Annotated in this window: 101 protein-coding genes and 3 pseudogenes (1 of these 104 running past the window's edge); 47 read left to right on the forward strand and 57 right to left on the reverse strand. The window is 35.4% G+C overall.

What is annotated here, in order from left to right:
- Positions 1 to 171: 171 nt before the first annotated feature.
- Complete coding sequence (locus F6K06_RS13910; protein WP_240038996.1) at positions 172 to 741, reverse strand: ATP-binding protein; 570 nt, start codon at positions 739 to 741, stop codon at positions 172 to 174.
- Between the two features lie 272 nt (positions 742 to 1,013).
- Here F6K06_RS13910 and F6K06_RS13915 point away from each other — a divergent pair, with 272 nt between their 5' ends.
- From F6K06_RS13915 to F6K06_RS13930, 5 genes are all read left to right on the forward strand, one after another.
- Entirely contained in the window at positions 1,014 to 1,535 is a 522-nt protein-coding gene (locus F6K06_RS13915; protein ID WP_287244151.1) for a hypothetical protein, read from the forward strand.
- A complete protein-coding gene (locus tag F6K06_RS33965) occupies positions 1,457 to 1,675 on the forward strand; it encodes an NB-ARC domain-containing protein (protein WP_124145523.1) in 219 nt (72 codons plus the stop codon). Before F6K06_RS13915 ends, F6K06_RS33965 begins: the two co-directional genes overlap by 79 nt.
- A 315-nt stretch (positions 1,676 to 1,990) precedes the next feature.
- On the forward strand, positions 1,991 to 2,461 hold the full coding sequence (locus F6K06_RS13920; protein WP_287244153.1) for a hypothetical protein: 471 nt from the start codon (positions 1,991 to 1,993) through the stop codon (positions 2,459 to 2,461).
- A gap of 324 nt (positions 2,462 to 2,785) precedes the next feature.
- On the forward strand, positions 2,786 to 3,577 hold the full coding sequence (gene panB, locus F6K06_RS13925; protein WP_124147571.1) for a 3-methyl-2-oxobutanoate hydroxymethyltransferase: 792 nt from the start codon (positions 2,786 to 2,788) through the stop codon (positions 3,575 to 3,577).
- 70 nt (positions 3,578 to 3,647) lie between these two features.
- A complete protein-coding gene (locus F6K06_RS13930; RefSeq protein ID WP_287244156.1) occupies positions 3,648 to 4,424 on the forward strand; it encodes a class I SAM-dependent methyltransferase in 777 nt (258 codons plus the stop codon).
- 370 nt (positions 4,425 to 4,794) lie between these two features.
- On the opposite strand, the gene F6K06_RS13935 is transcribed toward F6K06_RS13930, so the two are convergent.
- From F6K06_RS13935 to F6K06_RS13945, 3 genes are all read right to left on the reverse strand, one after another.
- Positions 4,795 to 5,001, reverse strand: coding sequence for a glycogen debranching protein (locus F6K06_RS13935; protein ID WP_124143818.1), 207 nt, complete (start codon positions 4,999 to 5,001; stop codon positions 4,795 to 4,797).
- 413 nt (positions 5,002 to 5,414) lie between these two features.
- Positions 5,415 to 5,912 carry a GNAT family N-acetyltransferase gene (locus tag F6K06_RS13940; RefSeq protein ID WP_124143817.1) on the reverse strand — a complete coding sequence of 166 codons (498 nt, stop codon included), beginning with the start codon at positions 5,910 to 5,912 and terminating at the stop codon, positions 5,415 to 5,417.
- Positions 5,913 to 5,944: 32 nt separating this feature from the next.
- Positions 5,945 to 7,111: an RNA polymerase sigma factor, RpoD/SigA family gene (locus F6K06_RS13945; protein ID WP_192901062.1), complete on the reverse strand. Its 1,167-nt coding sequence runs from the start codon at positions 7,109 to 7,111 to the stop codon at positions 5,945 to 5,947.
- 985 nt (positions 7,112 to 8,096) lie between these two features.
- Here F6K06_RS13945 and F6K06_RS13950 point away from each other — a divergent pair.
- The 3 genes from F6K06_RS13950 to F6K06_RS13960 all read left to right on the forward strand — a co-directional run bounded on the left by F6K06_RS13950 (position 8,097) and on the right by F6K06_RS13960 (position 10,012).
- Positions 8,097 to 8,342 carry a hypothetical protein gene (locus F6K06_RS13950; protein WP_124143816.1) on the forward strand — a complete coding sequence of 82 codons (246 nt, stop codon included), beginning with the start codon at positions 8,097 to 8,099 and terminating at the stop codon, positions 8,340 to 8,342.
- Between the two features lie 106 nt (positions 8,343 to 8,448).
- Positions 8,449 to 8,808 (forward strand): hypothetical protein, encoded by a 360-nt coding sequence (locus F6K06_RS13955; RefSeq protein ID WP_124143815.1) that lies wholly within the window; start codon positions 8,449 to 8,451, stop codon positions 8,806 to 8,808.
- A gap of 436 nt (positions 8,809 to 9,244) precedes the next feature.
- Complete coding sequence (locus F6K06_RS13960) at positions 9,245 to 10,012, forward strand: pentapeptide repeat-containing protein (protein ID WP_124143814.1); 768 nt, start codon at positions 9,245 to 9,247, stop codon at positions 10,010 to 10,012.
- A 629-nt stretch (positions 10,013 to 10,641) separates the two neighbouring features.
- On the opposite strand, the gene F6K06_RS13965 is transcribed toward F6K06_RS13960, so the two are convergent.
- From F6K06_RS13965 to speB, 5 genes are all read right to left on the reverse strand, one after another.
- Complete coding sequence (locus F6K06_RS13965) at positions 10,642 to 11,757, reverse strand: geranylgeranyl reductase family protein (RefSeq protein ID WP_287244159.1); 1,116 nt, start codon at positions 11,755 to 11,757, stop codon at positions 10,642 to 10,644.
- A 261-nt stretch (positions 11,758 to 12,018) separates the two neighbouring features.
- Positions 12,019 to 12,567 (reverse strand): ribosome recycling factor, encoded by a 549-nt coding sequence (gene frr, locus F6K06_RS13970; RefSeq protein ID WP_124143812.1) that lies wholly within the window; start codon positions 12,565 to 12,567, stop codon positions 12,019 to 12,021.
- On the reverse strand, positions 12,564 to 13,286 hold the full coding sequence (gene pyrH / locus F6K06_RS13975) for a UMP kinase (protein WP_124143811.1): 723 nt from the start codon (positions 13,284 to 13,286) through the stop codon (positions 12,564 to 12,566). Before pyrH ends, frr begins: the two co-directional genes overlap by 4 nt.
- 447 nt (positions 13,287 to 13,733) lie before the next feature.
- Positions 13,734 to 14,279 carry a thioredoxin family protein gene (locus tag F6K06_RS13980; protein WP_192901063.1) on the reverse strand — a complete coding sequence of 182 codons (546 nt, stop codon included), beginning with the start codon at positions 14,277 to 14,279 and terminating at the stop codon, positions 13,734 to 13,736.
- Between the two features lie 80 nt (positions 14,280 to 14,359).
- The gene (speB, locus tag F6K06_RS13985) at positions 14,360 to 15,271 is read right to left on the reverse strand and encodes an agmatinase (protein ID WP_124143809.1); all 912 of its coding nucleotides are present in this window, start codon (positions 15,269 to 15,271) and stop codon (positions 14,360 to 14,362) included.
- Positions 15,272 to 16,626: 1,355 nt separating this feature from the next.
- On the opposite strand from speB, the gene F6K06_RS13990 reads away from it, so the two are divergent.
- Positions 16,627 to 17,502 carry an alpha/beta fold hydrolase gene (locus tag F6K06_RS13990; protein ID WP_124146582.1) on the forward strand — a complete coding sequence of 292 codons (876 nt, stop codon included), beginning with the start codon at positions 16,627 to 16,629 and terminating at the stop codon, positions 17,500 to 17,502.
- A 311-nt stretch (positions 17,503 to 17,813) separates the two neighbouring features.
- Here F6K06_RS13990 and F6K06_RS13995 read toward each other — a convergent pair whose 3' ends face one another.
- Together F6K06_RS13995 and F6K06_RS14000 are read right to left on the reverse strand one after the other, a co-directional pair.
- Entirely contained in the window at positions 17,814 to 19,832 is a 2,019-nt protein-coding gene (locus F6K06_RS13995; protein ID WP_124146583.1) for an ABC transporter ATP-binding protein, read from the reverse strand.
- Between the two features lie 58 nt (positions 19,833 to 19,890).
- The gene (locus tag F6K06_RS14000; RefSeq protein ID WP_124146584.1) at positions 19,891 to 21,060 is read right to left on the reverse strand and encodes a glycosyltransferase family 4 protein; all 1,170 of its coding nucleotides are present in this window, start codon (positions 21,058 to 21,060) and stop codon (positions 19,891 to 19,893) included.
- Positions 21,061 to 21,856: 796 nt separating this feature from the next.
- Between F6K06_RS14000 and F6K06_RS14005 the strand changes: the two genes are divergently transcribed.
- Positions 21,857 to 22,285 (forward strand): DUF1824 family protein, encoded by a 429-nt coding sequence (locus tag F6K06_RS14005; RefSeq protein ID WP_124146585.1) that lies wholly within the window; start codon positions 21,857 to 21,859, stop codon positions 22,283 to 22,285.
- A 178-nt stretch (positions 22,286 to 22,463) separates the two neighbouring features.
- On the opposite strand, the gene glgA is transcribed toward F6K06_RS14005, so the two are convergent.
- The 4 genes from glgA to F6K06_RS14025 form a co-directional block, all read right to left on the reverse strand.
- Complete coding sequence (gene glgA, locus F6K06_RS14010; RefSeq protein ID WP_124146586.1) at positions 22,464 to 23,879, reverse strand: glycogen synthase GlgA; 1,416 nt, start codon at positions 23,877 to 23,879, stop codon at positions 22,464 to 22,466.
- 213 nt (positions 23,880 to 24,092) lie between these two features.
- Positions 24,093 to 24,557 carry a DNA phosphorothioation-associated protein 4 gene (locus F6K06_RS14015; protein WP_124146587.1) on the reverse strand — a complete coding sequence of 155 codons (465 nt, stop codon included), beginning with the start codon at positions 24,555 to 24,557 and terminating at the stop codon, positions 24,093 to 24,095.
- 260 nt (positions 24,558 to 24,817) lie between these two features.
- Positions 24,818 to 25,066: a Rid family hydrolase gene (locus F6K06_RS14020; protein WP_205127391.1), complete on the reverse strand. Its 249-nt coding sequence runs from the start codon at positions 25,064 to 25,066 to the stop codon at positions 24,818 to 24,820.
- Between the two features lie 57 nt (positions 25,067 to 25,123).
- Positions 25,124 to 25,459, reverse strand: coding sequence for a nucleoside triphosphate pyrophosphohydrolase (locus F6K06_RS14025; protein ID WP_287244170.1), 336 nt, complete (start codon positions 25,457 to 25,459; stop codon positions 25,124 to 25,126).
- Between the two features lie 810 nt (positions 25,460 to 26,269).
- On the opposite strand from F6K06_RS14025, the gene F6K06_RS14030 reads away from it, so the two are divergent.
- Positions 26,270 to 27,049, forward strand: a complete 780-nt coding sequence (locus F6K06_RS14030) for a class I SAM-dependent methyltransferase (protein ID WP_353734906.1) — start codon at positions 26,270 to 26,272, stop codon at positions 27,047 to 27,049.
- Between the two features lie 398 nt (positions 27,050 to 27,447).
- Here F6K06_RS14030 and F6K06_RS14035 read toward each other — a convergent pair whose 3' ends face one another.
- The 5 genes from F6K06_RS14035 to F6K06_RS14055 all read right to left on the reverse strand — a co-directional run bounded on the left by F6K06_RS14035 (position 27,448) and on the right by F6K06_RS14055 (position 34,593).
- Positions 27,448 to 29,235, reverse strand: a complete 1,788-nt coding sequence (locus F6K06_RS14035) for a hypothetical protein (protein WP_192901146.1) — start codon at positions 29,233 to 29,235, stop codon at positions 27,448 to 27,450.
- Positions 29,236 to 29,940: 705 nt separating this feature from the next.
- Positions 29,941 to 30,348, reverse strand: coding sequence for a hypothetical protein (locus F6K06_RS14040; RefSeq protein ID WP_124145649.1), 408 nt, complete (start codon positions 30,346 to 30,348; stop codon positions 29,941 to 29,943).
- Positions 30,349 to 30,616: 268 nt separating this feature from the next.
- Complete coding sequence (locus F6K06_RS14045; protein ID WP_287242063.1) at positions 30,617 to 32,233, reverse strand: glycosyltransferase family 39 protein; 1,617 nt, start codon at positions 32,231 to 32,233, stop codon at positions 30,617 to 30,619.
- A 432-nt stretch (positions 32,234 to 32,665) separates the two neighbouring features.
- Positions 32,666 to 34,207, reverse strand: a complete 1,542-nt coding sequence (locus F6K06_RS14050) for a DUF6798 domain-containing protein (protein ID WP_287242065.1) — start codon at positions 34,205 to 34,207, stop codon at positions 32,666 to 32,668.
- Between the two features lie 197 nt (positions 34,208 to 34,404).
- Complete coding sequence (locus F6K06_RS14055) at positions 34,405 to 34,593, reverse strand: hypothetical protein (protein WP_124154578.1); 189 nt, start codon at positions 34,591 to 34,593, stop codon at positions 34,405 to 34,407.
- Between the two features lie 129 nt (positions 34,594 to 34,722).
- Between F6K06_RS14055 and F6K06_RS14060 the strand changes: the two genes are divergently transcribed.
- Positions 34,723 to 35,277 (forward strand): hypothetical protein, encoded by a 555-nt coding sequence (locus F6K06_RS14060; protein WP_287242067.1) that lies wholly within the window; start codon positions 34,723 to 34,725, stop codon positions 35,275 to 35,277.
- Between the two features lie 109 nt (positions 35,278 to 35,386).
- On the opposite strand, the gene F6K06_RS14065 is transcribed toward F6K06_RS14060, so the two are convergent.
- Entirely contained in the window at positions 35,387 to 37,156 is a 1,770-nt protein-coding gene (locus F6K06_RS14065) for a hypothetical protein (protein ID WP_287242069.1), read from the reverse strand.
- A gap of 551 nt (positions 37,157 to 37,707) precedes the next feature.
- Here F6K06_RS14065 and F6K06_RS14070 point away from each other — a divergent pair.
- Positions 37,708 to 38,037 carry a cupin domain-containing protein gene (locus tag F6K06_RS14070; protein WP_124154577.1) on the forward strand — a complete coding sequence of 110 codons (330 nt, stop codon included), beginning with the start codon at positions 37,708 to 37,710 and terminating at the stop codon, positions 38,035 to 38,037.
- Between the two features lie 442 nt (positions 38,038 to 38,479).
- Here F6K06_RS14070 and F6K06_RS14075 read toward each other — a convergent pair whose 3' ends face one another.
- The 4 genes from F6K06_RS14075 to F6K06_RS14090 form a co-directional block, all read right to left on the reverse strand.
- Positions 38,480 to 40,027: a glycosyltransferase family 39 protein gene (locus F6K06_RS14075; RefSeq protein ID WP_124145641.1), complete on the reverse strand. Its 1,548-nt coding sequence runs from the start codon at positions 40,025 to 40,027 to the stop codon at positions 38,480 to 38,482.
- Between the two features lie 599 nt (positions 40,028 to 40,626).
- Entirely contained in the window at positions 40,627 to 41,601 is a 975-nt protein-coding gene (locus F6K06_RS14080; protein WP_124145640.1) for a lysylphosphatidylglycerol synthase transmembrane domain-containing protein, read from the reverse strand.
- Positions 41,602 to 41,656: 55 nt separating this feature from the next.
- Entirely contained in the window at positions 41,657 to 41,836 is a 180-nt protein-coding gene (locus F6K06_RS14085; protein ID WP_287242073.1) for a hypothetical protein, read from the reverse strand.
- Positions 41,814 to 43,631, reverse strand: coding sequence for an aspartate kinase (locus F6K06_RS14090; protein WP_124145639.1), 1,818 nt, complete (start codon positions 43,629 to 43,631; stop codon positions 41,814 to 41,816). The genes F6K06_RS14085 and F6K06_RS14090 overlap by 23 nt, the downstream gene beginning before the upstream one ends.
- Before the next feature lie 165 nt (positions 43,632 to 43,796).
- Between F6K06_RS14090 and F6K06_RS14095 the strand changes: the two genes are divergently transcribed.
- The 3 genes from F6K06_RS14095 to F6K06_RS14105 all read left to right on the forward strand — a co-directional run bounded on the left by F6K06_RS14095 (position 43,797) and on the right by F6K06_RS14105 (position 47,282).
- Positions 43,797 to 44,006, forward strand: a complete 210-nt coding sequence (locus F6K06_RS14095; RefSeq protein WP_124145638.1) for a hypothetical protein — start codon at positions 43,797 to 43,799, stop codon at positions 44,004 to 44,006.
- Between the two features lie 59 nt (positions 44,007 to 44,065).
- Positions 44,066 to 45,193 (forward strand): zinc-binding dehydrogenase, encoded by a 1,128-nt coding sequence (locus F6K06_RS14100; RefSeq protein WP_287242076.1) that lies wholly within the window; start codon positions 44,066 to 44,068, stop codon positions 45,191 to 45,193.
- A 304-nt stretch (positions 45,194 to 45,497) separates the two neighbouring features.
- Positions 45,498 to 47,282 carry a metallophosphoesterase gene (locus F6K06_RS14105; RefSeq protein WP_287242079.1) on the forward strand — a complete coding sequence of 595 codons (1,785 nt, stop codon included), beginning with the start codon at positions 45,498 to 45,500 and terminating at the stop codon, positions 47,280 to 47,282.
- Between the two features lie 604 nt (positions 47,283 to 47,886).
- Here F6K06_RS14105 and F6K06_RS14110 read toward each other — a convergent pair.
- Positions 47,887 to 49,044 (reverse strand): DUF819 domain-containing protein, encoded by a 1,158-nt coding sequence (locus F6K06_RS14110; RefSeq protein ID WP_287308844.1) that lies wholly within the window; start codon positions 49,042 to 49,044, stop codon positions 47,887 to 47,889.
- Between the two features lie 510 nt (positions 49,045 to 49,554).
- Between F6K06_RS14110 and F6K06_RS14115 the strand changes: the two genes are divergently transcribed.
- On the forward strand, positions 49,555 to 50,487 hold the full coding sequence (locus F6K06_RS14115; protein ID WP_124154575.1) for a lipid kinase: 933 nt from the start codon (positions 49,555 to 49,557) through the stop codon (positions 50,485 to 50,487).
- An 87-nt stretch (positions 50,488 to 50,574) separates the two neighbouring features.
- Here F6K06_RS14115 and F6K06_RS14120 read toward each other — a convergent pair whose 3' ends face one another.
- Positions 50,575 to 50,706 carry an element excision factor XisH family protein gene (locus tag F6K06_RS14120; RefSeq protein ID WP_205127413.1) on the reverse strand — a complete coding sequence of 44 codons (132 nt, stop codon included), beginning with the start codon at positions 50,704 to 50,706 and terminating at the stop codon, positions 50,575 to 50,577.
- Between the two features lie 292 nt (positions 50,707 to 50,998).
- Here F6K06_RS14120 and F6K06_RS14125 point away from each other — a divergent pair, with 292 nt between their 5' ends.
- From F6K06_RS14125 to F6K06_RS14135, 3 genes are all read left to right on the forward strand, one after another.
- Positions 50,999 to 51,622, forward strand: a complete 624-nt coding sequence (locus tag F6K06_RS14125) for a 7-carboxy-7-deazaguanine synthase QueE (protein WP_124145632.1) — start codon at positions 50,999 to 51,001, stop codon at positions 51,620 to 51,622.
- Between the two features lie 704 nt (positions 51,623 to 52,326).
- On the forward strand, positions 52,327 to 52,512 hold the full coding sequence (locus F6K06_RS14130) for a hypothetical protein (protein ID WP_124145631.1): 186 nt from the start codon (positions 52,327 to 52,329) through the stop codon (positions 52,510 to 52,512).
- A gap of 141 nt (positions 52,513 to 52,653) precedes the next feature.
- Positions 52,654 to 53,232 (forward strand): hypothetical protein, encoded by a 579-nt coding sequence (locus F6K06_RS14135; RefSeq protein ID WP_124145630.1) that lies wholly within the window; start codon positions 52,654 to 52,656, stop codon positions 53,230 to 53,232.
- A 352-nt stretch (positions 53,233 to 53,584) separates the two neighbouring features.
- Here the strand turns inward: F6K06_RS14135 and F6K06_RS14140 are convergent, their stop codons facing one another.
- Complete coding sequence (locus F6K06_RS14140; protein WP_124145629.1) at positions 53,585 to 55,345, reverse strand: bifunctional serine/threonine-protein kinase/formylglycine-generating enzyme family protein; 1,761 nt, start codon at positions 55,343 to 55,345, stop codon at positions 53,585 to 53,587.
- Between the two features lie 414 nt (positions 55,346 to 55,759).
- On the opposite strand from F6K06_RS14140, the gene F6K06_RS14145 reads away from it, so the two are divergent.
- Positions 55,760 to 55,894, forward strand: coding sequence for a hypothetical protein (locus F6K06_RS14145; RefSeq protein WP_287287329.1), 135 nt, complete (start codon positions 55,760 to 55,762; stop codon positions 55,892 to 55,894).
- A 121-nt stretch (positions 55,895 to 56,015) separates the two neighbouring features.
- On the opposite strand, the gene F6K06_RS14150 is transcribed toward F6K06_RS14145, so the two are convergent.
- The 3 genes from F6K06_RS14150 to F6K06_RS14160 form a co-directional block, all read right to left on the reverse strand.
- On the reverse strand, positions 56,016 to 57,335 hold the full coding sequence (locus F6K06_RS14150) for a HEAT repeat domain-containing protein (RefSeq protein WP_124145628.1): 1,320 nt from the start codon (positions 57,333 to 57,335) through the stop codon (positions 56,016 to 56,018).
- Positions 57,336 to 57,851: 516 nt separating this feature from the next.
- Complete coding sequence (locus tag F6K06_RS14155; protein ID WP_124145627.1) at positions 57,852 to 59,276, reverse strand: NADP-dependent isocitrate dehydrogenase; 1,425 nt, start codon at positions 59,274 to 59,276, stop codon at positions 57,852 to 57,854.
- 571 nt (positions 59,277 to 59,847) lie between these two features.
- Complete coding sequence (locus F6K06_RS14160; RefSeq protein WP_124154571.1) at positions 59,848 to 60,339, reverse strand: FxLYD domain-containing protein; 492 nt, start codon at positions 60,337 to 60,339, stop codon at positions 59,848 to 59,850.
- 362 nt (positions 60,340 to 60,701) lie between these two features.
- On the opposite strand from F6K06_RS14160, the gene F6K06_RS14165 reads away from it, so the two are divergent.
- On the forward strand, positions 60,702 to 60,863 hold the full coding sequence (locus F6K06_RS14165; protein WP_161564963.1) for a hypothetical protein: 162 nt from the start codon (positions 60,702 to 60,704) through the stop codon (positions 60,861 to 60,863).
- Between the two features lie 110 nt (positions 60,864 to 60,973).
- On the opposite strand, the gene F6K06_RS14170 is transcribed toward F6K06_RS14165, so the two are convergent.
- The 3 genes from F6K06_RS14170 to F6K06_RS14180 form a co-directional block, all read right to left on the reverse strand.
- Complete coding sequence (locus tag F6K06_RS14170) at positions 60,974 to 62,611, reverse strand: NAD(P)/FAD-dependent oxidoreductase (RefSeq protein WP_287242088.1); 1,638 nt, start codon at positions 62,609 to 62,611, stop codon at positions 60,974 to 60,976.
- 35 nt (positions 62,612 to 62,646) lie between these two features.
- Positions 62,647 to 63,174: an FAD-dependent oxidoreductase gene (locus F6K06_RS14175; protein WP_287242091.1), complete on the reverse strand. Its 528-nt coding sequence runs from the start codon at positions 63,172 to 63,174 to the stop codon at positions 62,647 to 62,649.
- 167 nt (positions 63,175 to 63,341) lie between these two features.
- Entirely contained in the window at positions 63,342 to 63,539 is a 198-nt protein-coding gene (locus tag F6K06_RS14180; protein ID WP_353734857.1) for a hypothetical protein, read from the reverse strand.
- Positions 63,540 to 63,776: 237 nt separating this feature from the next.
- Here F6K06_RS14180 and F6K06_RS14185 point away from each other — a divergent pair, with 237 nt between their 5' ends.
- A complete protein-coding gene (locus tag F6K06_RS14185) occupies positions 63,777 to 63,950 on the forward strand; it encodes a hypothetical protein (RefSeq protein WP_161564624.1) in 174 nt (57 codons plus the stop codon).
- A gap of 318 nt (positions 63,951 to 64,268) precedes the next feature.
- Here the strand turns inward: F6K06_RS14185 and F6K06_RS14190 are convergent, their stop codons facing one another.
- The 3 genes from F6K06_RS14190 to F6K06_RS14200 form a co-directional block, all read right to left on the reverse strand.
- A complete protein-coding gene (locus F6K06_RS14190) occupies positions 64,269 to 65,474 on the reverse strand; it encodes an argininosuccinate synthase (protein ID WP_124146076.1) in 1,206 nt (401 codons plus the stop codon).
- Between the two features lie 485 nt (positions 65,475 to 65,959).
- Positions 65,960 to 66,508, reverse strand: coding sequence for a YHYH domain-containing protein (locus F6K06_RS14195; RefSeq protein WP_240039072.1), 549 nt, complete (start codon positions 66,506 to 66,508; stop codon positions 65,960 to 65,962).
- Positions 66,509 to 66,590: 82 nt separating this feature from the next.
- Positions 66,591 to 66,749, reverse strand: coding sequence for a hypothetical protein (locus F6K06_RS14200; RefSeq protein ID WP_161564623.1), 159 nt, complete (start codon positions 66,747 to 66,749; stop codon positions 66,591 to 66,593).
- A gap of 1 nt (position 66,750) precedes the next feature.
- Here F6K06_RS14200 and F6K06_RS14205 point away from each other — a divergent pair, with 1 nt between their 5' ends.
- Positions 66,751 to 67,674, forward strand: a complete 924-nt coding sequence (locus tag F6K06_RS14205; protein ID WP_124146075.1) for a glycosyltransferase family 2 protein — start codon at positions 66,751 to 66,753, stop codon at positions 67,672 to 67,674.
- A 405-nt stretch (positions 67,675 to 68,079) separates the two neighbouring features.
- Here the strand turns inward: F6K06_RS14205 and F6K06_RS14210 are convergent, their stop codons facing one another.
- From F6K06_RS14210 to F6K06_RS14220, 3 genes are all read right to left on the reverse strand, one after another.
- Complete coding sequence (locus F6K06_RS14210) at positions 68,080 to 69,057, reverse strand: DMT family transporter (RefSeq protein ID WP_124146074.1); 978 nt, start codon at positions 69,055 to 69,057, stop codon at positions 68,080 to 68,082.
- Positions 69,058 to 69,183: 126 nt separating this feature from the next.
- Positions 69,184 to 69,321: a transposase gene (locus F6K06_RS14215; RefSeq protein WP_240039073.1), complete on the reverse strand. Its 138-nt coding sequence runs from the start codon at positions 69,319 to 69,321 to the stop codon at positions 69,184 to 69,186.
- Positions 69,322 to 69,599: 278 nt separating this feature from the next.
- Positions 69,600 to 70,310 (reverse strand): sterol desaturase family protein, encoded by a 711-nt coding sequence (locus tag F6K06_RS14220; protein WP_124154522.1) that lies wholly within the window; start codon positions 70,308 to 70,310, stop codon positions 69,600 to 69,602.
- 507 nt (positions 70,311 to 70,817) lie between these two features.
- Here F6K06_RS14220 and F6K06_RS14225 point away from each other — a divergent pair.
- Entirely contained in the window at positions 70,818 to 71,039 is a 222-nt protein-coding gene (locus tag F6K06_RS14225) for a hypothetical protein (protein WP_124146072.1), read from the forward strand.
- A gap of 417 nt (positions 71,040 to 71,456) precedes the next feature.
- On the opposite strand, the gene F6K06_RS14230 is transcribed toward F6K06_RS14225, so the two are convergent.
- Entirely contained in the window at positions 71,457 to 72,266 is an 810-nt protein-coding gene (locus F6K06_RS14230) for a trans-aconitate 2-methyltransferase (RefSeq protein ID WP_124146071.1), read from the reverse strand.
- A gap of 424 nt (positions 72,267 to 72,690) precedes the next feature.
- Here F6K06_RS14230 and F6K06_RS14235 point away from each other — a divergent pair, with 424 nt between their 5' ends.
- The 4 genes from F6K06_RS14235 to F6K06_RS14250 all read left to right on the forward strand — a co-directional run bounded on the left by F6K06_RS14235 (position 72,691) and on the right by F6K06_RS14250 (position 77,751).
- The gene (locus tag F6K06_RS14235) at positions 72,691 to 73,635 is read left to right on the forward strand and encodes a methyltransferase domain-containing protein (RefSeq protein WP_124146070.1); all 945 of its coding nucleotides are present in this window, start codon (positions 72,691 to 72,693) and stop codon (positions 73,633 to 73,635) included.
- 48 nt (positions 73,636 to 73,683) lie between these two features.
- A complete protein-coding gene (locus F6K06_RS14240) occupies positions 73,684 to 73,851 on the forward strand; it encodes a YqaE/Pmp3 family membrane protein (RefSeq protein WP_124146069.1) in 168 nt (55 codons plus the stop codon).
- Between the two features lie 929 nt (positions 73,852 to 74,780).
- Positions 74,781 to 75,857, forward strand: coding sequence for a branched-chain amino acid aminotransferase (locus F6K06_RS14245; RefSeq protein ID WP_124146068.1), 1,077 nt, complete (start codon positions 74,781 to 74,783; stop codon positions 75,855 to 75,857).
- A gap of 1,036 nt (positions 75,858 to 76,893) precedes the next feature.
- Complete coding sequence (locus F6K06_RS14250; RefSeq protein WP_124146067.1) at positions 76,894 to 77,751, forward strand: EI24 domain-containing protein; 858 nt, start codon at positions 76,894 to 76,896, stop codon at positions 77,749 to 77,751.
- Positions 77,752 to 77,812: 61 nt separating this feature from the next.
- On the opposite strand, the gene F6K06_RS14255 is transcribed toward F6K06_RS14250, so the two are convergent.
- Positions 77,813 to 78,145 carry a hypothetical protein gene (locus F6K06_RS14255; protein WP_287242097.1) on the reverse strand — a complete coding sequence of 111 codons (333 nt, stop codon included), beginning with the start codon at positions 78,143 to 78,145 and terminating at the stop codon, positions 77,813 to 77,815.
- 267 nt (positions 78,146 to 78,412) lie between these two features.
- On the opposite strand from F6K06_RS14255, the gene F6K06_RS14260 reads away from it, so the two are divergent.
- Positions 78,413 to 78,745: a helix-turn-helix domain-containing protein gene (locus F6K06_RS14260; protein ID WP_240039071.1), complete on the forward strand. Its 333-nt coding sequence runs from the start codon at positions 78,413 to 78,415 to the stop codon at positions 78,743 to 78,745.
- A gap of 343 nt (positions 78,746 to 79,088) precedes the next feature.
- A pseudogene (locus F6K06_RS14265) lies at positions 79,089 to 80,019 on the forward strand (RNA-guided endonuclease InsQ/TnpB family protein); the annotation flags it as partial.
- Between the two features lie 47 nt (positions 80,020 to 80,066).
- Here F6K06_RS14265 and F6K06_RS14270 read toward each other — a convergent pair.
- Positions 80,067 to 81,026, reverse strand: a complete 960-nt coding sequence (locus tag F6K06_RS14270; protein ID WP_124146065.1) for an orange carotenoid protein N-terminal domain-containing protein — start codon at positions 81,024 to 81,026, stop codon at positions 80,067 to 80,069.
- A gap of 222 nt (positions 81,027 to 81,248) precedes the next feature.
- On the opposite strand from F6K06_RS14270, the gene sodN reads away from it, so the two are divergent.
- The 11 genes and pseudogenes from sodN to F6K06_RS14325 all read left to right on the forward strand — a co-directional run bounded on the left by sodN (position 81,249) and on the right by F6K06_RS14325 (position 92,900).
- The gene (gene sodN / locus F6K06_RS14275; protein WP_124146064.1) at positions 81,249 to 81,707 is read left to right on the forward strand and encodes a superoxide dismutase, Ni; all 459 of its coding nucleotides are present in this window, start codon (positions 81,249 to 81,251) and stop codon (positions 81,705 to 81,707) included.
- A gap of 31 nt (positions 81,708 to 81,738) precedes the next feature.
- Positions 81,739 to 82,104: a nickel-type superoxide dismutase maturation protease gene (gene sodX / locus F6K06_RS14280; protein ID WP_205127450.1), complete on the forward strand. Its 366-nt coding sequence runs from the start codon at positions 81,739 to 81,741 to the stop codon at positions 82,102 to 82,104.
- 1,051 nt (positions 82,105 to 83,155) lie between these two features.
- A pseudogene (locus F6K06_RS14285) lies at positions 83,156 to 83,980 on the forward strand (IS630 family transposase); the annotation flags it as partial.
- Between the two features lie 65 nt (positions 83,981 to 84,045).
- Positions 84,046 to 84,180, forward strand: a complete 135-nt coding sequence (locus F6K06_RS14290; RefSeq protein WP_275670408.1) for a hypothetical protein — start codon at positions 84,046 to 84,048, stop codon at positions 84,178 to 84,180.
- A 241-nt stretch (positions 84,181 to 84,421) separates the two neighbouring features.
- Positions 84,422 to 86,014 (forward strand): Hsp70 family protein, encoded by a 1,593-nt coding sequence (locus F6K06_RS14295; protein ID WP_124154524.1) that lies wholly within the window; start codon positions 84,422 to 84,424, stop codon positions 86,012 to 86,014.
- Positions 86,015 to 86,033: 19 nt separating this feature from the next.
- Entirely contained in the window at positions 86,034 to 86,294 is a 261-nt protein-coding gene (locus F6K06_RS14300) for a hypothetical protein (protein ID WP_124146062.1), read from the forward strand.
- Positions 86,295 to 86,330: 36 nt separating this feature from the next.
- The gene (locus tag F6K06_RS14305; protein ID WP_124146061.1) at positions 86,331 to 86,921 is read left to right on the forward strand and encodes a hypothetical protein; all 591 of its coding nucleotides are present in this window, start codon (positions 86,331 to 86,333) and stop codon (positions 86,919 to 86,921) included.
- A gap of 17 nt (positions 86,922 to 86,938) precedes the next feature.
- Positions 86,939 to 87,223, forward strand: a pseudogene (locus F6K06_RS14310) (Hsp70 family protein); the annotation flags it as partial.
- 329 nt (positions 87,224 to 87,552) lie between these two features.
- Entirely contained in the window at positions 87,553 to 87,966 is a 414-nt protein-coding gene (locus F6K06_RS14315) for a hypothetical protein (RefSeq protein WP_124146060.1), read from the forward strand.
- 727 nt (positions 87,967 to 88,693) lie between these two features.
- Entirely contained in the window at positions 88,694 to 90,595 is a 1,902-nt protein-coding gene (locus F6K06_RS14320) for a serine/threonine-protein kinase (protein WP_124154525.1), read from the forward strand.
- 421 nt (positions 90,596 to 91,016) lie between these two features.
- Positions 91,017 to 92,900 (forward strand): serine/threonine-protein kinase, encoded by a 1,884-nt coding sequence (locus F6K06_RS14325; RefSeq protein ID WP_287242105.1) that lies wholly within the window; start codon positions 91,017 to 91,019, stop codon positions 92,898 to 92,900.
- 199 nt (positions 92,901 to 93,099) lie between these two features.
- On the opposite strand, the gene F6K06_RS14330 is transcribed toward F6K06_RS14325, so the two are convergent.
- From F6K06_RS14330 to F6K06_RS14340, 3 genes are all read right to left on the reverse strand, one after another.
- Positions 93,100 to 93,795 carry a PEP-CTERM sorting domain-containing protein gene (locus F6K06_RS14330; RefSeq protein WP_287242107.1) on the reverse strand — a complete coding sequence of 232 codons (696 nt, stop codon included), beginning with the start codon at positions 93,793 to 93,795 and terminating at the stop codon, positions 93,100 to 93,102.
- A 549-nt stretch (positions 93,796 to 94,344) separates the two neighbouring features.
- A complete protein-coding gene (gene mtnA, locus F6K06_RS14335; protein WP_124154527.1) occupies positions 94,345 to 95,391 on the reverse strand; it encodes an S-methyl-5-thioribose-1-phosphate isomerase in 1,047 nt (348 codons plus the stop codon).
- Positions 95,392 to 95,826: 435 nt separating this feature from the next.
- Positions 95,827 to 97,113, reverse strand: coding sequence for an NAD(P)/FAD-dependent oxidoreductase (locus F6K06_RS14340; RefSeq protein WP_287242110.1), 1,287 nt, complete (start codon positions 97,111 to 97,113; stop codon positions 95,827 to 95,829).
- A 780-nt stretch (positions 97,114 to 97,893) separates the two neighbouring features.
- Between F6K06_RS14340 and F6K06_RS14345 the strand changes: the two genes are divergently transcribed.
- Positions 97,894 to 99,243, forward strand: coding sequence for a flippase (locus F6K06_RS14345; protein WP_287242112.1), 1,350 nt, complete (start codon positions 97,894 to 97,896; stop codon positions 99,241 to 99,243).
- Between the two features lie 14 nt (positions 99,244 to 99,257).
- Here F6K06_RS14345 and F6K06_RS14350 read toward each other — a convergent pair whose 3' ends face one another.
- The 6 genes from F6K06_RS14350 to F6K06_RS14375 form a co-directional block, all read right to left on the reverse strand.
- Complete coding sequence (locus tag F6K06_RS14350; RefSeq protein ID WP_124146053.1) at positions 99,258 to 100,442, reverse strand: hypothetical protein; 1,185 nt, start codon at positions 100,440 to 100,442, stop codon at positions 99,258 to 99,260.
- Between the two features lie 226 nt (positions 100,443 to 100,668).
- On the reverse strand, positions 100,669 to 101,847 hold the full coding sequence (locus F6K06_RS14355) for a citrate/2-methylcitrate synthase (RefSeq protein WP_124146052.1): 1,179 nt from the start codon (positions 101,845 to 101,847) through the stop codon (positions 100,669 to 100,671).
- 200 nt (positions 101,848 to 102,047) lie between these two features.
- Positions 102,048 to 102,881: a TauD/TfdA family dioxygenase gene (locus tag F6K06_RS14360; protein ID WP_287242114.1), complete on the reverse strand. Its 834-nt coding sequence runs from the start codon at positions 102,879 to 102,881 to the stop codon at positions 102,048 to 102,050.
- 161 nt (positions 102,882 to 103,042) lie between these two features.
- Positions 103,043 to 104,950 carry a 1-deoxy-D-xylulose-5-phosphate synthase gene (gene dxs / locus F6K06_RS14365; protein ID WP_124154530.1) on the reverse strand — a complete coding sequence of 636 codons (1,908 nt, stop codon included), beginning with the start codon at positions 104,948 to 104,950 and terminating at the stop codon, positions 103,043 to 103,045.
- Between the two features lie 193 nt (positions 104,951 to 105,143).
- The gene (locus tag F6K06_RS14370) at positions 105,144 to 106,025 is read right to left on the reverse strand and encodes a glycosyltransferase family 2 protein (RefSeq protein ID WP_124154531.1); all 882 of its coding nucleotides are present in this window, start codon (positions 106,023 to 106,025) and stop codon (positions 105,144 to 105,146) included.
- A 341-nt stretch (positions 106,026 to 106,366) separates the two neighbouring features.
- A complete protein-coding gene (locus F6K06_RS14375; RefSeq protein WP_287242117.1) occupies positions 106,367 to 107,200 on the reverse strand; it encodes an HpsJ family protein in 834 nt (277 codons plus the stop codon).
- A 535-nt stretch (positions 107,201 to 107,735) separates the two neighbouring features.
- Here F6K06_RS14375 and F6K06_RS14380 point away from each other — a divergent pair.
- The 4 genes from F6K06_RS14380 (at position 107,736) to F6K06_RS14395 (ending at position 110,847) form a co-directional block, all read left to right on the forward strand.
- Positions 107,736 to 108,467 carry a response regulator transcription factor gene (locus F6K06_RS14380; RefSeq protein ID WP_124147522.1) on the forward strand — a complete coding sequence of 244 codons (732 nt, stop codon included), beginning with the start codon at positions 107,736 to 107,738 and terminating at the stop codon, positions 108,465 to 108,467.
- Positions 108,449 to 108,955, forward strand: coding sequence for a D-glycero-beta-D-manno-heptose 1-phosphate adenylyltransferase (gene rfaE2, locus F6K06_RS14385; protein ID WP_124147523.1), 507 nt, complete (start codon positions 108,449 to 108,451; stop codon positions 108,953 to 108,955). The genes F6K06_RS14380 and rfaE2 overlap by 19 nt, the downstream gene beginning before the upstream one ends.
- A gap of 268 nt (positions 108,956 to 109,223) precedes the next feature.
- The gene (locus F6K06_RS14390; RefSeq protein WP_124147524.1) at positions 109,224 to 109,943 is read left to right on the forward strand and encodes a GUN4 domain-containing protein; all 720 of its coding nucleotides are present in this window, start codon (positions 109,224 to 109,226) and stop codon (positions 109,941 to 109,943) included.
- 433 nt (positions 109,944 to 110,376) lie between these two features.
- On the forward strand, positions 110,377 to 110,847 hold the full coding sequence (locus F6K06_RS14395; protein WP_124147525.1) for a GNAT family N-acetyltransferase: 471 nt from the start codon (positions 110,377 to 110,379) through the stop codon (positions 110,845 to 110,847).
- On the opposite strand, the gene F6K06_RS14400 is transcribed toward F6K06_RS14395, so the two are convergent.
- The 5 genes from F6K06_RS14400 to F6K06_RS14420 form a co-directional block, all read right to left on the reverse strand.
- Positions 110,801 to 111,811, reverse strand: a complete 1,011-nt coding sequence (locus F6K06_RS14400; RefSeq protein ID WP_124155612.1) for a sucrase ferredoxin — start codon at positions 111,809 to 111,811, stop codon at positions 110,801 to 110,803. The genes F6K06_RS14395 and F6K06_RS14400 overlap by 47 nt on opposite strands.
- 2 nt (positions 111,812 to 111,813) lie before the next feature.
- The gene (locus F6K06_RS14405) at positions 111,814 to 112,974 is read right to left on the reverse strand and encodes a cupin domain-containing protein (RefSeq protein WP_124147527.1); all 1,161 of its coding nucleotides are present in this window, start codon (positions 112,972 to 112,974) and stop codon (positions 111,814 to 111,816) included.
- An 872-nt stretch (positions 112,975 to 113,846) separates the two neighbouring features.
- The gene (locus F6K06_RS14410) at positions 113,847 to 113,999 is read right to left on the reverse strand and encodes a hypothetical protein (RefSeq protein WP_205127552.1); all 153 of its coding nucleotides are present in this window, start codon (positions 113,997 to 113,999) and stop codon (positions 113,847 to 113,849) included.
- Between the two features lie 187 nt (positions 114,000 to 114,186).
- Entirely contained in the window at positions 114,187 to 114,378 is a 192-nt protein-coding gene (locus tag F6K06_RS14415; RefSeq protein WP_124147528.1) for a hypothetical protein, read from the reverse strand.
- Between the two features lie 206 nt (positions 114,379 to 114,584).
- Positions 114,585 to 115,343 carry the 3' portion of a TRAP transporter large permease subunit gene (locus F6K06_RS14420; RefSeq protein ID WP_205127553.1) on the reverse strand. 585 nt of this gene lie beyond the right edge of the window, so the window shows 759 of its 1,344 coding nt (coding positions 586-1,344); the start codon falls outside the window, past its right edge; the stop codon is at positions 114,585 to 114,587.

Raw genomic sequence — 115,343 nt, forward strand, 5'->3', positions numbered from 1 at the left:
CAACTGCCCATTGTCCGTTCGCTGGCAGGAGAAACAGTTGATCATTTTCTTTGTGAGTTTAATACCCCACCGTCAACGGGGGTGTTCACGCATTACATGGGGATTCTCACCCCAAGTAATTTTCCTCATGTCTCCAGTATAGCTGTCTCCTGTCTCCTTCAAAATATCAAATCATTCGTCACTGTGCAACGCCGCATTTTTGATATCTCTCCCGCAAACATCTTCAACCTGAGCTAGTTTTTCTAAGGAGAAGGAGACATCTGGTGCTGTAGGTAGCTCTTTGACAAGGTGTCTGTTCCAAATTTCACGGCGACAAATTTCATCTGGCATGGGGAAATTTATGTTTCTCACCCGCGTCTCAAATGCTTTGTCATAATTTTCTACAAGATTTGTGGAAAACATGACTACTCCGCGAAATCTCTCTAAGCAAATAAGCAACTGACTCCGCATAGAATTAATAGCTTGCTCCGATCCTTGAGTGACATTGGTGAGTCGTTTAGAAAGTAAGGAGTCAGCTTCATCTATAAATAACAGAGCATTTTGTTGTTCTGCTGCCAGAAAAATTGCCTCGACGTTTTTTGGTCCTTCTCCGTGGTACATACTCTCAATTTGAGCATAGCTGGCAACTAAAATCGGACGGTTAATTTTAGAAGCTATGGCGTGTGCTGCGAGAGTTTTTCCCGTTCCCGGTTTACCGTGAAAGTTTAGTGCTGTACGAGGAAAAGGTTCAATTTTACGCAAACCCCACTTGTCGAAAACTTGAGATTCTAAGTGAATTAAGTCAACAGCTAACAGGAGGTCTTCTCTTACTTTTTGAGGGATGACTAACGCTCGAAAGTAAATAGGGGTTTTTGAGCTTCGTATCTTTTAGTAGGTTTTTCTGGGGATAAGTCGCGATCTGATTTTTTCTGAATAGAATTTTGTATGTTTAAAGTGTGATTTAATTATTCCAGTGAGAAAAAGTGTTATAAAGTTATACAATACAAAACTAAACTACCAGTCTACCTGTAGCTATGGACATTGAAACATTGGTCGAATTAACAGACAACCTGATATTTACCTACACGGAACAACATTTAACTTCTCTACAAAAGGAAGTCTTAAAAGGTACTTTAAATGGTAAAAAATACCCACAAATAGCTGATGATTGTCAACGTCATCCTGACCATATCAAACAGGTAGGTACAAAATTATGGAAACTTCTGTCAGATGTACTAGGAAAAAATATCAAAAAATCTAATGCTCGTTCCATATTAGAAAATTTCCACTTTTCAAATATTTCAAATACAGCTAATGACTGGGTAAATGTTAACAATAATCATATAAATATCTATGGAGAAAACAGACAATTTTCCAACCCTAAAAACAAATCTTCCCCCATTCCCACTGACCAAAACCAAAACAATACTAACTCAGAAAATTATTATGATTTATCTGAAGTCCTGAATTATATTGGTTGTGCGATCTCCACACCGAACTTACCACCCTCAAACAATGGATACTACAAAACCACACCCGCATCATCACCATATTAGGATTAACTGGCATTGGCAAAAGCGTACTTGCCCTACAATTAATTCCACAAATAAAAGATAAATTTGATTATATAATCTGGCGCAATATTGATAACTACCCCACTTTAGAATCTCTGCAAACAAGCATTATTAATTTTTGATCTCCACCTGATTCTTCTTCCCAAAAAACAACAGATTTTTCTCCTGCCAAAACTACCAATAATCAATTAATAAATTACCTCCGTAAATATCGTTGCTTACTAATTTTTGATAACCTACAAGAAATTTTTGCCAGTGGAGAATTAGCAGGCACTTACCTGCCAGACCATGAAAATTATGGCAAACTTTTTAAACAAGTAGCCACATCATCCCACCAAAGTTGTTTATTACTCCTGAGTCAGGAAGAGCCAAAAATAGAGCTAGGAAATCATTACTGTCATACTTTAAAAATTCATGGTTTTTTGGAGGCGTGCAAAATGCTTTTACAAGAGAGAAATTTAACAGATGAAGATCAATGGTTAGAGTTGATTAATCTCTATGGTGGAAATCCTTTATGGTTAAATATAATTGCCGATGCTATTGAAGATTTATGTGATGCAAGTGTAGCTCAATTCCTATCTTGCTCAACCTTATATTTAGGAGATTTAGAACCAATATTAGAGAGAATTTTTCAGCGTTTATCAGAGTTGGAAAAACAAGTAATATTTTGGATAGCTAATCAAGAAACAACAGTTGATATTTCTATTACTCCCGCAGATTTTCCACACTCCCACTCAGATTTATGGAAAGGAATACAATCATTAAAAAGACGTTGTTTAGTAGAAAAAGTGATGGAAGCTGAAGGTTCGTTTTTTACTATTCAACCTGTTGTTAAATCTTTTGGCAAAATGTTACAGCGCTACGCGCTAGGGAACAGGGAACAGGGAACAGGGAATAGCACACTGTAAAAGGGTTTTCGGTGCAGAAACGCTCCGCGAACAAAATCGGGACTTACGCAAATAAACTACATATAGTATATAAAAACTATAGCAATATGGTATATATAGTGTTTTTATTGGAATAATGCGTAAGTCCTGAAGATTTAAAAATGTCCTAATCAATCCTTGTAGTGCTACATTAGCATCGGAGCAATAAATCAAGAGAGGGCGAATGGCATTTGCTAACGTAGAGCTGCCACTAACGCCCCTACATAGGTGTTTTTAAGGTGAATTTGCGTAAGTCCTGTTAATATAAACTATACTTTTCTTGCTATAACTTTTAACTTAATTAAAATGACAGTTACCACAAAACAACTAATTCAATGGAAACAAAAAGGTCGCTCTATAGTAGCTTTAACGGCCTATGATTATGCGATAGCTCAAATTTTAGACCAAGCAGGAGTAGATTTAATTTTGGTGGGAGATTCTCTGGCAATGGTAGCATTAGGCTATGATACAACTCTACCAGTTACTCTTGATGAAATGATTCATCATGCTAAAGCAGTGCGACGAGGTGTTAAGCAAGCTTTAATAGTGGTAGATTTACCATTTTTAACTTATCAAGAAAGTATTCAACAAGCTATACATTCTGCAGGGAGAATACTCAAAGAAACAGGCGCTCAAGCTGTGAAATTAGAAGGTGGAAATGAAGCGATCGCTCAAACGATAAGTAAATTAACATCAGTAGGTATTCCGGTTATGGGTCATATTGGTCTAACTCCCCAATCTGTACATCAATTTGGAGGTTATCGCAAACAAGGTAAAACTCCCGATGCTAGGGCGCGTATTTTAGCAGAAGCTGTCGCTGTGGAAGAAGCTGGTGCTTTTGCCATGATTTTAGAACATATTGGAGTAGACTTAGCCAAAGAGATTACTGAAAAAGTTTCTATTCCTACTATTGGTATTGGTGCAGGTGTCTATTGTGATGGTCAGGTATTAGTTATTAATGATGTTTTAGGCATTTCTGATTGGCAACCACCTTTTGCTAAATCTTATGCTAATTTGCGAGAGACTATTACTCAAGCAGTTAAAGAATATAGTTTGGAAGTTAAGGAAAGAAAATTTCCTCAACCACCATCGTTATAAGTCAATACTTCTGATATAGTAAGACTGCATTAGTTTAAAAATTTCCTAGTTAGATATATATACAATTGTCATGGAACAGGAAAAACACCAGAAATTCCTCAAACATCTAGAAAAAGCATTGTCTGAAAAAGATTCTCATAATTCGTGGGCATTAACTTATGAGGAAGAAGTAGCAGCAGTTAACTATCAAGCACCAGAGCTATTGGCAGAAACAGCTTTAAAGCTTAAAGCTTCTGGTAATTATCTTGATGTTGGATGCGGTACAGGTTTAGTAGGCGAAGTCATTATCCGCCGTCAGAAAGAAAATTTATATATTGATGGCTGCGATATATCTCAAGAAATGTTGAAAGTTGCAGAGCAGAAAGGTATTTATAGAATGCTCACTTGCTGTAATATTTTTGAAATGCCTTATCCAGACTCTAGCTATGATATTGTGATTTCAGCAGGTGTGTTTGTTAGTAATGAAGATAATCGAAAATCAGGATCTGCTAATTCTCAAGCTTTACCCACTATTATCAGAGTTTTGAAGCCTTCTGGTTATTGTGTATTTTCTGTAAGTGCTCGTGTATGGGAAAGTGATAGTAGAGATTATGAAAGAGTTATTTCTCAGCTACCAGCAAATCTGATTCAAAAGCTTGAACAACCATATCACGATGCTATACCTAAGAGGAGTCAACCCACCCCTAACCCCTCCGGTGGAGGGGAAGTCAGTCGGACCGAGTCAGGAGGAGAAAGAATTACAAAGATAAACGTAGTTATGGCGATTGAAGATTTTTTTTATGTCCAATTAAACGGATTTGATATAATGCGATCGCATGAAAAACAGGTTGGTTGCTCAATTTTGTGAGATGTTTCCCAAGCAACAGCAATTTGATGGTATGCTTAGATTTCCATGTTTGATAATTTCCGAATATAACTACATAAATTTAAAGTTCATAGTTTTATCCTACTCAACCGGAAAATTAGGTCAAGAGTAGTTATGAATTTTCGGCAGCAAAAGAAAAGATAAAAATGTTTTCTCTGGTAAATTTCTCCCTGTTCCCTATTCCCTGGCGCGTAGCTATTATACTAAGCGTGAAAAAAGAATGTTACAAATAGTTTTGCTCCTTATAGATGTGAAATAATTTCGGTTAAATTACTGTAGTGTCAAAGTTTTGAGTCCTAAAAATATTGCTTTTGACTTTTGAGTTTTGAGTTTTGACTTCTGTGAAAGGGTATTAGTTCAATTTTAAAGCACTCACAGGTACTTCATCCCAAGATTCAACGGTTCGCAGTATAGCTTTCCATCCTTGTTCCTTTTGAGTCTCAGTTAAATTATTTTGAAAAGACTCATGGCATTCTTGGGCCTGTTGTCGATCGCCACAAGCAATACAAGAGTAGATAATACCAGATGGATCTATCTGTTCATTTACCCAAATAGTCATGGTTAATAGCCTCATTAAAAGTTAACAAAATTATAAACTCATTACACAAAGAAAATTCTGAATTCTCTAGAGTTCAGAATTTTCGGTTGGCACTAAATTTTTAATATTAAATGGGATTAAATTCAACCTGAATCTTATCTTTTCTTTTGCGGGTTTAATATCAAATCCGTTTTATTGGACATAAAAAAATTCTCCAATTGTCATAACTACGCTCATCTTTGTAATTCTCTCTCATCCTGACTCGGTCCGACTGACTTCCCCTCCACCGGAGGGGCGGGGGTGGGTACTTAACCATTCTATAACTGTTTAACGGGATTTGATATAATACCCCACCGTCAACAGGGGTGCTTAAAATTGTTTGGGGTTTGAATCCATAAGTAATTTTCTCTTCTGCCTTCTGCCTTCTGCCTTCTTCAAAATTGCTGTCCAGATGCTAAACTCTTGAGAGAATTGCCAGTAACACGGCATATACGCCATTCATCTAAAATTGATGCACCAATACGTTGATAAAATCCAATCGCTGGTTTATTCCAATCTAAAACACTCCACTCTAAACGTCCACAGTTTCGAGATACTGCTAACTGTGCTACATAACTGACCAGTTGTTTTCCAATACCCCGTCCTCGATACTCCGGTAAAACAAATAAATCCTCTATATAAATTCCCGGTTGAGTGAGAAAAGTTGAGTAGTTATGAAAGAAGAGAGAAAAACCTACAGGTTGGCCAGCAAATTCAGCAATAATCGCTTCAGCGTAGGGATGATCGCTAAATAAATGAGCTTTTAAGGAGGCAGCGCTACCTGTAACAGCATGGGATAATTTTTCATACTCAGCTAGCGCCTTAATTAACTCAAATATTACAGGTACATCTGCTGGCCTAGCACTACGCAATTTTACTTCATTTAAAGACATAATTTAATCGCTATTACAGCTATTACATTTTATTAAAATCGATTTAACCATTCTTTCAAACGTTCAGCTACTTGAGGACGACGCAATTTCCGCATGGCCTTAGCTTGAATTTGCCTGACTCGCTCCCGGGAGAGATTAATCATGCGACTCACTTCATCTAAAGTATGAGGTTCTCCTGTGAGCAAACCATACCGGAGAGTGATGACATCTTGTTCGCGATCATTCAATACATGATTTAAGACTTCCAAGATATCCTGGCGCATCATCATGTCATTCATTTGCGCTTCGGGAGTGCTATTTTCATTATCTTCTAAGAAGTCTAGCAGTTCGCTATTTTCGTCAGTACCTAAACGATGATTTAGAGAAAGAGTTTTCCGGCGAATTTGCTGGAGGTTACGCAGTTGTTGGTGAGAAATTTCTAGTGCTTGAGTAATTTCGGTATCACTGGGGATACGATTTAGCTTCCGTCGTAAGTCGCGGTAAACTCGTTTAAGTTTGTTAATCTGTTCAACTACATGAACTGGTAAACGAATAGTACGTCCTTGATTAGCAATAGTGCGAGTTATTCCTTGACGAATCCACCAATAGGCATAGGTAGAAAATTTGTAACCTTTCTCTGGGTCAAATTTTTCTGTGGCACGGTTTAGTCCTAATGCTCCTTCTTGAATCAAGTCTAGAAAGGGTACTCCTCGGTTTAGATAGCGTTTGGCTATGGAAACTACTAGACGGAGGTTGGAGCTAATCATTCGGCGTTTGGCGGCACGACACTTATGTAAGCGATGAGATAGTTGTGCTTCTGTTAAACCTGCTGCTGCTGCTACTTCAGCTTTTGTAGGTATTCGCCCTAAGTCATTTGCTAGTTTTTCTGGCAGTTGTTCAAAGATAACTAATTCTTGGATCAGCCTTGCTAATTCTACTTCTTCTTTTTGGCTGAGAAGAGGATAGCGAGACATTTGCTTAAATAATGCTCCTACTGCATCATCTATGTCTTGTGAATTTTCTGATAATGGGAGAGTTACAGCCTGTATATTCATACTAGAGTCCTCCTGATATTGATCTTTTTCATGTAGTGATTCGGCAATCATCAAACTCATTTGTTGCATTTGAGTTGCCATTTCTGGTTTATTATCTGGTTTATTAGTGGGAGCTGGAAATTCGACTTTATGCTGACCTGAATTCTCTGTTAGTAGAATTTTCATGGTGTTTTTTCCTATTATATAGTTTTTTGGCTGTAAATGGTTGATGAAGCGTAGAGGGAGTGTTGTTTTATACTGTTACTCCTTAATCATTACTTAACAATGAACTCAATATTAAAGTCTTTTGTAAAGTACAAATAATACCATATTTCATGCTTTATGTCAATGAATAGCTAAGAGCGGTCGCAAATCTCTATTTAGACCGGACTTCCTAAGATTTATAGCAGGGAACAGTGGGAAAAACATTTTCCTTGATTCGGATTGTCATCTGCACAAGTCCTAACCTACCTGTCTATTCCTATATCTACAAGAGTTTATATACCTAATAATTACTTAACATTAAGTTATCTGTTTCTGTACTGATAACAATATACATTTCAAAGCTTTAGTATTTAATTAGCTGTATTAATCAATACAAAGCAGCTAGTTTATTTCTAATCTTATTTAATAATAATTAAAATAACTCTAATTATAATAATTTGTAACAAGATTGACTGCTTCTTCAAATTATGTATGCTGTATTTATTCAATTAAATTAGAAGGCGATGCGATCGCAATTAGATTAAATAATTAAGTAGTCAAGTCAAATTTTTTTTTGTTTATTACTTAAGTATATTTTTTGTTCCGTCTTTTTGTACGCATTTCTTTCCTTGGAACCATCCCTGATTTGGAGTTGCAGCGCTGTTTTCTGATATCAAAAATCAAATGAGTAGAGAGCGATCGCGAATTTTACGCTATACTATAAGCAATATAATTAAATTTTAGCAATAAATCTCTGGACTTGTATTATCTAGTTTTATTGGTGTAGACAATTAGCTACAATAATATTTTTTTACTATAATAGGACTGACGCAAATTGATCTTTGAAGCAGCATTTGTAGGAACGCCATTCGGAGCTTTGCGGAGCGCAAATGGCATTCGCACTAGCTATCTCTAGATTCCCTGTTTAAGTCCTGTATAAATGACTATTTAACTTGTTGGAGTAGTCGTGGAACAAAAAATTGAGAGCATTGGTACAGTTATTATTGGAGGTGTTAGTCGTACTGGTAAGTCTCGATTCGCTAATCTCGTTTTTCAGCAAACCCGATGTACTGTTGTGCATTTAGACTCATTTTTAAATGCTGTTCGCAATAACTATCCTGCTCCCATACTTACTCCTAGAGAGAAGGAGATATGTAAAGATTATTGTGATACGGTATTGGTGAAAGCTCTTCGTAATATGGGTCAGGACTGATGCAAATTGATCTTTGAAGCAGCATCTGTAGGGGGGGCATTCGGAGCTTTGCGGAGCGCAAATGGCATTCGCACTAGCTATCTGTAGAGTCCCTGCGTAAGTTCTGATGGGTAAAGAATTTAACTATCTTCGCGTTTATGAGTCTTCATTCATCTCACATAAACTTATTATTCAACGTCTTTGGTATATCAAACCCATTACTTTATTTTTGGGATATCCAAATACTGCTCCTGAACGCAAACTTCACGAAATTCGCAAAGCAGCACTTGACGATCCTTACTGTTGGTCTCATCAAATGGAAGATTTAGAATTACTAAGAACTGTGCAAAGTTTTATTTCATTGAGTCAAGTCATCGAAAGAGACTGTGTTCGATATGGTTTTCCATTCTTTGATGTTTCAGATAATTGCCATGAAACTGTAGAGCTAGCTCTTATTCATATATTGACTTGTATTACATCATCATAAAGCTAATCTCAATTTAGAATCAAGTGTGAAATAGTTTTAAATTAAAGTTTGGCTCCTCATACAATTTTATTTTGACTGGAAAACAGAACTTCTTTCTTCAGTATTAATACCTTATTTTTTTAAGCTATAGTCTCTGTGTTATGGCAATTCTCATATTGGTGAGGTACGCGCATTCGTTTGTTTTAGGGAGTAGGGAGTAGGGAGTAGGGAGTAGTAATTCGAGAAACAGGGGATAGAAAAAAGAAAAACAACTGTATCTCACGCTTTTTGAGAAACGGTATATACATAATTTAGATGAAAACTCTTATAATGTCATTTTGTTATGGAGACTTCAGAATTATACTCTTGCTTTTCAGTTCCGTGAGGCGGTACTAGATGTACTAATTGAGTGCTAACATAGCAGCAAAATATAATCTTTAGTTTGGAAGATTTGAAGATGAGACTCAAAATCTTTTCTGCTATTTTAGTTTTAAGTACGGTTTGCCCTCTTGTTCCAGTGATTGCTGAAAATATCCAACATACACAAAAGTTATTATCTAGTAAACAATGTCCAAATTGTGAATTAAGTGGTGCTGGCCTGGTATTAGCAAATCTTCAAGGAGCTAATCTCAAAGGGGCTAACTTGAGTGGAGCTAATCTCAGTCGTGCTAATTTGACTGGGGCAGATTTAAGTGGTGCTAACTTGGCTGGTACAAGTTTATTTGGTGCTAATTTAACTGGGGCAAATTTGACTGGGGCAAATTTGGCTGGCACCGATTTGAGAAGTGCTTATTTAACTGGTGCTAATTTAACTGATGTTGACCTCAAAAATGCTTTTTTGTTGGGTGCTGTGGGAATGCCATCTAATGTTGGTGAAGCTGAAGATTTTTATCGGTTAGGAATTGCAGAAGCAAAGGCCGGACATTATAAAGATGCTGTTAGATATTATAATCAAGCTATTAATTTAAAGTCTGATTTAGCTGCTGCTTATTTTGCTAGAAGTATGGCTCTTGCAGACTTGGGAAATCTTGATGCTGCACTTGCAGATGCTGAAAAATCTCGCGAAATTTTTATTTCTAAAGGTAGTAAAGAGGGTGAAGAATTATCACAATATTTGGTTGAAGTTATTGACCTACGTTTAAATCCTCCTGAACCAAAAAAGCCTAATCAATTTGTACACGCTATTGGTTCTTTACTTCCTTCTTTATTAAGGTTGGCATTTTAGGTATTTATGTTTTTTTTGTTTGACAGAGTTATCTGATATTGATAAGTAAAAGTACAACCTTCTTGAATTTCATAAAGACGTTCCATAAGTATAGAAACTATAAGGAATTCAGCCTCTTAATATTTACTATATAGATCAGCTCTTAGTTCAGTTATTATTTATTAGTTTTTACTTACTTAATACTTAATACTTAACTTATCAAAACTTACAGAAATTTTCGTTTATATTAAACACAGTAGGGACGTTCGATCAAACGTCCCTTTAAAGGTTTTTGCTTTTACCCTAAGCTCAATCTTTATAAGAATTACTATCAGCTAAACAGTTACATCTTATTTGCTTATCTGCCTAAATAAAAGTCAAAAATCTCAGCCGTTAAATTCAGAATTTCCAGTTAAACAAAACAGTAAAGTTATGCCAGTAAAAGCATAACTTTAATCTGTGATTTTGATCACCAAAATTTATTGCTGTATATAGCAATGTGCGCTGGCATATTTACAAATTACAAGAGGTGTCCAATAGCTAAAAGTCTTGTATTATCGGTCTTTTATTCCCCCTGTTGCCTGTTGCCTGTTGCCTGTTGCCTGCGCACAGCGCTATAAATTGAGAAATTTAAGCATAACTTACTTTAATTAACCTCTTCCTGGTAAAAAACTGCCACTGAGTTTTTTAATGGCCTTGTTAGCAATATCTGCATAACGCAATTCTCCACAAAGAATTTTACTCATTACTTCGGTAGCTGCAGGTAATTTAACTCCCACTTTATAAGCTACTTTAGGAAAGCGATAAAATGCTCCTGCTAAACGACTTGCCCAAACCATATCTGCACCCCATTCTTCATTAACTATCTGAGTATATTTCTTCAGAGCATCCCCATTACCTCCTAATGCTTCATCTATAGCTTCAGCAGCTTTGACACCACTGAAAATTGAGGGGCGAATTCCTTCAGCAGATAAGGGATCTAATATACTTGCTGCTTCTCCTGCTAATACTGCATTTTCTGTGTGGAGATTTTTATCTCCATCCCATAGAGAAATAGGATGTTCTAATAATTCATTTTGATTTGCACTTAAACCAATTTTTTGTGCATATTCCATCAAATCTTTGGATAGATTTTTGGGTTCTCCACCTCTAAAAGTAGCAATATTAATTGAGCAAGAATCTGCTTTTGGAAAACTCCAAATATTACCATTTTTAACTGAGCCAAATTCAAAATTAACTTGTTGATTTTGGTCTTTTAATGCTGCTTCAAAAACCAAACTTTGTCGTTTTTTAGACTCTTTAAAACCCAACCATTTAGCCATTGGACCTTTTGCTCCATCAGCCGCAATTAAATAACGACCTGTAACAGGTTCTCCGTTTGTTTTAACTTCCCAATGATCGCTTTTAAATTCAATACCTGTAACTTCTGTTTTTTCTCTTAGTTCTGCACCTTCTGCTTGAGCTTTTTGGATCAGGAAATGATCGAAAATATCCCGTTTTACCATCCACATTGCAGAAGGTAAATCTGCTTCTACGGGATCTTCTAATTTCCATGTATAGCGAATTTTCTTGACCTTGAGAGAAATTGCTGGAGTGAAATCAAAGTCAAACCACTCAGCGATGGCTGGAGATACCCCACCACCACAAGCTTTTTTTCTAGGTAAAGATTCTTTTTCTATGAATAAAACAGAACGTCCTTTTTTAGCCAAATGATAAGCTGCTGTACCTCCTGCTGGGCCTGCTCCTACGATTATACAATCAAACATTTCTTCAATTCTTCAATATTGAGGTTTTTTATGATTTTTGAGGATGGGAAAATACTTATTGAGCAGGGGTAGTTTCTATAGAAAAGTTATTTACTTGCTTAAACCATCTATAGAACCTCCCCCCTGCAAAAATCACAGAGTTCCCATTTTACCTATGATTTTCTAAGATACTTGATTTTACATATCTTGTCGATATATAGGTTTTTTAACTCTTGATTTTTTACTTTTTACTTTTGTTTATCTGTGATTTTCAAGATTTTTTTAAACCGTTGTAATATCCTTCTCTTTAGCAGCTAATAACTCATCTATTTTGGCTATGTATTTATCTGTCTTCTTTTGAATTTTGTCTTGTAAATCTCGTGATTCATCTTTAGAAATATCGCTATTTTTTTCTTGTTTACGAACTGAATCTACAGCATCACGACGAATATTACGGACAGAAACTTTCCCTTCTTCAGCAAGTTTAGCTGCTAACTTGACCATTTCCTGACGACGTTCACTTGTGAGTGGGGGAATATTTAGCCGTACAATAGATCCGTCATTGTTGGGAGTTAAACCAACGTCTGACATATTAATTGCTTTTTCAATTAAGCCCAGACTACTTTTATCAAAAGGTTGAATAGTAATGGTACTAGCATCTGGGATGCCAATATTTGCCATAGATTTGAGTGGAGTTGGAACTCCATAATATTCAACTATTACTCTGTCTAAAAGAGAAGCATTAGCTCTTCCAGTTCTAATCGTGTTGAAGGAACTTTGAGTAGCTTCAACTGCTTTTTTCATTTTCTTTTCAGCTTCTTCTATATTCATTCATCAAAACCTCTGACAATAGTTCCAATTTTTTCTCCCATAACGGCCTTACGGATATTACCCGTAACCGAAAGATTAAATACAATAATCGGGATATTATTTTCTTTACAAAGAGCGATCGCTGTACTGTCCATTACCCGTAAGTCTTGTCTTAATACTTCCCCATAAGTTAGGGACTCGTATCGTTTGGCCTGTGGATTCTTTTCTGGATCGGAATCATAGACCCCATCGACTTTAGTGGCTTTATAAATTACTTCTGCGTCAATTTCTGCTGCTCTGAGAGCTGCAGTAGTATCAGTGGTAAAAAATGGATTACCAGAACCTGCGCCAAAAACTACCACTCGGCCTTTTTCCAGATGGCGAATGGCTCGACGACGAATGTAAGGTTCGGCTACTTCTTGCATAGCGATCGCCGTTTGGACTCTTGTCGGCACTCCTGCTTGTTCGAGGGCATCTTGTAAGGTAATAGCATTCATCACAGTGGCAATCATGCCCACATAATCTGCTGTTGCTCGGTCCATTCCTTTCGAGGCTGCTTTTACACCTCTAAAAATATTACCGCCCCCAACAACAATTGCCATTTGAATTCCTGTGGCCACTACTTCGGCCACTTCTTGAGCAATTCCTTGGACTACTGCCGGATCTATGCCATAGCCAAGACTTCCCATCAAGGATTCGCCACTCAATTTCAGCAAAACCCGTCGATCGACTGTCCCCATACTTTGAGTCTTTTCTCAACTAAAGTTGCTTCCACAATACGATACCAGTTGTTCTGCTTTTTTCCACTATTTTATTCTTGATACTAAATTTATCAGAAGTTACATAGAATAATATTTTCATCAGAGTTGACTTGAGAAAAAGACAGATAAGTTAATAAATTTCATCATTCTGTGCAGACTCACATAATATTGGCATGAGAGTTAAATTATCAAAAGTTGGAAATTACTATTTATTCAGTTGTTTATCACTTTTATAAAAGGGCATGAAACGGTTTAAAGAAGTGACGGTTAATTTTTTATCTTTTTGTTTTGGGTTTAATACCCCGCTGTCTACACGGTCTTTACAATTAGTTGGGTTTTGTAGACAGGAAGTGGCCTGTCAAAGACTGTCCCCGTCAACTTTTTCCTTCTTCCTTCTTCAATCACCCCAGTATTACTACTGTTGAGTTATAATTTACGACGCCATTTAATTGAGCAACCAACGACTTCTGTATGAGATGGGGTTACTTCTTCATCTTGAAGAAGTTGGGCAATTGCCTGATGTAGATAAGCAACTTTTACTGCTTCTGGCTGATTAACATTATCGTCTATTCGGCCACGATATCGTAACTTACCTTCCCGATCCAATAAAAAAGCCTCGGGTGTTTTGTCAACCCCAAAGCTTTCTGCTACGTCTTGAGTTACATCCCGAATATAGGGAAAATTTAGTTGATTATTAGCTGCAAATTCTTTCATTTTTTCAAAACTATCTTTGGGAGAAATCGTCGCATCATTAGCATTCATTCCAATTATGATTACTCCTTGGTTTTGAAAATCTTTTTGCAGTTGCTTAATCCGTTCAATGTATAAATCTACTTCTGGGCATTGATTACTCAAAAATATCACACAAACTACTTTAAAATTTTCTAAATATCTTGCTAAATGATGAACCTCACCATCTACTCCTGGCAATTCAAAATCTGGAGCATAATTATCAATTTCTGTTCCTGTCATTTCAGTCAAACTCATCTCTCTATTACTTATAAACAATTGCATTACTTAGAACAAATATTTTTCTATCATATCCCATATTTTTACCAGCCTTGAGCTAATGCCTGATATCCAATAAGTTTATAGACTAATTTAGCTGCTGTAAACTCAGATACTACAGAATCAACTATTGGAGCTAACTCCATAATGTCACAACCTATTACTTCGTGTAATTCAAATAATTTCCGCAAAAATGCAGTTAAAGAATACCAATTTAGTCCACCAGGTTCTGGGGTACCAACTCCAGGAATTAATGTTGGGTCAATTCCATCTAAATCTATTGTTAAAAAAACTTGTTGAGTCCGAATACTAGCGATCGCTCTTTCTATCCAATCTGGCTGAATAACTATTTCCCTTGCACGAAAAACTGTGAGATTTTTCTCCTTGATTAAATCTGCTTCTTCTTTGCAAATCGCCCGAATACCGATTTGTATTGTTGGCAATTCCATTTCAATTATCCGTCGCATTACACAGGCGTGGTTATATATTGAACCTTCATATTCATCACGTAAATCGCCATGAGCATCTATTTGAATTACTGTAAATTTTTCATCCAAATATATTTTTTTATAAGCTTTAACAATTCCATTTGTAATGCTATGCTCTCCACCGATAGCAATGACAAATTTTCCATCATTCACTAATTTTTCTACTGTTTCTTGAGTGACTTTTAGCATATCTAATGGTAATATTTTTTTTCCATTACCAGTATCTGCTATAGATTCATGGGTATAGATACCAACTTCTAAACCAGTTTCTCGGTCTAATTCTTCGTCATAACATTCTAACTGTTGAGACGCATCTAATATTGCTGATGGACCGTTAACACAACCCCTTCTATAAGTGGTAGTTGCTTCATAAGGAATTGGTAAAATTGCTACTTTGGCAGTGGTATAGTCTGGTTCAATTTCCGAACCGATAAATGGTAGAGTTGATGTAGGGTAAATTGCTGACATTTTTAATATTTTAGTATTCTAGAGTTAAATAATTTAACATTTAGCAAAATTTTGATGGTTATAGTTATTGTAAGTTTTAAGTGTAGAATATTATAACGTTTTTGATCTGTAAGCATTTAGCACCTCAGCTATTAATTTTGAAGAAGATAAAAACAACCTTTGAAATTGAGAAAGAATAAAAGTTGCTGGCATGCATCCCGTGACTAAACCTTAGAAGTAATTACTCATTACTAATTCCTGAGAGCTGACTGCTAATAGCTGTTAGCTCCGCATTCCGCAGGAAATGCTTACTTTCATATTAATGATGAATAGCAATTATACTTGACAACAAAGTATAAATATAAAAATCACAACGCTAATATAAAAATTTATTTTAGATAAAAGCTCTAAAACTATTCCTACTATTTATTAATGCTGTAGATATTTTCTACAAAACTAATGATTGCTACAGCAACTCCCAAGAAGCGTGAGATACAAAATTTGTTTGTTTTAGAGAGTAGGGAGTATTCAATAATTGATAATTGATAATTGATAATTGATAATTACCTCTCCCTAAAAGGAAAAGGATTGAATAAAAGGAAAATTTTTTCTTGTTTCTCCTTTCATTAATGTATAATCGATCATCAATAATCGATAATGAATAATGGATAATTACCTCTCCCTAAAAGGAAGAGGATTGACCAATAAGGAAAAAATTTATCAAAATAATATGGGTCGCGCAACCCCGCCTTTTAAGGCGCAATATTTTTGGAGCGTTGCTCTAATCCCCTACTTCCCCTCCTGGGAGGGATTAGGGGTGGGTTAACTTCTGACTTCTGACTTCTGACTTCTGACTTCGTGATTTTTTTTCCCTTGGAAGGGGAGGCAGAGTAAGCCGAATTGTTTAATTATTTAATTATTTAATTATTAATTATTCGGTAATAGAAAATCAGAAAAACAACTGTACCTCAGTAACTTGAGAAACGCTATATATATCAACAAATATTGAAGAAGGAGACAGGAGACAGGAGACAGGAGACAGGAGGAAAATTACATGGGGATTCGCTCCCCCAAGTAATGCGTGAACACCCCCGTTGACGGTGGGGTATTAAACCCACAAAGAAAATGATAAATCTAATTTAGAAGATAATTATTGAGATAAATTACTCATTTTTTTAAGGCCAGGACTTATGCAAAGGTACTATATATAGTATATAAAAACTATAGCACTATGGTATATATAGCGTTTTTGTCCTAAAAATGTCTAAGTCCTGAAGGTTTAAGATGAAAATTATTAGATCGCAAACTACAGAAAATTCCTCAAGGTAAATTCAGGTAAAATAATCAAACTAACGATCGATACATCTTAAAATCTGATGACTACCGCTAAAACTTGGATATGGCGAGGTTGGCCTATCTGCTACCAAAGCCAAGGAGAAAAAGGCCCGTCTGTATTACTCGTACATGGTTTTGGTGCTTCCTGGGGACACTGGCGCAAAAATATTCCTGTACTAGCTACCAGTTGTCGCTGTTATGCTATTGACTTACTTGGTTTTGGTGCTTCAGCTAAACCAACCCCAAGCAAAGATGTTACCTATACATTTGAAACCTGGGGTCAACAAATTGCTGATTTCTGTAGAGAGATAGTTGGCACCCCTGCTTTTCTTGTCGGAAATTCTGTTGGTTGTATTGCGGTGATGCAGGCAGCAGTAGATTATCCAGATATTGCTTTGGGTATAGGAATTATTAATTGTTCTTTGCGACTTTTGCACGAACGGAAACGGTCTACTCTTCCTTGGTATCGCAGTCAAGGAGCAGATATAGTACAAAAAGCGCTCAAAGTCAAGTGGATAAGTCAAATATTTTTTAATCAGTTAGCAACAAAGAAAACAGTCAGGCGAGTATTGTTGCAAGCTTATAAACGTTCTGAAGCTGTTACTGATGAATTAATAGATATACTCTTAACACCAGCAAAAGATGAGGGAGCAGTTGATGTTTTTGTGGCTTTTACTGGTTATTCTCAAGGACCTTTACCTGAAGATTTATTGCCAATATTACCATGTCCAGCTCTCATTTTATGGGGAGAGGAAGACCCCTGGGAGAATATTGAATTGGCAAAAGAATTTGCTAAGTTTGAAACAGTAGAAAAGTTTATTCCTTTACCTGGGGTTGGTCATTGTCCTCAAGATGAAGCACCGGAATTAGTCAATCCTATTTTGCAAGAATGGATATTTGAAAAATGGGAGCGATAGAACTCCAGTTAGCGTTTTAGTATGACAAACTTTGTTCTATAGCGTTTTTATCTGGGATGTGGAGACTAAGTGTTATCAAAAAGGTATGGAGAGAATAGTAAAGGAGAGAAAACAGCAATAAATACTAGCAAACACAAGGATAGAAGCTACTCCATCAGTGCACTTTTTTTGATAATAAAAAACCTCAATCTAGATTTACATCTCAAATAAAAACATTATATAAAATCAGCTAATTCTCTGAATATATCAAAATTTTTGATTAATGATTCATAATAATAATAATAATAACTGAGCCGATAAAATTTTGAGCCTTAACCTTTGTTCCCATTTACCATTTGATTTTCAAATATTTCTAAGGTTCTTAAAAGAGAAATTGCGGACTGAAAAGCTTCCTCAGTAATTTCTGTTTGTTCTTCGGGTGTATCAATTATTTCATCAACTAATAGTCTTAAAGAACCAACAATTTGATTGAGAAAACCACGAGCTTCATAAGAAGCTTTAGTCAAAAGTTGCTGGTCAATATAATTATCTGCCTTAGATTGGCCGCCAAACTGTATAGAATAGAGACGGCGATAGTAACCATCTTCTTTTTGTAGAAGTTCCAAATGAGTGCCAATTTCCACTAATTCTCCACGCTCTAAAACAGCTATCTTGTCTGCATTTTGAATTGTTGAGAGACGGTGGGCAATAACTAAAACTGTTCGGTCTCGACTTAATTGATCGATGGCCTCCTGCACTAAACGCTCAGAAACAGTATCAAGGGCACTGGTGGCCTCGTCTAAGATTAATATTTCTGGATCTTGCAGTAATGCTCTAGCAATAGCCAAGCGTTGACGTTGACCCCCAGAAAGCATAACACCCCGATCGCCTATTTCGGTATCCCATTGCTTCGGCAATTCCATAATAAAATCATAAGCATTAGCTTGTTTGGCAGCTTGAATAATTTCATCTTCTGTGGCATCAGGACAAGCATAAAAAATATTATTTCTGACTGTGTCGTTGAATAAATGAGTCGTTTGACTAACAATACCAGTTCTTTTTCTGAGACTGGTAATATCGAACTCACGCAAGTCAATGCCATCTATAGTAATGGAACCAGAGGTAGGGTCATAAAATCTTGGTAGTAGGTCAGCAAATGTTGACTTACCTGCTCCTGAACCTCCCACTAATGCTAAAGTTTTACCTTGAGGTACAGATACATCAACATTTTTGAGAACTAGATTACTATTACCTGGATAAGAGAAAGAAATTTTATTAAAATGAATTTTCCTCCTAACTTTTTGAAAGGGTATGGAACCAGGTTTCATTATTGGTTTATTATCTCTTCTCCATAAGTCTACAGCCATATCAAAACTAGCAGACCCTTTGGCAATTTGATTACGGGTACTATTAATTCCTGATATCATTGGTAGTAACCGAAATAGAACTAAAAGATAGGTAAGTAAGATAGCAGAAACATTTTCCATTGTACCGGCAAATAAATTTTTACCTAATAATAAAATACAGATTACTGTAATTATGCTTGTCACTTCATTAACTGGTGCGATTAACGCTGAATTCATTTTTTCTTTCAGCGCTATATTTTCCAAGGACAGCATTAATTTTCTTAACTGTTTATATTCTCTATTTTCGCTACTTACTGATTTAATTAACCGGATACCACTGAGAGCTTCAATTACTTTGATTGCATAAGTTTTTTGTGCCCGGTTCAACAAAGACCCAAATTTTTTTGAACGAAGGATAAATAATTGATTAATACCTGCTATTAAGGTTACCAATAGAGTAGAAATCAAAGTAAGTTGCCAAGAGATAGAAATTAGTATGCTTACAAATAATAAAACAGTTATTAATTGAGTTATTAAATTAATATAAGCATTAACTGTTGCAGTACACTGAGCTGTATCTGAGCCTAAACGTTTTGTTAAATCTCCTACTTTTACTTTTGTGAAGAAGTCTAAGTCGCTGTCCATTAATGTTTGGAACATTTCCGATTTAATACTATTTGTGAGCCTACGACTAAAGGCTACTGATAACAAACTCTTTAAATATATGGTTAAATTTTTCAGAACAATAGTTAATATGACTGCTAAAAGCATCACCACAAGACGATACTTTTCTGGTACTCCCTCAAAAGGAGATAATAAAAAATTAATTATAGGTGGAGAACCCTTCAGTTCAATTTCTTGCCCAGAAATTTGCAGTAGTATAGGTACTATTAGGGCTGTATTAACTCCATTAAATAATCCTCCGGCAAAACCTAATGCAATATTTCCTATTATGTGGAAAGGATAACGCCGAATAAATCTTAAAATAAATTCTTTTGTAGACATTTATATTTTCCTTGTATCTTACAATATCTCAATTTTTACTACTCTTAATACCTGCTCACTAAATTTTGATTAACTCTGATAAAATTTCTGCCATAGCATCAATACTATAATATTTAATACATCTTTTTCTAGCTTTCATGCCTTTGGTATTTGCTGTAGCTAAGTCGTTAAATATTAATTCAATTTGTGCTGCAATTTGTTCGGGAGAACTAGGATCGACTAAATAGCCAGTATTGCCTACAATTTCTGGAATATCCCCTACTTTTGTGGCGATAATTGGTTTGGCCATTGCCATTCCATCAGTTAGTTTTAATGGAAATTGTGCTTGAGCTTCTGGAGTATCTCTCTGGGGGACTACTATTATATGGGCAGCCGCTACAATTTCTGGCATAACTGTAGGTGGATATTTTGGCATTTTAATTATCCAATGTCCCCATCTTTCCATTAGTTGACGGTCATAATCATCATAAGGACTACCTCCGACAATGACCAACCTTAAATCTGGCTGATTGATATTCTCTAGGGCTATTAAAACATCTTCTACGCCTTTATAAGGTCGTGGTGCCCCTGGAAACATTAAAATTTTATAATCGCTCAAGCCATAACGAGTTCTACTTACCTCTGGATCGTACTTGCTTGGGTCGAATAAAGTTGTGTCTTTTCCATTTGGTAAATAAGTACCACCAAAGCGTTTTTTGAGAAATTGATTGTGTAGAGTTACCCTGTCTGCTTTGGAGACAAAACTTTCTATCCATTTTAAATAAAAGGGATGGTCTGGTTGTCGCAATGCTCCTTCTGGTTTCAAGATATCTCTAGCTAATTGTTTAAGACTGGGATGATATTTCCAACTATCTCCTCCATGCCAGCTTAACTCCCAATCGTCAATATCTAAAAATACTGGGCGATGGATTTGCATTTTTCTGATTAGAGATAAACCTAGGCTGGTAGGTTTTAATTTGTAGGCGTAAATTATGTCTCCTGTTATTTTATCTAGAAGTTGTTTGGCTGATAATAAAAATTTGGGATAGTAATTGTGGCTATCTATGGCGATGATAGTATTTTCCTGATTAGTTGTTAGTTGTTGTTTTTCTCCACTAACAAAGCCCACAATTTCTACATCTACTTGTAGTTTTTTTAGTGCTTGAGATAATAAGAAAGGACGTACTGCGCCTCCCCATCTTCCCACACCACTGGTTGATAAGTCACTAACAACTAATGATATTTTCACTGATGATTAATTTCCTGAGTTTACTACTTCTATTATAATTTTATTTATTGGATCTAAGGATTATTTTATTAATTTGGTAATTAGTTATTGAGAAATTTTATTCTATATTCCTATGTAGATATTTTATTTGTGCGATATTTTTGAATAAAAATAGTAGAGATTAGTGTAATGGATAAATTTAAAAAGTATTGATACAACTCAAGACCTATGAAGATAGTCATAAATTATTTTTTTTATTTATGGATAGCAAGATAGCAAGTTTTTCTAGTTTATTGATATCATAATAAATTTGACTAAACTTGTAGTTCATCATCAAAAAGATTGTTTCATCAAATATTTTTACTTAAATAATATAATATAAATTATCTAAATAGGTTGGAAAAATTTTTAATCATCTAAATACTAACGGTTAATTCTATTTATATGTAGCTTATATTCATATTCTATCTTAGGATGGCTATAGTTGATTAATAGTGATAATAACTCATGTGAAAGCTTCCTGTCAATTATTACATGAAAGTTCAGAAGTAAGTATTAACCCTGAACTCTTGAGATAGCTAATTATTTCAAGGGTTAGAGAGTAGGAAGTATAAAATAGGCTGGTTACTATAGTATTTTTCATATTCTCAGTTAACTATTATAAATTTTGTACTTTAGACAATATGATAGATGTAATATTAGGCTGTCATTGATTAACTTTATTTAGTTGAGTTATTGAAAATTGTATAATTTTGATAAAACTCCTGTTATCCCACCAATATTACAGATATTATCGTCATACAATTTACAGTATTATATGTCTACTCAAAACATTCAAAATCTCACTGTTGTTCAAGCTGAAGAAATCCTCCATAAATTTGCCTGTCAAAACATTAAGTTAGTAGAATCACCAGAGGAAAAAGCTATTACTCAAGCAGCAATTTTGCTATTAGCTAATTTGTCTGACTATCAAATGTTGGGAATTTGTGCCGAATCAACTACTGAAGCTTTATCTGCTTTAGAAAGCTATCTAGGGGCATTAGGATATAATACTACCCTAATTGATGATTCTAATTTTAGAACAATTGAAGGTTCAGTTTATATCAAGTTTAATGGGATAAAAGAGTCATATCATCTTGAATCCTATATTGGAGAATATAGAGGGGTATTAGTATCTTGTCAATCTGCTGAAGATACAGGAATTAATGGAACTTATGGTCATTTACCGCTAGATTTATTTACTTAAAAAAAGCATTTTTGATGTTAATTCAGTAAATTAACTAGCTTGAAAAGCAAGACGTTCGGAGAAATAAAAAAGCTGACAACTGATAAATTTCAGTACAAGCTTTCTATAAAAAGAAAAGAAATAAAGAAATAAGGAATTGGGTGTTTTAACTCAATTCCTATTCTAAAATTAGGTTTTACTAGACTAATTCAGGCTCCTTGTCTGTTGTTGTTTCTTCCTCAGGTAAGCCAAGTATTGATTTGTACATTTTAATATACTCCTGAGCTGATTTGTCCCAACTAAAGTTTTCTCTCATACCGCGTTTCTGTAATTCTTGCCATTGCTCTTTAAAGCGGAAAGCTTCACAAGCTCTAACCATTGCAGTAAAGAAGTCTAGTGGTTCATAGCGATCGAAACAATAGCCAGTACCAGCATTGTTAACTGGGTCATGGAAAGATACTGTATCAACTAACCCTCCTGTGCGACGCACAATAGGTACGCTACCATAACGCATGGCCAACATTTGACTAATACCACAAGGCTCAAATCTACTAGGCATTAAAAAACCATCGGTACCTGCATAGATCCGCCGAGATAGGGCATCATTATATAAAAGTTGGACACTCATACGACCAGGGTAACGAGTAGCTATCTGCCACATTTGGGTTTCATAGAAGCGATCGCCTGTGCCTAACAATATAAACTGACTATCGGTATAAGCCATAAACCGATCCAATACTTGCAGCATTAAATCAAGTCCTTTTTGATCTACCAGTCGGGAGACCATTCCTGTTAAAAACGTGTTTTTATTTACTTCAAAGCCTACCTCTTCTTGGAGAGCAATTTTATTAGCAGCACGTTTTTCTAAGGTATCGATAGTATAAGTTTGAGCAATGTATCTGTCATTAGCTGGATTATAAAAGTTCAGGTCAATACCATTAAGAATACCTGTTAACTTACCGCTAATAAAAGACATTAAACCATCTAGGCGTTCGCCATAAGCTGGTGTTTGGATCTGACCTGCATAAGTAGGAGAAACAGTAGTTACCCGGTCGGCAAACTGTATTGCTGCAGCCATTGTATTATGTCCCTCCATATACCAGGGACACCAAGTAATTCTTTCTAATAACCAGCGCCAAGGTCCTTGATAAGCTAGGTTATGAATAGTAAATACGGTTTTAATATCTGGGGTTTCATGCATCCAAACTGGAATCATGCCTGTGTGCCAGTCATTGCAATGAATAATATCTGGTTTCCAGCCATTCCAGCAAAACTCAGCCGCTCCATTGGCAAATAGAGTGAACCTCCAGTCTTCGTCATCTCCGTAGTAGATACGACGTGGCCAAAAAGACGGATGGCCAAATAGGTACAACGGCACGTCGCTTTTTGGTAGTACCGTCTCATAAATGCTAAAGCTTTGATACATGGCATTTCCTTCCCAGATTGCTTCTTCTGGAATTTCCATTTTGTCGCCCAGAAAGCCATAGTAAGGCATAAAGATACGGACATCGTGACCCATGGCCCGTAGCACTTTGGGTAAGGCTCCGACTACATCGGCCATACCACCAACTTTGGCTAAAGGAGCTACTTCAGCTGCCACAAATAAAATTCGCATGATTCTTTAATTTGCGTTCCCTTTTTGATGCTCAATATCGTCATCATACCTGTATGGGCGCACCTAAATATAAGTCAAAAGTTAAAAATTAAAAGTCAAAAGTCAACAGTCAAAAAAGAGTTATATCATCTTCGGTTAAACAGTTATAAATATCTGTGAAGCCTCACATCAAATTGGTATAACTGTTAATTGTTGATTTTTGAACTTTTTTATTTATTTCAAAAATTTAGTTAAATCAAATTCTGCTTCTGGCTGAGATTTTTGATATCTCTGGGAAATTAAGACTAATAAAAGTCGTTCTGAATAATCTACTGCACCCCGCATTTCATCTCGTAATATTTCTAACCCTCCATTGGCATACTCTTCAAATATTTTAATGTAATTTTCTTCTATTTCTTCATTTGTTGGAGAGAGAATTTGTGTATCTTTTGTGTCGGCGATCGCGATTAATTTAATAATACTGTCATATCCCCTAGACCAAAACACTTCAATACTAATTGGACCTGGTTCTCTTTGAGAAATTTCTGTTAGTGGAACTCGGTGGTTTTTCTTAATGGCTAAAGATGCGGCAAATACCATTACATCAGCATAAGTTTTAAAAGGAGCTGTTTTTTCTTCTGACTCGGTTAAAGCTTTGACTAAATCTGCTTTATCTCTGGCAATTCTAATTCTATTCATTACTAAAAATTAAATATATTAATCTGTTCGAGATGTGTAAAATTTTCAAAATTATAGATTGAAGCTATGAAGTTTTTACCGAATAATTAAGGTTGAAATTCTCTCCTTTAAAGGAGAAACAAGCGGTCGTTAGCGCAGCTTCCCGTAGGGTGGGATGGCGATCTTCGGAGCGGGTCTGTAAGAACGGGTCTCCTCGCCATATCCAATCGACCAAGAGAGAAAAATTTTTCCTTAAGCGTCAATCCTCTCCTTGAAAATAATTAATAATTATTAATTATTAATTGTTGAACTATTTCTTCCCATTTATCGATATTTGTTACATAAATTCTGGTTCTGACTACGTCTTTTAAACTTGCTCCGACTGTCTGTAAAGCTGTTTCAATATTCTGGATAATTTGTACAGTTTGTTCATAAGTGTGTGTACTCATAATTTTCCCAGTTTTATCGGTAGCAGTAGTACCTGAGACATAAATAAAATTACCGATTTTTACTGCACGAGAATAACCCACAATTGCTTCTCAAGGTGTGTTAGTTAAGATGTTTTTCCTCAACATTTTTAATAGTTTCTATTTAGTATTATTTTCTTTTGTCCACAATAACATGATTTTCTGCTCAAAATCTCCTTTAGTTGCGCGTTTTTGATCTCGTTCGAGTGTAATTTGATTATGAGAAATTCCATAACTTTTGAGTAAAGCATCTACTACTTCTAATAAGTCAGCTATTTCTATGGCTAAATCAGCGTTACTTGCTGTTGCTGCTTCTTGGGCTTCTTCAATAAGTTTTTCTCGTAATGCTTGGCGATATTCTGTTTCTGAGAGAGTGATAGTTTCACAGTCTAAACCACTTTTACGGATAATTTCGGGAATGCGATCGCGTACTAATTTATTATATTCTTGAGGCATAATTGTATTACTTTATCAACTAATTGTTATTGATTGCTTAAATTGATATAAACTACTGTATCTCAAATTAAAATATATACCAAGACTTTCAATAATTAATTATTAATTATTAATTATTAACAATTACCTCTTCTTGAAAAGAAGAGGATTGACGCGGTAGGGAAATTTTTTTCTTGTTTCTCTTTGTAGAGCGACAACTCGCGGCGCATCCAAGGAGAGGCTTTAAACCTTAATCATTCGGTAAAAAGGGGGATATTTATCTTGTTTATCTATCGTGCTATAACTAAATTTATTAAATTGAAAATCATGTTTTTTTGTTTGGATATATAGCTTTTTTTTCCTATTTACTTCATAACTTATAATTAATAATTTCAGTTTTTAACCGTCTCCGTTTAAGAATAAAAAACATTGATATTTATTTTGATAACAAGATTGAATAAAAATCAGAGGTAATTATTAATTGTTAATTGTTTAACGAGTAAATTATTGCTTTAGCAGCGGTCATTAATTCACTCTATTCAATCAAACGGTTAGAAGCAGATATATAATACCATTTTCAAAAAATATTGCTACATTGGCTATTCAAGGTATTAGGTGTTAGGTGGTAGGTGGTAGGTGGTAGGTATAATAAATAAACAATGAAGATTTTTCAATTCCGTTAAGCATCTATATTTTACTGTAACAATCTTTCTTGAATTTGGCATAAGGCGACTATCAGGAAAGTAGTTATAACTAAATTTTGTTTTGGCTTTACTTACTAATTTTGTGGAATATGATAAGATTATTCTAGTTATTTAATCCTAGTTAAGTGTGAATAAATTGTTCATCAACTATTTAAAAAATGTAGGCATAATTTTATCTATAGTTTTTCTAAGTCTACTCTTAAATGCTTGTTCTGTAAAAACTAATGTAGTTGCTAGTTCCGATGGAGTTTATAAATATAAAACTATCCATAATCCGGAAGGTATTGGGAAATTTTATCTAGGTCGAGAAATAGCTAAAGTTATGGGTCATGAAGGTGCTGCTTGGTTAGAAAGACCTAGCAGAAGTTATAGAGAAAATCCTCAAAATGCTATCGATCGTCTTGATTTAAAATCTACAGATGTTGTGGCAGATATTGGTGCTGGTACTGGTTATTTTACTTTTAGAATTAGTCCTTTGATTCCTCAAGGTAAGGTAATTGCGGTAGATATACAACCGGAGATGTTGGAGTTAATTAATTTTGTTAAAAATGAGGAAAATATTACTAATATTGAGACGGTTTTAGGGGATGTAGATAATCCTAATTTGTCTCCTTCTACTGTTGATATTGCTTTGTTAGTTGATGCTTACCACGAGTTTGAATATCCGCGAGAAATGATGTTGGGAATAGTTGCTGCTTTGAAGTCTGGTGGGCGGGTTATTTTATTGGAATATCGGGGTGAAAATCCGATGATTATGATTAAAGGTTTGCACAAGATGACTGAGAAACAGGTAAAAAAAGAAATGAATTCTGTGGGTTTGGTTTGGCAAGAGACTGATGATTTTTTACCACAACAACATTTTTTAGTGTTTAAAAAGTCTGATGTTTCTCGAGCAAATTACAATTAAATAGCTGGATTTCTCATAGGAGAGCTATTTAAATTCTCTCTAATTGAAAACGAATAATAATTTATATTTATGTGAAATACTATTTTTTAGTTGAATAAAAAGTCATGAGCATGGGCGAGTTAACAGGGCAAACGCATCTCGTCAATAAACTAGGGGTAATTATCAATAAACCGGGTTTTATTGCGCTTGTTGACAATAGACTTTCAACATATAGTGTCTATAAAATCAAATAAACACTACATATAGGGAACGGCAAAATAAGATGCGTTTGCCCTGGGCGAGTACCACCCAATAACAAAAGTGTATCAGAATTTTTGGTACCGCGCAACCCTAATTCCCTCCCGCGCCGCTTTTTTTTTAGTGCTTAATGCAATGAAAAATCTAGTAATTTCTTTTATTTAAGATTTAAGCTCTAAAATACATTTTGCTTCTAATAAAACTAAGTCTTGAACATCTAGAACTTGACAACTTTTCTGAGCATTTAACAAACTGGGAACTACACCATTTTCCATCTGCATCTTAACTACAGCAGCAGCAGTATTATTTAATTGCCTCAGACGATGATTTTTCGTGACATATTCTAAAGTCAACCCTTGAGAATCTAACAACCAAAAATCAATTCCATATTTTTCAATAAAATTTTGTACCTGTTTTAAATCAGGACTATATTGTGCTTGGATTAAATCCTTAGCTCGTTGTTTTATTTCTCGATAATATCCCTGATGATAAGGTAAAGCATATTCCGAACCTACCAATATTGAACGTTGAGCAAAAGTAGGAATATTATTAGCTTCTAATGCTAAAGAAGCAACCCGAATATCTGAAGGTTGTTGGGCTAAATATTCATAAAGTTGGGGTACTTTTCCCACAACATAATTAGTCACAGGAAAGTTGTTGGTTAAAGCTGGATATAAAAGGAGGAGAATTAGCACTATATATAAGTAAGGGAACAGGGAACAGGGAACAGGGAACAGGGATTTTATAGGATGTGTAATTAATCTTCTATAGGAACTTAATATAGTTTGATTTTTTTCAACTGGTTTTGTTTGGAAGGGATGGTTGAGTAGATGAAATTTGTGCCAGACAAAATCAATTATTAAAGTGAAGGCTATCCCACCAGCTAAAGCCATGATTATTCTGAGACTATGTTGACTGTAACGACTGGGATGATGTAACCGAAATAGTAAAAAGTGAGCAGCTAAAAATATTCCGGTTGATGCTAATAATAATTCTGGTAAAAGGATGATTTTATGAGTGATTTTTTTGGCTAGGGGAAAATATCTTGAGCTTAAGAAGATGAGTAATAATCCTGCCCAAACTTGAGGAGGTAGGAAAGATTGAGATAACCATTCTGGGGGGATAATACCTGAGCGATCGCCTGTTAACCAAAAGTCAAAACTATTATTTGAAAAGAAGGAAGCTCTGCCTCCTGGCCAAAATTCTGGTAATTTTTGAGCTTCAGCTAATGTAACAATCGGACTATATTCGGAAGTATTCAAAGCATAGGGTAAAAGTACGAAAAAACCTGCGGTTAAACCAATAGCTAAAATGATAAATTTTGGGCGACTTCGGAAGTGGAGAAAATCTAAGACTAAGACAGCAAGACAGAGTAAAACTCCTTGGGGATAAAATAATCCGAGCAGAGCGATCGCTACAGCAATTCCTAACCAAGAATGTCTGAGGAAATAGTATAAAAATGCCAAAAATAAAGGATAGAAAAATGCTCTGGGGGTAGCGGAGATTAAGTCATCTTTTAGCCAGAGATTTTGATTCAAAAATAATGTGCTGAGAAATCCGGCGAGTGGCACTGGGAAGATTTCTATTTCTACTCTAAAACAATAGGTAGTTGTGATTAATCCTAATATGATTGGCAGAAATTTATTTAATAGTAAAGGTGGAATGCCTATGAGAGAAAATAATTGATAAAAATAGGTATATCCGGTGGGAGCAACAGATTGAAAATAGTCAGCAATAATATCGTTAGGAAAAAGTTCGGGATTGAGAAATCTTGCCATCCAAAAAACGTGGGAGCGAGCATCATCCTGGACTACATATTCATTACTAAAAGCGGGAATAATTCCTAAAATTCCACAAATTGCTGCTAAACCCAGACTTAAATAAAACCAAAATCTGACTGGAGTGGGTGCAGTTAAAAACTTATGCAAATTAATTTTTCCATAGTCCATAGATAGTTACAAAAAAATAGTTGTCAACTACTAAATTTCTATAAAAACAGCAAAAAAAATTATTTCCAGACAAAAAGTGACGGTACTCTAAAGATAAATTCTGACCTAATATAGCAACCGCCATAACTGTCGCCATAACTGTTAGGACGCTTGACGCAAGATAAATTCTATTCTGTGTGAGAATTTATTTGATTTTTGATTTTTAGAGATGTCTATTCATTTTGACTCCTGACTTCTAAGAAATAACCTAGTTATTTGTAGCAAATATTTATCAAATTGGTGTAAGACAGAGAAATATTTTTCTCACTGTTCCTTGTTGTAGAGTAGTACCAAAGTTTCTAAAGATTCTATGAAGACAAACACTTCGTATCTATATAAAAATACCATAAGTAAAACTTATAGTAATGAACGTATTTATGTTGTTACACGGTTTTTACTTCTATGAATAATTAATAAAAATCAATATTATTTTGCTAATAAATAAAATTGTGACTCTCAACAATTCAGATATTAAATCTAAAAAACTGGAGAGTATTGTGTATGAATAATTATGTTAATTTGACACTTAGAATCAAGCAAATATGATAATAAAACCGTCAAAGTAAATAAACTATAACCCCGCGCTTCTTGAGCATATAAGACCAAAATTGGAGAAGTTGCCGTCAGAGCGATTGCTACTTCTCCAACTAATGATTTATTAAATAATTATCGGCATAACCAATAAACACAAGGAAATACTAACAAGCTAACTACAGCAGAAAAACTTCTGATTACTTCTATAGAGTTATCAAATAATTTTACCCACCATCTCAAAAGTATAAAATATATGGGAACCTGTTCGGGATTTTCTGTTGCTAAAGAGTTAATGGTACTAATAAAAGTTTTGTTAGAGTCGATATTTAGATATTGTTGTAAATTTTCCTGCTCGACTACACCAGATTTTTTCAGAATGTCAGAAAAATTTTCTTTTGTATAGCCAGCTATTCTTACAGAAGTAATTATCTCATCGTGCCAGTAAACTTTTCGGTCAATATTGATGAATCCGAAGTAGACTCCTAAGATTAAGATGATTATAATTAAGACTCTTAACCAATGAAAGTAAGATTTTTGCATCGAATATTCTGAGGTTTAAGTAATACCATTTCTCAAAAACTTTTCAACCCGTATCTTGAGTAGGGGAGTAGGGAACTAACCCCTAACCCCTCCCAAGAGGGGAAGTAAGGGAGTAGTCAACATAATAATAATTAATGCACTCCTAGGGTGCTAATTATCAAAAAAGTGATAAGGCTAGTGTTAATTACTTAATAATTGAAGTACTACCTAAGTATAGCTTTAATGCATGGTAATTGGTATAAATATTTATCCTGAATAACTACTTGATTTATTTCCGCTGACTCTTTTTTTCTGATGCTTTTAAAATCCAGAGTTCTCCACTGTTATGAACTAATTCTAGTGGGGAGTTTTCTTGTGTTTCTAATCGTGAAATTAAACTCCATTCTGGGCGAAATACAAACACATGACTAAAACCATCAGGAATTTCTGGTATATCACCCACTTCAACAAATTTAAATTTAACTTGAGGATTAAGTAAATAACTTAGAGAAGCTAATCTCAGGGAATGATTACTAATTACAAGTGGGTTGTTTGTTTGGTTAATTATTTTTGCTACTTGAGGGTCATAATAACTACTATATTTATGCCACCAAGTTTCTGCTTGGGAACTAATTCCACAAGATATTACTCCTACAGAAATTAGAGTAACTGTTACTATTTGCCAAAGTTTATATTGAACTTGGTTACTAAAGTTGCTTAAATTAGTAGCCAAAAGATAAGCAACAGATATTTTAATTCCTAAGTAACTGGGGATGAAATAACGAGGAATAGTTGAACGTTGTCCACCAGAGATTAAATCGGGAATTATCAAAGTCATGGGAGTTAATAATATCAAGGTTAAAATGAATATACTTACTGATTTAGGTGCATTCCGACAAATAAAATAAATTGAGTATATGACTAAGACTAAAGTTATCAATAATAGATACGGCCAGATTGTATTGAGACTTAATAAAGCATCATTATCAAAAACAATATTTTTGACATCAAATAATCTTTCTGGAGAGCCAATTTGAATATCAATAAAAGTAAAACCTAAATTAATCAACCATCTTTTCAACAAGGTTAATAAAGGTGCTGCTTGAGATACCCATTTTGTGCCATCGAAATGTTCAATTATTACTATAAACCATGGTAAAAAAATTAAAAATCCAGAAACAGATGCTAAGAGATAAGATTTGAATTTTTTGGTTAATTTTAGTTTTTCGATTAAAAGTATATATGATCCATGACCCAAGGCTAATAATATGGAAAAAAGATGAGTATATAACGCAAAGATTAAACTTACTGTGTAAATTTTCCAGTTACGTTTAGTGGGGATTTTCATTGCCCGAAGTAAGGCAATACTTGATAATAAAATTGTGACTGTAAATAAACTATAAACCCGTGCTTCTTGAGCATATAATACTGAAATTGGAGAAACTGCCGTCAGAGCGATCGCTATTTCTCCAACTAATGGTTGATTGAACAATTCTCGGCATAACCAGTAAATACAAGGAAATATTAATAAGCTGGTCAAAGCTGAGAAACTTCTGGTTACTGCTACAGAATGACCAAATAATTTTACCCACCATCTGAGCAGTACAAAATAAATCGGCAAATGTTCGGGGTTTTCTGTTGCTAAAGAGTTGATAGTATTAATGACATTTTTATTAGGGTTAGTTCCTTGATACTGCTGGAAAAATTTCCCACTAATTATGCCAGCTTCATCGGTTATATCTTCTAATTCGCCTCTAGTATAACCAGCAATTCTTAAGGAGGTAATTGTTTCATCGTACCAGTAAACTTTGCGGTCAATATTTATGAATCTGAAACATATTCCTAAGATTAAGGTAATGGCAATAAATATTTTTAACCAAGTAAAATAAGGTTTTTGATAGAACATTAAATCAGTTATCAGTTATCAGTTATTAGTTATCAGTACCTCCTATAATAAGGAGGCAAGAAAATATGGAATCTTCTTTTTCTCTTTGTCTCATAGGTATGGCTCCGAGACCTCGCCATTCCACCCTACGGAAACCTGCAAAGATTAACCGCTTTTTATCCTCTTAAAAGAAGAAGCTTCAGACTCAAATTTTTCGGTGATATATGGTAGATTTTACGTTCAATTTCATTAGGAATTTAAACCTAACTGACTTCTGACTCCTAATAAAGAACCTAGTCTGCTGTAATTATTTTTTTGCTTTCTCTAGATTAATTAGAGATTTTTCAGCATTTTTTTTTAGTAATTTTTTTGAACTTTATCAAACAGGGACTATTTTGTCAATGGTAACTGTTTATATAAAGGAAGAAGGGAAGCAAAATTTTTCAATAGTAGCTATTTTTCAATAATTTTATACATCTTATATAAATTATCGATATAAGTTCTTTCTACTCCTGAACATTGAATAGAATCATCATTTTCAATAATTATATGAGTTATCTGATATTTATCAATTAAATTTTGCAAAGCCTGACATTTAGCTATGGCAGAATTATCATAAAATTGCTGTGCCATTAATAATCTATTGTGCCATTCAATAACTTCTGTATCTTTGTAGGGATGAGATTTAAGATTAATTAAAATTGGCGCACCTGTAGCAATTCTAAAGTCAACAAATTTCCCAGAAGCGTAAGGAATTAAATATATATCTCCCACCTGTTTATTTTCTTTGACATATTCCATAATAATTGGCGTATCTTTTTGATTAATACTTAGCTTTTCTAGTTGTATTCCTGCTCCTGACAAGATGAAAAGATATATTCCTACTAAACTGCCAATTTCAAGTTGTTTTTTGTATTTCATAATTTGAGGATAATATCTATCAAAAATAACCGCCACAATATAGGCAATTATCATACAACTAGAAATCGGAACTAAAAAAGCGGATACTCGCCAAGGAGTAAGAAATGCCAAAGTATTACTGACAGAAATTATTTGAATTATTGTCAGAATAGTTGCTGTGGCAAAGGGAAAAAAAAAGATCAAAAATAGTCTAGTTTTGCGGAGAAGATAGAGAGCGATCGCTACTACTAAAATCTGAATTGGAGCGGCAGGTTCAGTTAACCAAATATCAGGGAAGGAATGATGAGGAATTCTATTGACAAGTAAACTTTCAGATATTTGAAAAAGTTCGGGAGATGTGGGTTGAAAGGTAATAGTCATATAACTGACTACTGGTAATACAAAGATAAATGAAACAACACCTATTAATAATGATTTTTTGAGATTATTTTCATTTTTATAAGTGAGAATAAGATAAGCTAAAGTTAGTAAAGCTGCACTAGGGAGATATGTGGGATGAAAGGTTGCAGCTATTCCTAAAGCTAAGACTGCTAAAAAAGGTTTTTTTCTGAGAAAGGCATAGATAGAAAAGATAATTAACACCCCAAATGTACAGGGTTGAAAATAGTCACCGAGAATATATTGTTCGGCTAAACCATAGTGGAGATGTACATGAGTTTTAAAGTCAAATATTCTGATTTGTAGACAGTGGATAGTCAGGAGGAGGAGAAAATAAATGAGTAGTTTCAGTCGGGAAGTATTAATTTTGAAAATTATAGAAGCAATGCCAAGTATACTGTAAATGTAGATGCCAAAAATTAGGATGTAATAGAAGTAGAAAAAGTTTTCGTGGAGGTAAGTATAAGTAATTTGAACTAAAAAAGTAAAAGCGGGTAAAGGGTCGAGTGTATTAGCTAACCAATCTTTGTTTAAATAACCAGAACCAGCTTTAGCTAATCCTTGTAAAAATTTAGTATGTTGATTTGAGGTATATAGAGGGTCTTGAGTATAGGAAATTCCGAAAATTAAGCCTAAGATAAAAATTTGAGCTATGGGATTGAGGATTTGATTTTTCAATGTGCTAATTTTCACCATTTCATTACCTTAAAGAAGGAAGAAGTAAAAAGTGGATGGGGATACTGAAAAGTTACTACTTCATGGGATTAACCCTAACTAATTATAGACACTGTGTAGATATAAGGTATTAAATCCAGATAGAATTCATCTAGAAAAGATAATACTAGAAAATTTACAACTAATAACTGAAATAATACCAATTTGAAAAAATAATGCTACAAAAAGGTAGATATCGACCGCGCATGCTTAAAAATAGCCGTTCCAATTAATTTTAGATATTTATATCTATTTTTCCCCCCTTTTTTTTCGATATTTCCTCCTTCTTCCTTCTTCCTTCTTCCCTCTTCCTTCTTTCTTGCTTCTAGCATTTGTAACAAACATTTATCAAAATGGTATAACACCATATTGTAAATTTATTTAGAAGTTAATCTTAATCTCTGTTGCCCAAAAACATAGAACTATATAGCCGATCAAGCGATAAATTTTTGTATAATTTTCAAGAAGTCTACTAAATATTTATCTGATGATAAGCCATGTCAAAAAAAATTAATCTTCCTGAACCTATAGGTTTTATTTTTGCCTTTGTATTAGGATTATATTTGTTATTTGGTTCTGAACTGACAACCCTAAAATGTAAACGCCTCCAGTTAAACCAAAAAGTAACCTGTGAAGTTACTTATTTTGGCTTGCGTGGAAAACGTATTACTGTAATTATTCCAGGACAGCTTCAAGGTACTAAAAAAAAGCGAATGGGTCATAAACGAAAGAGTGGATATGGAATATTTCTTTTGACTGAATATGATGAAATTCCAATACAAGAAGCTTTTTCTGCTTCAAGTGAATTAGTAGCTACTCAAAAAGTAGACCGGATTAATAATTTTTTGAATAACCCAGAACAAATGTCGCTTGAAATGCTACAGCATCCTAACTGGTTTATAGTTTTTTGGGGAATTATATTTGTTATTTCGCCTATATTATTTATTGGTACTTATGTTTTAGGTTATGGAGAAAGGAAATCTAGCATCCGGAGAATTCAAAGAGAAATCTCCTACCCTTATCATGAGGATGAAAAATCAGATATAAGTTAGCTAAAAGCAAGTTTAAATTTAACAAAAGAATGGCAAAACTGTAATCTCGATAACGATAAATTAAATATAGAAAAAAGAGGTTGCTAATTTCAGTATTTTTTCTTATTGCTTATTCAAGCAAAATACATTTACTTTCCAAAACCCATAATTTTTCTGTTTCTAAAACCGAACATTTATCTATAGTGCCAACTATGGCAGGGATAGTTCCATTTTGGAGGTTAATTTCAATCTGATTTCCCATTTGATGATACCACTGTCTCAACCAACGATTCTTCAGAACATATTCTGGCATAAATACTTGACGGTCTAAGATTAAAAAATCTATTTCATAAGTATTGATAAAATTCTGAATCAATTGAATATCTGAATGATACTGAGCAAAAATAAATTCTGTAGCTCGTTGTTTAATTTGATTGTAATAACCGAGATGATAAGGAATGGCATATTCCCAGGCAAACAATACCGAACGTTGAGAAAATGTAGGAATATAATCCACCTCTTCTGAAAGAGAAGCAACGAGAATATCTTTTGGTTGTTGAGCAAAAAATTCATAAATTTCTGGAGATTTACCTCTTCGATAATTAAGGTGAGAAAGATTTTTCCACAAGCTAAAATTACCAATAAGTAAAATCCCTAAAAATCCAATAAAAATTAATCCTGAAAATCTTCTAATTTTGTCAGATGGCTGTTGAATTAGCCACTGAAATACGGCATCTAAAATTATGCACAAAACAACGGCAGTTGCTATAGCTAAAATTATCCGAAAACTATAATTTGTGTAACGACTTGGTAAATGTAACTTGAATAATAAAAGATGAGCTGCCACGAATAAAACTACACCAGCAAAAAAAATCTGAACTAACAATTTAATATTCGGTGTTATTTTTTGAATTAAAGGTAGTCTTCTGAGAAAATTTTTTGCCCCATCAAAGTTATAAATTTCTTCTTCTTCCTTCTGCCTTCTGCCTTCTGCCTCCTGCCTTCTGCCTTCTTCCTTCTTCCTTCTTCCTTCTTCCTTCTGAAAAAGTATTGGCAAAAATAATCCAAGTATTAATATGCGAGGCAGAAATAATTGTTGAGGTAAAATGCCACTACGACTGCCGAAGATGAAAAAATCCCAAAAATTTTGTAAGAAAAAAGGACCTCTACCAGCTTGGCCAAATTCTGGCAAAACTTTTGCTTGAAATGCTGTAATTACAGGTTCATAATTACTAGAATTTAAAGCATAAAAGAAAATCACCAACAAACTTAATCCTAAACCTACCCCACTAAATAGATAATCTTGTGGATTTTTGCTCAAACAACACTTCCCTTTTTCCCAGTCTAAAAGTCTGATAATTAAAATCAAAGCAGTCAGGATAACGTATTGAGGATAAAATAATCCCAACAGAGCGATCGCTACTAAAAATGGAACTAATGATTTTCGCAATAAATAGTATAAAACTGCCATAAATAAAGGACATAAAAAAGCTCTAGGTGTGCCAGAAGCTATGTCATCTTGAAGCCAGATATTTTGACTTAATAATACTGAGGCAATAAAACCAGCAAAAGGTATGGGTAATATCTGAAAACAAATTCCAAAACAGTAGGCAGCAGTTATTACACTTAAAGGTAATGGTAATAATTTATTCAGGAACATTGGGTCTATTCCTACTTGGAAAAATAGCCAATAGAAAATTTTATAACCCCATGGTGCAACAGACTGAAAATAATCAGCAATTAAATCATTAGGAAATAATTCTGGGTCGAAAAAACGACGCATCCAAAAAACGTGCTGTCTTGCATCATCTTGCACAATATATTCTCCCCTAAATGCTTGTTTAAGTGCTAGTAAACTATATATTGCTGCGAAGGTTAAGCTGAGAATTAGCCAGAACATTTTCTGATTTGTTTTTGGGGTATTTGATGGGATTAAAATTTGTTTAAGCTTTTGGATATACATGATTTTGTAGTAACGGTGTAGATTCAAAGCGTGCCTTGCTTACAGCCTGCTTCAACCTTATTTTTACTATGTTATATTGATTTATGGTAATTGCTTATCTATAGCGCTACGCACTAGGGAATAGGGAACAGGGAACAGGGAATAGCAAACTGTCACAAATGCATTGTTTATTTGCTAACTCATAATATACAAAGATACATAAGATCCAAACTTTTCAAAAGTATCTATGTAGACAAGACTCAAAATTATTTCTCTTAAAAATTAAGCGATAGATACCGATGGCCCACAAACGTAAAAACGTAAATAAGTAATAGGAAAAATAGAGCTACCTTGAAAAGCTTTGAAAAATATGCAAATACTAACTAGGACTCATCAATTTTCTCATCTTTTAGATAGAAAGTCAGATTTATTTGGATGTGTGCGTGTAGGTAATGGATTAGTAAAAAAAATGAAAGTAACCAGTCAAAAAAATGGAGGTTTTAAATTAAATGATACTTTCTAGTGATAGCATTCCCCTAGTCAGAGGATACTGTGGCGCTCTTAGAAAACTTGTATTAGAAGGACTAGCTCAACTTGAATATCTTGTTGTAGATAAAGCAGAAAAGCATTATCATAAGAAGACTACGGAATATTATTATGTACTTGAAGGAACAGGACATATATCTCTTGACGATAATATACAACCTATTAAAAAAGGTGATGTGATTACAATAAAACCTGGGGTAAAACATCAGGCAATTGAAGGTCATACTCCCTTAGAAATTCTTGTAATTCAAGTACCTCCTGTTCAAGGTGACTGTTATATTGTAAATGAATAGCTTCAACTTTGTGCTGAAAGTTCAAAAGTAAGAAAGGGTTGAAAAGGCGTTAGTAAATCTACATCATAATTAAGATATTTGGACTAACCGTAATCAACATCAGAATTATGAATACCCCTTTCATTACTTGCTCCCGAATAACTAATAAACGAAATAATCTGTAGGGACGTTGCATGCAAAATCTCTACCTATTCCTTAAGCACAAAAATCATAGCTAAATTCACCAACACCTTGAAAATTTGTGAGTTATAAAGGGAGTTACCTGAAATTTAAGATATATCCCCCTAGAAATAAATTTTCTACCCCACACTTTCTAGGGTTTTTTAGAATTTTACTTCATACAAATAATTCAAACAAAACTGTATTGTTTCTTTGTTATAGCAAGCAAGGAGTTGGTTAGGACTTATGCGGATGATGAACCTTAGATAAAGAAATGCTTTTCCTACTGTTCCCTGCTATAACTCATATCATATAGATATACATAAGACCCTGGTTTTTCAAAGGTATCCATTCTCAGACCAATTTCATCCAGATAATAATTTAAAAATTTCCTTTCTGCGGGAATATGAGTATGAGAAAATAATAACCAAACTCTTTTATTCCCCCGCAGTTTATCTAAGTCTTTTTCATATCTTGTCATTTCAGCAATTGATAATTCTTGACCGTCATATTTATCTAAGTCATCCACACCAATAATATAATCTCCCTCTTGATAACCATATTTTTCTGCATAATACTGAAACTGATATATACCTCGTTGATAAATATATAAAATGTCTCCTGGTTGCTGATGTTTTTGAATATAATTCAGCACAGGTTTAATTTCTGAATAAGTTCTCGGGTCTTCTATCAAATCAATAGCTTTTGATAAGGGTTTATATAACAATAAGATAACCAATAAAATCCCAATAATTTTTATCGGTCGAGATTTAGGTTTACTCAGAATATAACCTCCACCTGCTGCAATGAGAAAAATTACGAATGGTGTGAGAAATAAAACTAGACGACTCCGAAATGGGTATTGGTGTAAAAAGGATGCTAAAAAAGTTACGAATAATGGAGAAAGTAACAACAACAAAATTTCTTTTCTGCTCAACCAACAAGAAATACAACCTACTAAAAAAAGGATAATAGCTAATCCATCCATCCATTTAGTAAAACCCAAAGGTTTATAGAAAAATTTGCCAAAAGTATCTAACATCCAAACAATATCAAATGGGGAATTAGGAAAACCATCCCCCCAAGAAGTTGTGAGAGTTTCGTTGCCAGTTAAATTTATCAGAGATACAAAATAGAAAATGATAAAACTTAATAACCAACCTGAGTAAATTACTAATAACTGTTTGGTTTGACTAAAGTTTTTCTGCCATAAATTAATTAGTAAAGCACTACCCCCAATACTTGCCAAAATCAAGATAGAAGGATGAGAAAACCAAATAGCGATCGCTCCGAGCAAACCAAATTTAATTATTTGACCAAAGTTCAATTTTGCCTTAACCAAAGGTAGTAATAATAGATATAAAAGGAGAGCGATCGCTACATCACTAGAATATTGTTTTACTTCTGCGGAATAGTAGACTAAGTATTCCAAACTGGCAAACAAAATTAAACCGATAGGAATAGCAGATTTAGGAATCAACTTTTTTGCTAATTCATAAAATACAAACAACGAACCTACGCCACAAATAAAAGGAAATAATCGTAGAGCATACTCGTTATTCCCTAATATCTTAACTGCCAATTTTTCTACCATCAAAAAACCAATTGGGGCACCTTGGTCATAATCCAAAGGTTGGAATAATTCCAAATAAGAACGATTGACAATATTCAAAGCCAAAACCGCTTCATCCGCCCAAAGAGAACGATTAGATAAATATTGAACTAACCTTAAAGCTACCCCAAAAGCAATAATTAAATATGGCAGTATTTGATTTTCAAGGAAAAACTTAAAATCTGGTAAACCAAACTTTTTATCCCTAATAATTTCCATGTTAATTCAAAAGTCAAAAGTCAAAAGTAAGATTTTATAGAGCTACAAAACTTTAATTTTACAGTAATTTACCGAAATTATTGAACATTTAAAGTTGAAAATTATTTGTGACATAGTCAATTCAAAAGTTAAAAGTTAAAAGTTAAAAGTAAGATTTTATAGAGCTACAGAACTTTAATTTTACAGTAATTTACCGAAATTATTTACAGCATATTTCGGGCAAATGAGGTACAAGCTTGAATAGTAAAATCATTGTAGTGCGGGCATCTTGCCCGCGACAGGTGTACCTCATAACAACGGGAAGCGCTTTAACATTTAAAATTTGAAACTATTATACCAATTTGAAAAAAGAATGCTATATTTAAGTGACATTTCAATTATTAAGTAATTAACACAAGCTGAATTTTTTTTCGATAATTATTAGCCATTTATTGTTAATTATTCTTATTTTTACCTCTCCCCTACTCCCTCACTCCCCTACTCCCCCGCTCAATAAAATGTACAAAACATTTATCAAATTGGTATTAGTCAAGCTTTTATCTAGAACTAAAAAAAAGCAATGGCTGATGGCTGATTGCTGATTGCTGACAGCTAAATGCTTACTGAGATTTTCTAATATTCTGCATTTTTTCCATAGCCATTAAATATTGTCCGAAAAATGGTAAACCAGCAATTGCTGGTAATACATAACGGGATGTACAAAGTAATCCTAAAGCTGCTCCAACTTCTGTAGAAAAATAAGGTTGATAAAACAGAATAAAAGCAGCATCACGAGTACCAACTCCAGCAAAAGTTAAAGGTAATAATCCAGCCAAAATTGCTAAGGGAGATAATGCTAAACTTGCCAAAAGTGGAACCGAAACATTTAACGCTAGAGTAAAAAACCAAATTTGTAATAAATGCCCGAACCAGATAAATATTGAAGTAGTAGCAATTTTGGTTAATTGTGCTTTGTCGTGCCAAAAATATCTGTGCATTTCTATCCAAGAATGCTCTAAACTATCAATCTTTGAATCTATTTTTTTCGGAGCAATTTTTCGTGCTATTTGAAAAAATATATTGGTAAATTTGCGAGAAGATAATAATAATAATCCAATAATTAATCCTAAAGTGACTCCGGCAGTCATTACCCAAAATAATAAATCTTTTTCTGGATAAACAATCAATCCAAAAGCACACCATATTAACAAAGAAACTAAATCACAAGCCTTTTCAAATATCACTAGAGAAAGAGATAAACTTCCCTCTAAATGTCCTCTTTGTTTCATAAAATAAGCTTTGACAATATCTCCCATTTTTGAGGGTAATATCATATTTAATACACTGGCAGCTAAAATTAATTGATTTGCTTCTCTAAAATTTAGATAAGATGATGATTTACTCCCTCTTTTTGGCATTAATTGTTGTAACCGCCAAGCAGTTAACATTGTCAATGGCGCTATCATACTAACACTGATTACCATCCATACAGGGTGAGAATTTTGGAATACTTTTATCAGTCCAGTAAAATCAATTTTCCAATAGATAGCTGTCAGAATAAGTAAACTGATAATTATAGAAATTAGTCGTTTCATAAGGGATGCTCAAGTCTTTAACTTAGTCTAAATGTAAGCATTCAGCTATCAGCAGTCAGCTATCAGCTAAATGCTGACCATTTTTTCCATTATTTTCGGATAATAACTTATATCCAGTCCGCCTAATTAGTAATAATAGTAATAAAAAACTTTCTTCTTCTCTTCCTTCTTTTTTCCTCCTGACTTCTGACTCCTGACTTCTGACTCCTTCTTCAATATGCTGGAACTTTAACAACCTCACTACCAGATAAACCAAAAGCTTTATGAATAGCTTGCAACGCTTTTACACCATCCTCCTCTTCTACCACACAACTAATTTTAATTTCCGAAGTAGCAATCATCAAAATGTTGATTTGACTTGCTGCCAACGCCTCAAACATTTGTGCTGCTACCCCTGGATGGGCAATCATTCCAGAACCGACTACACTCACTTTAGAAATAGCACTCTCCAACACCACTTCTCCCCAACCAAACTCTAATGCTGCATTTGCCAAAATTTGATATGCAGTTTCTCCCTCTGGTTGGGAAACAGTAAAAGCAATATCACGAGTCAAAACCCCATCCACACTATGACAACGTTGTGACTGAATAATCATATCCACACTAATATTATTCTGCGCCAACAAACCAAATATTTTAGCTGCAATACCTGGGGTATCTGGAATGTAACGCACCGCTAGTCTTGCTTGCTTTATGTCTAAAGCAACTGCTCGCACTGGTGAGGAAACTTCTTCCGACTCAGAAGCAGCAGAGTTACTAGAAATATCTGCAACATCCACATCAAATGCTTGACACAAAGAATGAACTGCCTTTTCACAGTCTTCTGCATCAACCACACAACTGACCTTAACTTCCGAAGTAGAAATCATTAATATATTTACTCCTGCTGCTGCCAAAGTCTCAAACATTTTTGCTGCTACTTGTGGTCGTCCGATCATTCCCGCACCCACAAGACTGACTTTAGCAATAGGTCGCTCTTGTGTTTTGACTTCCGGTTCGCCCAAAGTGGGGTCAGAATTCTTACCTAAAGCAGGTAGTATAGCATCCGCTACCGCTGCCGCTTGTTTCAAGGTATCTTTCCCGACAGTGAAGGCAATATCATTAGTATTACTTTCGTGAATAGACTGAATAATCAAATCTACATCTATATTTTGTACGGCAATACCAGCAAATAATTTAGCTGCCACACCAGGGCGATCGGGAACGTGCAACAGAGAAACTCCTCCTTGGTTAATGTCATATTCCACAGCATCTACAGATTTTGTCAACTCCAAATCTTGCAAAGCACGATGTTGGGGTATTGGGGAAACTACACGAGTACCAGGAGCATCGCTCCAACTAGATAAAACTACTAATGGCATTCCATAATTTCTAGCAATTTCAACTGCCCTGGGATGCAGCACTTTTGCCCCTAAACTTGCCAACTCCAACATTTCATCACAGGTAATGTCTGACATTAACTGTGCTTCGGGTACTATGCGGGGGTCGGTTGTTAAGATTCCAGGTACGTCTGTATATATTTCGCACCTTTCTGCTTGGAGTGCTGCTGCCAATGCAACTGCAGAAGTATCCGAACCGCCTCTACCTAATGTTGTGATTTCCTGGTGGCGAGTCTGACTAATACCTTGAAAACCTGCAACGACTACAACTTCTCCCATTTGGAGATGTTCTTCTATGCGTTCGGTTTGAATATGTAAAATACGAGCGCGGGAATGTTCAGCTTCTGTGACTATTCCTACCTGCGCTCCGGTAAGAGAAATAGCTGGCACTCCCAACTCTTTCAAGGCCATGCTCATCAGAGCGATGGTAACTTGTTCCCCTGTGGATAGTAGCATATCCATTTCTCGACGACAGGGGTTGGAAGAGATTTCGTTTGCTAGTTTAACTAAACCGTCTGTGGTTTTTCCCATTGCTGAAACGACTACTACTACCGAGCGATCGCTGGCTGTTTTAGCAATACGTTGGGCCACTGCTTTAATTCTTTCCACAGACCCGACTGATGTACCACCGTATTTTTGGACTATTAGCATATTGATTTGAGAATTAGACTATTAAAATATAAACTGTATTAATTTAAATTCTTCCATTAAAAGTTGTAAACCGGATTGATTAAAGTGTATCTTTTTATATTTAATTTGGTGTGATAACTTTAATTTCAGAACATTAAGAAAAATTGGCGTTGGTGAAGCGCGTGTATGATATTAATCTTAATTACTCAGGAGTCAGGAGTCAGGAGTCAGGAGTCAGGAGGGAAGAAAGAAGAAGAAAGAGGAATAGAAGGAGAAAGTTTTTTGTTTAGCTGGCGTAAAACGCACGTTAACGTTACGCGACAGGTCAAGGTACCATTCAGGACTGAAAACGCGGAGCGCGGAACGGAGTTCTATCACACTCTGACCCGGACATGATATTATACCTCAAATCACCAACGCCGAAAAATTGTATTAGTTTGACGGAGCAAAACATTATGAACAATCTAATAAACAAAACTGCGACAATGCAAGCGCTCGTTCTGTGGGATCTTGGCAAGTTTGAAGTCCGTGAAGTTCCGAAACCTCAAGTTGGTTCTCATGAAATTCTGTTACGCTCATCAGCAGTTGGTGTATGTGGTTCGGACTTTCACATTTTTTCTGGGGAAAGCAATTTTAATAAGGATAAATATGGTCAACCTATCCCCCTACTCCAACAACCCCAAATTCTAGGTCACGAAATTGTGGGTGTGGTAGAAGAAGTAGGTGTGGAGGTTCAAGATTTGTCTGTAGGCGATCGCGTGGTTCTAGACCAGGGTTTAAATTGTTTGAGTAAAAAGGGAAAATCTCTATGCGAATATTGTCTTACTGGAGATTCCCACCAATGTGAAATTTATCAGGAATATGGCATTACTGGTTTACCAGGAGCTTTCGCTGAATATTTGACAGTTCCTGCTGTGAATGCCATTAAAATAAATTCTGATTTGGAAAGCGTCCACGCTGTCCTCACAGAACCCCTTGGTTGTATGATTCATTCATCAGATGTAGTGGCAAAAACCCGCACCCGCTATAAAATTGGTGCTGAGGAGTTAGAGCGTCGCGTGCAATCAATTCTGATTTTGGGAGCTGGTCCTGGAGGACTTTTATTTACTCAGTACCTACGCAATATCCTGGGATATGAGGGTTTAATTCTGGTCAGCGAACCAAATGCTCGAAAGCGTGAGTTAGTTAAAAGTTTTGGTGCAGATGTCATAGATCCCCAAGAGGTAAATATTGTAGAGGCAGTGAGAGAAAAGACTAATGGACGTTTAGTAGAGTATGTAATTGATGCTTGCGGAAATGGTTTAATTTTTAAATCTATTCCTAGTTTGATTCGCAAACAAGCAACGTTTCTGATGTACGGTTATGGACATGGGGGAGTAGATTTGAGCGTGTTAAACAACTTACAATTTATAGAGACAACATTGGTTTGTGCGACGGGAGGTTCTGGAAAATTCAACGATCAGGGACGCTCATTAACCTACTCTCAAGCACTCCGAGCGCTGGAAGAAAAACAGATAGATGTGTCATCATTGATTACACATCGTTACCACTCCCTGGAAACTATACCACACGTTTATCCATGACCACAAATTGTCGGATTATATTAAAGGTGTGATGGTGTTGTGATCGAGATTAGGATTTAGAAAAACGGGAGTGGGGAAGTAGGGGAGTAGGAAAGAAACTGAAATACATCGTCTTTCTTTTAATTGAAGCTAGCGATAAATTTTTGGCTTTATTCAAAATTGAGATGCACCCTAAATAATGACTTAATAACTCATAGCTGATAGCTGACCGCTGAGCGCTGAATGCTTATACTCATTTTAAACATCTATAATCAAGATGCACTTTCTTGTAGTATTCTTTTTTCAAATTGGTCTAATTATTTCTATGTTCTATCCTCCTCCAGAAATATTTGACAATCCCAGAGATTCTTATCGTAATCCCTGGATTTTTGGTATTTTAATTATTGTGATTATTTTCATATTTATAATTATGTATTCTCTCGAATCTCCAGCCCAATTTTTAACAGATCCATTTCTCCAAGCTCCGACAGAAAATTCTGTACAAGTTGTTTGGTTTACTGAATTTCCTGGCAAAGGTCATTTTGTAGTTTATGGTGAAAATTTGAATCTAGTTGTTGAGGCAAATACTACTAAACTTAGTCGTACTCGTGAAGACCAAGATTCTCGCGTAGGAAAACAAACAGAAAAAGGTTTAATTTATCAACAACCTATTATGCGAGATATCTGGCGACACGAGGCAAAAGTTATTGGTTTAACACCTAATATTTCTGTACCATATCGAATTATTAGCGAAAAGGAAAATGGGGAAAATATGAGGAGCAAAATTTTTACTTTAGCTGCTAAACCAATCCCTGGTAGACCTTTAAAAATTCTCCTCACTTCCGACCATCAATTAAAACCAATGACTTCTGCAAATCTACAAAAGGTAACAGAAACTTTTGATAAATTAGACGCTATTTTTTTTGCTGGAGATTTAGTGAATATTCCTGACCGTGCTTCAGAATGGTTTGATGATAATCGAGGAAATGCTTTTTTTCCCAATCTCCAAGGTAGAGCTAATTATCAATTAGAAAAAAATGGTACAAAAACTATTTATAAAGGTGGGGAGTTAATTCAAAATATGCCTCTATTCCCAACAATTGGTAACCATGAAGTTATGGGTATATTTTCCATGAAAACTTCTTTGAATTACCAATTTAGTCAACCCTACCCACGGGATGCTGCAAAATATTTAGATCGGCAAAATTCTACAAATATCAATCCTGATATAAATTGGTTAAAAAATAATTCTTTTAATACTGACACTTACCAAGAAATTTTTACCCTACCTCAAAATGGTTCAGAGAAAAAAAATTACTATGCTGTAACTTTTGGCGATGTACGTTTAGTAGTTTTATATATTACGAATATCTGGAGAGTTCCCCGTTTAGATGATAATGCGAGAGGCAAATATCGGGAACGAAAAAAAGATTTTGATAATCCGGCAGAATGGGGTTATGGTCAGCATATTTTTGAACCTATTGATCGAGGTAGCGAGCAATATAATTGGTTAGAAAAAGAGTTGGCAAGTGAGGAATTTAAACAAGCTAAATATAAAGTGGTAATGTTTCACCATCCACCCCATTCTCTTGGTGAAAATATTTCTCCTGCTTATACTAATCCCATACAATATATTGACCGAGATAAAAATGGCAATATTACAATGATTCGTTATGAATATCCCCAACAAAATGACTATATTATTCGAGATGTTTTACCTTTGTTAGAAACTGCTGGTGTACAGTTAGTATTCTATGGGCATTCTCATCTTTGGAATCGCTTTATTAGTCTGAGTGGAATGCACTTTCTAGAAACATCAAATGTAGGTAATAGTTATGGAGCTTATGTAGGAGATAAAAAACGAAATGTACCTTTAGATTATCAAGAAAAATATGCTGAAATTGGAAATCCTAATGGTTTAGAACCCATAATGCCAACCATTGCACCTTTGCTAGATGAAAAAGGAAAACCTCAACCTTATATTGCTAGTAATGATATTACAGTTTTTAGTATTTTTGAGACCGAGACAGGAACAGTTAGTAGTTACTATTTTGATACCAGAAAGCCTAATTCTAGTGTTGTAAAATTTGATGAATTTCAATTGTTTTAGGGAGTAGGGAGTAGGGAGTAGGGAGTAATAATTAGGATTTGCTGAAAAAGTCTCTTTAAGGAGTAGGGGAGTAGAGGAGCAGGAAAGTAATTTTTTTTGCCCAACTTTTGCCTAAAATGGTAAATTTTTGAGCATTAAGAGCTGAAAACCAGGTACTTTTTCACTACCCAAAAAGGCTAAAAACTTTATCTTTAAAGACGTTTAGGTTTAATCAGCAAGCCCTAGATAGTAGTAATTAGAGCTTGCGCTCATAAATATCAAAAGCTTATAAGGTAAAAATTTGAGCCATTATCTGTGTAAAAAAAGTGTCAGTTTTTGCCACTGGTAGCTCAAAAAGTAAGTCCTGTTAAGGAGATAACAGGGGAAAAAATGGAGAAATAATTGTTCCGATTACATTCCTATTATCTACCATTTCTACTGACTATTGACTATTGACTATTAGAAACAGCAGGAAGACTTTTTCAGCAAGCCCTAATTAACATTAAGGAATGGAAATTAACAACAATGTAGGGACTTTCCATGGAACTTACCTACGAGTTTGGAAAATTCTTATAGGAATAGGAAAGAGAAAAAGTTTTTTAATGATTAATGAAACTGATATTTTTTAACCCAAAAAATTAGCTAAACCAACTCCAATAAAAGTAGCTAAAGCATAACCAAAAATACCACAAAGAATGGCAGGAGTTACTAATTGATACCAATTTTTCGCTTTTGCCATAGCAGCAGCAGTAGTAGGACCTCCCAAATTAGCGTTAGAAGCTACAACTAACTCAGCCAATTCTAAGTTTAATAATTTACCAGCTAGTAACAGAAAAAGTAAATGAACGGTCAAAATTACCCCAGCGAAAAAAAATAAAGCTGGTCCAAATTCTAGAACTTTCCAGATATTAGCACTAGCTCCAATTACGGCAAAAAATATCTGCATTAACAAAGTACCAATTTTGTCTGCTACTGTTAATCTTCCTAAATATTTAGGAAATATTGTGGCTAGAGAAACTACTAAAATAGTAGTGAATAAAATTGCTGCTTTAGGAATACCTAAGAAACTAGCAATACTAATGCCTAGTGCACCTGATATTCCACTAATAGCTAATGCTTTACTCATATCTAGAACCGATAATTCTTGTGTGAGTGACTCAGAAAAATTCCTTTTACTTTGTTCTAGGAAGCTTGTATCTTGAGGCAAATTATTACCAGGAAAAAATTGTTTTACCCATTTCAGAGAAGGTAAAGCAAATAAAAGTAGAAAAAACAAAGTCATAGCCAAATTATCTGCTGCTGTTCCTGCAGCTAACAAATCTCCTGAATCTAAATTTAATTCGATAATTTGAGCAGTGGCAAAAAAATTCACAGATCCACCTATATAAGTAGCACAGAAAACTCCAGCTAATTTCCAATCTAACTCGCCTATAGGAATCAAATAATATGCTAGTATAGTTCCCAAAATTGTTCCCAAAGCACCTAAAAAATAAGCAATTAAAACTCGCCCACATTCATGCATAATTTGTAGTATATTAGCTTGAAATAAAAGCAGAGGAATAGAAAAGGGAACCAGAAAAGACCAAACTACATTATAGACAGGAGCATCAATAGGTATAATTCTTAGATTCGACAGAAAAAATGTTACCACCATAGTTACAACAGCACCAGATATACTTGCACCCCACTTTTTCTGTTCTGACCAAAAACCAATAGTTGCTGCTGAGAGAAGAATTGCCCAAATAGCAAAATTTTGCTCAGGTTGAATCAAACTGTTTGTCATAACCAGTCGAAAATTGTTTTTCAAAGATAACAAAATTCTACAAAAATATGTTACAGCAGTTTCCGAAGTTATGAGGTACATATATTGATACTTTTAGGGAGTAGGGAGTAGAGAGGATGGGAATTAGGGTAGTGAACAAGCAAAAAATATTTACCCCGTCAGTTGTACCGCATTAGTTTGAAATCTGCTGTATACCAATTCCCAAAAATAATGCTATACTTCCAATGCGACTTCAGTTATTAAGTAATAATAATAATTCAGTAATATTTGTAAGGATTATCAGCATTAATCCAAAATATTTTATGCTTTTAAAGCCTACTCCTTACTCCCTACTCCCTACTCCCAAGGAAATGTAGCAAAACTTTTGAGAAATGGTATTAGTAAATGCAATAAATATCTCCTATTTCAGCAATAATATGAAATCCGGTTATAAATTTATCGTATTTGCTACTTCTGATTTCTTACTTAAATCCTTCCTTTTTTTCTTACTTTTAACTTTTGACTTCCTTTATGAATCAAAATCAAATAGAATCAAAAAAAGCTCTTTTATTAATTAATCCCCATGCTAGAAAAGTCACTAATAATTTACATTTAGCTTTAAATTATTTACAAGATTTTGGCTTAGAAGTTATTTGCAAAGAAACTCAATCTCCCCAGGATTTTAACCATTTTATTCAAAACTATAAAAACCAGGTAAATATGGTAATCATTGGTGGTGGAGATGGCACATTAAACTTGGCAGTAGATGCTCTAGTAGAAACAGGTTTACCCTTGGGAATTTTACCATTAGGAACAGCTAACGACCTAGCTAGAACTTTAGGAATTCCTGATTCTTTATTTGAAGCTTGTCGAGCGATCGCTACAGGTAAAAAACGTTATATAGATTTAGGCGTAGTTAATGGCAAATATTTTTTCAATGTTGCTAGTATCGGATTAAGTGTAGATATTACTAACAATTTAACTAAGGAAGCTAAACGTCGATGGGGTGTATTAGCTTATGCTATTACTGCCAGTAAAATGATTTTAAAAAGTCGCCCTTTTACTGCAGAAATTCGCTGCAATGGTGAAACAAAAATAGTTAAAACTCTGCAAGTTGCGGTAGGAAATGGCAGACATTATGGAGGTGGCATGACTATTGCTCACGATGCTACAATTGATGACCAAAGACTAGATTTATACAGTTTAGAAATTAAGTATTGTTGGCAATTTATCGGTATGTTGCCTTCTATATGGCAAGGAAAATATCAAGAAAATTTTGGATTTCGTTTCCTCTCTGGTTCTGTATTTAATGTTTATACCCGCAAACCTCGTCCTATTAATACAGACGGGGAAATTGTTACTTATACTCCAGCACATTTCCAGGTAGTTCCTTTAGCTTTAGCCGTTATTGTACCCAGGAAACTAACAACTGAAAAAGAAAAACTTAACCCTGTAATTGATTAGTGCCGCTACGCGGAAGTCAAAAGTCAAAAGTCAAAATTCAAAAGTTAAAAGTATTGATTTGTAATTGTTTTAGGATTTTGTAACTGGTCAGTTATTTCCACCATCCTGCACTAGATCGATAAACATTCCTACGTCACCAAGTGGATCGTGAGTTATAGTCCATCCTTCTTTTTCAAGGGCACGTTTGACTGTATCGTGAAAAATATCTTTAGCAGGCATTGTTTAAAGTGTTTCTACTTATATAGTCATTTTAAATAAGAATGAAATACTTTTTCTGCTGAAATTTTTTCTCTTATAGCAATTCCTAAAAAGTGTGAGGTACAAAATTTTAGGCTTGAGGGAAAAGGGAATAGGAAATAGGGAATAGAAAAAAAATCAAAACGAGTGTACCTCATAACTTTGGGAATTGCTATAAAGAAAAGCTTGTCTCAATCTAAACTGAAATGACTAATAAGATTGAATATGTCTATTATTAAAGACTTTTTCAGCAAACCCTATTTATAACTCAAACATGACAGAAAAATTAATAATTCCCATACATGAAACATTCCAAAAAACTATTCAAGGAGAAGGCTATTGGACAGGTACACCAGTAGATTTTATTCGTCTTGCTGGTTGCCCAGTAGGCTGTCATTATTGTGATACTGGTTATGCCAATGGAGGAGTTGATTTACCAAGGCAAATTAGAACTTTTGATGAGTTAATTAATGAGTTATTTTCTCCCAGAGTTGTTATTTCTGGTGGTGAACCTTTTATCCATAAACAGTTACCTAATCTAGTGAACAAAATAGAAGCTACTGGCAGACAAGTTTCTATAGAAACATCCGGTTGCTATTGGCAAGAAATTTCACCTCAGACTTGGATAACCCTTAGCCCTAAACAACATATTAGTTCTAAATATCCAGTTGTAAAACAGATGTGGATGCGGGCATCAGAAATAAAATTAGTAATAGAAACTGGTAAAGAGTTAGAATTTTATAGTAAAATTTTACTAGCAAATAATAATATTCCAGTTTTTCTCCAGCCAGAATGGTACAGTCGTAATCTTGCCTTACCATTGGTCCTAGAATTACTCCAAGAATATCCTAATTACCGCCTATCATTGCAGTTACATAAATATTTGGGAATACAATAATTTATAGTATGAAATTTAGGGATAAAAACCATGTAAAACGTAAGTTTAAACCCAATTAAAATTCAAGAGCATTACATTTTTTTAAGGCTGAGAAGATTTGAACCTAATATCTGTTCTAAAACTTAATAAAGACCGGATTCAAAGTTTGGGACTTGAGTTCGATCCTTCCTCCTTATTCCGTCTTTCTTTCCTAAGACCTCTTGCAAAATTTTTAATTAAATCAATTAAATATATGAAATCAACAATTCCCTATTCCCTATTCCCTATTCCCTATTCCCTGACTTCTGCAAGAAGTCTCTAGAAAATGCTGTACAAACCAGTAAACCCTCAAATTAAAAAAAGCTGTCTATTTATAAAATAAACAGCTAGTTCAGAACTGCAGATGGAGATACACCCTGATAGTTAAATGAAATAGTAGATGCCCCTGATGGATAACTCCTAGATGGACTAATTACCTGATGGTTTAACTCCCTAATGGCTTAGTCTCCACATCCCAAATAGCAGGATTGGGGAGAAAATAGTGATTAAGACTACTAACACCTCACTTCCGGCTTTTGTGATCCATCAGGTCGTGCCTATGCTTCTTTTATAATTGCAGACTGGTTCATCGGAAGACAAGAGGTCTTTTGCAACAACCCACTTTTTACAGGTTGCAGAGCATCGCGAGTCTATCTAAAACAACTAAACAGGGTTCATCTACTACTATGAAACAGAATATTATCATTTTTGGGTTAATGGCCTCCGCAGGCTTGACGTTTTGCCAACTACCAAAGGCCACAGCCTATAATTTGAGGCCATCTACTGAGAGTACCATTGAAAAGAGTCAGATAATTAGTTATGAAGGCACTGATGAAGATGGTGAAACGGAAGAAGTGGAAAATAAAAAATAATCACGAAGGCCGAAATAACTTCCTGGAGACAGTAAAGACAAATTAGAGTGGATATTCAGATATGGGTAGAACTATATGTTACTAATTAGGATTCTACCCTAGATTATCCTTGTATGATGTTCTGATTACTATTATCGAAAAATGATGGACACAACGACTACTACACGAAGAAAAAGGGTTATTACAAGAACTGCAGAAAGAAGACAAGCCACTCCTAAAGAAAGACAATTAATCCATTTGTTAGCTAATCTTGGTTGTAGTTGCGCAAAATATGCCTTCCAACACTCCTCTAGTAAAGGGAAAATACCTCCTGAAGACCGAAAGCATTTGGCAGAGTGGCACTATCTCCGGTTACAGCAAATTCGCCGGGTAGAAAGGAGTCTAGAACCTGTGGCCCAACTTAAGCGTGTTTACTATCGAAGTCAACTCAGTCCCAGATCTCTTAAGTCCCTAAAACTCCTGTGGGCTGAGGAGGACAAACCAAGAGTGAAGAGGGTTGCTCCTGAATTGGATGAGCTATTAAGTTTAGCCCTTAATTTAGGAGATACCCTCAAACAGATATTTCATACTGTTGAATGTGGGGAAAGGGTTTTTTCTAGAACTCCTATACAAGGGGTGGGAGTAGTGCCATTGTGGGTTAATGAGTGGGAAGAGTCCGACTATGATATTAATTTCTTTCCTCCTTCTTTCCCTGATTGGGCTCAAATTGTTGATGACTAAGTTTCTGACACAAATTAAGTCATAAATTCTAGAATTAGAAACTACTATGTTCTAACCAATTCAATATTTGCTATAGTTTTCGGTCAAACTCTCCCATAAAATTTTTGCTAAATATTATCTAAATATTTAGGTGGGGAGAGCTGACAAATTTCGGTCGGGGATTTGAAAGTTACAAAAATTAATTTTTTTCAATAAAATTTTAAATTCCAACTTATCCATGAGGAATTTACCAAGATTTTATTTTTTGTTAATTTTTTTGCCTGTACCTCCAAAAATATTTGTGATATGTCAAGTAAAGCATAGGGATTAGAACATCAAAATAGTCAGTTTTTCCTCTAAAGTCTCTTCATTCCTAAATTGAAAAAATATGAGAAACTGCCACTCTAAAACCTACTGACTTACACTTACTTCTGGGAGTTTTCCAATTTCTATTTGCACTACGACAACCTTTAGAATAATTCAAGTATCCTCCTCCTCTCAACATTCTGTAGTTATAATTGCCATCTTTTTCCCACACATTACTATCTGAAGGAGCACCCTGATAATTATTATGCCAGGGGTCGGCACACCACTCCCAGACATTGCCATGAAGATCGTATAATCCAAAAGCATTGGGTGGAAAACTACCCACATCTGTTGTTTGTTCGCGATAATTTTGTTGTAATGAACAAGCATAAGCTTCTTCGCCATTATAGTTTGCTAGGTCAGTTATTAGACTATTACCAAAGTAAAATAATGTAGTTGTTTCTCCACGACAAATATATTCCCATTCTGCTTCTGATAGTAACCGATAAGTTTTTCCAGTTTGAGCAGATAGCTGACGACAAAATTCAATTGCGTTATACCAAGACACCATTTCTACTGGTCTATTTTCTCCTTTGAAATAAGCTGGGTTTTTGCCCATTATTGCTTGCCACTGTGCTTGAGTAATGGGATATTTGCTAACAAATAAAGGTGTTATTGTAACTTGATGTTGTGGACTTTCTGTTTCCCATTTTTCTGCTGCTGTTTTTGAGGAACCCATTAAGAAAGTATTGCCAGGAATAGATACCATTTCTAGGAAAATATCATTGGCGATATTTTCAATAAATTGTTGAGTTTCCCGTTGCTCTTTTTGGGTTTCAATTATTTCGCCTTTTGGGTTAACTTTGATTGTTAAATATTCAAATTTAAAAGTTTGCAATTCGAGTTCAAAACTAGAATCAACAGTTAGTAATTCGGGAGGAGTGTCGGAAATTATTGGCAGAGTTGCTGGCAAAGTAGAGGGTAAATTAGTTATGACAAATTCTTCTAGTGGTGACAATAAAGTTAACCATTCAGCAACAAATTGAGGCCGTTCTTCTGGCTCTAATTTCATGCCTTTAATAATTGCATCATTGACTCGAACGCTAATTTGGGAATTATATTTTTTTGGTGGAATTAATGGTATTTTTCCTTCTTGTCTGACTTTTGCTGGTGTTGGCATTTCACCTGTCAATAAAACGTATAGAGTTGCTGCTAGAGCATATATATCAGTAAAAGCTCCCCGTTTTGCTCGTCTTTCGTACTGTTCAATTGGTGCAAAATACAATGTACTATCAGTTGTATGAGTTTGTACGCTGCCACTATTAAATTCTCGTGCTAAACCAAAATCAATTAATACTGCTTCTAAATTATCTCGACGTAGCAGAATATTTTGAGGTTTAACATCCCGATGCAAAAATCCTTGATTATGTATAAATGTTAGTGCTTCTCCTACTTGTTTAATTAGATGTATTGCTTTACTTTCTGATATAACTCCGTGTTGCTCTTCACGATAAATTCCTAAGTCATCCCCATCTATATATTCCATCACCATGCACCATAATTTATTTTCTTTAAAAAGGCGATGAACTTCTACAATATTGGGATGACGGCATTTTGCTAAACATAAGGCTTCATTTAAAAAATTTTCTTGATGTTTGTCAAAATTGGGTTTACGTTGTACTCGATAATTGAGAGTTTTAATCGCAACTAATTGATTAGAGCTTTGTTCTAAAGCACGATAAGTAATACCGAAACCGCCAATACCAAGCAGGTCTTGAATTATATATTTGCCATTTTGTAGTTGTTTACCTGATTTCCAGTATTTCATTTTATTAATAGGGGATTCAGGATTTTAAGTTATACCATTTTGAAAAAAGAATGTTACGAATAATAAGCATTATTAAAAGACTTTAAAGGAGATGTCCCTTTGACAAAAAAGAGAATTACATAGGTAAAAAATGGTATTGAAGCCATTCCCGTGTGACTCCTGACTTCCCCTCCCAGGAGGGGGAGGGGCGAGGGGTGGGTTGACTCCTCAGAAATATCCTAGTTATTTGTAGCAAAAATTAATCAAATTGGTATTATCCCTGGAATTAGAGCTAAAAATAGGGGCAAATTATACCTCAGATAATCATATAATAACATAGTTTTGACTCAGTTAGTCAATCCAGGATGAAAACTGTTTATCTCAGTGCTTAAATAACTGATAATTAATACTAATTCGAGCCAATAATTTTACTGATTGAAGAAGGAAGAAAGAAGAAATAAGAAGGAAGAAAAAATGGATGGGGATAGTCAACGACCTGCCACTTCCTGTCTACAAAGCCCAACCAATTGTAAACACCGTGTGGACGGTAGGGTATTAAACCCAAAATAAAAAGATAATTTTTCATTTCTCTTGAATACTAATTCCTTCTGCCAAGATAATAAGTTAATAACTCATAGCTGAAGTGCTGACTGCTGAAGTGCTGAATGCTGAATGCTTACCTAACACCTTCTTAATAATTCCATTCAGCAATAGCTGTAGCTATTCCTGTTTTTAACTCATATTTGATGTTTGCTTTTTGAGATAAATAAATAAGTTGTTGATATGCTCTTTCTGAATCTAATTTTTTCAATGCTGCTATACAATGAAGCCTAACACTAGCATCATTTTCTTCTAATAACTGAATGAGATAATCTAGAGCGCGAATATCTCCCAAATATCCCAATGCTAAAACTAAAGAATTTTTGACACGGACGCTTTCTAAAACTGAATTATTACTTCTGAGAAATTCAATCAAAATTTCTGTAGCTTTTGGCTTTAATTCCTGACGCTCAATTTTACCTAATGCTGTAATAATTTCATTAACAATTTGTGGTTGATGTTCAACTGCAACTAATAAATTATCTCCGAGTAAACTTTGTAGATATTCCACAGATACTTGAGTTTCAACCCAACTTAAAGCACGCACTGCATCCAGCTTTAAAAAAACAGGAACATTCGTTGTTTGTAAAAGTTCAAATAAAGCCGTTGCTGCTGTATTTGTACCGATTTTTCCTATAGCGATCGCCACTTGTTGACAAACTTCAAAATTAATATCCCACAGTAAAGGTTGTAGCAACTTCACCAAACTTAATTCTTCGTGTAAATTACCATAAGAACTTAACCCTATTACTGCTTCTTTTCTAACTTGAGCTACTGTATCTTTTAAAGCCGAAATTAAGACAAAAGGCAACCGAGAATCATGGTAATTACTCAAGGCAGTAATAGCATTTTTTCTAACTTCATAATTGCCGTCTTTTACTACAGTTAATAACGGTGTTATGGTGCTAGAAGAATTAATTTTAGCTAAAGCTTTTGTTGCTAATAATCGTGAATCTGGCTTGGCCAATAAATCTGTTAAAATATCAACTGCTGAATCTCCTAAAATTGCCAAAGTATCTGCTGCTATTTCTTGTAAATCTTTCGCCTCTGAACTAATAATTATATTTTTCAGAGCTTCTCGAACTTCCTCACTGTTAAAATCTGCCAATATCCGAGCTACAAACCAACGTCTTTCTAAGTCTAAATCTTCATCTTGAACCATTTCAATTAATGGAGCGATCGCTGGTTTACCAATCTGCTTAAATAGTTTATAAATATCCCATCTTTCTTGAAAATCTCCATTTTTCAGAACTGTTATTGCTAGGTCGAGCACCACATCTAAATCGGCATTTTCTAACCAATCAACACAGGTCTTTTGAGATGCTAATAAAAATTGCTGTAAATACTGATTAACTAAAGACCAATTTTTTTCTTGGCTAGCTGTTTTTGCTTGTTCGAGAAGATTTGACATAACTGAATAATTTTTTAAATATTAAGCTTTAAGATATAGCAATAGATATTTTCAGAAAAGAGAGAACAGGGAACAGGGAACAGAAAAAATAATTGATAATTTATAGATAAGAATTGATTTTATTTTTAATTCTTACGCCTGTGTATAATCGAAGGAAAGGGCGCGGATATATCAAAAGCTAATATGAAATACTAAATCTCCTAGATAACAAAAACTTTCTTCTGCCATATCAGGTATTAGCTGAAAAGTTAATAGTACTAGTGCAGAATTGCGGAAATAATTGACCAGTTACAAAATCCTAAAACAATTACAAATCAATACTTTTGACTTTTGACTTCCGCGTAGCGACACTAGATGAATAACATTTGTACCTATTATTTACCGAATAATTAAGGTTTAAAGCCTCTCCTTTAAAGAAGAAAGAAGAAAAAAATTTCCTTTTAGTCAATCCTCTTCTTTTCAAGGAGAAGTAATTGTTAATTATTACTTATTAATTGTTGAACACCTAACACTTATCTAATCTTTAAAATGTTTGATAATTGCATCAGCAAACTCAGAACATTTTAAAGCTTCTACAGGTGGTTCCATTAACCTTGCCAAATCATAAGTTACTTCACCATTAGAAATAGCAACCTCAAGACCTTTTTTAATCAAATCAGCAGCTTCTTGCCAACCCATATATTCCAACATCATCACACCAGAAAGAATCAAAGAACCAGGATTAACTCTATCTAAACCTGCGTGTTTTGGTGCAGTGCCATGGGTCGCCTCAAAAATAGCACATTCATCACCAATATTAGCACCAGGCCCCATACCTAAACCACCAACAATAGCAGCAGCAGCATCAGATAAATAATCCCCATTCAAATTCATAGTTGCCAGAATAGAATATTCCCCTGGTCTAGTTTGAATTTGTTGGAAAATACTATCAGCAATACGGTCATTTACCATTATTTTATCTTGCCATTTTCCATCCCCATGACTATCCCAAATAGCTCCTAATACATCCTCAACTTCTTGACAGATTTCAGCTTTTTTTTCTGCTGTTAAAGCATCATAACCAGGGTCAATTTTTCGAGCATTTTCTTCACTACTAATATTAGGATTTTCTTCCTTATTAGAAAGAATCCAAGATTCTCTTTCCGTCACACATTCAGTCCGAAATTCAGTAGTTGCTAATTCATAACCCCAGTCACGAAATGCACCTTCAGTGTACTTCATAATATTACCCTTATGCACCAAAGTTACCATTTGTTTTGACTTGGGTAAACGTAAAGCATTTTGGATGGCACGTTTAACTAACCGTTGCGAACCAGTTTTACTAATAGGTTTAATACCGATACCCGAGTCGAGGCGAATTTGCTTTTTGCCATGTTCGGGAGTAGCAGGAATTAATTCTTTGTTTAAAATGTCAATCAACTTACTAGCAATATCAGTACCCTCGCGCCATTCTATTCCTAAATAAATATCTTCGGTATTTTCCCGATAAATAATCACATCTAATTTTTCCGGACTTTTGTGAGGAGAAGGGGTACCTGTGTAATACCTACAAGGGCGAACACAAGCATATAAATCGTTAATTTGACGCAATGCCACATTTAAGGAGCGAATACCCCCACCGATAGGAGTTGTCAAAGGACCCTTAATGGCAATACCGTATTCTTTAATAGCGTTGAGAGTATCTTCCGGCAAATATTGGAAAGTGCCATATTTTTCACAAGCTTCGTCACCAGCGTAAACCTTAAACCAATTGATTTTGCGTTTATCTCCATAGGCAGTAGCGATCGCGGCATCAAAGACTTTTTGAGATGCTGGCCATAAATCTACCCCTGTACCATCGCCCCGAATAAATGGGATAATGGGGTCGTCTGGAACATTAGGTTGACCATTGCTGAAACTGACTTTAGAACCTGTGGTTGGGGGAGTTATTTTTTCGTACATACTTCGATCGTCTAGACTACAATATTTTTCTTTGTGTCCAGATTATGGATCTATAATTGTATATCTTTAAATATATCTATGATTTTTTTATAATTTAAGTTGAAGTTAAGAAGGAAGAGGGAAGAGAAAAGAAGGGAAGAAAGAGTTTAATTATTTTTGTAGGTTTTTGCCGGATAAAAGTAGCATAAATAGCAGAATTTTGCTATAGCAATTCTCATACTGGTGAGGTACAAAATTTGAGGCTTGAGGGAACAGGGAACACCGGAGCTGGGAACAGGGAATAAAAAGACAAAAAGATAACTGTACCTCACGACCTTGGGAAACGCTATAGTATATTATCTTTGCAAAAGTATATTACTTTTAAAGACTCAAGAAAAATCCTAATGTTGATAGAAAAACAGATGGAGATATTTGAATTACAAAAACAGGCTTACAATTATGCAAATGAATTATAAGTAATTACCTAAATAAACAAAAAAATTCAAGCAACAGAATTTCTAATACTGTTAATTATCACACATCATTTTTGAACTTCTGAATTCTAAATTATGAATTCTAAATTCTGACTTCATTATTCACTCCATTCAACAAAAGTTGTTTCTACTTTAGCTCCTGGGGAAACATTACCTTTAAAAGATGCTACTTTTCCTGGCTCAACCGTACTAGGTTCAGCATAAATAAACCCATTATCAATAATATTTCCAGCATCATCTAATACTTGATAATTTACCTTAATTTGCTTCACAGTTTGACAACTTTGATTAGCAACTTTACCAGTTAAAAAATTACCATCGTAGTTAATATTACTAATCGGTATTTCTGTAGCTTTAACTTTTTCTGATTCTGATTTGCAGCTAACTTTTTTGCTTTCATTAATAGCTTCTCTATCGCCACATAGATTAACTAAATTAATAATTTTTCCCTCTGTAGTTTCCATATAACAAATTGGGTTATCAAATTCAGATTTTTGAGCAAATATATTCACTATATTACTCTGTAATAATTGATCATAAACTCCCCCGTGTAACAATGGTATTAATATAGTAAAATAGAAGTATTTCATAGTAACTATTAATTATATCATGTCCGCTGGGGCGCGTTTGTGTAAAACCAAGGGTGAATGTCTACAGGAAATTTACGTTTTTTCAATCTTTTAAGCCTTCTTCTCTCTTCCTTCTTCCTTACCTTCACGCTTACAATACCGATGCTATCAGACATGATATTACTGGTAAATTTATTTTTACGCTTTTCAGATAGTTTTAAACCACTAATATCAAATCCGCTCGGGTTCGGTATAAAAAATTTTTCATCCTCAGCGCAAATGTGCAAATCTTTCGCGCATTCTCTTCCCTCCTGACTCCTGACTCCTGAGTTTCTATCCTGGGAGGGGGAGGGGCGAGGGGTGGGTTGACTCCTAAGTAGGGTTTGCTGAAAAAGTATTTTAGTAGGGGTAGGAGACAGGAGACAGGAGACAGGAGACAGGAGAAATGGGAATTTAGAGGAAGTAGGAGCGGGCGTTTTGTCTCAAGATTGTTCTGCCCAACTATGCGCCTAAAATACGCTCCATGCATGAGCGTTTTAGACTGAAACAGGCGCACTTTTTTCGTTCCCAAAAAGGCACTTGTCTTTATATGTCAATGCTTTTATATTTAATCAGCAAGCCCTAAGTAATGCGCGATTAATATCATACACCCGCTTCACCAACGCCGCTGACTTCTCATTGCTTCAACACTACCTTTTAAACCTAAATCTTGTAAAATTTCCATAGCAGCTATTTCACCTGTCTGACACCCACCTTCCATATAACCTTGATTTTCTAGAAAAGATGTATGCTCCCCGGCAAAAAATATATTACCCACTCGCTCTCTTTCTACACCATAAAACTTTGTCCACTCCCCCGGTTTGTAACATAAATAAGAACCGTGAGTATAAACTTCTCCTGGCCAATAACTACGAATTGTTCGATCTGACATGGAAATATTACTAATACCAGGAAAAACCTGTTCGAGTTGGGAATTCAATTTTTGAGCATGAATTTCAGGACTACCAGTTCCTATTGCTACACCCTCAGTACCACCAACAAATTGTGTAATCAAACCCATACCTGGATGATAACGACTCTCAGAAGTTTCCCAAGTGTTTTGAAACCCTAAATCTAAATAGATATCAGCTGTAGAATTGTAGCGAGTACGCCAAATTTTTTCTTGATAAGTAGTAGTTAACTTAGAATTAGTTCCGTAACTAGCAGTATCTATAGATAACTTTTTCAAAGGTGGCAAATCTACATTAAGCTGAACTTCTCTTAACAAAGTTAAGGGTAATGTTAGCAAAATTCTCTCATAAGTACGCTCAAAGGTACTATTGCCCGACCTTAATACCACTCGATACCGACCATCAGAAAGATCATTGATCGCCTCTAATATTGTTCCCGTATCAATAGAATTGGAGACTAAACTTGCCAACTTTTGGGGGATCAGTTCGTTACCTCCCTGTACATTAAAAAGTTGCTCCATAACACCAATAATGCCAAACTTACCTACTTGAGTACCTATTATATAGATTAAATTGAGACTAGACTGCTCTTCCATATTTAGACCGTAGTAAGTTTCATAAGCAGCTTTGACTAGCTGGCGAATTACTGGTGTAGTTTGAGGAATTCGGTCTAAATATTCGGCAATAGAGATATGATCTAGTTCTACTGCTGCCGGAATTTTTGTGGTGTAGTCTTTAAAATTAGCGATCGCTTTAAAATCTCTGTTAATCTGCTCTGCAATTGGTGCAAAGTCTGTGGTAATTTCTGCTAATGAAACCTTGCGACCTTCAAAAAAGTAAGTCTCTTGTGTTTCCAAGTTTTCATCGACTGCCTGCAAATCTACAAGATGTAATCCTAATTCCTCAATCAAACTGCGCAGATAAGTATGCTCGGTGTAGATAAATTCCCCACCAAGTTCAACAGCAAATGGAGTACCTAATGCTTTTTGGCGAGTTCGGATTCTACCTCCTACCCGGTTACTAGCTTCAATCACGTTTACTGGAACTCCCGCTTGAGTTAGACGATAAGCAGCAGTTAATCCGGCAATTCCTGCTCCTACTATTAATACTGGAGTTGTTTGAGATATTGCCCTTTCTCCACCCTTGGACAAAAGGGAAACTTTAAATTTTTGAGCTAAGTCTAAACCACCTTTTAATAAGCGAGTGCAAGCATTCGGAAATTTCCTAGCTTTAGCTTCTTTTACCATTCCTAATAATTCATCACTAGGGATACCAGTTTCTCTTGACATTCTGGCAATAGTATGAGCACGACCTAGTATTGTCATCACCGAAGATTTAGTCATTTTTGAGATCTCATTTTCTACAGTTAGCCTTCTGATTATTTTATTTGTGGCAAATTCCGTTTTTCCCGAACATACTTAGCTCCAGGTAGTCTGCGAGGTTTAGTTTGAATTTCCGACTGTACAGATCGTTTAACTCTTAACGCTTCAGTAGTTGCTATTAAATCCAAATCATCTAAAATTTCTATCGCAGCAACTTCACCACTATCACAACCACCTTCTATCCAACCTTGATATTCCAAAGAAGTATGTTCGCCAGCAAAAAATATATTCCCCACACGCTCTCCCTCCACACCATAAAATTGCGTCCACTCCCCTGGTCTGTAACACAAATAAGAACCACGAGCAAAAGGATCTCCAGGCCAATAACTACGAATTGCTTGGGATGGCATCGCCACGCTACTGATATCAGGAAAAACAAGTTCTAGTTGAGCATTTAACTGTTGAGCGTGGGTTTGAGCAGTAGCAGATCCTATTGCTACACCCTGAGTACCACCAACAAATTGTGTAATCAAACCAGGACCTGGAATGTAACGACTTTCCGCAGTTTCCCAAAAAGTTTCCAAACTGTTCCCCTAAATAAATTAATATCCTTAGATACTTTGCTTTCTTCCCTACAAATAAATCCAAAATTTGGAATCATATCATTTGCTCATAACTTATTCAATAAAACCAATTAATTATACTGTTAATTTTCAGGTAATTCTCCAAAGCGATCGCGATAACGAGCTAATCAAAATTCTAATTCTTCGGCTCGTTTTTCTGCTTCTTGCCGTGCCCCAATTTCCTGATTCAAAACTTCTCGTAATTCATCATAAATTACCAATTTTGCTCCCGTATCTTCCCGATAAAATCTGATCAATTTATCCTCAACTTCTAATTGTAATCCTAAAGGTTCGCTCCGACCATCTGTAATACCAAATTCACGCAAAGGCAGTTACATCTTAATTTGTGATTTCTTCTTAAAAGAAAAAATTATAAATTCCATAAATTCTAAAATTTCCACCTTTTTTTCCTCTTTAATATTTATGTTTTTCTTTCTCTGTTCCCAGCTCCGGTGTTCCCTGTTCCCTGTGTCCTCACGCTTTGCAATATTTTATGAAATTGGTATAGTTAACTTATAATCTACGATATCCTTGCAATTTTTCTTCTTGAACGAATGCTAAAAATGAGTGAGTTGAATCAACAAGAAAAAAAGTTGAGGAAACAAGAACAAGATTTAATATTTAGAGAAATGTCTCAACCAATTTCTCTAAATATTAAATATCAACGAAAACATATAAAAAAATTAGAAATTGAAGAAAAATCAGAGCAAAATGATAAATTAAAAAATCAAGATTAGAAAAATATTTATTCAGTTAATGTAGGTTGGGTTGAGGCATGAAACCCAACATGATCAGGACTTACGCATGAGGTACGAAAAAATAGGATTTGAGATTGCTTTCCGTTCCGGACTGCTCCGCAAACCCTCTGGGTTGCAATGACCACAATACCTTGTAATCCTTAAGTCCTAATCATTTCGATATTTGTTGGGTTGCGCAATAGAACATCCATTCCGCTGCGCGATCGCTTAACCCAAACTACACAAAAAAAATTATTCCTGTAGAAATGAAAAAATATCCCTACAGGAACAACTAATTAAAGTTAAAAAATCGCCAATTTATTCACCTCTAACTTTCTCCGACCAAACACGAGTCGGCAAACCCCAAACATAAATAAACCCTTCCGCCGCTTTATGGTCGAACTCATCCTCAGCACCATAAGTCGCCAAATCAAAACTATATAAAGAATTGCCAGACTGACGACCGACAACCATCGCATTACCCTTAAACAACTTCACTCGCACAACACCAGTCACCCTTTCCTGAGTCTGCTGAATAAAAGCATCCAACGCACCCTTCAACGGACTAAACCACAAACCGTTATAAACCAACTGACTGTAAGTTTCCTCAATACCACGCTTATAACGAGTCACGTCAGCAGTCAAAGTTAAACTTTCCAAGTCGCGGTGCGCTTGAATAAGTACCCACATTGCCGGAGACTCATAAATTTCTCGTGATTTAATTCCCACTAGACGGTTTTCAATCATGTCAATTCGACCAATACCATGATTTCCCACTATCTGATTAAGTTTAGTAATTAACTCAATACCACCCATTCCTTGACCGTTGAGACTAATAGGAATTCCTCCCTCAAAACCAATTTCAACATATTCTGGTTCATTGGGAGTATCAACGATCGCTTTAGTCATATTATAAACTTCCTCCGGCGCCTCCACCCAAGGATCTTCCAACTCCCCTGCTTCGATCGCCATCCCCAATAAATTTTTATCAATGCTGTAAGGGGAAGATTTTTTCACTGGTGCTGGAATGCCATATTTTTCACCGTAGGCAATAGTCTCCTCACGACTCATTCCCCACTCCCGCGCTGGAGCAAGAATTTTGATTTTCGGGTTAAGTGCAGCAATAGCAACATCAAACCTTACTTGGTCATTACCCTTTCCAGTACAACCATGGGCGATCGCATCAGCACCATATTTTTCTGCTGCATCTACTAAGATTTTAGCAATTAAAGGTCTAGCTAATGCTGTCGCTAAAGGATAGCGATTTTCATATAGAGCATTTGCTTGAATAGCAGGAAAAGCATATTCTTGAATCAAAGGTTCGATAACATCTATAACCAAAGATTCTACCGCACCCGAATCTAATGCTTTTTTGCGGACTCCTTCTAACTCATCCCCTTGTCCTAGATCTGCAGCAAGAGTAATTACTTCTTTGACACCCCACTCATTTTTTAAGTAAGGAATGCAAACGGAGGTATCCACTCCACCAGAATAAGCTAATACAACTTTAGTGGCACGACTCATAGATTTTTCTCTAGAATTACAACTGGGTTTTTATTATGGGACTAAGCCTTTAAATTTATTGTCAGGCAAAGTACAGATTCTAGAGTTTATCTTAATTGTGGGAGAAATTAAAAGTGGGCTATAGAATCAGCTTTTGGAAATGAGTGGATGTGGAGTGCTTTTTCCAGTTATTAAAGTTAATATCTAATACCCAACTATACTATTGCAGAAGAATTATCAACTTTTATTCTAGGGGTTTGGTTGCTAAACCACTACTTCTAAGTCTTTCCTTAAACTAAGTAAAGAAAAGATATAATTTTAAGATTTAGATGAATGAGTTATTTCATATTTAAAATCAGCAATACCATCTCATTATCTATAATAAATATTCGGATTACTTTTAAGAAGAGGTAATTATTAATTATTGAAAAAGAAGATTTTGTCTATATACTATATAAATGATGGATAAAAATAAGTACTCCCTAGCATCTCTAGGGAGTAATGGCTTATTGTACATAAATAATCAACTGACTAACATTCTTAATCGCTTTCATTGCATAACTATCATTAGGACGGAAGTTTAACGCTCTTTTGAAATTTATCAAAGCTGTCTGATAGTCTTTGTTTTCTGTTGATCTATAACCAATATTCATACATTGCTCGTAGTTAAAGCAAGAACCATTTATCCGATAAACATGAGGCTGTAATATATTAAAATTAGTGAATGCTTGGAGGTCATTAGATTGAAAACTTAATGCTTTTTCATAGTAAAGATAAGCTCTTAAAAGATCGCCTGTTTCCCAAGAAGAATATCCTAAACTATGACAAAGTTGATTAGTTGAGCAGAGAATAACTACGTTTCCAGTATCGCCTAAAGTTCTTAACCCTGTGCTGTTGCCAGAATTTCCAGAAGTCCCATAACTCCCCGATCCTCCTGATGAAGTTCCTCCATGACAGTGATATCTTCCTGTTGATCGGTTTGTGTGGCATCCACTGCTATCGGTTCGGCCTGAATGAGCGATAGCAATACAAGGAGTTAATAGTCCTACTACCACCCCCCCCCCGCAAAAAATATCTTTTGAAAAATATTTTTCATTGTTTCTAATAGAGTTTGAAGAGTACTTTTCAAGTATAAAACTATTTTCTGTCTATTGAATTATTCTGATTTTCTGGTGTTAATGATCGCCCTGTAGAATCATCATACCTGAATTCAGCAAGACCCTTTTTTATCCATGCTATAACAGCTAAGACCCATAATGTACTACCTACTATCGAGTTATCCCACTCAGGAGACAAAATGTTTTTCAGTGTAGTTATCCCCACTTATAATCGCAAACCGATTTTAGAAAAGTGTCTTCGCGCTCTGGAAAATCAGGATTATGACTACCCAATTATAGATTATGAAGTAATAGTTGTCGATGATGGCTCGACGGATGATACTATCCCCTGGTTAGAAACAGAGGCCAAAGAATTTCCCCATGTCCAACTATTTTCTCAGTCCCACCAAGGGCCAGCAGCAGCTCGGAATTTTGGTGTTGAACAGGCCAAAGGAGATTTTATTATTTTTATTGATAGTGACCTGGTGGTAACAGATTCTTTTCTACAGTCACACGCAAATAGTTTGATTGCTCAAAAGTCAGATAATGTATTTACTTATGGCAGAGTCATTAATACTTGTAATTTTGATTTTCCCACTTCAGAACCTTATAAGTTGACTGATTTTTCGGCAGCTTTTTTTGCTACAGGAAATGTAGCGATCGCTCGTAGTTGGTTAATTGAAGCTGGATTATTTGATACTCGTTTTGAACAGTATGGTTGGGAAGATTTGGAGTTAGGAGTTAGGTTAAAAAAATTGGGTTTAAAATTGATTAAGTGTCCTGATGCTGTTGGTTATCATTGGCATCCACCTTTTTCTTTGGAGCAATTACCAGGAATGATTGAGCGAGAAATTCAAAGGGGAAAAATGGGAGTTTTGTTTTATCAAAAACATCCGACTTGGGAAGTTAAAATGATGATTCAAATGACTTGGCTACACAAATTATTATGGGGAGTTTTATCATTAGGTGGAAGATTAAATGAAAAGACAATGGCTGGTTTTTTGCAATGGTTAATTGACCGAGGTAAGTCACAGTTGGCTTTAGAAATTTCTCGTATATTTTTGAATTGGTATAATGTACAAGCTGTTTATACTGCTTATAGAAATATTGAGAATTATACTTAATAGTTCAGATGGGAAGCAGAGGAGCAGGGGAGAAGGGAGGAAAGAATCATAGTAGATAGGAAAAACTACTTAGGGCTTGCTGATTGGACACTATAATTTTTTTCTGGCTTTTGACTTTTGACTGTCTTGAGTGCGTCTTGCATTCTGAGGAAACCTCGCCAATTAGCACTCGCTTTTGACTTATGTTTTTATGCATAGCACTCAGCTACCTTGATCAGGAGTCAAATTCTCAGTTAAATATTAAGCATAAATACTTGCTGAATCCTTGTCTCCTATTGAGCACTATAATTTTCTTCTGACTTTTGACTTTTGACTTTTATGCTACGTTTTGTCGTGCGGAATGTAGGGTATAAATGACTGGGAATTAAGGGGAGACAGGAGTCGCGATCGCTGCCTCCCTTGAGATTAACTTCTCTTTGCTTCCTCCGTGAAATTCACCCTCCCTCGGCTTGAAACGGCTAAATACATTCCTGAGACGACAATGACAAAACTGAGCAATGTGAGTGGACTTAGCTGCTCAGAAAAAACGATCCAGCCCTCGATCGCACTCAAAGAAGGAATGACTAAAGCCAGCAAACTGGCAAAAGCAGCGGAAATTTTCTTCAGGCAATAAGCCCAAAGTCCAATCCCTAACATTTGTCCCACCAAAGCCAGTTCAACGACAGCGAACCAGCCGACAGCGGTGGTTGGGAAAAAAGATTCCCCAGTAATCACTAACAGAATTAGCAGCACAAAAGAACTCGTGATTGAAGACCAGGTCATAATTGTTAAAGGGTCTAACTGTTGTCGCAAGCGCTCGATAATGAGGGGATGAATCCCAAAAAATACTGCAGACAGTAAAGCTGCAGCATCTCCCCAAAATTCGATGCCAAACTCGAAGGAAAGCAGGCTCTCTGATTCTAAAATAGCCGCGCCGACGACCGCTACAAACATCCCCACTAGGAAACGGCGATCGAAGGTCTGTCCGAAAGCAAGCCACCCTCCCAGCACTGTGAATAGGGGAACTAAATTGTGCATAAGTGTTGAATTGGCAATGCTAGTTTGTTCTAGAGACCAAGCCCATAATATTAATCCCACTGCCAAAATAATTCCGTCTGCAATCAGAAGAGCAATTCTTCTTGTCGAAAGTAAAGAAGGAGTCGCCCAGTCCTGATTCGTTGAAAAAAAAGGTTTGATGCACAAAAATGCAAGACTTGCAACCCAATAGCGATTAAATGCTGTGGTACTAAAGCTCATTTCATTTTCCCCAAGACGAAAAAAAACTGGGGTTAGGGAAATACAGAAAATACTTCCCAGCAATGCACCCCAGGCATCTGTGGGGATAGAATTGAAAAAGCCTTTCAAACCTAGACTAAATTGATTCTCTCTAAGTTTTTCTGTCATTTTCTACATTCTCCACACACTCATTCCATGCTTTTGAGTTTAACTATTATTAACAAAAATGTGAGTGTTTTCTCATCTTACACGCAGCTAAAATTGCAGTGTTCGCAATTTGAAAACACGCTCCGATCAAGACAGAGACTCTTTAACAGTTCCACACCTAGAGCAAGTTTTAGAACTAGGAAACCATCTATCAAGAATGGTTAAGGATGATCCGTAAAGTTGAAATTTGTACTCTAGCTGTCTGCGGAATTCATAAAAACCCATATCTGCACCCACCCCTCTAGCTCCCCTCCCGGGAGGGGATGGAGGTAGGCTGTGGTTTTGAGCTAGATAGCTAGTAAGTTTATGCAATGCATATTTTCTACTGAGTATCCAACTGAATTTTACTTCGCTTTGGGATAATCAGCTATATCCAGTTTCTTTACTGATTACAGGGAGATTTGAGTGAGTACCAACGCTTGTTTAGTGGCAGGAATTTAATTGAAATTTATGCCCTCGTTAAGAAAAGATGCACTCCTGATATCTTTCCCACCCCATTAATACTAAAGTCCCACAATCATTCTAGCTGTCACCGGTTCTTCACCAATGCCATACTCTTCTGTCTGGGAATCAACTAAATCTGTATTGAAATAAGTACCAAAAATGTGGTCAAAGATGACAAGCATACTTGCCAGGTTCTTATTGTGGAACCTCTCTTCAGCAAGGTGATGGACGTGGTGGTATCGAGGGGTGACAATCACATACTCTACTACTCGCATCCAAGGTCGCCACTTAATGTTGAGATGGCTAATCGTGTTGTGAAATGATGCAATCGCGCCATACACAATAGCAATGTGAGCAGGAATAGCTAGTGCAGGAAACCATAAGCCAATGCTTGCAAACATTAGTTTACTTGTTAAGCTTGATTTTACACCACTCAGCCACCATAGTTTCTGTTCTGAATGATGCCACTTATGAGTTTGCCAAATCTGTTCGATATAGTGCATATGCCAATGAATGACATAAAGACTGAATTCCCTTAAGAAAATGGCTAGAATAACCCTAGAGTATAGAGGAGCAGACAAAATGTTAGTCCAACCAATTGCCTCGACGAAGGGTGCAGAAGTAATAAAATTCTGTATCGGATAGTAAGCATAGACAACAACGACAATATAAAGCATCATTATTGCAGCATTCTTGATATCTTCCAGGATTTCCTCTGAATAGTTAATTTCCTTTAAGGGATCTTTTTTTTCCCAAGTCCAAAGGATCAAGCCTGGGACAAATGTTATTGCCCACGCTGAAATAATGTTATTCACTTTGTTAGTTTTATGTTGATGATCACACAGTCATTATTTATAGCACATAGACATTTAGATGTCAATCTTTATAGTTAATTTTGTGTACCTGTTTATAAAACCTATTTCCTAGGTCAATGCTCCGAAACGAAACAAAATTTAGTAGTGTCAAACACCTAAATTCGTAGTGCTATAAAATTATATTACTCAAAAGTTAATTGAATATTTCATAGTAACTTCCCAAAATAACGCTATATTTGCTCAAGACTTCAGTTATTAATTAATAAGTAAGTAAGAGCAATATTTTTAACGATCCGTTTACAAAGAGCGAAGATATTTTATTCATTTCACTACTCCCTATTCTCAATAAAATGTAGCAAGAATTTTGATATTTGGTATCATATAGACTAAAAAATATCATAATTTCTGATTTTTAATTTGGAACTATTTTGATATAACCATAGCTAATTTATTTACACTATAATGATTGAACCTGATTTTCCTCATATTATGCTTGCCTTTGAATATAAAGGTTGGAAAGTTGAAATAGACCAAGGTGAAATGAATGGATATCCTACTTATGCAGTTTGGGCTAATTACAAATTAGGTTGTGTTGTAGCAGTACCTTATGCTTCTTCTCGACAAGAGGCAGTTAAACGTGCCAAGCAATGGATTGATGATCGAAATAATAGGAAAATAACTTAAATTACCGAATAATTAAGGTTTAAAGCTTCTCCTTTAAAGGAGAAACAAGAAAAATTTTTCCTTTGAGTCAATCCTCTCTTTTTCAACGAGAAGTAATTGTTAATTATTAATTATTAATTGTTGAACATACCTTTACTTTAACTTCATTTATTCCTTATTTTTGATATCTCAAGCAGTTATTAAATAATATCATGTTCGGATGAAAGCCTGATAAATATAATTCTCTATGTATCACCGTTCCGTCAAACTTCTACTACATATCGCCTTTTGCCTATCAATTATAACTATTCAACCGAACATGATTAAAGTATTGATATTTGAGAAATGGTATAGGTGAAATGAAATATAAATTAGTAACACATATAAATTATTGTCTAAAACAACAATAACTTAAATAATCAGTAATTTAGTCATTATTTATTCTAAATTACCTTCCTTAAAAGCCATAATCCTAATTCGCTTATAATCAGCCGTCCATTTACCCTTTTTATATAAATGAGGACGCAATCTATTTTCAATATCATCAATAATAATACTTTGCTTTTTCTCAGGAATTCCTTCAAAGAAACAAGTTGCAAACATCTTCAGCCAATTACGCAAACCATTTTCTCCATCCTCAAGTTTAGTTGGTCTTTCTAATAAAGTAGCAAAAGTCAACACAAACCCTTGTGATTCTAAGAGAGTAGCATATTCTCCAATACTAGGAAAATACCAAGGATTAAGTTGTTTATTACTACTATAACCAGCAGCATCTAAGGCTTCATAAATACTTTTAACAATTGTTTTAATATTACCTTTACCACCAAATTCACTAACGAAACGACCTCCAGGTTTCAGGACGCGCCAAATATTACGGATAACTTTTTTCTGTTCTTTAATCCAATGAAGTACTGCATTAGAAAACACCGCATCAAATGTTTCTTTTAAACCTATATTAACTCCATCTCCTACTAAAAATTTAATATCTGGATAACAACGATGTGCTTGTTCAATCATGGTCGGAGCATTATCAATTCCTACCACTTTTGCCCCTTTTGTAGTGATTTTATAGGTCAGATGACCTGTACCACAACCAAGGTCAAGAATTTTTTCTCCACTCTGAGGACTGAGCAATTCTAATAAATCTATTGCCAAATTAGAAACAAAAGAATGTTTACTTTCATACAGTTCTGCATTCCACTGATTGAAAGATATATTTGAGAAGTTGTTAGTTGTATTATTTTCCATAGCACTATGAAGAGTAACTTGTTCAATAAATTATACTTGAATTCAACAAATCTCACCTATCAAGTCAAAAGTTAAAAATGTGGATACCCTGTGTCACGAGTCAAGGGATGCAGAGATTTTTTCTCCATATCAAAATATCAAATAAATTAATAGAAAGGACGATCGACAAGATAGTCAAAAGTAAGACTTAACAGATTAATTTAGATAGTTTTAATTAGGAAAAGTTGTTTTTGCTCTTGAAGCGATTGAGTAAAATTACTCTAATCATAAGGATAAAATTGAGATGATTTAAATAAAATAATACCTGTAAAACTTCAGGTTTGTATTCAGTATAGTTGGAATCTAAAACAATTTTGTGCTAAGAAATATATCCTATCTCAATATTGAGTATTGATACGAAGTATGTCATTGAGGAATATAGCTTATGGCAAGTAGTGAAGTTGGTGCAGATTTATGGATTAGCGAGTATATCACACCTTGGGATATTTATGTTCATGGCATTACCGAGGTACTTGCCTACAAAAAAACTGCCTATCAGGATATGTACATCATAAACACAGGTATTTATGGTAAAGCACTGGTTCTTGATGGTAAATGGCAATCTTCTACAGGAGACGAATTTTTGTACCATGAACCCCTGGTACATCCTGCCATGATTTTTCATGGATCTCCTAGTAAAGTTCTTGTTCTTGGTGGTGGTGAAGGAGCAACTATTCGAGAGGTCTTACGTTGGCAAACAGTAGAAAAAGTGGCCATGATTGATATTGATGGAGAAGTGGTTGAAGCTTGTCGTCAATATTTGCCTGAGATGCACGCTAATTCTTTTGATGACCCTCGCCTCAAGTTGGTCATTGGTGATGCTTTAGAATTTTTGGAGACTTCTGGTGAAATTTGGGATGTAGTTATCTCTGACCTTTCTGACCCTATTGAAGAGGGACCTTCATTTCAGTTGTTTACAAAGGAATACTTTGAAAAGATTCTACAGGTGCTTACCCCTGGAGGGTTTTTTGTTGTGCAAGCTGGTCCTGTTTCCCTAGGAGAAATGAAACTTCATATTCGAATTGTGAATACAATGAAAGAAGTTTTTCCTTATGTCCAATCTTATAGTAGTTATGTTCCTACTTATGGACAACCTTGGGGTTTTGTAATAGGTTCAACAGAAATGATTAATAGTCGTCCTGACCCAGAAACAGTTAATCAACTTCTGAGAGAAAAAACTACTGGTGGGTTTCGGATGTTGGATGGGACTACCTTATTGGGGATGTTACAAGTACCTAAACATTTGCGGGAAGCGATCGCTACTGAGACTGAGGTATATACTTTAGCAAAACCTCCAAAATTTTTCGGTAAAGGTTCTACTAATAGTTGAAGCTATAACTAAGACAACAATAGTTTAAAAATTACAAGAGTAACTAAAATGACTATACTACGAATTCTAGCTGCTATATTCTTACCGCCTTTAGGTGTTTTTTTGACTGTTGGTTTAGGCGGTGCTTTTTGGATTAATCTTCTCCTAACTATTTTTGGTTTTTATATTGGTGGTATTGTTCATGCTATTTGGGTTATTGCCAAGCATGATAATTAAGCTAGACAATTAAAATAGGGGTGGGTTTGGTCTGATTTTTGATAAATTTTTAACTAAAAATAATCACAAACCCATCTCTATTCATAGGAGTAACTTTTGATTGTTAATTATTCAATAACTGGCAACTGCTAAATTATCACAAAGACTTAAACATCTGTGAGAAATGATTACCACTAAAATAGATGTTTATAATTTTTTACAAAAACTTGAACATTTTTCAGTCAAAGTCATACTAAAATTATCTGACCAATCAACAATAATTTCATCATCATTATGAGAGGTAAAATACTTGCAGTTTCTATTCAGAAAGGTAATGGAATAATCTTTGGTGATTATGGTAAAAGATATAGGTTTCTGCTGAGAGGCAACATTTTTACCCTTGGCTAATTAATAAGACTTGATATCAGATAACTGATAATAGAAAGTCTGCAAAAAAACTTGAATAAATATATGCTATACCAATTATTAATAATACTTTATTTGAGAGTTGTTTGATACTATTTTATTTTTCCTAAACTCCCTAATACTTAATACTTCATACGAACAAATTTTATTAAAAGGAGAAGTCTAAAGTTTTCTCTAAACTGAGTTGTGATGGAATTAGGTGAAGCCATCTCTCTCTATCATTTTTCCCCTTTGTTAATTGATTTTGATTTATCATGATATTTGTCACAATCTTTTTTTGCAAATGGTACTACATATATCTGACAAAGAATAAAAATGTATTAAATAACATTGCATTAATCAACCATCCTTTTTAAGTCGGGAGTCAGGAGTAAAGACTTTTCACTTTTCCCACAACTTTTTGAGGTCTTTGCTTTTTACCATCTTCTACAAAAGTGACTTGTTTTTAATTATATGTATTTAATTGGGCATGATATTATAAATAAACAATATAAAGTAGCATTTTTACTAAAAGCCAGACAATAATGCAAATAGTTAATTCTCATAATTCTCAAATATCTATAGAAAAAACTAGCCACTCTCGGATTAAAGAACAGGATATCAATAATAGTCCCTTTGGCAAAGTATTTAGCGATCATATGTTAGTTGCTGACTACAGGGATGGTAATTGGCAAGAGGTAAAAATTGTTCCTTATGGCCATATTTCAATGGCTCCTTCTCTGTCAGCCCTCCATTATGGCCAGACCGTTTTTGAAGGTTTAAAAGCTTATAGAAGTCCCACAGGAAAACCTTTACTATTTCGCCCACAAGCTAATTATAAACGGATAAATGAATCAGCTTTTCGATTATGTATGCCACCTATTCCTGAAGATATTTTTCTGGATGGTTTAAAGGAATTAATTAGGCTAGATTCTGACTGGATTCCTACTCAATCGGGTAGTGTATTATATATTCGACCTATTTATTTTGCTACAGATGAATCTGTTGGTCTTAAACCAGCAAATAGTTATAAATTTATGATTATTTCTTGCCCTGTAGGTGCTTATTATTCAGAACCAGTTAAGTTAATTGTTACAGATAAATATATACGAGCTGCTGAAGGTGGAACAGGTGCGGCTAAATGTGCTGGTAATTATGGTGGTAGTTTATTAGCAGATAAAGAGGCTAAACAACAAGGTTATGATAATGTTTTATGGTTGGATGGGAAGGAAAAAAAATATATTGAAGAATGTGGCACAATGAATGTGGCTTTTGTCATTAATGATGTTGTGATTACTCCTAAGTTGACTGGTACTATATTAGCTGGAATTACTAGAGATAGTGTATTAACTTTATTGAGAGATATGGGTGTTAAAGTTGAGGAAAGATTAATTTCTATTGATGAAGTGGCAAAAGCTTATGAAGAGGGTAATCTTTCTGAAGCATTTGGTATGGGAACTGCTGCTACAATTGCTCATATTTCTACTATTAATGATCAAGGTAAAGATATGATTTTACCTCCTATTTTTGAACGAAAATATGCTCCTCAAGTATTACAAAAATTAGAAGATATTAAAACAGCTAAAGTGACTGACCCTTACGGTTGGGTTGATCCACTGTAAACTATAGGTTACTATAATTGGTCTTGGGATGAGATTAAAACTAAACATTATTAGTTGATTTACTAATATAAATCTTCTATCATCCCATAATTTTTATATGTTAAATATAGCTAATATATATAGTCATTCCCAAGAAGCGTGAGGTACAAAATTTGTTGGTTTTAGGGAATAGGGAACAGGGAATAGAAGACAAATCAAGATAGGTGTACCTCATTAGACTGAGAAACGCTAATATCAAGTCTGATTAAATACCCACAATAAAAATTTTAGGGAATGGGTAATAGGGAAAATGAGGAAATTTATCAGAGAAAATATTTTGATTGTGGCTAATTAATCAGACTTGATATAACTTTCTATTGTAGTTAGTTAGTAATCTAAAATTCTGGGGATAATTGAAAAATAGAGAAGCTAAATAGAAATATGTATAACAATCTGATTTTCTACAAATAATTTAATACTTCTATAGAGTAGGGATTTTTCCTCTACAAAAAATCTGAATCTCCACTAACTCATGGGGTGCGTCACAGAAGAACCAACTATTATTCCAGAAAATGGTAAGGATGCTGTCAAATATTCTACTTAATCTTTTGTTCACAAACAACCTCTTATAGCTACTATAGCGTTGTGTACAGGCAACAGGCAACAGGCAACAGGCAATAGGGGGAATAAATTGCCGATAATATAAGACTTTTAGCTATTGGGCGCCTCCTGCAATTTGTAAATATACCAGCGCACACTGTTATAACTTCTAATACCAAGGATAAAAAAAGAATGTTACGAATAATAAGGGCTGCAAGGACGAATGGCCATTTGCTAACGCAGAGCTGCCGCTAACGTCCCTACTTTATAGGAGATACTTTTTGGACTAAAAAGATAAATTCATACCTAAAAACTGCCATTAAAGCCATTCATTCTGACTTGCTCTTCCTGAGTTCTCTTCCTGTGAGGGGTTAGGGGTGGGTTGACTCCTAAGAAATATCCTAAGCTATTTGTAGCAAAAATTTATCAATTTGGTATAACTACTCTCAATTAACTCATGGTAAAACAAAAAAAAATTAAGTCAATATTATCTATATTTGAGACTCCTATCGGATTATTCGCAGGGGCAACTTACCATTTTCGTGCTTTAACGATATTTCTCAAAAATCCAAAATTAATAGGTTATATAGTTGTGCCAATTTTGATTAATATCGTGGTAGGTATTCTTCTTTATCTTAGTTTACTCCTACCAGGAATTGATTTAATTAATACTATTTTTAAGAACTTATCTTTAAGCTTTGATGCTTTAATTGCTCAATTACCAACATGGTTAAACTTCTTAAGTTATATAGATAATATTTTATATAAACTTGTACAAGTTATTCTATTCGCAATATTATTGCTGATAATTGGATTTTTGTTAGTACAATTTGGAACTATTCTAGGTTCACCTTTTTATGGTCAACTTTCTGAACAATTAGAAAAAATTAGAACTGGAACATTGCCTGAAACTCCTCCAAGTTTATTAAACTCTCTCAGAGATATTTGGCGAGCAATACTCTTTGAGTTAAAAAAAGTTGGATTACTTTTAGTAATAGGTTTACCGATATTGCTGCTCAACTTTCTCCCTGGAGGTTCTTTAATCGCAACTATTGGTGGTATAACTTTAACAACTTCCATTGTTTGTCTTGACTTTTTTGATGGATTTTTGGAGAGAAGAAAATTAAAATTTCGACAGAAGTTAACAGTAGTGCGTCGTAGTTTACCAGCAAGCGCCACTTTTGGGTTAATTTGTCAAGGTTTAATTACCATTCCTATAGTTAACTTTTTAGGTATTCCACTATGTGTCGCTGCAGGGACTTTATTTTGTTGCGATCGCGTCTTACCAAATTTACTGCCAGACAATCAAGCTTAAAGAGTGCGGGTCTAGATGGAACAGCAGTTCATTTCACAACCCGCCCTTGATTTAGATTATATTAGATAATGCGGGTCATGGCAGATACTTTTGTAATCTTTTCTTTATCCAAGCCTTCCAGCTCTCCAAGCTTTAACCATCCCTCTTTTACTAAGCCAGCTAGAGCAAAAATTACAGTTGCATTTCTGGAGTCATACTTGCCATCTAGATCGTATCTTCTGGCACTGAGAAAATCATGTAGATACCATAAATCATCAAATTCTTGAATTCCACTTGCTTGCTGGCGCACTGTTGTGATTAAGGCATTGATTTCTCGTTCTTTAGCTTTTTCTAAAGCTGCTTGGGCAATCTTTTCTTCTGTTATAGACCACTGAGTATTAGTAAGTTGCATCATCCTTTTTATTTTCTTAAAAATCTATGTGTGATTATGATTTTTTATGTAGTTGTTAATAGTAGCATATATAATCTAATTCAGTAGCTAGATAAAATAAAATTTATATTAATTTACAAGGCAATTTTATTAAATCCTAACAAAAAAAAGAGTGTTCTGTTTGAAATGGAGCTTTGAGGACTCCCGGTATAATCTCCCATTTACCAGGAGATGAATTGCAAAACAAACAATGAGCAGTCCATTGAGATAGAACTATGAAACAATAGAAATATGCTCACACTAACCTACGAATTTAAGTTAATCCCTTCTCCAGAACAGGTGGCCATTATAGAAGATATGCTGGTAGTCTGTAGAAAAGTTTGGAATTATGCCTTAAGAGAGCGAAAAGACTGGATTAACAGTAGGAAATGTGCAGTTAACTGTTGTTCATTGCATCAAGAGTACGTTATTCCTACGGATACACCTTACCCTAACTACAATAGACAAGGGATCAACTTAACAAAAGCAAAAAAAACTAACCCAGAGCTGAAAAGAACAAATGCTCAAGTCTTACAGCAAGTTCTCAAGAATTTAGCTAAATCGCCGATTCATCTCACGCCATAATCTGTGATTATGGCGTGAGATGAATCGGCGGTAAATTAATGGGACTCGATGTCCCATTAATTTACAAACTTTTATATTATCATTGAACTATGCTGGTTTGAGCTAATCGCCGCCAGTAATGAACCATGAAAATTTAATAGGATATGGGGTTATTGGCCCGAATTCCTAGTCAACTGTGGGAAAACGTAAAATCTTATTCCGGAACTAGGTGAGCAGTTTTTTATGTGCAAAAAGAGCGGTGGGGCATCTAGTTCTTAAAGCTCGTGGAGTCCGACGGGATACCGGGACTGTGAAACGAGAAGCCCACACTATACCGTCAGGTTAGTGTGGGAGTATGTCACAAAGAGCATTTAACAACATGAAACAGCAGGGTTATGACTTTCCTTGTTTTAAGAACAAGTACAGAATGAGGTCCTTTGTCTTCCCTCAGTTCAAAAATAATCCCATCTCCAACGAGTATATAAAACTACCTCAAATTGGATTAGTTCCGATGAGATTATCTAGACCAATACCAGAAGGATTTAAACTGAAACAGGTTAGGGTTGTCAGACGAGCAAGTGGGTATTTTGTCATGTTATCTGTACAAAGTCCTGTGAGTATTCCGGATCCCCCTGCTTCTGGACACCCGTTAGGGATTGATATTGGACTTGATAAATTTTTAGCAACAACTGAATTGTGAATTGATTGAACGTCCAAAGTTTTTAACCAAACTACAAAGCGAGTTGACATTACTGCAACGTAGGTTAAAGTTAAAATCTAAGCCTTCAGTGAATCGATATAAACTTAACCAAAAGATAGCAAGACTTCATCAAAAAATATCAGATACTCGAAAAGACTTTCACTTTAAATTAGCTCATCATTTATGCGACCAAGCAGGAATGATATTTGTGGAAGACCTAGACTTTAGATGCTAGGCCAAAGGAATGTTAGGTAAACATACTTTAGATGCTGGGTTTGGTCAGTTTTTCAATATTTTGGCTTGGGTATGCAGAAAACGAGGGGTTTATTTTGGCCAGATAGACTACAGATATACCAGTCAAATTTGTCCAAATTGTGGAGCGCATACAGGTAAAAAAGACCTGCCTGAGCGCGAACATAAATGCCCTCAATGCGAATACGAAATAAACCGTGATGTGGCAGCAGCAAAAGTGATTTGTCATCGAGGTGTTATTGCGGTCGGGCAGATCGTGGAGCAAATTGACTGTCTAGGCGTACTGTCGGGGACTGGCAACAGTCTAGATAAGTGCCACTCAAGCAGTAAGCCTAAATCGTGAGGTTTGGGAATCTCCCATTATAATCTTTGATTTAATGGGAGAGAATGTCAACGAGCCAAATTTAACAACTCCTTGGCAGATGCCAATAAGTCGATCGCTACAAAGAAAATTTTACCTTCAGGATTGAGTAAAAATCTCCAAGCAATATTCATACCTACACCAGCTCCAAACCAAGGAGTTTGGCATTTACCAGTAACCTTAATCTGAGTATAACCATCCTCAGCAGGTTCAGAAATTCCTTGCTCTGGGATTAACTTGAGGTTCTGACATTCTTCTTGGAAAAATCGCAAAACGGCATCTTTGCCCACAATTGGTCTACGGAAAGGAGGTTGTAGGCCACCGTCAGGAGTGAATAACTCAATCAATGCATTAAAGTCATTGGCATTCAAGTTATTCATGTAATTCAAGATAGTAGGATTATCAACACCTTGAATCGTAACTTTAGTTCGCTCTGCCATATTCTTTGGAGCAACTACAGGTTCAGAAACTCGGGTATAGTTGCCCAAATTTTTAACATCAAAACCCATATCAATCACAGAATTTCTCAAAACTGTGATTTGCTGACCAGAATCTAATCCTTGAATAGTTCCCAATACGGCTGAAGCATTAGCAGAAAGCTGATAACCCTTTGGTATAGGAGCAACAAGTCCCTGATTCATCCATTCTCCAAGTTGATACCAAAAACCCAACTTGATATTGGGAGACCAGGTGGCATATGTCCGACACATTGGAGTATCGGAGCGGTTAGCCAGGTCACACATGACTTGGGTCTGCTCCTGGAAGCTCATTTGTTTAATTTCATTCATAGTTATTTCTGCAAGCTGCATATTGGCAGCTCCTAGAGCAGCAATTGTGATTGTTTTGCCCATTTCTAGGTAGGCGAACCAAATGAGAGCTAGTTGGTCTTCTGCACTTAGCTGATTGAAGCGAGCTATAGTGGCTGGCACTATGTCAGCTGATAAGGTGTTGGGAAAGATATTGCGAGCTGTATCAATTGAAAATGGCATAGGTTTATCTTGATAAAGGAATCAAAAATTAAAAATCAGAAATACCCACACTTTTGATTTAAACTAGGGTAGGTGGGGATTATCGGAAATTTATAAATACCCACACTTTTGATTTAAACTAGGGTAGGTGGAAATTATTAGGAAAATTCTTCCTTCTGAACCACTATTTCATCGTAACATTACTTTACATTTTTTATACAGATAGTAATATCTTAGAAAACTATGCTCAACAGAATTGCTTCTCAGATTAGAAAGTCCTTCCCAGCACCAGAAGTTAGTGCTCACTGCGATGGCCCTTGTGGTGTTTATGACCCCGCTTCTGCTCGCATTTATGCTGAGGCAGTGGTGTCTATGACTAAGAAAATTCTAGACCTTGACCCAAAAGCAGGAGACCATAAGACTGCTAATACTCTTTCTCGCTATATTGCTATTAAGGAAGAGCAGGCTCAGAAGACTAAAGAAGATTTGCTCATCCTCTGGACTGATTATTTTAAGCCCGTGCATTTAGAAAAGTATCCAGACCTCCACGATACTTTCTGGAAAGCTGCTAAACTTTGCTCTGCTTGTAAAGTGGAAGTTAATTTGGATCATGCTAATGAATTATTAGCTGCTGTGGAGAAAATCCATAATATGTTCTGGGCTACTAAGGAACGTGAGGTAACTTGGTACAAGGCTAGCTAATTTTTTTTAGTTTGAGGTGGTAGGCAAAAAGTTGATACAAACAAGCGATAATAAAGAATTATTGTTATGGTTGTTGAGATTGCGTCAACGCTTTTGTGTTACAGGGGTGTCGATGTTTCCTCTACTCAAACCAGGGGAGGATATTCTTGTTGACACTAAAGCCTACCGCCACTGTTTACCTGAAATAGATGATTTGGTGGTGGCTAAACATCCCCATCGCCAAGATTTGAAAATAATTAAACGGGTTGCCTTTGTTGATGAAAATGGCGACTGTTTTTTGGTGGGAGAAAATAGGGAAGAAAGTAGTGATAGTCGTTCTTTCGGTTTTGTAAGTTCCCAACAAATAATTGGTAGAGTTACTAGCAAGTTTCCTGAGTGGGACTTAAACAAAACTTAGGCAAAAAATCGCATCAAATCGATACAGCACAGGGAGAGCTTTTTTAGGGCTTTGATATTTTGATCTTTTCTAAATTGACTTTTCACAACGAATTCTGGGGTTGCACATTATGGAATGATACTGCCAAAAAGAGGTTTAGACTTTGACTAAAAAAACCTAATATTAATTATTCTAGCAATTATCAAATCCAAAATCAAATTCAATCAAAAATATCAAATCATTCGCCACTGTGCAACGCCCGAATTCTACCCAAAAAGTCACTTTATAGCGGAGAAAATGTCTCTTCTGTCAATTTCAGAGAGGACGATTGCCAAAACTGTTACAGGACTAAAAATATATAGTTGCTCTAGTTTGAGTTTGGAAGCTATTAGATTATATCATATATTTTTAACTATGTCAAACCATTGTTAGAGCAACTGATGAAAATTAGTTCATCATCGTTGAAGAAATATAAGGTAATTCCTTAAAAAACAACGAAATAATCATGGTTTTGGGCTGAAAAATCTCATTAGGTTATAAACACCCTTGGATTATTCTTTGTTAATTCTATCATGGAAAGGCTGAAACTATTGAAACTCCGTTAGCTAATTTAGGCTTTTTTTGATGTTTTTTGTCAGAGGTTGATGACAAAGTTGAAAATTTTAAAATTAGAAGCTGAGATTGATAATTAAAACTTTTCAGATAGCGATCGCTGAACTAAGGAATGAGGATTAAATAAAATACAGAAATTAAAGAGTTGCAAACCTTGATGAAGCTAAAATTTCATTATGGAGGCGTTTATATGAATTTGATGGAGAAAGAAAAGTTTATGACTTTGAGGATAAATATGGGTATATTGGAACTTTAGAATTAGTCTACCCTACCAATTTAATACTACCTATCTTATTTTTTTTCATCCTTTGTATTTTCTGGATAGGATTAAGGAAACTGGCTTCAGAAGCAAACTAGACAGTTTTGCAGTTTAGACTAATTGTAGTTAGTGGTACTTACACATTTTCTGGTCAAAAAATGCCTGTTTGCGTAGCATTCCGCAGGAAGAGTCTGTCTGCATAAAGGTTACTTAAAGGCTGAAGAAAAAGAGAGAACAATTGATTAGTTGAGAGAACAAGATTATCTGAGATTATCAGAGTTGCAAAACTATTTACAGAACCAATATAACGTCGTTTTTGAGTCCTATCAGAGTTATTATAACTTACTCAAAGAGGCTGAAATAAGTTGGAAAAAAATTCAAAAAAATCATCCAGCTAAAAATGATGAATAAGTGAAAGCAAAAAAAAAGAAATAGAGGATAAATTGGCAAAATGGCAACCGGAAATAGAAGCGGGAAACCAAGCAGTGTTTATAATTGACGAATGTCATCTGCTATGGGGGGATGTATTAGGTTATGCTTGGGGAAAAACAGATAAAAGAATAGAAATTACGATGAAAAATTAAAAGGAAAGACAGACTTATTATTGAGCTTTAGACTACCAAACAAAGGAATTTATAGTTCAATAGTATCAAAGTGGAAATACTGAAAATACCATAGAGTTTATCAAATATTTGCAACGGCAAAGAACGGGAAAAAGATTGGCAATATTTTGGGATGCCACAACTTATTATAATTATCGAGAATTTCGAGAATATTTGATAAAAATTAATCAAGATTTACAAGAAGAGGAATGGTTGATAAATTGTACAAAATTTACCCCGAATGCCCCGGAGCAAAACCCTGTTGAAGAGATTTGGTTACAAGTCAAAAAATTCATCAGACAGTTTGATCATCTTTGTAGTTCTTTGAAAATAGTTAAGTGGCTATTTAAGTTTTTTGCGCTATGGTCAAATATTCGATTTTCCCAAACTTTTTCAGTATGGAATTTTGCCACAACCAATTTAGGATTGCTATATATAAAAGAAGATGAATCGCTATTTTAGTCAGTGAATATTTAGCCCAATTACCTGGTGGTTAAGATTGATTTGAAGGTAATTAGTAGTTACCTCATTAGACATCTCCAAAAATCAAAATTGAAGAAGGAGACAGGAGACAGGAGACAGGAGACAGGAGGAAAATTACATGGGGATTCTAACCCCAAGTAATTTTGAACACCGTGTAGACGGTGGGGTATTAAACCCACAAAGAAAATGATAAAATCAATTATCGTACAGAAATTATCAATTATTCCCCTCCACCGGAGGGGGAGGGGCGAGGGGTGGGTTCCCTATTCCCTATTCCCTATTCCCTCATTTGGTGGAGATGTCTATTCTTGTTTGTGATTGATAAATCAAGCTATCCTCATTATAATTCTGAGTAATATGGCATATTAAATTGGATAGCTGAATGGCGATCGCGATAGACTTTGGAACAAGTAACACGGTAATCTCCCGTTGGAATCAAACAACTCAACAGCCTGAAATTGTTAAATTACCAGGTTTGTCAATTATTTCTGGACAAAATCCACCTCTAATTCCTAGTTTAGTTTATGTGGAAAATGCTGCTGAAAAGAAAGTAGTAATAGGTCAGCAAGTTAGAGATAAAGGTTACGATATTAATACAGACTCTCGATTTTTTCGGAATTTTAAACGGGGTATTGGCTCAGATATTAAAGGGTTTTTGCCTGAACTTGATGGTCAAATAGTTTCTTTTGAACAAGTAGGAGAGTTATTTTTACAAGAAGTTGTAGCTGGTATTCGGAAAGTGCCTTTGCCTGTAGAATCTTTAATTTTTACTGTTCCGGTAGATAGTTTTGAGGCTTATCGTAATTGGTTGGGTGAGGTTTGCCAGTCTCTACAGGTTGACCAAGTAAGAATGATTGATGAACCTACTGCCGCAGCTTTAGGTTATGCAATGAAAGAGGCAGAAATTTTATTGGTGGTTGATTTTGGTGGCGGAACTTTAGATTTATCTTTGGTGCGGTTGGATAATTCGATACAAAAACAACCTTTGGGTTTTATTCTGAAATGGGGTGAAAAATCTTTTGGTAAAAGTTCAAATCAAAAGCCAAAAATTGCCAGAGTTTTGGCAAAATCAGGACAGAATTTAGGGGGGTCGGATATTGATAATTGGTTAGTGGATTATTTTGTCAAAAATCAAGGTATTGAAAAGACTCCTTTAACTACTCGTTTGGCAGAAAAGTTAAAGATTCAATTGTCTTTACAACAGCAGGCAACGGAAGTTTATTTTGATGATGAAAATTTAGAAAGTTATGAGTTGGAATTAGGGCGAGATGGCTTTGAGGAAATTCTCAAGGAAAAGGGATTTTTTGTCAGTCTTGATAATTCCATGAATCAGGTTTTACAGCAGGCAAAAAGACAAGGAATAGAATTATCAGAAATTGATGCTGTTTTATTGGTGGGAGGAACAGTACAAATACCAGCAGTTCAAAGGTGGGTAAAAGAATATTTTGATGCTGCAAAAATTCGTTGTGAAAAACCTTTTGAAGCAATTTCTCAGGGAGCATTGCAATTAACTCAAGGAGTTGAGGTTAAGGACTTTTTGTATCACAGTTATGGTATCCGCTATTGGGATAGAAGGAAAAATGCTCATAGTTGGCATCCTTTGATTAAGTCTGGTCAACCATATCCAATGAGTAATCCTGTGGAGTTGGTTTTGGGTGCTTCGGTGAATAGTCAACCCAGTATTGAATTAATTTTGGGAGAGTTAGGTGCTGAGTCTGGTGGGACAGAAGTTTATTTCGATGGCGATCGCCTAATTACTCGCAAAATATCAGGAGAGGAAACTTCAGTACAGCCTTTAAATGATAAAGAAGGAGGTCGTAATATTGCTCAATTAATTCCTCCCGGAAATCCTGGAAGCGATCGAATTAAGGTATTGTTTTGGGTGGATGAATCTAGATTTCTCAGAATAACAGTAGAGGATTTATTAACTAATGAAATTTTATTAAATGAGCAAGCTGTTGTGCAGTTGAGTTAATATATTTGTTGATGGTATTATGTTTAATTATCGTTTAGTATATGGTTATGGAGAAAATCTAGATAGAAAGAAAAAATATGTTATCTTTGGGGACTCCTATTCTCAATTTTTTGCTCCCCACCAAAGGTACAAAAACATAGAAGTTCATTTATATAAAATACCGGGAGCTCCAATGACAGGTTTTGGTAAGAGAGAATCTACCTTAAAAGTTGCCGATAAAATCAGACAAACAATTTATGAGCATCAAGATTTAGATTTACTAATTTTAAAGTTTGGTTAAGTAGATGTCGATCTAGGATATTATTACAGATTGGTTGTGAAGCAAGAAAATATAAAGTTTCTTGATTTTGCTGAGAAAGTAATCTCAATGTATTTTGATTTTATTAACAGTTTAGGATTAGAAAAAAGGCTAATTTATATTTTGGGTATTAATTTACCATCTATTTTTAGTCAGAAGAATGCACTTAGAAAAGTACATAGACAAATAACTCGTGCAGTTCAAAATAAAGAGAAAGTTAAAGAGCTAAAAAAATATTTATTCGACTGTCTACCTGATATATATGAAAGAACAAATAGAAGTATTATGTTTAATAAAATATTAAATAGTTTTTGTCAAAAAAATAATCTAGCTTATAGTGACTTTCTTCAAAAAACTCTAGATTTAGAAACAGGAATCTTAAAAAAAGAGTTTCATGTACCAGAGGACAATGACGATCATTTTATAAATAATCGTTATACATGGAAATTGTATGGGAGTAAGTTGCAATCGATTAGTTCAGAACAAGATAAAACTCGAGTAAAAACAGTACAATCATTACAAATGCAAGAATTGGAAAACAAATTAATCAAACTTAGAGAATGGGAATGTAAGTTAGAAGAGATTAAAGATAAATTGAAGCAAATATAATAGCATATTATAGAACTCTCTTAGGAGAATTGGAGGTTAAGTCTGGCGGCACAGAAGTTTATTTCGATGGCGATCGCCTAATTACTCGCAAAATATCTGGAGAACAAACAGTAGTAAAACCTTTAAATGACCGAGAGGGAGGTCGTAGTATTGCTCAATTAAATCCTCCCGGAAATCCTGGAAGCGATCGAATTAAGGTATTGTTTTGGGTCGATGAATCTAGATTTTTCAGAATAACAGTAGAAGATTTATTGAATAATGAAATTTTATTAAATGAGCAAGCTGTTGTGCAGTTGAGTTAGTGTCGCTACGCGGAAGTTAAAAGTCAAAAGTTAAAAGTCAAAAGTATTGATTTGTAATTGTTTTAGGATTTTGTAACCAGTTATTTCTGCCATCCTGCATTAGTATGTTTTTAGACAATAGACATCTCTATAAAAGAGGGGGTAGGGAGTAGGGGAAAATAATTGATAATTTCTGTAGGATAATTGCTTTAATTTTTAATTTTTGGAGATGTCTAATATATATGTAATTTTTGAGGAGGAAATAAAAAAAATTATATTTTATGAATGAAAGTAATTGTATCGAAGTTAATGGTATTAGCTTTAAAATTCTAGTGCCATAACAGGTATTAGTGCTTCCTAAAAAAGACCTAATTCAAAAACTTTCGGATATAGGAAAACATCTATCAACACGACCTTTACATCCGTCCCCAGGATATCCGGTGGAGATAGGAATTAGGATTACCAATAATAGCGATCGCCCTCTTTACTTTAGTTTTTCTTTTGGATTATTTCCTGAGATTATTAGGGCTAAAGATGGTGCAAGTGTACCATTTGATATAGGGTGGTTGACCTCCGCTGCACCACTAAAATCTGATTTTATTTTAGCTATACCGGGAGAAAGTATCAGCTTTTTTCTTGATGCCAAAATCTGTTGGCTTTGTGGTAAAAACTATGGTTTTAGTACCTCATTTAGAGGTGAGAGATTACTTATTCAACCTCTCCATTCAGAACGGTATCAACTTCGGTTGATATATGAACATTAGAAAGATACTGAAGAATGCTATGACTTTCTTAACAAACAAACTTAAGTAATTGAAGGATTGTGGACGGGTCAAGTATTAACTCCATTTGTAGATATTTGCTTAGTCAATAACTAAGGTTGAAAAATTAGATTTTGACAGAAATAAACATCAAGTAATAACTTTATTTTTGGAAGTTAGGATACTCAAAGTAGAACAGTTTCCTTAAATGGATAGATAATAATGAGATTCCCTTCAATACCCATTAATAAGTTAAGCACAATGAAACCAGCAGAATCTTTTGACAATAATAATAATGAAGTAAATAACATACGCTTAACTGATACTAAAAACATTCCCTTGATAAAATTTCACTAATTTGCTTCTCCACCAGTTTTCTGACTTCCTTCTTCCTTCTACAAAAGCGATCGCGAATGCTACTTCACACAAAAACCAAGAAAAATTAATTTATGTTTAACTTAAGCCAATTCTGACAGAAACAACAATATAGTTGATAAAAAACTCTCAAAACTTATCTTGCCTATTCTTAAAAAGTGACAATAAATTGATAAACTCCAATAATCAAATTCAGTCAAAAATTCCTAAGCAAAATATAATCAATATAGCACTACGCAAATAGGTTAGGACATTTATAAATGCTCAAAGGTAGTCAGGGATTACTTCTGACTTCTGACTTCTGACTTTTGACTTGCGCGTAGCGCCATATTATCCTTAGCTAAAAATCATCGGCATGAGTCATTGCCTCAACCCCAACTGTCAAATTCCCCAAAACCCAGACTGGAATATATATTGTCAAAACTGTGGCTCAAAACTACTACTCAAAGACCGCTATCGTCCCCTTAACCTCATTGGACAAGGAGGTTTTGGCAGAACATTCTTAGCTATCGACGAAGACAAACCCTCCAAACCCTATTGCGTCATTAAACAATTTTTTCCAGCATCCCAAGGCACAAACAATATCAGCAAAGCTGCCGAACTCTTTGAAAAAGAAGCTACAAGATTAGACGAATTGGGCAGACATTCCCAAATCCCCGAATTAATGGCCCACTTCATCCAGGATGGGCGACAATACTTAGTGCAAGAATTCATCGCCGGACAAAATCTAGGCCAAGCTCTGGAAATCGAAGGACCTTACAATGAAGAGAAAATTAAAGCTTTACTCAATAATTTACTGCCAGTGTTGCAGTTTATCCACTCTCACAACGTTATTCACCGTGACATAAAACCAGACAATATTATTCGTCGTCAAAACAGTAACAGTCAGTTAGTATTAGTAGATTTTGGTGCTGCCAAATATGCTCTCGGAACGGCACTCTTGAAAACAGGTACCACTATTGGCACTCCGGAATACACCGCTCCAGAACAAAACCGAGGCAAAGCAGTATTTGCAAGTGACTTATATAGTTTGGGGGTGACTTGTTTACACCTTTTGACCAACGTTTCCCCTTTTGAGTTATTTGATGTGGGTGACGGTACTTGGGTGTGGCGACGTTATTTAAAGAGTAATTCTGTGAGCGAACAGTTGGGTTATGTTTTAGATAAACTAGTGGAAAATGCTATTAACCGTCGCTATCAGTCTGTTTACGAAGTCATCAAAACTTTAAATGCTAATACTCAAGTCAACTTGACTCATATTCAAGATCAAACTGCTATCCAAACTCCGGAGGTTACACCTAAACCCCTAGCAACTCAAACTTGGAAATGTCTACATACTCTCACCAGTCATCAAAAATGGGTTTGTTCCGTTGCTTTTAGTCCTGATGACAATATTGTGGCGAGTGGGAGTGAGGATGAAACTGTTAAGTTGTGGCAAGTAGATAGTGGCAGAGAAATATTGACTATGTTTGGACATTCGGGTTATGTCAACTCTGTTGCTTTTAGTCGGGATGGCAAAATATTAGCTAGTGGGAGTGAAGACAAAACTATTAGACTTTGGGAAGTTAAGACGGGGAAACTTCTTTGTATTCTTGGTGACTGGAGTCTGGGAGAATATTTTGGTCATTCTAAGGGAGTAACGGCGATCGCTTTCAGTCCCGATGGCAAAATTTTGGCTAGCGCAAGTAAGGATAATAATATTAAAATTTGGCGACTTGGGGACGATATTTATGAACCTAGCTATGGGAAAGTGATAATGACTTTGACTGGGCATTCACGACCAGTGCGTGCGGTTGCTTTTAGTCCTGATGGCAAAATTTTGGCGAGTGGAAGTGAAGATAATACGATTAAATTATGGGATCTAAATTTAGGTAATGCTGTTCAGACTCTATGCAATTATTATCAAGGGATACATTATATTTATGCGGTTGCTTTTAGCTGTGATGGTAAAACTTTAGTTAGTGGTGGTCGCGATCGAAATATTAAAATTTGGCAAATAGACCAAGGTGAAATATTAAAGACTTTGGAAGGACATTCAAGAGATATTTGTGCCATAGCTTTTAGTCCTCAAGGAGATATTATTGCTAGTGGTAGTGAGGATGAAACTATTAAGATTTGGCATTGGGAAACTGGTCAGCAAATAGCTAATTTAGAAGGTCATTTAAAATATGTTAATTCTGTTACTTTTTCTCAGGACGGAAAGAGTTTAGCTAGTGGTAGTAGTGATAATACAATTAAAATTTGGCAACAGGAGTAACAAAGTCAAAAATCAAAAGTCAAAAGTCAAAAAATTATAAAGTCAAAAAATTATAAAGTCAAAAATTATTATTATGTCAATTAAGCTCTTCTAAAACACCTTTTTTAAGTCAACAGTCAAAAGTCAAAAGTCAAAAATTATTATTATGTCAATTAAGCTCTTCTAAAGCACCTTTTTTAAGTCAAAAGTCAAAAGTTAAAATTCAAAAATTATCAAAATAACATGGGTCTAAAACCCCGCCTTTTAAGGCACAATATTTTTGGAGAGTTGCTCAAATCCCCTACTTCCCCTCCTGGGAGGGGGAGGGGCGAGGGGTGGGTTAACTTCTGACTTCTGACTTCTGACTTCTGACTTCTGACTTCTGACTTCGTTAATATGGTGTGCTGACTAAATTTTATCGTTAGGAGAGTAGAAAAAAAAGATGAATTACTGCCTTAAAGAAAATTGCAAAAATCCTAATTCTCCACCAGAAGCTAGAATTTGTCTACCTTGTGGTTCTATGTTACTTTTAAAAGACCGCTATAGAGCCATTAAAATGATTGGTCAAGGAGGTTTCAGCAAAACTTATTTAGCAGTAGATCAAGACAAACCTTCTAAACCACCATGTATAATTAAACAATTTTATTTTATCTCACAAAATGAAGTAGATATAAAAAGAGGGATCGCTTTGTTTGAAAAAGAAGCAGAAAAATTAGATACTTTAGGAAAACATCCCCAAATAGCTGAATTATTAGCAAATTTACATGATGATTATTGTCAATATTTAGTCCAAGAATTTATACCTGGAAAAAACTTAGCTCAAGTTTTAGAAACAGAAGGAATATTTTCCGAATATCAAATTCGAGAACTATTAAATAGTCTGCTGCCAGTGCTAGAATTTATTCACTCCCACAACATTATTCATCAAGATATTAAACCTGAAAATATAATTCGTCGTTTACCATCAAATTCTGCTTATCAAGCAGGAATAAAAGGTCAATTTGTATTAGTAGATTTTGATGTAGCAAAACAGTTAACTGGAACTCCAATATTTAAACCAGGCACAATATTATGTACTCCCGAATATGTAGCTCCAGAACAACTAAAAGGTAGAGCAAATTTTGCCAGCGACCTATACAGTTTAGGCGTAACCTGTATCAATTTACTGACCAATATTTCTCCATTTAAACTATTTGATACTGGGGAAAATAAATGGGTATGGCGAGATTATTTAATCGATAATCCGATTAGCAAAGAATTGGGAAATATTCTCGATAAATTAATTACTGCAGCTACAAACAAACGTTATAAATCTGCTACAGATGTCTTAAAAGATTTGAAGTACGGGAAATTACCACCCCCACCTACACAATCTTTACTCCAATTTTCATTCCCAAAAATTTCTCTCAAAGATACAAATTATGTACCAGGATTACATCTTTATTCTTGGGGAAAACCTCAAACTATTTCCGGTCATTTAAGTTCAGTTTCATCAGTTGCTATTAGCCCAGATAATCAAATGATTGCTAGTGGTAGTTTTGACCGTACAATTAAATTATGGAAATTATCTACAGGAGAATTATTAGACTCTTTTATAGCTTCTAATATAGTTTTATCAATTGCTTTTAATCCTAAAAGTAATATCCTAGCTATTGGTAATGTTGGTGGAATTATTAATATTTGGGATTTAGCTACAGGTACCATAAGTTGCAGTTTATCCAGACATTCTAATTCTATTGTTTCAATGCCAGTAGTATTTAGCCCAAATGGAGATTTTATTGCCAGTGGCAGTGACAACCGGACTATTAAAATTTGGCATCAAAAAACTTGTCAACTTTTGTACAGCATCAAAAATTCTCGTGGCATTAATGTAGTTGCTTTTAGCCCCGATGGTAAAATTCTAGCTAGTGGTAGTAGTGACAATGTAATTAAATTATGGGAAGTAGAAACAGGTAATTTGATAGATAAATTAATCGGACATAGTAGAGATATTAATACAATTACTTTTAGTCCTGATGGTAAAATTTTAGTCAGTGGTAGTAGTGATAAAACAATTAAATTATGGTCTGTAGAAACAGGTAAATTAATCAAAACAATTACTGGGCATTCAGATTTAGTTAGGTCTGTAATTTGTTTAGATAAAAAAACAATAATTAGTGGCAGTGCAGATAAAACTATTAAGATTTGGCAGATGGAAACTGGAGAAGTTATTAAGACTTTGAACGGCCATACTAAGGATGTAAATTCTGTGGCAATTAGCGGTTATGATAATACAATTGTGAGTGGAAGTAGTGACAATACTGTCAAAATTTGGCGTTGTGAATAAAAGGGTAAGTCAGTGCTTTAAGTAAGGCTTACTTAATACATTTGAAACTTTGATTGATCGTGGTTTAGAGAACTATTAAAACTGCTAAAATTAGGAGACATACCCTACCTAATATTTTCAATATTTTCAGGTACGTCTTCCAGTAAAATAAAAAATAGTCGTTTGATAATTAGGTTGGCACTAAATTGAGGCTGTAAACCTATTTGTTTTGCTTCTGTTTGCACTTGAGGGAAATAGCACCTAAAGCACTGACTCCAAGTAAACCTAATAAAGAAGCAGGTTCTGGCACTGGCACCATGGTAAATGCAACATTATCAATAAGCTCACCCAAACCTTCAGGATTTGAATTAGAGAATTGAATTGCTGTGATGGACTCGCCAGGAGCAAAAATTCCAAAGAAAGTCCCTACAAGATTTGCTGGAACAACTCGAGAGGTTATCTCACCACTGGTGCCCAGGATAGTGACAGTGGTTTCTCCAGGATTTGCCAAACCAAATAGATCGAAGCCAACTGCATTAATTGGATCTGTAAAACTCAATTCAAAATTTAAGTCATTCACAAAAGCGTTAGGACCAATTAGATCAGAAGGTGCACCAAAAAAACCCTCTGTGAGCAAAACCATACCAGTGGTGGCTGGTCCTATAGAAGAGAATTCTAATCCAGGCTCAATCCAGGGTGCAGTTGCGTTATTCAGGACTGGAAATAAAAAAACGCTATCATCAGCAAGGCCATTGTCCTCAAAATCTTCTAGAGTCAGACTAGGGGTTGCTGCATCAAATGCTGCACGATCGCTAAATAAAGTAAATGCTTGGGCTGCCATGGTATCTAGGGCAATCAGGGTAGCACCTAGGGCGGCAGTTGAAGCATACTTGGCAACAGTTGTAAGTTTAATCATGTAAATGGTCTTATCGAGCAATAGCTAAGTTTACAGTAATCAAAAGGTAGTTTAAAATTCTTCTGACTGTTCAACTAAACCTACCCACAAGCACAATCAGAGAGCTTGCGAAGTAAGTTAGATATGACAGAACATTTTTAAAGGCCAGTGAATTTAAGTGAATCTGCTTAGATAAAGCTTTTTCAAATTCAGTATCTGTATTATCACGCTACCCAATTTTGTTTGCAAGGATTTTTGGGCTTCTTTACTGAAACTTCAATTTTTCCGATGGTGTTTTTAGTAGTTTAAATTAGTGGAATTAATTGCCAAATAAAGCTTTGAGGTGCATACTTATACAAAAATAAATTATGAAGTTTTGATGAAGCTAGATTTGATAGTACAACTAGGAAGTTTAGGAGTGATAAAATAACTGGATTTTTGGGAAAAGATCAAGTAAAATAATTTAATATTGTGTAATCTAGCTGCGAGCGTAGTTGAAGGAAAAGTTAGGACATATCAAAAGTAAAACTTAGACAACGCCAAATTTTTCCCCTTTCCTTCTGCTATACTTTAGAGTTGAGCCTGAAACTGTTTCAAATCTCCCGGCGCAACTGTACCGTATTCTGTCATAATTCCTGCAATTAATTCCGCAGGGGTAACATCAAATGCTGGATTATAAAATTCTACTCCTTGCGGACAAATGCGTGTTTCTCCTACTTGATATATTTCCACTGCATCTCTCTGTTCAATTGGTATTTGACTACCATCAGATATTTTGAAGTCTATTGTTGATAAAGGTGCTGCCACAAAAAAGGGAATATTATGTGCCTTCGCAACAATAGCTAAACTATAAGTACCAATTTTATTAGCAGTATCTCCGTTAGCAGCAATTCTATCAGCTCCAACTACTACAGCATGAATTAAACCTTGTTTCATACAGTGAGCAGCCATATTATCGCTTATTAAAGTAACAGGAATACCTTCTTGCACGCATTCCCAAGTCGTGAGTTTTGCACCTTGGAGACGGGGACGAGTTTCATCCGCATAGACTTTCCCTAGTCTACCCCCTCCCCACGCTGAACTAAAGACATTTAAGACTGCAGTACCCGCCAAAGCACCAGCATTACAGTGAGTTAAAATGTTTAATTTTTCTGGAGAAGTCGGTAAAACTTCTATTGCGCGATCGCCAATATTTTTACAAGTTTGTAAATTGTCTGCTTGAATATTTTTAGCAGTTTCTAATAAAGCCGTTTGAATTTCTTCTACAGAGCTATTCGTTTCATTTGCTACTTTTAACATTCGCTCAATTGCCCAAAATAAATTAACAGCAGTTGGGCGAGTTTGTCGTAACATTACAGCCACTTCTTCTAACTGTTTTAAGAACTCATTTCTATCAGTTATAGAAATTTCTTTTGCCCCTAAATACATTCCATAAGCCGCTGATACACCAATAGCTGGTGCCCCACGAACTATCATTGTTTTAATAGCTCTTGCCATCTCCGTAGAGTTATTAATTTCTACAGTTTTATATTCTCCTGGTAGGCAAGTTTGGTCGATTAATACAACACGGTCATTTTGCCAAATAATCGGATTAACCTCTGTAATTTTAGACATCATAATTTTTCCCCATGTATCATAGATAATATCCAATTCAAATAAATAGTAGGTTGGGTTAAGCCACAGCGCAATCCAACAATTATAGTAATTTTAAATAGACATCTCCAATATTGAAGAAGGAGACAGGAGACAGGAGACAGGAGACAGGAGGAAAATTACTTATGGATTCTCACCCCAAGTAATTTTGAACACCGTGTAGACGGTGGGGTATTAAACCCACAAAGAAAATGATAAAAAATAAAATTAATTATCCCACAGAAATTATCAATTCTTTCCCCCTACTAATCCTTACCAAAAATTGTGGTTTAAAGCCTCCCCTTTGAAGGGCATAATAAAGAAAAATTTTCATGATTAGTCAATCCTATCCGTTTTAAAGGAGAGGTAATAATTAATTATTAATTATTAATTGTTGAATCCCTCTTTTGGAGGAGATGTCTAATTCTTCCTACCAAAATAATGAGTTAATAACTCATAGCTGATAGCTGATAGCTGACCGCTGAATGCTTGTACTTGTTGCCAAACTAACTTTATTTTACGTTGTAAATATTTACCCAATCCTTTATACAACTTTTGAAAATTGTATGCAAATAAAATATTCATCATATCCTCTACTGTCAAAGATCTTAAATAATTCACTCCTTTATCAATCAACTCATCACTATCTTGCATATATCTTCTGCGCCCCATTTGTTCAGAAATGTTCCATTTTATGGCATATCGTCTCTGCATTTCTCTTTGGTAGGAACGAAAACTAGATAAGCGTTGATCGAGATATTTTTCTATATATTTACTAGCTATTTCTGCATTATCCATACCATGTCTAATTCCTTCCCCACCCAACATATTAATAGTAGATACAGCATCACCAATAGCAATAATATTATCTTGATAATAAATATCCTTTAATCCCACAGAATATCTAACAGTTGAACCATGAGAATCAATTAATTCATACTCCTCAAGTTTCATATAATCTTTAATCAATAATTCTAGATACCATCTCATAGATTTCGTTTCAACTATTTGTTTATGTTCTAGATTAAACCGCGCCACACCTATTTTTAATCTGTGCTTTTCTGGTTCCATAGGAAAAATCCAAGAATAACCCTTTGGCATCCATTTATGCCCTAAGAAAAAAATCAAATCCTTAGCGTATTTCTCATATTCTCTTCCTTCAACTTCTATTAAATATTCAATTCCCGCAGCCGTTAAAAATTGAGGTTGCCCACTTTTTTTGTCATACATTACTGCTCTTGCTAGTCCTGTTGCATCAACCAAAACTTCTGTACTAACAGTAAATTTTTCACCTCCGAAACGCCTCATTTCTACAACAGTCTTTCCCTCTTCTTGAAAATTTTTTGTGTAGCGACAACCCATCCAAACTTTACCGCCATAACTTTCCACCTCTCCCGCCAAAAATTCTCTAAGTTTGGCAAAATTTAAAACTGCTCCTAATATTTTTGGTGATGCCCAGGTATGATTAACATTAGTTGTCACAATACTAATTTTCTGCCAATAACTACCAACTACTGTTTCTGGTAAATCAAATTTATCGAGAGTTTCTTGAGGAGTTGCAGCACTAGAAAAGTCATTTTTATTAAATGTTTCGTGTTGTTCAACTAATAAAACTTTGCGTCCCAATTTTGCCAAACTTCTAGCACATTGACAACCTGCTGGACCTGCTCCAATAACTACTACATTAAAATCATTTCTATTGTTCATAATTTCTGATTTACCAATAATACTTAATAAGTATTTGATTTTTCCTAAATAATTTAACAGTTTACTCTAAATTAATCAGCGGTAGTTGTAGATTTAGTTTCAATCTACTCCAAACTATTATATCTACAGGACTTACGCAAATTTACCTTTAAAACACCATATGCACGGGCGAATGCCATTCGCTTTCACTGGATTTAGTGTCTGTGCGTAAGTCCTGATCTACAGAGATATCAAATATTTGTGTTATACTTTAAAGCTCAGTAAGTTTACGCAGAAATAGGTGCTTGATATGAAGAGTCTGTGAAATTAGGAATAACCACTTGCAATTTACAATTTGTAGCAAACATTTATCAAATTGGTATTATCTACATATTTTAGGGTTATGTGGTAAACTCTAGCCTGGGAGGATTTGGTAATTTCCCAATTGACATTAATTGGGAATTGTCAATTACTGATAATACCCGCTCAGGAATAAAAGAGCGATCATGCTCAGAAAAACCAACAACTCTAATGGTGACTCTATAGTGTTTATTATGTCGTGTTAGCTGTGAGAACCCGATCCGATCAGTTAGTAAAGGGAACCTATCCCACTAATAAGACTTTTGCTAAAAACTCTAAATATGTTGATAGTTAAAAACGAAAAATAAAGCTTTTCAAACACATTTTACTTAAACAAATAAACTTGTTAAAAATAGTGGGATAGCTTCTAAAGGAGTATTTCTGGTCTAGTACCTATGAGGAATAGAACTGCCCTTTGGAATAATTAATGAATTAGCATTTATGACTCAAACCTCATTACCACAAACTCAAGAAAATTTCAATTTAAACCTTATAATTAAAGATGTCAAAGTAGCATTAATTCTCAAATTAGCGGGGCTAACACTGACATACTTAGTACAAGTATTTCTGGCACGATGGATGGGCAAAACTGAGTACGGCATTTATGAGTATGTCATCTCTTGGTCATTGTTAATCGCAATTCCCGCCGGACTAGGTTTGCCTCGCACAGCGTTACGCTTAATTGCTGAATACCAAGTTAAACAAGATTGGGGACGCTTGCGCGGCATCGTCCGTGGTGGCTGGTTGCTGACTGTGTTGACGAGTTTCGGGCTATCTCTAGCAAGTACAGGTCTTATATTGTTGCTGAATCATTATCACACCTTTGCCTACGCGACACCACTTCTGATTGGGATTTGGTTGGTACCGCTACAGGCTTTGGTGCAGTTGCAGTTGGAAACAGCTAGGGGGATGAAAGATGTAACTTTAGCTTACGCACCTTCTGAAGTAATCTGGCCAATATTATTGCTGTTAGGAGGATGGTTTTTTTGGCACAAAAACCATGCCCTTGGCAGCATCACAACAATCGAACTGGCAATGTTGATGCTAGCGATCGCCCTCTCGTTTCAGTTCTGGCGGTTGTGGAGCAAACTGAACAAAGAGGTTGAGGTAACAACCCCTGTTTATTGCTATCGCGAGTGGATAGACATTGCCCTAATTTTGCTATTACAAGTGGGATTTAAAACTATTTTGAGTCAAACAGATATTGTGATGGTGGGTTCCTTGATTGGACCTGAGCAGGCGGGTATTTACAGTGCGGCAGTAAAGACAGCCATTTGGGTGGCTTTTATTTTGCAGACCATTAATATTGTAGTTGCACCTGTCTTTACTGAGCTTTACACCCAAAACGATCAGCAGGGGCTACAAAACCTAGTCTCCAAGGTGACTGTCTGGATTTTCTGGTTTTCTCTCGCCATCGGTTCTATCCTCATTGTCTTCGCTCAGCCTGTGATGGGACTGTTTGGGCCGGAATTCATCGTCGCTCACTGGCAGCTAAAGATTTTGGTTTTAGGACAAATGGTGAATGCTTTATGTGGCTCTGTCGGCTTGTTGATGGTAATGACAGGTCATCAAAATCAAGCTGTTGTTGTTTACGGTTATACCGCCTTAATCAATATAGTTTTGAATGGGATATTAATTCCCATCTTCGGCTCTATTGGAGCGGCGATCGCAACTGGCTTGACAATGGCAATGTCTAATATTTGGCTAACTGTCCTCGTGTTTAGGAATCTGGGGATTTACTCTTCTGTTTTTTATAGTTTCTTCCAGACGGAAGGCGATCGCCAACAATAATTCTGGATTTAGTATTAGTTGGCCTGCTGCCAGTAAGCATCCACCACAGCAAAGGAATCTCCAAACAATTCTGAGTTGAGTTTTTCTTCTCCCAGAGCTGTTTTCGTTTTGCCATTGACAATACTATCTAGCAGAGAATTTATTTCTGGTGCGGGCTTTTCATGCTTGTGAAAAATGGCGATTGCATAAGCAACAAAAGGATGAATATCTCCTAGTTTCAAGCTTTCGCTCCCTGCCACAGTCTGCTCTAATTGCTGCCAAGATGGTATAGCCATATTTTCTGGTGCGTAGAGCAGATCAAGGTAAATGGGAATCAGTTCCCAAATATGCTCTCGTGACTGAAGTGGAAAAGCATGGGGTTCTATAGCTTCTCCAAGCACTAACGGCTGGATTTCATTACTATTACGTGCCTTCCTAACTTGAATGCGGTTGCTATCTCTGGGATCGAAAATCTTTTCCTGGGACTGCGCCAGTAAATCCCGACCAAACTCCTTGACATTATCAACTTCAAAACCCAATTGCTCAATTGTCTTAGCAATTGCATATTCTGGATTTTTCCTGAGTTCAATCAAATCCAAAACTGCCAGTTTTTTTGAACTTCCCGTCATTGTTGATCGCAGCAAATTCCAATCGTGAATTAGCCTCTGCCATTGCTGGAAGTTATAACTAATGGTTGTTCCCGACCATGCTGGCTTGAGGCTTTGGAGTTTTACCACTTCTGTAACCTGAGCCTTCTCCATTACTAAAGCAGGATTCCCCATTAATAAGCCATTGCCCTTAAACATCAAGTCAGCCATATAGGATAACCATGATAGATACTGTAAATGAGGTTCTCGGATTATGAACAGAAACTTTTTGGGAATCTGAATCCATTGGGACCATATTTGCGGATGAAAGAAACAAGAAACTTCTTTCACCAGAATTGTAACGTGGCTTTTCTGCTGGAGCATCTCCTCTATCTTATCGGCAATTAAGCCACAACCTGCTTCGTATATATCAGCATCAAAGGGAAGTTTGTTCTGTCTCAGGAGACCCCCTAGCTTGTCGTACAGACCCACAAAAGGCTGATGGATTGCTCCGTCCGCTAGCTGGGCAAAAATAACTTCTGTGATCGTCGATCCGCTTCTAGCTGTTCCATGAATGTAAAGTATCGTCGCCTTCCCTTCACTGACCAACTGTTCTAACCTTGCTTCGCTCATCAAATTTTTCCTGGTATTTCTAGAATAACTTACTTCTGAAAAATGGGGCGTTGCTAAACCAAAGGATGAATCTTTGCAGAAAAAGTAAACCCTATCTTTTACTTTATAAGTTTAAAACTATAATTCATTCTTCTATGCAATGCCTCTACACTTTTGCTCCTGGGAGCAGTAGGGGTTAGTCCCCACACCTCCATACTAATTGATATGCTCTCAAATCTATTAATTTTCACTTCACACCAACAGCAAAAGGACCAAACCATTTGCGAATCTCCTCACTGGTAGCACCAAAAGGAGGTTTATCTTTTTGCTCCAGAATATGAGCAACCATTGCTGAAGTCCGCGAACATAGGAATAGTCCTGTTCCATAGGGGGGTCTCATTCCCAGAGACAAAAATACAGCAGCGCTAATGCTATCAATGTTTGGATAAATTCCCCGTTTCTCTTTCAAAAACTCTGCCGTAATATCATAAATTTGAAGAAAGTCCGATCGCATATCGATCTCCGATATAATTGACCGTAGACGAGGGTTTCTTGAATCTGCCTTAAACATTGGGTGTCCAAAACCGTGGATCTTCTCCTTTTTAGCCAGGCGATCTTCCAATATCTTGATCGTTACTGCTTCTATATCTCCCGAACATTGTTTGTGAACGGCAGTAAAGAACTCCATTGCTTTTTCGCAAGCTCCAACATGGGATGGGCCTGCCGCTGTAAAACCTGCTGCGATCGCTTGGTGCATAGGAACTCTCGTACTCGTGGCAACCCTGGGCAACATAACTGAGGGAGCAAGAAACCCCCAACCAGCATGCAAGCTAACCATAATATCGTTGAATATTTTTCTCTCAGTTGAGTTGCTAAAATTTCTGTTAGTACAAAGCGTAAATATAGATTCAATATAGTCTTTCCCCTCAGTCAAAACTCTTTTCCCATAAGTTTTTTGGTGGTCAAAAAATTTTTCCTTATTTTCTTTAATCCACTGGATACTTTCGAGAGCAATAACCATTAAGGAAGGAATTAGACCAACATAATATAGTCCAATTTGACTGTCTCGATCCAATCCTATTGCCTCCAAGTCAACGAGCGCGATCGTCTGTTCAAATGACTTCGTTTTGTCAACCATTAACCCTGCAATAATTGCCTGAGAATAAGTTGCACCCGAAGCGACTACAGTTTTAATCACTTCTATAGCTGTATCCTCCTCTGTTAAAGAAGAAAGCGCACTTGCAAGATAGCGATCGAGAAGTTGTTCTTGGGATGGAGTTGCCTCTTTGCCCATCAATAAGTGATAAATAGCCCCAGTAAATGTCAAATTACCAATTAGGTCGTTCAGATTCCTATTCCGAACGTACAGTTCCTCTGGATTGAGAGTAGGTCCGTCTATATCTGTACCGTGATATTTATATTCCATGTTACAATAACTCCTTAACCGGGCTTATCAACGAAATTTCGTGATTTGAACAACAAAAATTAGGGTAATAAACCCTGTTTATTGTGTGAAATAATTTCCTGTAATTACTGTAGTGTCAAACTTTTAAGCCTATAAAATCTTACTTTTAACTTTTGACTTTTAACTTTTGACTTCCGTAAAACGGTATACATTCTCAGCATTCAGTACGGCTTGTCCCCAGCCAATGTAACACGATGCATGATACGTTTGAACCCTTGATAGTCATTCACCGGATTATGCTGAGTGCAGCGATTATCCCAGAAGGCAAGGGAACCACGCTGCCAGCGAAAGCGGCAGGTGAACTCCGGTCTGACTTGATGCTCGAAGAGATAGTCTAGCAGAGGTCGGCTTTCGGACACCATCCACCCCTGAAAGTGCTTTGTATGGTTAGTGTTTATGTAAAGCGCCTTCCTCCCAGTTTCTGGGTGCGTGCGCACTACTGGATGGGTGCCGACTATCACCTCCTGCTCAAGACTAGCATTGCTTAGAAAGGCATGAGCTTTTGACGAGGTGTTGATGCCAACAAGTCCTTGCAGGGTCTCCTTAAGACCTTCCGATAGGGTTTCGTAAGCCATATACTGGTTGGCGAAAAGAGTGTCGCCACCGTATGGCGGAATCTCAACAGCGTAGAGGATACTCCCCATCGGTGGACGCTCTAGATAGGTAGTATCGGAATGCCACATACCCCCAAAGTTCGCCCGCTCATGCTCCAACTTCACTACCGGTGTGATCTGCGGACATTTAGGCAATCCCTGAAGCAGCGGGTACTCCATTACCTTACCAAACTTCTGGGCGAAGGCAAGCTGTTGGTGAGGGGTAAGTTCTTGATTAGTGAAAAAGATCGCTAAGTGATCGAGAAAGGCAAGGCGAATCTCCTCAACGACTTCACTTTTGAGGGGTTCTGCCAGATTTACCCCTTGGATTTCAGCCCCAATTGCACCTGCGATCGGATGCACTTTAATGTAGCTATAGTTCCGGTGTACCGCGTTGTCCATTATTTCCCCTTTTGCATAAATTTTGCTTTTTCTACTTAAGAATAAAAATTAAATAAGACAGCAAATAAGCCTTTAAGAGAAAAACTTGTAGGGAGGTTCCATGGAATCTCCCTAAATTAACTTTTCACCAGAAGTCTATTTAAAAACTTCCAACAAAAATATTAAACGTTAACAGTGGATAACTTCGACTTAAAACTCTGCAAAATACGTTCTGCCATCTGAGAAGGAGTCAAACCTAAATCTGCCTTCGACTCATCAGGTTTAGCATGATCTACCAACTTATCAGGTACACCCAAACGTAACACAGGTGCAAGCACATTATTATCCATCAATGTTTCCGTAACTGCCGAACCAAAGCCACCCATCAAACAACCTTCCTCCATAGTCACAACTTTTCCGATACGTTGTGCCAAAGGCAAAATTAATTCTGTGTCCAAAGGCTTGACAAAACGAGCATTTACCACTGTAGCTGCAATACCATGTTCGCTGAGAATTTCGGCAGTTTGCACGGCAGGATGTACCATCGAACCATAGCCCAATATCAAAACATCATCGCCATTACGGAGAATTTCACCCTTACCAATAGGAATAGCTTCCCAACCCTCTTCCATTAATGGCACACCATAACCATTACCACGAGGATACCGCATCGCAATAGGACCATTTGTATAGTTAATCCCAGTAACCACCATCCGTTGCAACTCACCCTCATCTTTAGGTGCCATGATTACCATATTGGGGATACAACGTAAATAGGCAATATCATACATTCCCTGGTGAGTAGGGCCATCAGATCCCACAATTCCAGCGCGGTCTAAACAGAAGAACACAGGTAACTTTTGAATACAAACATCATGGATAATTTGGTCATAAGCTCGTTGTAAGAAAGTCGAGTAAATACCCGCCACAGGTCGCATCCCTTCACAAGCTAACCCCGCAGCTAGAGTAACAGCGTGTTGTTCGGCAATACCAACATCAATATATTGTTTTGGCAACTTAGCATGAAGTTTATCCAGACAGGTACCAGTTCCCATGGCAGCAGTAATACCGATAATTTTAGGATTATTTTCGGCAAGTTTAACCAGGGTATGGGCAAAAACTTTAGAGTATTTGGGAGGCTTTGGCTTGTTTGCTGGTAAAGCTTTGCCAGTAGCTAGATTAAAGGGATTTTGAGCATGATAGCCGACTTGATCTTCTTCTGCCACCGCATATCCTTTACCCTTAGTTGTAGAAACATGAACTAATACAGGCCCAGGAATTTCGTGAGCTTGCTTGAAGGTTGTAATTAGTTCTTCTAAGTTATGTCCATCAACAGGACCAATATAAGTGAAGCCCAATTCTTCAATAACTGCTCCCACTTTTGATACTGCCAAACGCTTCATCCCTTCTTTGAGCCTTTCCATTTCTGGTGTAAAGGTTTCACCTACAAAGGGAATATGTTTGAATTGTTCTTCTAAATTATCTTTGAGAAACTGGATTGGTGGAGAGAGGCGCATTTTGTTAAGATAGCGAGAAATAGCTCCCACATTAGGAGAGATGGACATCTCATTATCATTTAGCACTACCAGCATATTCGTTTTAGGTAAGTGACCTGCATGGTTAATAGCTTCTAAGGCCATACCACCAGTTAGAGCGCCATCACCGATAATTGCTGCTACCTTAAAATTCTCTCCTTTCATATCTCTAGCTAAGGCCATTCCTAAAGCAGCAGAGATACTTGTAGAAGCATGACCCGCACCGAAATGGTCGAATTTGCTTTCACAACGTTTTAGATAACCTGCCACCCCATCTTTTTGCCGCAAGGTATGGAAATTGTGATATCGACCCGTGATAATTTTGTGGGGATAAGCTTGGTGGCCGACATCCCATAGGACTTTGTCCCGATCTAGATCGAGAGTTTGGTAGAGACCCAGGGTCAGTTCTACTACTCCTAATCCCGGACCTAGATGTCCTCCACTGGTGGCAACAGTTTCTAGATGTTTTTCTCTTATTTGTCTAGCAATTTCTTCTAATTGATGAATTGAAAGACCCTGCAACTGGTTAGGATGAGAAATTTCGCTCAGATGCATACTTTAAATTTATTTAGGTTTTGTGTAGATTTACGATTTTTACTGGGGAATATTGACGATTAATTTTGATTTACCTTGCAATACTCAAGTTATGAATCAGCCTTTGTGGGTGGGGCTACATAATATAATCAGTAAACTCAACAACTTAATCAGTATAGCTATTTAGCAGTTGTTCCAATGGTTAAGTTATATTTCACCCTTGTGCCTCTATTTCTACTTTTGATGAATTGGCATCGATGACTGAAGTTAATGATGGTACAGGCATATTTTTTATTTCCCAGACTTTAATTAGTATGAGATATTCGTAGAAAGCTTGCAAGGTACACCAAGCTAATCCTGCTTGGCCATCAAGAAATCCTTTCAGGAAAATATACATATATATGAAGCGAATTATTGGCCTAAAGGGCAAGCGTAAGGAAAAATCTTTGAGGGCACGTCTTCTATCTACTTCTGAAACTCCAAAAAATAGATTTTTCCAAGATACGTTTCCTGTTTCTAGTTGTCTAACTGTTTCTGCTGCTTCATCTGTAGAATAGCGATTGTGCTTTTCTATCCACCGAGAAATTCCTTTGCTACAGGTGTAGTGGGGATAAGTTTCTTTCAAAAAACTTGTGGGACCGTCACAAACTTCTCTTTCTGTGTGACCATAATCGGTAAACCATACTTTGTCTTTACGAAATAAGCGCATCTGGTACCGGGGATATTGTGTGCTGTAGCGAATCCAAGTCCCCATAAACATGACCCGCTCTGCAACATAATACCCAATATATTCTTTTTGACTGTTTATTACTTCTAGGCATTCGTTGAATAATTCCGGGGTCATTCGTTCATCTGCTTCTAGGATATAGACCCATTCGTATTTTGTAGGAACTTCCTCTAGCATCCATGTTCGTTGTTTTCCATGGCTTTCAAATTTGTGTGGAACTATTCTTACATTATAATGTTTTGCTATTTCTACAGTCCGATCGCTACTTAAGGAGTCTACTATTATAATGTCATCTGACAACATTGCTGACCCAATACAAGCAGCGATATCTATCTCTTCGTTGTAAGTCAGTATATAAATTGAGAACATTCGGTAAATTTTAGTAACTGCTCTTTGTTATTAAGCTCGTAAATGCGGAAATGAAATTATGATATTCAAAGGTAGGGCATTGATCATTAGGATGAAGTTTATACCTTATCCTTACTGTCAACAATTAACTCTTACCTAATAATTAAGGTTTACAGCCTTTCCTTTAAAGGATAAAAAATAAAAAAAATTTCCCTTTTGCGTCAACCCTCTTGTTTTTAAGGAGAGGTAATTATTAATTGTTAATTATTAATTATTAATTGTTGAATGCCCTACCTAATTATTTAAAGTTCTTATCTCTAAATACTGTAAATATTGTGAGATATTATTTTGCATTCAATTAACTATCTAGCAGGATTTTGGCGACGTCCTTTACCTTTAATAATTCCCATATTTTTTAAACCTGTCCAACCAATCATAATGTAGCCTACTGCTAAAAGTAAACTGCTAAAACCTGTTCTAAAACTTGATTTAAAAGAATTGCTGTTAGCTTGTTCTTCTAATTCTTGCTTGCGAGTACGAATTCTAGTTAAAAGTTGAGTTGGTAATTGTTGTGCCTGACGATTGAGAAATTCATCTATAATTTGAGGATTTTGTTTTGATTGTTCTAACAAGCTTTTCACTTGCTCTGATAATTGTTCATTTTCTAACGCTTCATTCAGCCTAGTTTCATCTCCTAACAAAGTACTAAATTGATTTTTTAATTGACTTTGTCTTTGTTGTATCTGATTTTGAAATTCGCTGGTACTGACACGAGCTTCTAATTGTGTTTCAGCTGTACTTGCTTGCTGATTTATTCGTTCAATGGCCTCTGCCCGAGCTAGACGAGTATTATTTAAATGTAGAGGAAATAGTAACAAATATATTAGTCCTAATAAGCTCGCTAGTAAAAGTCCCCAAAATCTCAAATCTAATATGGAGGATGTGGAGTTATTTTGGAGGCCAGAATTACTGGTTACCCAATAGCCTGTAAATAATAAGGCCATTCCTACCATAGGAATAATTCCTCGATCAACTAACTGTGTCACTAGACCAATTTGCCATGCTCTACTACTTATATTGAAAGGAATTGACAATACTACAAAGTCAAGTAGAGAAGACAAAATCATAATTATCCCTACTATTGTAAGAGTCCTAGCAGCTATGGAGGAATATTGACGAATGTTTGTTGCTTTCATGGCATTTTACTCAGTTATAAAATTATCGTTCATTTGTGGGTATAGCAGGTCTTAAATTCTGAGGATGCACTCTACTACTGATGGTACTGAAGTATATATTGTGTAATAATGGTCTATAAATAGTCCAAATTGCTACCATTTTTTACAATACCCAATTTTTTTACTTGACTAAGCTTATTTTAACAGTTTTATTTTTGATCTTCAAACCTATCATATTGACTTTTTGATAGTAATTTTCAAATAAATTAGGAAAGATTGCGTATTAAGTTAAATAACAATCTCAAAAAAATTAATTGATTCAGTAATTGTTAAAAACAAGAAATAATGCTAAAAACTACAGTCGACAAAAAAAATACTAATGAAAATCACAAATATAGTCATTTCAGTTTAGATTGAGACAAGGGTTTCTTGCCTTGAAAGACTTTCAGCAGAAAAAGTGTTTCATTCTTATTTGAAATTACTAGATATACTATATCATATTAAAAAAAGATATTATTCTAGTATAAATGGGTAAACGAGGAGGATTAAATCAGCAATGAACGATAACATTGAGAACAAGAAACAAATACTAATAGTAGATGATGAAGACAGCTTAAGAATTCTATTAAAACGACATCTAGAATTACAAGGATATGAGGTCAAAGATACAAATTCTGGTTTAGATGCACTATCAATATTAGAACAATTAAATCCGGATTTAATTGTTTCTGATATAATGATGCCACAAATGGATGGTTTGGAATTTTGTCAACGTTTACGCTCTAGTGATTTAGGTAAATTAGTACCATTTATATTTCTATCGAGTAAAGGAGAGTTAGAAGACAGAATTTTGGGTTTATCTATGGGAGCAGATGATTATATAAATAAGCCTGTTGAAATGCGAGAATTGGTAGCAAAAATTGAGGCTCAATTAGACCGTTCTCGTCGAGTTCATTTGGAAATAAAAAAGCTTATTGAAAAGCATCTAACTCAAACAACAAAATCTCAGGAAATCCCCGAACCACTACCTCTAACTCCAGCAGAAGAAAGAGTTTTTTGGGAAGTAGCTCAAGGTTTGACAAATAAACAGATCAGCGATCGCCTATTTATTAGTCCTCGAACTGTACAAACTCATTTGAGTAAAATAATGAGAAAGTTAAGTTTAGAAAATCGCTCCCAGTTGGTTCGTTATGCTTTTGAAAATGGATATCAAGTACCTACTGGACAAAACGTCAATGAAGATCAAACATTAAAGATAAATATTAAAGAATGGACTCCCAAAAACTAATTTCTGGTTTGTACAATTTAATTGAACTAGAACAGACAATCAATTTTCAACCAACTGATTGGCGACCTTTAGTATTTACAAATGGATGCTTTGATCTACTTCATGCAGGACATATTCGCTATTTATGGGCAGCTAAATCTTTGGGACGCTCGCTAATAGTAGGGTTAAATAGTGATCGATCGGTACAAAAAATTAAGCCACAACAATCGGGATATCCTGTGCGGCCAATTATTCCCCAAGACCAACGGGCAGAAGTTTTAGTCGCTCTGAAACCAGTGGACGGAGTAGTAATGTTTGATGAAACGACTGCTACTCATCTGATAGAACGGCTGAAACCTGATATCTATGTTAAAGGTGGGGACTATTCGGTTGAAACATTACCCGAAGCATCAATAGTTATGGGATATGGTGGTAAAATTTCTTTAGTTCAAATAGAAGTTTCGACTTCCACTACTGCAATTATTAATCGTATTTTAGATAATAAATAGTTGTAAATTACCAATTAATATGAAATACTAAGATTTTGGCTACAAATACGCACGGCTGTTTCCAGGAGTCAGGTAGGGGAGCCATCAGTAGGGCGAGGTACAGGAGGGCCGAGTTAGTAGGAACAACCTACATATCATTTATTAGAGTAAAACTCTGTTTTGAGTCAAATCGACATTTCTGGGTAAAGTTTTTTAACCAGCTAAATTATTCGTAGCATTCTTTTTTATATTTCATATAACTTCAAAAGCTGAAATACACAGTAATTTTATGACAGAATCAAGGATTAATTCTACAACAAACGCTTCATCTAATATAGCTGAACTGCAGTCTCAATTAGAATCTGGTTCTGAAAAAAAACAGCTACAAGTAATTCCTATTTTGGCCCAAACAGGGAATGATGGTTGGCAAATATTAATGGAATTTTTACAAGCACAAAAATCAGATTCACCTACTATAATTTCAGGAAAAATATACCAAGTTTTACGTCAAATAGATTCATCGAAAGTTGATGAATTTATAAATAAAAACTTTCCTCTAGGAATTGTACCGATCAAATCAGAATCTAATGTTGACTATAGTCATATACAAATCAAACTAGCTCATCAAGATTTTTTAGAAGCTGATAAATTAACTATGCAAAAATTGTGTGAATTGGCAGGAGAGGCAGCTATACAAAGAAAATGGCTTTATTTTTCAGAAGTAGATAGTATTCCTATTCCAGATTTCCAGACTATTAATACTATGTGGTTGGTTTATTCAGAAGGTAAATTTGGGTATTCTGTACAGAGAGAAATGTGGTTAAGGGTAGGTAAAAATTGGGATAAGTTGCTGCCCAAAATTGGCTGGAAAAATGGCAATACTTGGACGAGATATCCAAATGAATTTACCTGGGATTTGAGTGCGCCAAAAGGCCATCTACCTCTATCCAATTTACTGCGTGGGGTGCGAATGTTTGCCTCTATATTATCTCATCCCGCTTGGTCTTAATCGGAATGGCGATCGCCTTCAATTAGGGTTTGCTGAAAAAGTTTTTTTCAGGAGTAGGGAAGTAGGGGAGTGGGGGAGTAGTTAGGAGGAGCGGAGAATAGAATTTAATTAGGAGGTAGTCGGAACAATTATTAGAGTGATTTTTCTGCAATTATTATGCCTTTTATGCTAACTTTTTGAGGGTTTTGGACTGAAAACCTGGTATTTTTTTCAACCCAAAAAAGGCTTTAGCCTATCTCAGTCAATGGTTTGAAATTTAATCGGTAAGCCATAATTAAAGAGGATGCATCTCAATAGGTACATCTCAATATTTGCAAAAATACTCTTTTTCTATATATTCCCTGTTGCCTGTTGCCTGTTGCCTGTTGCCTAAAAGCGATAAATTTTTGGCTTTATTCAAAATTGATATGCACCCATTGAAGATGCTAGAAAAATGAGAGAATTTCAGATTCGCTTAATTCAAAACCAACAAGAAAAAGATGCAATGTATTATCAACGTTGGTTAGTGTTAAGAGCACCAATAAATATGGAAATAGGAACAGAAAAAGATGAATATGAAGATAGTGCTTTACATATTATTGCTGTTTACGAACAACAAATTATTGGGTCAGCTAGACTGCGGGAAATATCTCAGGAATTAGGAAGTATTGCATATCTTTGTGTTTTGCCTGAATTTCAATCTCAGGGAATAGGAACAGCTTTAACCAAAGAAATCATTGAAATTGCCAAGCAAAAACAACTAAAATCTTTGAGAGTAATGACTCGTCTCAGTGCTTCTAAGTTCTATAAAAGAATAGGTTTTATCGAAACTGGCGAGCCATTTCAATTTTTAGGCATACCCCATCAATTTATGTACTTTAACTTGCTTTTTTCTGAGGATAATTTACAAGCACTTTCTCAGTAATTTTCCGTTCAATTGTGAAATTAATATGGCTAACATAATACTTAATAAATTCATAACTATTAGTCGCATCGCAGGAACCTTTAAGTTGAATAGTTTTACTTTTATCTTTGACTAACCTACCTTCACAAGTGTATCTAGATCCATCAGGTTTAACTACAGCTAATTGAGTTTGAATTAACGTTCTATCAGAGTTTATATCAATATCTAAAAAATTAATCTTATAATCAAACCATTCCCAACCATGATGGAACATAAGTTCCCTTTCCAACGCCTGAATACAAGTTGGTAAAATGCCCCAACCTCGATACACACCACCTAATAATTTAATATTGCCCGTTCGTAGCAAAATAGACTTAAAAGATTCCCCATTGAGTAATCCATAATATCTACCATCAGGAAAATCAATCATAGTAGGTGCGAATCTATGGCCACCAAAGTGACTTGCTTTCCAAATCCTAGTATTTTTTAAACCCAATTCGGAAATAGTTTTTTTAGCTTGCATATAAAACGGATTACCATATTTAGCACAGCACTTATCATGGCTACCGTGAGTACAAACTAACATATCCCTAATTTGATTTTCTTGAATATTAATATCTAAATTATCCCCGGCTAAATATTTTTGAATAACAGGAGCCATTTTTTCAGGATGATCTACATCAAATTCATATTTTTTATAACCATTTATAAATGAACTTTGCTCTTTTTCATAGATTAAAATTTTTCTATTATTTTGTCTTTGATTTTGATTTTGAGTGATTAGTAAAAATCTGACTGAAAGCTTAGATTTACTGACTTCTCTCATCAAAATATCTAAGTTTTCTGGTAGATAACGAGACTCGGAAGCATTATAATCCCAAGGATAAGGGCACTCTATCAACACATATATTGAATAGTTTGTACCACTTCCAATAATATCTTCATTTGCTTGTCGGCAAGCATCAGCGCAAAAAAATGTATTCATGTTTAAACTCCAGGTTCTACAAAAATAACTCTTTCATTAACTAACTTCGATAACATTGGCATAATATCTATTTCCCAGTCATAATCTGGGAGTAAATTTATGACGTCTTTTCCAGTAAATGTTTCTCGACTAAATAAATTTTCAATAAACTTTTCTGGCACTCCTTTAATAGATACTTCTTTACCAGAAACTATGATTTTATATTCATCTTCTCGCTCGGATATTTGAGAAATTTTTAAACGTTGAAATTGAGGTATTTTAAACTTAGTTTCAATACCATTATCAAATATATTAAATCCGGCTTGATATGGCAAAGCATATTGATAGATAGGTTTTCCCAAACTATCTAAATAGCTATAATATTCTTCGCTAATATTATGATTATTTATATACTGTTCTAAGTCTTGAATTAAGGTTTCTACACTTAGATTAAAAGAATTATTATCTATTCTTAAAGGTAGACTTTGTCTCCACTCTTCTCTGTGTTGTAATTTACAGATTAACCATTCCAATAGATCGATACCTGTTTTACTGTGAATACCTAAAGTTAGATGAATAGATGGTTCTTCTTTTGTAACTGCGTAATGCCAATGTCCGCGAGGTATATAAAGTACATCTCCTGGATGCAAAATACAACTTAAATAAGCTTCTTCTTCTGGTGGTTCAAGAGAGGATGATTTCTGATTTGGCAATGGGTATTTTAAAGTGTCGGTGTAGACATACCATTGTTTGCTTCCTTCTACTTGCAGAATAAATACATCGTGAGTATCGTAGTGACGAGAAAAACCTTGTTTACTAGACCAGGAGCAGTAAGCATTGACCTGAGTAGGATATCCTAACTCATAACTAAGTTTTGAGGCCAACATTGAAACCTCTGGAATCCTTTGATGAATTTGGTCTATGATTAAGGTCCCACCTTTCTGACACCATTGGGTAAGATTTTTATTTTCTTTGGCCTCCAGAACTTTTCCATCAAATGCCACGCGCACATCGGGATATTTTATTTGATGAAAGTTCAATAGATGGTTGAGTTTGTCCCATGAAAATAGGTCTGTAAAATCTTTCTGTCCTTTACTGGAGATGGCGATCGCTTTTTTAGTCCAGTTGTTTTCCAGAAACTCTTCCTGGGGTAATGGCTGTATTAAATATTTTAGGCACAACATAATCGATATTTTTTTCTATTAATTTTTGAAAATAATCATAAGATGGGTTTTTCCATAATTCTTAACTTTCTTATATTATAGAGCTACCTAAAATTGATTCTGTATTCTTTGATAGAGCTGTATTAAATACTTGAGGTACAACATAATTGATAAACTTTCCTATTAATTTTTTGACATAATCATAAACATGGTTTTTTATAGAATTCTTAAATTTTTGACATTAAAAGCTACCTAAAATTGGTTTTGTATTATTTGATAGATCGATAAAGCTGGAATACTTTGTTATTCTCAGACCTAACCAATAACCTTTTTTACCGAATTATTAATTATTAATAATTAATAATTAAATAATTCTGGTTTAAAGCCTCCCCTTTTAAGGGGAAAAAAAGAAATAATATTTCCTTATATTCAATTCCGTAACGGTTTTAACCAGAGGTAATTATCAATTATCCATTATCAATTAATGAATTGTTGCCCTTGGTACTTCAAGAAATTTAGAAACTATGAATACTATTACTACAAAAAAATTGCTTGATATGTGGTATTGAGTTTACTAGAGTATCGTCATTTCAAATAAGAATAAAACACTTTTTCGGCTGAAACCCTTCTGTGGCAAGAAACCCTTGTCTGAATCTAAACTGAAATGACTATAAATGTTTCTTGGACTGTATAAAGAGATCAAAAAATATAATAAATTTAATTTTGAAAAAAATATTCTCAATCTTTATTATTAAGGATGGGTAAAGCTTTTACCGTTAGCTCTGTTTAGTTGTCACCAGTTCAAGACTTACATGGCTAGTTAAGATAGGGAAAATAGTTAAGTCTTAACCGCTCAACTAAACTTACTAAAACTTGCTCAAAAACCTGAAAGCTTAGTTAGTTGTTCGTAGTGGATAGACCACCACAGGGTTAAACGGCAAACCCTTTATTCCTTGGTCAAAGACATCAGGAATTACTTTTTTAATTATATTAAATGCCTCATTTATCTCAGCATTTAATAATTTATTTTCCCTGGTTTTATACAACCCTCTTGTTACTCTTTTTCCACGAAATTAATGGCTCAATGGATAGACAACTGAGCAAACTTACTCATTTTAGTTTTATAGCTCTAGTTATGAGTAAGTTTGATGAACTTTAGAGAAGTTTTCGCTTTCTCTATTTACCCCCCCTAAATATTCAAAACAAAAATTAAAAGACTTGAATACTTAACTATTAGTGATGACGGTCACCGCCATCTGCGTCAAAGTTACGATCGCCACCATCTGCATCAAAATTACGGTCGCCACCATCTGCATCAAAATTTAATCCTGATGCCAAGTTTTTTCCCTGTAACACAGGTATGTCTGTGACTTCTATTTGAATTTTACTAGGCCGAGCTTGCTGAACATTAAAACTCTGTGACATACTTTATCTCTCCAAATTTAGCTATATTTGTTCTCAATAACTCCCTATGAACTGGAGTTGAAAATTAGTATATATTAAATTGCTTAATTTATGCAATAGTTGAGAAATATTTTTAATTATTTTGAAGCAACCTCCGGCGCTTGAAAGTTGGTTAAAAGAGCTGAAAAGTTCTATCTACCTCAGCTCGAGCTTTTGAGGTGAAACCTTTATCTGCTTAAAGATGGCAGAAAATCAACAATACCTGGGAAACAAATAATTATAACTAATACTAATAACTGAAGTAAGATAAATTGAATAGCACCTCGATAAATCTCACCAGTAGTAACCTCTGGAGGTGCGACACCCCGTAGGTAAAATAGTGCAAATCCAAAGGGAGGCGTTAAAAAAGATGCTTGAAGATTAGCCCCCAATATTACACCGTACCAAACCAAATCAATTCCAAGTTGTTGAGCAACAGGTACAAATAAAGGTACAACAATAAAAGCAATCTCAAAAAAGTCGATAAAAAAACCAAGCAAAAAAACAATTGTCATACTGACAAATAAAAAACCTGTCGTTCCCCCAGGAAGATTAGAAAGTAAATCAAACATAAAGCGATCGCCCTCAACCCCTCGGAAAACTAAACTAAAAGCAGTTGACCCAAGAAGTATAAACATCACCATCGTAGTTGTCTTGAGAGTCACATCACATACATTTCTCAAAGAAGTCCAACTAAATCGACCATTGGCCAGAGCCAGAGCGATCGCCCCCACACACCCTACTGCTCCAGCTTCAGTCGGCGTAGCAATACCGAAAAATATACTACCCAAAACCAGTAAAATTAATAATAATGGTGGAATCATTACTGTTAGCACCCTAGTACCCAGAGCTTTACCTCCTAGACTGCGCACCTCTGAGGGTAAAGCAGGAGCAAGGTCTGGTCTAATAAAAGCAACAATTAGAACATGAAGAGCAAATGTTCCTGC

It is taken from the genome of Okeania sp. SIO1H4 (assembly GCF_010672695.1).
GTDB lineage: Bacteria > Cyanobacteriota > Cyanobacteriia > Cyanobacteriales > Microcoleaceae > Okeania > Okeania hirsuta.

Bases quoted from the DNA above. Each gene is read 5' to 3' on its own strand.
- F6K06_RS13915 (WP_287244151.1), top strand. From the start codon at position 1,014: ATGGACATTGAAACATTGGTCGAATTAACAGACAACCTGATATTTACC.
- F6K06_RS13920 (WP_287244153.1), top strand. From the start codon at position 1,991: ATGCTTTTACAAGAGAGAAATTTAACAGATGAAGATCAATGGTTAGAG.
- panB (WP_124147571.1), top strand. From the start codon at position 2,786: ATGACAGTTACCACAAAACAACTAATTCAATGGAAACAAAAAGGTCGC.
- F6K06_RS13930 (WP_287244156.1), top strand. From the start codon at position 3,648: ATGGAACAGGAAAAACACCAGAAATTCCTCAAACATCTAGAAAAAGCA.
- F6K06_RS13935 (WP_124143818.1), bottom strand. From the start codon at position 5,001: ATGACTATTTGGGTAAATGAACAGATAGATCCATCTGGTATTATCTAC.
- F6K06_RS13940 (WP_124143817.1), bottom strand. From the start codon at position 5,912: ATGTCTTTAAATGAAGTAAAATTGCGTAGTGCTAGGCCAGCAGATGTA.
- F6K06_RS13945 (WP_192901062.1), bottom strand. From the start codon at position 7,111: ATGAAAATTCTACTAACAGAGAATTCAGGTCAGCATAAAGTCGAATTT.
- F6K06_RS13955 (WP_124143815.1), top strand. From the start codon at position 8,449: ATGGGTAAAGAATTTAACTATCTTCGCGTTTATGAGTCTTCATTCATC.
- F6K06_RS13960 (WP_124143814.1), top strand. From the start codon at position 9,245: ATGAGACTCAAAATCTTTTCTGCTATTTTAGTTTTAAGTACGGTTTGC.
- F6K06_RS13965 (WP_287244159.1), bottom strand. From the start codon at position 11,757: ATGTTTGATTGTATAATCGTAGGAGCAGGCCCAGCAGGAGGTACAGCA.
- frr (WP_124143812.1), bottom strand. From the start codon at position 12,567: ATGAATATAGAAGAAGCTGAAAAGAAAATGAAAAAAGCAGTTGAAGCT.
- pyrH (WP_124143811.1), bottom strand. From the start codon at position 13,286: ATGGGGACAGTCGATCGACGGGTTTTGCTGAAATTGAGTGGCGAATCC.
- F6K06_RS13980 (WP_192901063.1), bottom strand. From the start codon at position 14,279: ATGACAGGAACAGAAATTGATAATTATGCTCCAGATTTTGAATTGCCA.
- speB (WP_124143809.1), bottom strand. From the start codon at position 15,271: ATGTCAGCAATTTACCCTACATCAACTCTACCATTTATCGGTTCGGAA.
- F6K06_RS13990 (WP_124146582.1), top strand. From the start codon at position 16,627: ATGACTACCGCTAAAACTTGGATATGGCGAGGTTGGCCTATCTGCTAC.
- F6K06_RS13995 (WP_124146583.1), bottom strand. From the start codon at position 19,832: ATGTCTACAAAAGAATTTATTTTAAGATTTATTCGGCGTTATCCTTTC.
- F6K06_RS14005 (WP_124146585.1), top strand. From the start codon at position 21,857: ATGTCTACTCAAAACATTCAAAATCTCACTGTTGTTCAAGCTGAAGAA.
- glgA (WP_124146586.1), bottom strand. From the start codon at position 23,879: ATGCGAATTTTATTTGTGGCAGCTGAAGTAGCTCCTTTAGCCAAAGTT.
- F6K06_RS14015 (WP_124146587.1), bottom strand. From the start codon at position 24,557: ATGAATAGAATTAGAATTGCCAGAGATAAAGCAGATTTAGTCAAAGCT.
- F6K06_RS14025 (WP_287244170.1), bottom strand. From the start codon at position 25,459: ATGCCTCAAGAATATAATAAATTAGTACGCGATCGCATTCCCGAAATT.
- F6K06_RS14035 (WP_192901146.1), bottom strand. From the start codon at position 29,235: ATGGACTATGGAAAAATTAATTTGCATAAGTTTTTAACTGCACCCACT.
- F6K06_RS14040 (WP_124145649.1), bottom strand. From the start codon at position 30,348: ATGCAAAAATCTTACTTTCATTGGTTAAGAGTCTTAATTATAATCATC.
- F6K06_RS14045 (WP_287242063.1), bottom strand. From the start codon at position 32,233: ATGTTCTATCAAAAACCTTATTTTACTTGGTTAAAAATATTTATTGCC.
- F6K06_RS14050 (WP_287242065.1), bottom strand. From the start codon at position 34,207: ATGGTGAAAATTAGCACATTGAAAAATCAAATCCTCAATCCCATAGCT.
- F6K06_RS14055 (WP_124154578.1), bottom strand. From the start codon at position 34,593: ATGGTGTTATACCATTTTGATAAATGTTTGTTACAAATGCTAGAAGCA.
- F6K06_RS14060 (WP_287242067.1), top strand. From the start codon at position 34,723: ATGTCAAAAAAAATTAATCTTCCTGAACCTATAGGTTTTATTTTTGCC.
- F6K06_RS14065 (WP_287242069.1), bottom strand. From the start codon at position 37,156: ATGTTCTGGCTAATTCTCAGCTTAACCTTCGCAGCAATATATAGTTTA.
- F6K06_RS14070 (WP_124154577.1), top strand. From the start codon at position 37,708: ATGATACTTTCTAGTGATAGCATTCCCCTAGTCAGAGGATACTGTGGC.
- F6K06_RS14075 (WP_124145641.1), bottom strand. From the start codon at position 40,027: ATGGAAATTATTAGGGATAAAAAGTTTGGTTTACCAGATTTTAAGTTT.
- F6K06_RS14080 (WP_124145640.1), bottom strand. From the start codon at position 41,601: ATGAAACGACTAATTTCTATAATTATCAGTTTACTTATTCTGACAGCT.
- F6K06_RS14090 (WP_124145639.1), bottom strand. From the start codon at position 43,631: ATGCTAATAGTCCAAAAATACGGTGGTACATCAGTCGGGTCTGTGGAA.
- F6K06_RS14095 (WP_124145638.1), top strand. From the start codon at position 43,797: ATGATATTAATCTTAATTACTCAGGAGTCAGGAGTCAGGAGTCAGGAG.
- F6K06_RS14100 (WP_287242076.1), top strand. From the start codon at position 44,066: ATGAACAATCTAATAAACAAAACTGCGACAATGCAAGCGCTCGTTCTG.
- F6K06_RS14105 (WP_287242079.1), top strand. From the start codon at position 45,498: ATGTTCTATCCTCCTCCAGAAATATTTGACAATCCCAGAGATTCTTAT.
- F6K06_RS14110 (WP_287308844.1), bottom strand. From the start codon at position 49,044: ATGACAAACAGTTTGATTCAACCTGAGCAAAATTTTGCTATTTGGGCA.
- F6K06_RS14115 (WP_124154575.1), top strand. From the start codon at position 49,555: ATGAATCAAAATCAAATAGAATCAAAAAAAGCTCTTTTATTAATTAAT.
- F6K06_RS14120 (WP_205127413.1), bottom strand. From the start codon at position 50,706: ATGCCTGCTAAAGATATTTTTCACGATACAGTCAAACGTGCCCTTGAA.
- F6K06_RS14125 (WP_124145632.1), top strand. From the start codon at position 50,999: ATGACAGAAAAATTAATAATTCCCATACATGAAACATTCCAAAAAACT.
- F6K06_RS14130 (WP_124145631.1), top strand. From the start codon at position 52,327: ATGAAACAGAATATTATCATTTTTGGGTTAATGGCCTCCGCAGGCTTG.
- F6K06_RS14135 (WP_124145630.1), top strand. From the start codon at position 52,654: ATGATGGACACAACGACTACTACACGAAGAAAAAGGGTTATTACAAGA.
- F6K06_RS14140 (WP_124145629.1), bottom strand. From the start codon at position 55,345: ATGAAATACTGGAAATCAGGTAAACAACTACAAAATGGCAAATATATA.
- F6K06_RS14150 (WP_124145628.1), bottom strand. From the start codon at position 57,335: ATGTCAAATCTTCTCGAACAAGCAAAAACAGCTAGCCAAGAAAAAAAT.
- F6K06_RS14155 (WP_124145627.1), bottom strand. From the start codon at position 59,276: ATGTACGAAAAAATAACTCCCCCAACCACAGGTTCTAAAGTCAGTTTC.
- F6K06_RS14160 (WP_124154571.1), bottom strand. From the start codon at position 60,339: ATGAAATACTTCTATTTTACTATATTAATACCATTGTTACACGGGGGA.
- F6K06_RS14170 (WP_287242088.1), bottom strand. From the start codon at position 62,611: ATGACTAAATCTTCGGTGATGACAATACTAGGTCGTGCTCATACTATT.
- F6K06_RS14185 (WP_161564624.1), top strand. From the start codon at position 63,777: ATGAGTGAGTTGAATCAACAAGAAAAAAAGTTGAGGAAACAAGAACAA.
- F6K06_RS14190 (WP_124146076.1), bottom strand. From the start codon at position 65,474: ATGAGTCGTGCCACTAAAGTTGTATTAGCTTATTCTGGTGGAGTGGAT.
- F6K06_RS14205 (WP_124146075.1), top strand. From the start codon at position 66,751: ATGTTTTTCAGTGTAGTTATCCCCACTTATAATCGCAAACCGATTTTA.
- F6K06_RS14210 (WP_124146074.1), bottom strand. From the start codon at position 69,057: ATGACAGAAAAACTTAGAGAGAATCAATTTAGTCTAGGTTTGAAAGGC.
- F6K06_RS14215 (WP_240039073.1), bottom strand. From the start codon at position 69,321: ATGGGTTTTTATGAATTCCGCAGACAGCTAGAGTACAAATTTCAACTT.
- F6K06_RS14225 (WP_124146072.1), top strand. From the start codon at position 70,818: ATGATTGAACCTGATTTTCCTCATATTATGCTTGCCTTTGAATATAAA.
- F6K06_RS14230 (WP_124146071.1), bottom strand. From the start codon at position 72,266: ATGGAAAATAATACAACTAACAACTTCTCAAATATATCTTTCAATCAG.
- F6K06_RS14235 (WP_124146070.1), top strand. From the start codon at position 72,691: ATGGCAAGTAGTGAAGTTGGTGCAGATTTATGGATTAGCGAGTATATC.
- F6K06_RS14240 (WP_124146069.1), top strand. From the start codon at position 73,684: ATGACTATACTACGAATTCTAGCTGCTATATTCTTACCGCCTTTAGGT.
- F6K06_RS14245 (WP_124146068.1), top strand. From the start codon at position 74,781: ATGCAAATAGTTAATTCTCATAATTCTCAAATATCTATAGAAAAAACT.
- F6K06_RS14250 (WP_124146067.1), top strand. From the start codon at position 76,894: ATGGTAAAACAAAAAAAAATTAAGTCAATATTATCTATATTTGAGACT.
- F6K06_RS14255 (WP_287242097.1), bottom strand. From the start codon at position 78,145: ATGATGCAACTTACTAATACTCAGTGGTCTATAACAGAAGAAAAGATT.
- F6K06_RS14260 (WP_240039071.1), top strand. From the start codon at position 78,413: ATGCTCACACTAACCTACGAATTTAAGTTAATCCCTTCTCCAGAACAG.
- F6K06_RS14270 (WP_124146065.1), bottom strand. From the start codon at position 81,026: ATGCCATTTTCAATTGATACAGCTCGCAATATCTTTCCCAACACCTTA.
- sodN (WP_124146064.1), top strand. From the start codon at position 81,249: ATGCTCAACAGAATTGCTTCTCAGATTAGAAAGTCCTTCCCAGCACCA.
- F6K06_RS14295 (WP_124154524.1), top strand. From the start codon at position 84,422: ATGGCGATCGCGATAGACTTTGGAACAAGTAACACGGTAATCTCCCGT.
- F6K06_RS14300 (WP_124146062.1), top strand. From the start codon at position 86,034: ATGTTTAATTATCGTTTAGTATATGGTTATGGAGAAAATCTAGATAGA.
- F6K06_RS14320 (WP_124154525.1), top strand. From the start codon at position 88,694: ATGAGTCATTGCCTCAACCCCAACTGTCAAATTCCCCAAAACCCAGAC.
- F6K06_RS14325 (WP_287242105.1), top strand. From the start codon at position 91,017: ATGAATTACTGCCTTAAAGAAAATTGCAAAAATCCTAATTCTCCACCA.
- F6K06_RS14330 (WP_287242107.1), bottom strand. From the start codon at position 93,795: ATGATTAAACTTACAACTGTTGCCAAGTATGCTTCAACTGCCGCCCTA.
- mtnA (WP_124154527.1), bottom strand. From the start codon at position 95,391: ATGATGTCTAAAATTACAGAGGTTAATCCGATTATTTGGCAAAATGAC.
- F6K06_RS14340 (WP_287242110.1), bottom strand. From the start codon at position 97,113: ATGAACAATAGAAATGATTTTAATGTAGTAGTTATTGGAGCAGGTCCA.
- F6K06_RS14345 (WP_287242112.1), top strand. From the start codon at position 97,894: ATGACTCAAACCTCATTACCACAAACTCAAGAAAATTTCAATTTAAAC.
- F6K06_RS14350 (WP_124146053.1), bottom strand. From the start codon at position 100,442: ATGAGCGAAGCAAGGTTAGAACAGTTGGTCAGTGAAGGGAAGGCGACG.
- F6K06_RS14355 (WP_124146052.1), bottom strand. From the start codon at position 101,847: ATGGAATATAAATATCACGGTACAGATATAGACGGACCTACTCTCAAT.
- F6K06_RS14360 (WP_287242114.1), bottom strand. From the start codon at position 102,881: ATGGACAACGCGGTACACCGGAACTATAGCTACATTAAAGTGCATCCG.
- dxs (WP_124154530.1), bottom strand. From the start codon at position 104,950: ATGCATCTGAGCGAAATTTCTCATCCTAACCAGTTGCAGGGTCTTTCA.
- F6K06_RS14370 (WP_124154531.1), bottom strand. From the start codon at position 106,025: ATGTTCTCAATTTATATACTGACTTACAACGAAGAGATAGATATCGCT.
- F6K06_RS14375 (WP_287242117.1), bottom strand. From the start codon at position 107,200: ATGAAAGCAACAAACATTCGTCAATATTCCTCCATAGCTGCTAGGACT.
- F6K06_RS14380 (WP_124147522.1), top strand. From the start codon at position 107,736: ATGAACGATAACATTGAGAACAAGAAACAAATACTAATAGTAGATGAT.
- rfaE2 (WP_124147523.1), top strand. From the start codon at position 108,449: ATGGACTCCCAAAAACTAATTTCTGGTTTGTACAATTTAATTGAACTA.
- F6K06_RS14390 (WP_124147524.1), top strand. From the start codon at position 109,224: ATGACAGAATCAAGGATTAATTCTACAACAAACGCTTCATCTAATATA.
- F6K06_RS14395 (WP_124147525.1), top strand. From the start codon at position 110,377: ATGAGAGAATTTCAGATTCGCTTAATTCAAAACCAACAAGAAAAAGAT.
- F6K06_RS14400 (WP_124155612.1), bottom strand. From the start codon at position 111,811: ATGAATACATTTTTTTGCGCTGATGCTTGCCGACAAGCAAATGAAGAT.
- F6K06_RS14405 (WP_124147527.1), bottom strand. From the start codon at position 112,974: ATGTTGTGCCTAAAATATTTAATACAGCCATTACCCCAGGAAGAGTTT.
- F6K06_RS14415 (WP_124147528.1), bottom strand. From the start codon at position 114,378: ATGTCACAGAGTTTTAATGTTCAGCAAGCTCGGCCTAGTAAAATTCAA.